This is a genomic window from Dechloromonas sp. CZR5 (assembly GCF_008711155.1).
GTDB lineage: Bacteria > Pseudomonadota > Gammaproteobacteria > Burkholderiales > Rhodocyclaceae > Azonexus.
Genome location: NZ_VUYQ01000001.1, coordinates 503,636 through 618,978 on the forward strand (window position 1 = coordinate 503,636; position 115,343 = coordinate 618,978).

The following is a 115,343-nucleotide window of genomic DNA, read 5'->3' on the forward strand; positions in this document are numbered from 1 at the left end:
CGGCTGACCGGCAAGGTGGAGGATCTGGAAGAGCACGACATGCCCGTTGCGGACTTCACGATGGAAGACATGAAGAAGCAGCGCGTCAAGCTCAAGGATGAGCTCTACCACATGCTGCTGGCCTTCCGCGCCGGCCAGCAATCCGTCAAGGCCTGATTCGGCCTTCGCCCGCTCATGCATCCGGTAAAATCGCCGGATGCATTCCTTGCCTTACTGGCGCCTCTCGGGCTATTACTTTTTCTACTTCGCCTTCATCGGCGCATTTTCGCCCTATTTCGGGCTCTACCTCCAGTCGTTGAGCTTCTCGGCGTGGGATATCGGGCTGCTGATGTCGCAGATGCAGCTGATGCGCCTGTTCGGGCCGAATCTTTGGGGGTGGCTGGCTGACCGTTTTGGTCGGCGCCTGTTCATCATTCGCTTGGCGGGAGTGATCGGGTTGGCCGGGTTTACGGCCTTTTTCTGGCTCGACCGCTTGCCTGGCATGCTGCTCGCGATGGCGGTGCTTGCCTTCTTCTGGAGCGCCGCGCTGCCACTGGTCGAGACGCTGACATTCGATCATTTGCGCGAGGAGCGCGGTAGCTACAGTCGTATCCGCTTGTGGGGCTCGGTGGGTTTCATCGTCGCCGTCATGGCCACTGGCGCCTTGCTGGACTGGACATCGGCAGTCAGCGTGCTATGGGTCTGCTGGACGATTCTGCTCGGCATACTGGGTTATGCGCTGACCTTGCCCGAGTCGCCACCGGTGATCCATGCCCGTGAAACGCAGCCGATCGGCGACATTCTCCGCCAGCCGCGGGTGATGGCCCTGATGGCGGCCTGTTTCGCCATGTCGGCGGCGCATGGTGCGTTTTACGTCTTCTACTCCATCCACCTCGATGCGCACGGGTACAGCAAGACGGAGGTCGGGCTGCTCTGGTCGCTCGGTGTGCTGGCTGAGATCGTCGTGTTCATGTTCATGGCGCGCCTGTCGAATCGTTATTCGCTCAGGAGCATCCTGCTCGCCTGTTTCGCCGCTGCCGTCTTGCGCTTTCTGATGATGGGCTGGGGTGTCGAATCGGTATCGATCATGATCCTGGTGCAACTGCTGCATGGGCTGACCTTCGGGGCTTACCATGCTTCCGCGATTGCCGCCGTCAATCAATGGTTCCCCGGCAAGGTTCAGGGGCGGGGGCAGGCCTTGTATTCGAGCCTGTCATTCGGTGCGGGCGGTTTGCTGGGTGCCTTGATCAGTGGGCGGACCTGGGATTGGCTGGGCTCCGGCTGGACGTTTACGCTGGGCGCCCTGTTTGCGCTGGCAGGCTGGTTCCTGATTTGGGGCTGGGTCAGGGACCGCCCGGCCGCGTTGCCTTCCGCAAGGGAAAAATCGACGCATCCTGTGCAATAATCCAAGGTTTTACGGCCAACTTTTCCTTCCATGCCGAAGACACTTTACGACAAGCTCTGGGAGAACCATGTTGTCCATCAGGAAGCGGATGGCACGGCACTTCTCTACATCGATCGTCACCTGGTTCATGAAGTGACCAGCCCGCAGGCCTTCGAGGGCCTGAAACTGGCCGGTCGCAAACCGTGGCGCGTTTCGTCCATCGTCTCGACGCCGGACCACAATACACCGACCGATCACTGGGACGAAGGGATCAAGGATCCGATTTCCCGTCAGCAGGTCGAGACGCTGGACGCCAATATTCGCGAAGTCGGCGCGCTGGCCTATTTCCCGTTCAAGGACCCGCGCATGGGTATCCTTCATGTGGTCGGCCCGGAAAACGGCGCCACGCTCCCCGGGATGACCGTGGTGTGCGGCGATTCGCATACCTCGACGCACGGTGCTTTCGCCTGTATGGCGCATGGCATCGGTACCTCGGAAGTCGAGCACGTGCTGGCCACGCAATGCCTGCTGCAGAAGCGTTCGAAGACCATGCTGGTTGCCGTTGAGGGCAGGCTGGGCAAGGGCGTGACCGCCAAGGATGTCGCACTGGCCATCATCGGCACCATCGGTACGGCCGGTGGCACGGGCTACGCCATCGAATACGGCGGCAGCGCCATCCGCAGCCTGAGCATGGAAGGTCGCATGACCCTGTGCAACATGGCCATCGAGGGAGGCGCCCGTCTCGGTTTCGTGGCGGTTGACGACACGACCATCGATTACCTCAAGGGCCGCCCCTTCTCGCCGACCGGCGAAACCTGGGATCGGGCCGTGGCTCACTGGCGCACCCTGCACTCCGATGCCGGCGCGCAGTTCGACCGCGTGGTTACGCTGAAGGCTGAAGACATTCGCCCGCAGGTGACCTGGGGAACCTCGCCCGAAATGGTCGTTCCGGTTGATGCCGCCGTTCCCGATCCGGCCAAGGAAACCGATCCGGTCAAGCGCGAAGGCATGGAGCGGGCGCTGCAATACATGGGCTTGAACCCGAATACCCCGATCGACCAGATCGCCATCGACAAGGTTTTCATCGGTTCGTGCACCAATTCCCGAATCGAGGATTTGCGCGAGGCTGCCTCGGTGCTCAAGGGGCGTCATATCGCAGCCAACGTCAAGCTGGCGCTGGCGGTTCCGGGTTCGGGTCTGGTCAAGCGCCAGGCCGAGGCCGAGGGGCTGGACAAGGTTTTCCTGGCCGCCGGTTTCGAGTGGCGCGAGCCGGGTTGCTCGATGTGCCTGGCGATGAACGCCGATCGACTGGAGCCGGGCGAGCGTTGTGCCTCGACGTCGAACCGCAACTTCGAAGGCCGTCAGGGTCCGGGCGGGCGCACGCACCTGGTCAGTCCGGCGATGGCTGCCGCTGCTGCGATTGCCGGTCGTTTTGCCGATGTTCGTGAGGTCTTGTAAGCGATGGGCCGCATGCGTTTCTTGTTGATTGCAATGCTGGTAGCGGTGTCGGCTGCCTGCAACACGGCGCAAGGCGTCAAGAAGGATGTCGTGATCGGTGCCGAAAAAACTGGCGAAGCCCTGCACAAGGGCGGAGAGGCAGTTGGCGAGGCCTTGCAGAAGACGGGTGAAGCCGTTGGCGGAGCCCTCAAGAAAGGTGGCGAAGCCGTTCAGAAGGTGGTGGATTAATGGATAAGTTTGTTCGTTTGGAAGGCCTGGTGGCGCCGCTCGACCGCAGCAACGTCGATACGGATGCGATCATTCCGAAGCAGTTTCTCAAGTCGATCAAGCGTTCCGGCTTCGGCCCGAATGCCTTCGATGAGTGGCGTTACATGGATGTCGGCCAGCCGGGGCAAGACAATTCGCAACGGCCGAAAAATCCGAATTTCGTGTTGAACCAGCCGCGTTATCAGGGTGCCGAGATCTTGCTCACCCGCGCCAACTTCGGCTGCGGCAGTTCGCGCGAGCATGCGCCCTGGGCCTTGCTCGACTATGGTTTCAAGGCCATCGTCGCCGAGTCGTTCGCCGATATCTTCTTCAATAACTGCTTCAAGAACGGCATCCTGCCCATCGTGCTGCCATCTCCGGAAATCGAAACGCTGGTCCAGCAGGTCGAGGCAACGGCGGGCTACAAGCTGGTGGTCGATCTGTCTGCTCAGACGGTGGTTCGCCCGGATGGCCACGGCGTTTCCTTCCAGATCGACGCCTTCCGCAAGGAATGCCTGTTGAATGGCTGGGACGATATCGGCCTGACCCTGCGGCATGCCGAAAAGATTCGTGAATTCGAGGCCAAGCGCCGTGTCGAACAGCCGTGGCTGTTCTCCTGATAAGGAAGAGAGATGAAGATTTGTGTTTTGCCGGGTGACGGCATCGGTCCGGAGATCATGGCGGAAGCCGTTCGTGTCCTGAAGGCGCTGGATCTCAAGTTCGAACTTGAAGAAGGGCTGATTGGCGGCGGTGCCGTGGATGCAACCGGTACGCCCTATCCCGACGCAACGAAAAAACTGGCGGCTGAAGCCGATGCTATCCTGCTCGGTGCCGTCGGTGGCCCGAAATGGGACGTGCTGGCGCGCGAACTGCGCCCGGAGCGCGGTCTGCTCGGTATTCGCAAGGACCTGGCCCTGTTCGCCAACCTGCGCCCGGCGATCCTCTATCCCGAACTGGCCAATGCCTCGACCCTGAAGCCGGAAGTGGTGGCCGGCCTGGACATCCTGATCGTCCGCGAACTGACCGGCGACATCTATTTCGGCCAGCCGCGCGGCATTCGTGAGGAAAACGGCGAGCGCGTCGGCTTCAACACCATGGTGTACAGCGAGTCCGAAGTGCGCCGTATCGGCCATGTCGCCTTCCAGGCCGCCCAGAAGCGCAACAAGAAGCTGTGCTCGGTGGACAAGATGAACGTGCTGGAAACAACGCAGCTCTGGCGCGACGTGATGATCGAAGTGAGCAAGGACTATCCGGATGTCGAACTCAGCCACATGCTGGTCGACAACGCGGCGATGCAACTGGTGCGTGCCCCGAAGCAATTCGACGTGATGGTCACCGGCAACATGTTCGGCGACATCCTGTCCGATGAAGCCTCCATGCTGACCGGCTCGATCGGGATGCTGCCTTCCGCCTCGCTGGATGCCAACAACAAGGGCATGTACGAGCCGTCGCACGGTTCGGCGCCGGATATCGCCGGCAAGGGTGTGGCCAATCCGCTGGCCACCATCCTGTCGGTCGCCATGATGTTGCGTTACACCTTCAATCTGGAAGAGCAGGCTGTGCGCATCGAAAACGCCGTCAAGAAGGTACTCGCCCAGGGGTATCGCACCGGCGACATCTACGAGCGCGGGACCAACAAGGTCGGTACCAGGGAAATGGGCGATGCCGTGCTGGCAGCGCTGGCGTAAACCGAATGGCGCATTCGTGCGTTAATCAAAGGTTAAATTCGGAGAGAAAGTCATGAAGAAGGTTGGTCTGGTCGGTTGGCGTGGCATGGTCGGTTCCGTGCTGATGCAGCGTATGGTCGAAGAGGGCGATTTTGCCCATATCGATCCGGTCTATTTCTCTACCTCGGCGGCAGGCGGCAAGGCCCCGTCGTTCGGTGGCAAGGAAGCTTCTCTGCCGCTGCAGGATGCCTCCAATATCGACGCCCTGAAGGCGTGCGAGATCATCATCACCTGCCAAGGGGGCGACTACACCAAGGAAGTCTTCCCCAAGCTGCGCGCTGCCGGCTGGAACGGCCATTGGATCGACGCCGCGTCGGCGCTGCGCATGGCTGAGGATGCCGTGATCATCCTCGATCCGGTCAACATGAACGTGATCAAGGACTCGCTGGCCAAGGGCGGCAAGAACTGGGTCGGCGGCAACTGCACCGTTTCCCTGATGCTGATGGGTCTGGGTGGTCTGTTCCAGAACGATCTGGTCGAATGGGCAACCTCGATGACTTATCAGGCCGCTTCCGGTGCCGGCGCGCAAAACATGCGCGAGCTGATCTCGCAGATGGGCGTCATTCACGATTCCGTCAAGGATCTGCTGGCCGATCCGGCATCCGCCATTCTCGACATCGACCGCAAGGTGGCTGAAACCATTCGTTCGGATGCCTTCCCGAAGAAGAACTTCCGCAACACCCCGCTGGCTGGTTCGCTGATTCCGTGGATCGACGTGCCGGTCGAAAACGGTCAGTCCAAGGAGGAGTGGAAGGGTGGCGCCGAATGTAACAAGATTCTCGGTCGTCCGGCCTTCCGTTCGCCGGGTTCCATCCCTATCGACGGCCTGTGCGTTCGCATCGGTGCCATGCGCTGCCACAGCCAGGCCCTGACCATCAAGCTGAAGAAGGATGTGCCGCTGGATGAAATCAGCGACATGCTGGCCAAGGCCAATCAGTGGGCCAAGGTCGTGCCAAACGATCGCGAAATCTCTGAGCGTGAACTGACTCCGGCGGCCGTGACCGGTACGTTGACCGTTCCGGTTGGCCGTCTGCACAAGATGGCGATGGGTCCGGAATATCTGGCAGCGTTCACCTGCGGCGACCAATTGCTGTGGGGAGCGGCCGAGCCGCTGCGCCGCATGCTGCGCATCCTGCTCGACGCCTGATTATTTTATTTTTGCAATAAAAACCGGGGTTGATCCCCGGTTTTTTTATTTGTTGGGAATATGCAAAAGTCGGTAGATTAGAAGCGGGATTAGCTTGCATTGCTAAGTCCATGATGTTAATTTGAAAGTCCCAAATTCCACCTCAGGGTTTCGCTGTGACCGAAACTAAACACACCCAATTCAAGAAGCGCGCCGTGGCGCTTGCCGTCGCGTCGTGTTTGTCGTTCGTGCCGTTGATTTCCCAGGCTGCCGGGCTCGGGAAACTGACCGTTCTGTCAGGGCTGGGGCAGCCTTTGCGAGCCGAACTGGATATCGGTGCGACGAAGGATGAATTGGCCGGAATGAGTGCGCGGCTGGCACCGCAGGATGCCTTCAGGCAAGCCGGCGTGGACTTCGCCAGCGTACTGCTTGATCTGCGGTTTGCGGTCGAAAAGCGCCCCAATGGGCAGGCAGTCGTCAAGGTCTCGTCGTTGAAGCCCATCAATGAGCCCTTCCTGGATTTTCTTGTCGAGTTGAACTGGCCTGCCGGTCGTCTGGTTCGCGAATACACCTTCCTCCTCGACCCGCCGGAGATTGCAGCGAAGCAAACGTCGCGTCCGGTAGCCGAGGCGCGTATCGTTGAAACGGTCCGTGGAGGCGGTGTCGCAGAGGAGCGTCAGGCTCCGTCCAAGGCTGCGCCGCGTCCGGCCCCGGCTCCGAAGGTCGCTGCCGAGCCGAAGCCCAAGGCGGAAAGCAGCAACACTCGCCTCGTCGAAAGCGGCGATACGCTGCGCAAGATTGCGGATGAAACCAGGCACGATGGGGTGACGCTAGAGCAGATGCTGGTCGGTTTGTTCCAAAGCAACCAGGATGCGTTCATCGGTAAGAATGTGAACCGCCTCAAGGCGGGCGCCATTCTGAATATTCCCGAAAAATCTGCCGTGGAGTCAGTTTCTCCTGTCGAGGCACGCAAGATTTATGTGGCTCAGACAAGCGATTGGAACAACTATCGCCAGAAGCTGGCTGCCAGCACGGCCAAGACGCCTGCCAGTGCCGATGAGGGTGGAGCCCAGTCGAGTTCGGGCAAGATCACCGCCAAGGTCGAAGAGAAGACGGCGCCTGCGGAGCAAGGGAAGGATCAGCTGAAGGTTGCCCGTACCGACGCGGCCGCCAAGGGTGGGGCTTCCGCCAAGGCCGCCGAGACGGCGGAGCAGGTAGCGCGCGACAAGGCTCTGAAGGATGCGCAGGAGCGCATGGCGCTCCTCGAAAAGAATGTCGGCGAGTTGCAGAAGCTGCTGGAAATGAAGAACCAGAAGCTTGCCGAATTGCAGCAACCGCCGAAGAAGGAAGAGCCGAAACCGGTTGAGCAGCCGAAGCCGGCGCCGAGGCTTGAAGAGCCGCCCAAGCCAGTCGAAGCCCCCAAACCTGTCGAACCGCCGAAGCCGGTTGAGCCACCGAAAGCCGAAGAGCCGAAGCCCGTCGAAGCACCGATACCCGTGGAGGCAAAACCGGCTGAGGCAGCAAAGCCGGTTGAGCCACCGAAGGCCGTGACGCCGCCGGCTCCTGCCCCGCTAGAGGAGCCGGGGGTCATGGATTCCCTGATGGAGGATCCGCTGCAGCTGGTCGGCGGTGGTGGTGTGCTGGCCTTGCTGGCGGCCTATTTCGTGGCGCGTCGCCGGCGTACCCAGGGAGCATCGGTTGAAACGACCGCGGCGCCGATGCCGTCGAGCCTTGGTCCGAATTCTGTCTTCCGCATGACTGGCGGGCAAAGCGTTGATACCGGCAATACGCCGCCGCAGACTGGCGATTTCAGCCAGACCGGACCGGGAACGATCGATACCGACGAGGTCGATCCGGTCGCAGAAGCCGACGTCTACATGGCCTATGGGCGCGATACCCAGGCTGAGGAAATCCTGCTTGAGGCCTTGCAGAAGGATCCTCAGCGCACGGCGATCCATGCCAAGCTTCTGGAGATTTATGCCAATCGGCGCAGCCTGAAGCAATTCGAGACGCTTGCCAGCGAACTCTATGCTCAGACCGCCGGTGTCGGGCCGGATTGGGAGAAGGTAGCCCTGCTGGGCGCTGCGCTTGATCCCGGCAATCCGCTTTACGGTGGTTCGCCATCGCCGGCTGCTGCCGTCGACAGCCTGCTATCCGAGCCGAGTGCCGTTTCCGAATCCCCCTCCTTGCCGGAGTCTTTTGCCGCTGAGCCGGTTGTCGAAGTGGAAGCGCAGTCCGATGTTTCGCCGGATATGCCCGTTGAAGAACCGTCCGCGCCGCTTCCCGATATTGGATTTGCCGATGGTGTCGAGCGGGATACCATGGTCCTTTCCAAGGAGCCAAGCGAGCCCAGCCAGACGAGCGAAGCGGACTCCCCTGCCGATATTCCGGCTAACAATGTGGATGGGATGACCCTTGACTTTGATCTGGGCGAGGCCACCGTTGCACCGGAGTTCAGCGAATCCAGCGAAACCCAGGCGGAAGATGCCGCACTTCAGGGTGGCGATGCGCTCGATTTCGATCTGGCTGCGGAGGTTGGTGAGCCGGAGCCGCAGGTTCAGCGTGTGGAACCCGAGCCGCTTGCGCTAACCCAGGAAGCATTGCCTGCAGATTCCGGAGCTATTGATTTCGATCTGAACATTCCGGAAGAGCCTTTGCTGGAGCAGTCGGATGGCGACGCCCCGGCGCCTGATTTCTCGCCGGAAGGAACGCTGGTGATGCCTTCGGCTTCCGTATCCGAGGACTTCGATGTCGGCCTGGGGACCTGGGTTGGCGTCGAGGGGCAGGGGGTTTCTGTCGATACGTCGGAATCCGCCGATCCATCTTCGGTGCCTTCGTTGACGAGTACCGTTGTCAATTCGCTGGCCGGTACGGATACCTTCGTCGGGGGTGAAGATCTGCTGAATTTTGGTCGCGAGAGCTCGCCGGAAAGTCTGACCAGTACGGTTGTGAATCCGGGCATGGTTGATAGCGATGCACTGGAGTTCGACGTCAAACTGAGCGAGTCCGTCTTCCTGGGTGAACCGATGACGCCTCCGGAGTTCGATATCGGATCGATCAATCTCGATTTGTCCGCCCAGCCAGAAGCGGTTCAGGTACCTGAACCGCAGGTCGTTCCGGCTGCCGAACCCGCCGCTCCGTCGTTCGATGCAGCGCCGGTACAGGATGCGCAGTGGGAGGAGGTCAATACCAAGCTCGATCTGGCCAAGGCCTACGAGGAAATGGGAGACCTTGAGGGAGCCCGGGAGCTTTTGCAGGAGGTAGTCAGCGAAGGGCCGGTGGACCTGGTCGAGCAGGCAAAGACCATTCTCGCCCGCATAGCCGGGTAGAATTCGGGTTTGCGAATGGCACATGGCCCCGCAAGGGGCCTTGTGCATTTTTGGGGCTGAATTTGCATCCATCCTGTGCGTTGATCGTCTGGCTGGCCGCTGTTATCGGCGTGCAGTTCGCCGGCTATGCCGGCCTGGCGCTGCTGGCCGTAGCGGCATTGGCATTGGCGCCGCGCAGCGTGTATCGCTGGATGGCTTATGTGCGCCGGGCCAGATGGTTGCTGCTGACGCTATGGCTGATCCTGGCCTACAACGCACCGGGAGAGGCATGGCTGGACAATCCCTGGGCGCCGACCTACGAAGGGATGGCCGAAGCGGGATTGCAGGCGGTTCGCCTGTTGGTCATGCTCCTCTGGCTGGCCTGGCTGTTCACCGCTCAGGGGCGGGACGGGATGGTCAGCGGCTTGTGGGGTCTGTTTCGTCCCTGGGGCAGGTTCGGCATCAAGGCCGACCGCCTGGTCGTTCGCCTGTCGCTGGTTCTCGACAACCTGCAGTCTTCCCGGGAAAAAGGGGCCTGGCGACGCATGTTGCTGACCGGCGGGTACGATACCGACGGACCGGCCAGCCTCGGTTTGCTTGTCGTTCCATGGGCGCCCCGGGATACCCTGGCGGTGCTCGGGTGCATTGCGGGATTAGCCGGAGTATGGGTGTTGTGAGAGTAGCTCTTGGGGTTGAATACTGCGGCACGAATTTTCGCGGCTGGCAGAGCCAGGCCGGTGGCGGGACCGTGCAGGATGCGCTGGAACGAGCCTTGCAGCAGATCGCCGGGCTGCCGGTCGGTGTGCTCTGCGCCGGGCGCACCGATGCCGGGGTGCACGCCACGCAGCAGGTCGTTCATTTCGACACCGATGTCGAACGGCCGTTGACTGCCTGGGTGCGCGGCGTCAATTCGAATTTGCCGGATGGCGTGGCGGTGCGCTGGGCCAAACCGGTGAGCGACGAATTTCACGCCCGGTTCAGCGCCCGTGGCCGCCGTTACCGTTACCTGTTGCTCAACCGGGCGCAGCGACCGGGTTTGTGGCAGGGCCGGTTGGGCTGGTTCCATCTGCCGCTCGATGTTGCTGCCATGCAGCAGGCGGCCGCCCGCCTGCTCGGTGAGCATGATTTCTCGGCTTTCCGGGCGGCCGAATGCCAGGCCAAGTCGCCGGTGAAGACGATGACCCAGGCCACGGTCCGTCAGTTTGGCAACATGATCGTCTTCGACTTCGAGGCCAGTGCCTTCCTGCATCATATGGTGCGCAACCTGGTCGGAACCCTGGTTCATATCGGCAAAGGCGCCCAGGCGGTCGGCTGGGTCGACGAATTGCTGGGCATGAAAGACCGCAAGCTGGCAGCGCCGACCTTTTCACCCGACGGCTTGTACTTTCGCGGCCCGGTTTATGAGGCGCAGTGGGGTTTGCCGGACCCGGCGGACGATTTTCTCGATGGAATACTGATATGAGAACCCGCATCAAAATTTGCGGCCTGACCCGCGAAACGGATGTCGATGCGGCCGTGGCCGCGGGCGCCGATGCCATCGGCTTCGTTCTGTACCCGCCCAGTCCGCGCTATGTGACGCCACAAAGGGCAGCCGAGCTGGCGCGTCGGATACCGCCCTTTGTCGATGTCGTCGGCCTCTTCGTCAACGAGGCGCCGGCTGTCGTACAGGCCGCCTGCGATAGCCTGCCCATCAACCTATTGCAGTTCCATGGCGACGAGGATGCCGACTATTGCCGCCAGTTTTCAAGACCTTGGCTACGGGCGGCACGGGTGAGGCCGGGGCTTGATCTGGTAGAATTCGCCCGCTCGTTTTCCGAAGCCCGGGGTTTGCTGCTTGATGCCTTTGTCGAAGGGTACGGCGGCGGTGGCCACGTCTTCGACTGGACGCTGATTCCGCCCGGTTTGCCCGGTCATCTGGTGCTTTCCGGCGGCTTGAACGCGGACAACGTCGGTGATGCCATCCGGCGCGTGCGGCCGGTAGCGGTCGATGTGTCGTCGGGGGTGGAAACGGGCAAGGGCATCAAGGATCACGCAAAAATCGCTGCCTTCGTGGCGGCTGTACGGAAAGCCGATGAGTCAATATAACTTCCCAGACGCCAAGGGCCATTTCGGTCCCTACGGTGGTGTATTCGTCGCCGAGACGCTGTTCGGTGCGCTCGACGAACTGAAGGCAGCCTATGCCGCGGCGCAGGCCGACCCGGTCTTCCGCGCCGAGTACGAGTACGAGCTGAAGCATTTCGTCGGCCGTCCGTCGCCGATCTATCACGCCAAGCGCTGGTCCGATCTGCTCGGTGGCGCGCAGATCTACCTCAAGCGCGAGGACCTGAACCACACCGGCGCCCACAAGGTGAACAACTGCATCGGTCAGGCCATGCTGGCCAAGCGCATGGGCAAGCCGCGCGTCATCGCCGAAACCGGCGCCGGCCAGCACGGCGTGGCGACTGCTACGGTGGCGGCCCGCTACGGCATGGAATGCGTGGTGTACATGGGCAGCGAGGACGTCAAGCGCCAGGCCGCCAACGTCTATCGCATGAAGCTTCTCGGCGCCACGGTGGTGCCGGTGGAAAGCGGCTCGAAAACCCTGAAGGATGCGCTCAATGAAGCGATGCGCGACTGGGTCACCAACATCCACAATACGTTCTACATCATCGGTACGGTTGCCGGTCCGCATCCTTACCCGATGCTGGTCCGCGATTTCCAGAAGATCATCGGCGAGGAATGCCTGACGCAAATGCCGGAAATGGCCGGACGCCAGCCGGATGCGGTGATCGCTGCCGTCGGCGGCGGTTCCAACGCGATGGGTATTTTCTATCCCTACATCGATGTCGAGGGGGTGCGCCTGATCGGTGTCGAGGCCGCCGGTTCCGGCATCGAGACCGGACTGCACGCAGCCTCGCTGACGGCCGGCGTGCCGGGCGTATTGCACGGCAACCGCACCTATCTGCTGCAGGACGAGGACGGTCAGATCATCGAAACGCATTCGGTGTCCGCCGGCCTGGACTATCCGGGTGTCGGTCCGGAGCATGCGTGGCTGAAGGATATCGGCCGTGCCGAATACCAGCCGATTTCCGATGCGGAGGCGCTGGAAGCCTTCCACAACCTGTGTCGTCTGGAGGGCATCATTCCGGCACTCGAGTCCAGCCATGCCTTGGCCTACGCTGCCAAATTGGCGCCGACGCTGGGCAAGGACAAGATTCTGCTGGTCAACCTCTCCGGTCGGGGTGACAAGGACATGCATACCGTGGCCGAAAAATCCGGGATTGTCTTCTGATGTCGCGCATTCAAAAAGCTTTCGAACGCCTGAATGGCGAGGGCCGCAAGGCGCTGATTCCTTTCATCACCGCGGGTGATCCGAGCGCAGACCTGACCGTGCCACTGATGCATGCCCTGGTCGAAGCCGGCGCCGACGTGATCGAACTGGGCGTCCCGTTCTCCGATCCGATGGCTGACGGCCCGACTATCCAGCGCGCTTCCGAGCGGGCTCTGGCGCGTGGCATGACGCTGCGCAAGGTTCTGCAACTGGTGACCACCTTCCGCACGCTGGATGACAAGACGCCGGTGGTGCTGATGGGTTACGCCAACCCGATCGAAGCCATGGGGCTGGAGCGTTTTGCTGAAAAGGCAGCCCAGTCGGGCGTTGACGGGGTGCTGGTCGTGGACTACCCGCCGGAAGAGGCGGAAGGCTTTGGTGCCGCGATGAAGGCGCATGGCCTCGATCCGATCTTCCTGATTGCACCGACCTCCAGCCAGGAACGCATTGCCCAAGTGGCGACGATTGCCAGCGGTTATGTCTATTACGTGTCGCTGGCCGGGGTGACCGGTTCCGGCGCACTGAACGTCGATGCGGTGGCCGAGAAACTCCCAGCCATTCGTGAGAAGACCGGCTTGCCGGTCGGCGTCGGTTTCGGCATTCGCGATGCTGCGACGGCCTCCCGTATCGCAGTCTTTGCCGATGCCGTCGTTGTCGGCAGCCGAATTATCGAAGAAATTGAAAAATCGACCGCAGAAACCGCCTGCGCCAACGTCAAGGCGTTGGTGGCGGATATCCGTCGCGGTGTGGATGAGGTGAAAAAATGAGCTGGCTGACCAAACTGCTGCCCCCGAAGATCAAGCGCGAGCAAGGCACGCAGCGCCGCGGCAACCTGCCGGAGGGGCTGTGGAGTAAGTGCCCGTCGTGCGAGGCGGTGCTTTACGCGACCGATCTGGAAAACAACATGCAGGTCTGCCCCAAGTGCGGGCACCACAATCGTCTGAATTCCCGCCAGCGTCTCGACATGCTGCTCGACACCGAAGGCCGTTTCGAAATCGGCGCCGAGGTGGTGCCGGTCGACAGCCTGAAGTTCAAGGACTCCAAGAAATACCCGGAACGCCTGATGGAAGCCAACGAGGCTACCGGTGAAAGCGATTCGCTGGTTGTCCTGCAAGGGGCCATCAAGACCATACCGGTCGTGGCGGCCGCTTTCGAATTCGAGTTCATGGGCGGTTCCATGGGGTCCGTGCTCGGCGAGCGTTTTGTGCGCGGCGTGCAGAATGCCGTCGAGCAGAAGATGCCCTTCATCTGCATCACCGCTTCCGGCGGCGCCCGCATGCAGGAAGGCCTGTTCTCGCTGATGCAGATGGCCAAGACCACGGCGGCGCTGACCAAGCTGTCGGAGGCCGGTCTGCCGTTCATTTCCATCCTGACGGACCCGACCATGGGCGGTGTTTCCGCTTCCTTCGCTTTCGTCGGTGACGTGGTGATCGCCGAACCCAAGGCGCTGATCGGTTTTGCCGGCCCGCGCGTCATCGAGCAAACGGTGCGCGAGAAGCTGCCGGAAGGCTTCCAGCGTTCCGAGTTCATTCTCGAAAAGGGGGCCATCGACATGATTGTCGACCGCCGCGACATGCGCGACCAGGTTGCCCGCGCGTTGGCCCTTCTGCAAAAACTGCCGGCTGCCGCTTGAAAACACTCGAAGGCTGGTTGCAGCATCTCGAAGGCCTGCACCCCAAAGGGCAGGCCGGTATCGAACTGGGGCTGGATCGCATCCGCCTCGTCAAGGAAGCGCTCGGGCAGGTTCAGCACTGCCCGGTGATCATCGTCGGCGGTACGAACGGCAAGGGGTCGACCTGCGCCTATCTCGCCAACATCATCGATCGCGCCGGCTACCGTGTGGGGTGCTACACCTCGCCGCACCTGATGGCCTACAACGAGCGTGTTCGTCTCAACGACCAACCGGCCAGCGATGCGGCGCTCTGCGCGGCATTCGAGCGGGTCGAGGCGGCACGCCAGAGGGCCGGCGAGGTTGCGCTGACCTATTTCGAGTTCGGCACGCTGGCCGCCTGGGAAGTATTTGCCGAAGCCAAGGTCGAGGCGGCCATTCTTGAGGTTGGCCTGGGCGGGCGGCTGGATGCCGTCAATGCCTACGAGCCAGACGTTTCCATCGTCACCACCGTGGCGCTGGACCACACCGACTGGCTGGGGCCGGACCGCGAATCGATCGGCTTCGAGAAAGCCGGGATTTATCGTGCCGGCAAGCCGGCTTTCTGTGCCGACCCGAACCCGCCGCAGCGCCTGCTCGATCATGCGACGTCCGTCGGCGCCGACCTGCGTCTGATCGGGCGCGACTTCGGCTTCGAGCGGCCGGCGGCGGAAAGCGGTGAGAACCGGCTGCAATGGCGCTGGTGGTGTCGTGCCGGCGAGCAAGTGATCAAACGCGCGCTGGCTTATCCCGGTCTGCGCGGACCGACACAGCTGTTCAACGCCGCCGTCGTGCTGGCCGCGCTGGAAGCCATTTCGGACAAGTTGCCGGTGACCATGCAGGCTATTCGTCCGGGCCTGATCGAGACCGAGTTGTCTGGCCGTTTCCAGGTTGTTCCGGGCAAACCGGCGATCGTGCTCGATGTCGGGCACAACCCGCAGGCAGTCAAGGTGCTGGCCGACAACCTCTCGGGCATGGGATTCTTCGATCGTACGCTGGCCGTGGTCGGCATGCTGAGCGACAAGGATATCGCCGGGGCGCTGGCGCCGCTCAAAGGCAAGGTCGATGTCTGGCACGTTGCGACCCTTGGCGGCGTGCGCGGAACGCCGGCCGACAAGCTGGCCGGTATCCTTGTTTCCTCCGGGCTGGGCGGGGAGATCCACTGCCACGCTTCACCTCGGGAAGCAATGCAGGCGGCCAAGGGGCAAGCCTCTGAAAGTGATAGAATTCTGGTCTTTGGATCCTTCCACACGGTAGCCGGTGCGCTTGAGGCGCTCGGGAAAAAAGCCTGATCATGGACGACAACGACGCACAGCTGCACCTCAAGAAACGCGCCCGCCGACGTCTGGTCGGAGCGATTTTCTTCGTTTCGGTTGTCGCCATGGTGTTGCCGATGGTGATGGATCACGAGCCGCGTCAGGCCGTACAGGATGTCGAGATTCGTATTCCGGGGCAGGACGAGAAGCCTTTTGCGCCCAAGTTTGCGGTTGCACCGGTTGAAAAGGCGCCGGAAAAAGCTCCCGAACCTCCCATCGTCATGCCTTCCGACAAGGCCGTGCCGCCAGCGCCCGAGGTGAAGGCGCCTGTCGACCAGGCCGCCAAGCCGACAGCCCGTGTGCTGGAGGTGGTCAAGGATGCCAAGGGGCCGGAAAAACCGGCAGACAAACCGGTCGAAAAACCAGCCGCGAAACCTGAGAAGGCCCCCGAGAAGCCGGTCGCCAAGCCGAACGACAAGCCAGCCGATAAGCCCAAGGGGGATGATGCCAAGCGTGCAGCTGCCATCCTGGCCGGCCAGTCAGTCGATGCCAAGTCTGCCGACAGCAAGGCGGCGGCGAAAGGCGGAGAATTTCTGGTGCTGATCGGGGCATTTTCCAACGAAGCCAATGTCAAAAGCCTGAAGGACAAGCTGTCGGAGCAAGGCATCAAAACTTTCAGCGAGCCGCTGGACACGCCGCAGGGCAGGAAAACCCGCGTTCGTGCCGGTCCCTTCCCGAATCGTGAAGCGGCGGAGAAGGCGCTGGAGAAGATGCGTCGCATCGGCGTTTCCGGAGTCGTTTCAGCCAAGCCATGACCGGATTCGACTACGTTGCCTTGGGCATCGTCGGCGTCTCCTTGATCTTTGGTCTGTGGCGGGGCGTGGTCGGCGAGATTATTGCGCTGCTTGCCTGGATTCTGGCAATTGTCGCGGCGGTGGAGTTTGGTGCCACGGTTGGAACGTCCGTGTTCACAGGCTTGTCTGATCCGGCACTGCGGACGCTGGCCGGTTGCGTAGTGATTTTTGTTGGGGTGCTGGTGGTCATGGCGTTGTTCAGGATGTTGGTCGGCAGCATGGTCAAGGCCTTGGGGCTGTCCGTCTCCGATCGCATTCTCGGCATGCTCTTCGGTTTGGCGCGCGGTGTGCTGGTGTGCATGGTGCTGGTCGGTCTCGGCGGCATGACTTCGGCGCCAACCCAACCCTGGTGGCGGCAGGCAACGCTGTCGGCACCTCTGGAAACAGCCGTCCTGGCAACCAGGTCCTGGTTGCCGGACGATTTGGCAAAACGAATTCGATTTAGCTAGGCAGGAAAAAAATATGTGCGGGATTCTCGGTGTAATGGCGACAACGCCGGTCAATCAGCTGCTTTACGACGGCTTGATGGTGCTCCAGCACCGCGGCCAGGATGCAGCAGGCATTGCAACGGCGGAAGGCAATACCTTCCACCTGCACAAGGGGCCGGGGCTGGTGCGCGACGTCTTCCGCACCCGCAACATGCGCGCCCTGCCGGGCAACTGGGGCATCGGCCACGTCCGCTACCCGACGGCCGGTTCGGCCTACAATTTTGCCGAAGCACAGCCTTTCTACGTCAATTCGCCCTTCGGCCTCGTCCTCGGTCACAACGGCAACCTGACCAACGCCGAGCAGCTCAAGGAAGAAATGTTCCGGATGGACCGCCGGCACATCAACACCAATTCCGACTCGGAAGTCCTGCTCAACGTACTGGCGCACGAGCTGCAGTCGGCGGCGCACGGCTACGAGCTGGATGTCGACAGCATTTTCCAGGCCGTCGCCGGCGTGCATCGTCGTTGCCGCGGCGCCTACGCCGTGGTTGTGCTGATTGCCGGTTACGGACTGCTCGCCTTCCGCGATCCGCACGGTATCCGCCCGCTGATCTATGGTCAGAATGAAACGCCGCAAGGCATGGAATACCTGGTGTCCTCCGAGTCGGTCGCCCTCGATACCCTGGGTTTCCAGATGGTTCGCGACATCGAGCCGGGCGAGGCCATCTTCATCGATCTCAACCATCAGCTGCATGCCCGTCAGTGCGCGCAACAGCCGATGTACGCCCCGTGTATCTTCGAATACGTCTATCTGGCCCGCCCGGATACCGTGATCGACGGCGTGTCCGTTTATGAAGCCCGCCTGGCCATGGGCGAACTGCTGGCCGAGAAGGTCAAGAAGCAGATTCCGGTCGAGGAAATCGATGTCGTCATCCCGATTCCCGATTCCAGTCGCCCGTCGGCCATGCAACTGGCGCAGGTGCTGGGTATCCCGTTCCGCGAGGGCTTCGTCAAGAACCGCTACGTCGGTCGCACCTTCATCATGCCGGGTCAGGCCATGCGCAAGAAGTCGGTGCGTCAGAAGCTCAACACCGTCGGCCAGGAATTCAAGGGCAAGCGTGTCTTGCTTGTTGACGACTCCATCGTGCGCGGTACGACCAGCCACGAGATCGTCGAAATGGCGCGCGCTGCCGGCGCGGTCAAGGTGTACTTCGCTTCCGCAGCCCCTCCGGTGCGTTTCCCGAACGTGTACGGCATCGACATGCCGACCCGTGCCGAACTGATCGCCACCGGCCGGACCGATGCCCAGATCGCTGCCGAAATCGGTGCCGATGCGCTGGTCTATCAGGATATCGAGGCGTTGAAACAGTCGATCACCAACCTGCGTTCCGACCTGACGGTATTCGATGCCTCCTGCTTCGACGGGTGCTACATCACCGGCGACATCGACAGCTATTACCTCGATGCCGTCGAAGGCAAGCGCAGCGGCAAGCCGGCCAAGAGCGACGACGATGCCGATGGTCGCTCCTCCGAGCAGATGGTGCTCGGCCTGAGCAATGGCGGGCAGGAATAATGCCTAAATTTGACGCTACCTCGGGCTATCGTCCGGAGACGCTGGCCGTGCGTGCCGGGCAGGAACGCAGCCAGTTCGGCGAGCATGCCGAGGCCCTGTACCTGACCTCCAGCTTCGTCTTCCAAAGCGCCGCGCAGGCTGCCAAGCGTTTCTCCGGCGAGGAAGAGGGCAATGTCTATGCCCGTTTCTCCAACCCGACCGTGACCATGTTCGAAGAGCGCCTCGCCGCGCTCGAAGGCGCCGAGGACTGCGTGGCGACGGCCAGCGGCATGTCGGCGATCATGGCCGCTGTGTTGGCGCATCTCAAGCAGGGCGATCACATCGTCGCCTCGAACAGCCTGTTCGGTGCCACGGTACAGCTGTTCAACAACATTCTGTCGCGCACCGGCATCACGACGACCTTCGTGTCGCATACCGATCCGGCCGCCTGGGAAGCGGCGATCCGTCCGGAAACCAAGCTATTTTTCCTGGAAACGCCGTCCAATCCACTGACCGAGATTGCCGACATCCGCGCCCTGGCCGCCATCGCCCACGCCAGGGGCATCCTGGTTGCCGTCGATAACTGCTTCTGCACGCCTATCCTGCAAAAGCCGCTGGAACTGGGCGCCGATCTGGTCATCCATTCGGCGACCAAGTACATCGACGGCCAGGGGCGCGTCCTCGGTGGCGCCGTGTGCGGCCCGAAGAAGCTGACCGAGGAGGTCTTCAAATACCTGCGCACGGCCGGCCCGACGCTGTCTGCCTTCAATGCCTGGGTGCTGCTCAAGGGGCTGGAAACCCTCAAGCTGCGCGTCGAGGCGCAGGCCGCCAATGCCGCCCGGCTGGCTGTCTGGCTGGAAGCCCACCCGAAAGTGGCGCGCGTGTTTTACCCCGGCCTGCCTTCGCATCCGCAACACGAACTGGCCAAGGCACAGCAGAAAAACGGGGGGGGCATCGTCTCCTTCGAAGTCAAGGGCGGGCGCGAGCAGGCGTGGACCGTCGTCGATCACTGCCAGCTGTTGTCCATCACCGCCAACCTCGGCGATACCAAGACTACCATCACCCATCCCGCCTCCACCACGCATGGCCGCATCAGTCCGGAAGCCCGGGCTGCGGCCGGCATCAACGAAGGCCTGCTGCGCGTCGCAGTCGGCCTCGAAGCGGTGGAAGACCTGCAGGCCGACCTTGAGCGCGGCTTCTCTCTGATCTGATTCATGCGCGGCGCCCGGCTCCGGCCGGGCGCTTCGCTTTGGAGTACTCCCCATGCATTTTTCCGACCTCGGCCTGAAGGCCGAAATCCAGCGCGCCGTCGCCGAGCAGGGCTACGACACGCCGACGCCCATCCAGCAGCAGGCGATTCCGGCCGTGCTCGCTGGTCACGACCTGATGGCCACGGCGCAGACCGGCACCGGCAAGACAGCTGGCTTCACGCTGCCCATCCTGCATCGCCTGGCCTCCGGCCTGAATGACCGCCTGACCCGGGTTGCCCGTACGCCGCGCGTACTGGTCCTGACGCCGACGCGCGAACTGGCGATCCAGGTCGAGGAGAGTGTCCGCACCTACGGCAAACACCTGCCGATCAATTCGCTGGCCGTCTTCGGTGGCGTTGGCATCAATCCTCAGATCGCCAACCTGCGCCGTGGCGTCGATATCCTGGTTGCCACGCCGGGCCGCCTGCTCGACCACGTGCAGCAAAAAACGGTCGATCTGGGCGGCATCGAGATTTTCGTTCTCGACGAAGCCGACCGCATGCTCGATATGGGTTTCATCCGCGATATCCGCAAGGTCATCGCGCTGCTGCCCAAGGAGCGGCAGAACCTGATGTTCTCGGCCACCTTCTCGCCGGAAATCCGCGAACTGGCGGCCGGGCTGCTGCACAACCCGGTGTCGGTCGACGTCGCTCCCCGCAATACGGCAGCCGAGACGGTCACCCAGAAGGTCATCGAGACGGATCGGGAGCGCAAGAAGGAACTGCTCTGCCACCTGTTTGCCACCCGAGGCTGGCATCAGGTGCTGGTTTTCGCGCGTACCAAGCATGGTGCCGATGCCCTGGCGCGGACTCTTGAAAAGTCGGGCATCAAATCGGCGGCCATTCACGGCGACAAGTCCCAAGGCGCTCGTACCCGTGCCCTCACCGAATTCAAGGAAGGCAAACTGGTGGCCCTGGTGGCGACCGACATCGCGGCGCGCGGCATCGATATCGATGCGTTGCCCTATGTCATCAACTACGAACTGCCCAACGTGCCCGAGGACTACGTGCACCGCATCGGCCGTACCGGCCGGGCCGGCATGGAGGGCGAGGCCATTTCGTTGGTCTGTCACGACGAGCGGGCGCAGTTGAAGGACATCGAAAAACTGATCAAGCGCAGCCTGGAGCGCGTGACCATCGAGGGCTTCGAGCAATCGGCCGTCGCCAAGCCGCGCCCGGAGTTGCCGCCGCGGGGTGCGCGCAAGCCGCAGGGGCAGGGTAAGACTCAGCCGAAAACACAAACGCATAAATCCGCGAAGAGTGCCGGTCGTCCTCAGCAGCATCACAATGGCAACCGTCATCGCTGATTGACAACAATTTGCCGACTGGCCTCCGGCGACAGACTTGTCGGGGGCATCAAAAACGTCTACTGTGGAAACTATTTCATTAACTTCATATTGTTAGTGAATTTTCTTAAGGCGTTTTGGAGGTCGGGATGCCCCCCCCGCAAAAAATCCGGCTTGGCGACCTGCTGATCCAGCAGGGCCTGCTGACCGATGAACAACTGAAGATCGCGCTCGACGAGCAAAAGCGCACAGGCCGCAAGCTCGGGCGCGTGTTCGTCGAAAGCGGCTATGTGACCGAGGCCGGGATTTCGCAGGCGCTGGCCCGGCAGTTGCAGATTCCTTTTGTCGACCTCAAAAGTTTTACTCCCAAGCCCGACCTGATCAAACTGCTGCCCGAAGCGCCGGCCCGCCGTTTCCGTGCACTGGTGCTGGCGCAACAGCCCGACGGCCGCCTGCAGATCGGCATGTCCGATCCGACCGACCTCCAGGCCTACGACGAAATTACCCGCCTGGTGCGCCGCGAGATCGACCTCGCCGTCGTCACCGAGAGCGAACTGCTGGCGATGGTCGACCGCGTCTACCATCGCGGCGAGCAGATCACCGGCCTGGCCAAGGAACTGACCGCCGAACTGGGCGACGTGCCGATCGAGTTCGGCGATCTGCTCGGCCTGAACCCCGGCGCCGAGGATGCGCCCGTCGTCAAGCTGCTGCAGACCGTGTTCGAGGAGGCCATGCGCCTGCGAGCTTCCGACATCCACTTCGAGCCGCAGGAAAAGGCGTTGCGCATCCGCTTCCGCATCGACGGCGTGCTGCATATCCAGACCGAGGCCGATGCCAAGATTTCCTCGGCCGTCGCGCTGCGCCTGAAACTGATGTCGGGCCTCGATATTTCCGAAAAACGCCTGCCCCAGGATGGTCGCTTCAACATCAAAGTGCGCGGCAACCCGGTCGACGTACGTATTTCCACCTTGCCGACACAGTTCGGCGAATCGGTGGTCATGCGTCTGCTCAACCAGAATACCGGCCTGCTCGAACTCGACAAGATCGGCATGCCGCCGCGCGTGCTGGAACGCTTCCGCCATGCCCTGAAGCGACCGAGCGGCATGGTGCTGGTCACCGGTCCGACCGGCTCGGGCAAGACCACCACCTTGTATGCCGCACTGAACGAACTGAACAGCCCGGAAAAGAAGGTCATCACCGTCGAAGACCCGGTCGAATACCAGCTCGGCGGTCTGAACCAGGTGCAGGTCCACGAAAAGATCGACCTCTCCTTCTCGCGCGTGCTGCGTACCGTGTTGCGTCAGGACCCGGATATCGTGCTGATCGGCGAAATGCGCGACCAGGAAACCGCCGAAATCGGCATGCGCGCGGCGATGACGGGCCATCTGGTGCTCTCGACGCTGCATACCAACGATGCCATCTCGACGCCGATTCGCCTGCTCGACATGGGCGTGCCGCGCTACATGGTCGCCCTGTCCGTTCATATGGTCGTGGCGCAGCGCCTAGTGCGCGTGATCTGCGGCAATTGCCGCGAACCGTACACGCCTACCCCCAGCGAGCACGAATGGTTGCGTTTCGAATTGGGCGATCAGGTAGCCGGCAGCGCCTATTACCGTGGGCACGGTTGCGCTCATTGCGCCAATACAGGCTATCAGGGGCGAACCGGGGTCTACGAATTTCTGGAAATGAGCGATCGGGTCGTCGAAGCCATCAACCATGAAGATCCGGGTGAATTCATGCGTGTTGCCCGCCAGCAGATGGCAGGTGAAACCTTGCGCCGGGATGCGGTGCGTCTGGTGCAGGCGGGGCAGACGACCATCAGCGAAGCGATGCGCATCAGTAACCAGTTCGAGGAATAAGACGAAGTGGCGAGCTTTGCCTACAAGGGACGGGATGCAGGCGGCAAGCTGATCGAAGGCGTGCTTGAGGCCGCGTCATCGGGTGGTGTCGCCGATCTGCTCCTTGGACAGGGCATTACGCCGGTTTCCATTGAGGAAGCGAAGGGGCGGAAAGGAAATGCCGGATTCGAATGGTCGCTCTTCAAGCCGCGGGTCCAGCATGTTGACATCCTGCTCTTTTCGCGGCAATTGCATACCCTGCTCAAGTCCGGCGTGCCCATCATGCGGGCGCTCGGCGGTCTCCAGGAATCGGCGACCAACCCGAGGATGAAGGATGTCATCCGCGATGTTCGCGAGAGCCTTGAGGCAGGCCGCGAGCTTTCAGTATCGCTGGCCCGCCATCCCAAGGTATTCAATCCCTTTTACATTTCCATGGTGCGCGTTGGTGAGGCTACCGGCCTGCTTGACGAAATATTCCTGCGCCTGTTCGAGCACATGGAATTCGAGCGTTTCATGCGCGAGCAGGTGAAGTCGGCTCTGCGCTACCCGATGTTTGTCGTTCTGGCCATGGGAGTTGCCATCGTGGTCGTGAACATTTTCGTCATACCGGCCTTCGCCAAGGTATTCGAGGGGTTTGGCGCCGAGCTTCCGTTCATGACGAGACTCCTGCTCGGGTTCTCTCATTTCATGGTTACGTGGTGGCCGATGTTACTGGGGGGGCTGGTTGCCGCAATCGTCGCCTTCCGTTCCTGGGTTGGCACGGCTACCGGTCGGATGCGTTGGGAGGCGATCACCCTGCGCTTTCCCATTGCCGGCAAGATTGTGCGCAAGGCGGCGATGGCCCGTTTTGCCCGTAGTTTTGCCTTGGGCATGCGGAGCGGGGTGCCGGTCATGCAGGCGCTGACCAATTCATCGCAGACGGTCGACAACAGCTATATCGCGGCCAAGATCGAAGGTATGCGCGACACCGTCGAGCGGGGTGAGAGCGTCTTGCGTGCTGCCATCGCGTCCGGGTTTTTCTCCCCGGTCGTGCTGCAGATGGTCGCCGTTGGCGAGGAGTCGGGCGCTCTGGACGACATGCTCGAAGAAGTCGGCTATATGTACCAGCGCGAAGTCGAATACGAACTGAAGACCCTCGGTCAGCAGATCGAGCCGATCCTGATCGTGTCGCTCGGTGTGCTGGTCATGATCCTGGCGCTGGGTATTTTCCTGCCCATGTGGGATCTCGGCAAAGTGGCCATCAAGCGATGAGCGACGATGCGACGTTATTACGAGTTCGCCATCGCCATTGCCCTGATCGGCCTCGTGTCGCTGTTCCTGCTTGCGTCGTTGGACTCGGTTCGCAGCGATATGGAGGAGGCTCTGGTGCAGTCCGATGTGGCGAGCATGCGCCTGGAGCTCGCAGAGGCCGTGGTGCATCGAGTGGCATCCAGCGGCGACTTGCCGCAAAGCAACAACCCGGTGGATTGGGTGGCGAGCAAACCGGCCAATTATCGGGGTGCGTTCGATGCGGCTCCGGACGAGCGATCGATCTGGTATTTCGACCGCCAGGCAGGCGAGCTGATCTATCGCTTTCACGATGGTTCTCGTGCGCGCTTTCGCCTCGGGCGCGGCGGTGGCGATGGTCGGCTTGTCATTTCCGGTATTTCCTTGCGACGTCTTGAGCAAGGGCGCGAATAAATGTTGAGAAGGAGGGTTGATATGGCTAAAGTAATAAAATTTCCAGCCGATAATGGGCGCATGGACATGGAATCGAAATTCAGGCTACGGCCGGCAGGGGAGCGTGGTTTTACCTTGATCGAACTGATCGTGGTCATCATCATTCTCGGACTGTTGGCGTCGATCGCCTTGCCGCGCTTTGTCAATCTGCAGCGCGATGCGCGCATTGCCAAATTGCAGGCGGCTCGCGGCAGCGTCGGTGCGGCATCCGCACTGGCACACGCCACGGTGTTGGCGCGGGGTGGAGTAGCGGATGTCGCGCCCTGTACCGGCGGCGCCACCGCCTCAAATGCCACGGGCGCTACCGGCACCTTGTGTACCGAAAACGGCTTGATCAATATGGTATTCGGCTACCCCGAGGCAACCGCCCTCGGCACACCCGGAATTCTTTCGATGGCCGGCCTGACCGGGGTTTTCAATCCTTCTGCCGCCAACCTGCAGGACGAAGGTTATACCTACAGCGTTGCCGGTGGCGTGGCGACTTTCAGTATTAGCGGCGCAACGACACCTGCCACTTGCACCTTCACCTACACCCAACCCACTGCGGCCAACCAGGCGGCCTTGATCGGTCCAGTGACCACCGCCGGATGCTGATTTTTATACTTTGAGGAGCACACCATGAAAACAATGCAAAAAGGTTTCACCCTGATCGAACTGATTGTTGTAATCGTTATTCTTGGTATCTTGGCTGCTACGGCATTGCCCCGCTTTATTAACGTTGCAACGGATGCTCGGATCGCTGCCATGAATGGTATTGCCGGTGGTTTGCGTTCAGCAGTGGCATTGGCACAATCACGCTATGTTGCTACAGGCAACACTGCTGCGACGACTGTGAACATGGGGTTGGCAGGCGCTGTTCAAGCGGTTGATGTGGCGGCCGGTACAGGTATTCCTGCTGGAACTGCAGCGGGTATCCAAGCCGCCATGCAGGCTACGGACGGGTTTGCGTTTGCTTGCGCAGCAGGTGTTTGTACGATAACGCAAAACGGTGGGCCTGCCGCCTGCGCCGTTACGTATACCGGAGCAACTGGTGTGGTCAATACGGCAGCTGTTACTGTTGCTAACTGCGGCGGCTAAGTGGTTTCACGACTAGCTTAATGAACGCTCCGCCAACAACCGATTAGTTGCCAATATGCAAAACTCGGCACTTTCGTTCGAATACAAAAACCCGTCTTGTGGCGGGTTTTTGTCTTGTCGGACCAGCATGCTAGGTTTTACTCAGGTTGAGCTAGTGGTAGTCGTCGTAGTTGCGGGTATTTTGGCGCTTGCCACCGTTCCTCGATTTTCCGGTGATTCTGGATTCGAAGCGCGTGCTTTTAGGGATGGAGTGGTAGCTAGTCTGAGGTATGCGCAAAAGTCTGCAGTGGCAGCCCGGAGGACGACCTGTGCAACATTTTCCGGCGCCCCTGCACGAGTTGATTTTCAGATATCCAACAACAATGGCGCAGCAAATTGCACTCTAGGCGCTCCTTTAATCGGACCGGACAATAGGGCATTGCAGGTTACAGCCGCAAATAACGTCACCTTCGTTGTGTTACCTGCAGATGTGGTGTTCGATGGTGCTGGTCGTCCGCTAGGTGCATCGGCAATCAGTATTTCCGGATTGGATGCTGGTTTGGTTATTGCTGTTGAAGCAGAAACCGGCTATGTCCATTAAGGTGGGGGCTCAGCGGGGTATTACCCTGATCGAGCAAATAGTTTTCATCCTGATCATCAGCGTTGGTGTAGTCGCTCTTGTTTCAACGCTCAATCCAATGATTCTTGCCAGCGCCGACCCGATGCGGACAAAGCAGATGGTCGCAATTGCGGAAGGCTTGCTCAACGAAATCATGCATCAGCCTTTTACCTGGTGCGATCCGGATGATCCGAGTGCATCGATTGCGCAATCCTATGGCGATTGCACGTGGCCTCAGAATACTGGCACCTTTACGCCGGGTGAAAATCGTTTGGCAGGTACTTTCGATAACGTCGATGATTACGGTGGGTACATTATGGCTAACGTGACCGACGTCTTGGGCGGGAATGCCATGAATGGTTACACAGCATCGGTCGCCATTGCCCGAGCCGGAAACGCGCTTGGTTTGGCCGACAATACTGCGGCCTTGAGCGTAACGGTGACCGTTACGTTCGGTGCCGAAAATTTTTTTCTGACGGGTTATCGTTTTCGTTATGCGCCACGTTACTGATCGGCTTCGGTCGTCAGCGAGCCTGCGCGGATTCACGCTGGTCGAGATGATAATTTCGATTGTTATCACCGGCGTTGTCGTGTCGATGATTGCCCTATTTGGGGGCAATCAGATTGGTGCTTACATCGATGCGGGTAACCGTGCCGAGTTGGCTGATGCGGCCGATACGGCCGTACGGCGCATCGCACGCGACCTGAAGGGAGCCTTGCCGAATAGTGTTCGCGTATCGGCAGCCAGTGACCTCCTCGAGTTCGTACCCATCCGCGATGCCGGGAGATATCGCGCGGAGCTGACCGGCATCGGTGGTGGGAACCCGCTCGATTTCAGCAGTAACGCCGACAATAGTTTCGATGTGCTGGGGCCGGGCGTGTCGGTAAGTGCAGGCGATCAGCTGGTCATCTACAACCTTGGGCAGCCTGGTTCCGATGTTTACCTCGGAACCAGCCGGAAAGCCTTGTCGGTGGCGGGTAACGGACTGACGAGCCTGTCATTTACGATGGCTGGTAGCCAGTTTCCATTTGCCTCGCCACAAAATCGCTTCCAGATTGTCGGCACACCTGTTACCTACGAATGTGCGGCGAACGCGGTAACGCCGGAATTGGGTACAGTCATCCGGCACGGCGGATATGGATTTCAGCCTGCTGTGGGGTCCAGGCCATGGGCGCAAGGTGGCGCTGCTGCCATTCTGATTACCGATGTGGCTGACTGCAGATTTGATTACACGCCGGCCGTTCTGCAGCGCAACGGATTGGCTGTTATGCGTCTGACCCTGACACGGAACGGCGAGTCGGTCGTGGTTCTTTATCAAGTCGACGTGCTGAATACGCCATGAGCCGCCAATCATCCAGACAGTCAAGCCTGAGACACCAGCGTGGGGTGTCGGTGCTCATGGCCGTATTTCTGTTGCTGCTGATGGCCACACTGGCGGCTGGCATGGTTACCATCGTGTCGACATCGAACGTGAACATGGCGACCGACATCGGCGGAGCGCGGGCCTATCAGGCGGCGCGGGCAGGGGCCGAGTGGGGTATGTTCCAGCTCGATCCGAATGCTCAGGTCGCCAATTTGCCTAACTGTGTGAATGGCAACCCGCCGATTCCCGACCATCAGGTCAATGTCGTTTGTCAGAGCTGGGATACCACAGAGGGTGGGCGGCAGATACGTATTTACCGGATCAGCTCGCGGGCAACGGCGAATGGGGCCAAGGCACCGGGAATAGAGCGTGTGGTCGAGGTGACTGTCGAGAAGTGTCGGGATGCAACGATTGTGGCGGCACCTTACGATTGCGTGAGGTAGCAATGACCTGTCAGCATCGTTGGCGCGTATGAGGAAATTCAGGTGATGCAAGCGAAATGGTTTGCGATGGCGCTTATTCGTCCAGTTTTTCAACTGCTTGCGCTGCTATGGGTCTGTCTGATCGGCGGTCAAAGCTGGGCGGCAACCTATACCAGTGCCTCTACGGCGTTTAGCTGGATCGACTCCAGCGCGCACACCAAAGTTGGATATAACACGACCCCCTATAAGTTCAATGCGGCGGCCGGTTGTGGTACGACCCCGCCCATTCTGGACGATACCCTCAGCGATGCCATACCCATTGGGTTTTCCTTCGTTTACGGCACCGTTACGTACACCTCGCTTCGGATAATGACAAACGGGCGTTTGCAGTTCAATAACACCACTTGTGGTGCAGGTACCGCGAATATCGGTCCGCCGCAAACCTATCCCTACACGTATCCGGACGGCAGCATGAATAACACCATGAAGGTGTTTGGTGTCGATCTGGATCCGACAAATCTGGTCGACAGGCCCAATTATCCCTCGTCAAATAGCAAGACGAGTTGCTTGAGTTCCGCAACTTGCTATATCAGTTATGCCACCCTCGGAAGTTCGCCGAATCGCCAGTTTGTCGTCACTTGGTGGCATGTGCCCGAATGGGTCAATTCCGGGAATACAAGTGGTTCTTTCGACTTGCAGGTGATCTTGAACGAAAACGGAACCTTCGTTTATCAGTATGGGACGATCACCCATGGCGGAACCGGTCAGGCGCAGATCGGATGGCAGTTGAGCTCCACCGATTATGAAGTGCTGACTTTTGGGGCGGCAACTGAACCCACGCCAAATACGGCGATCGTTTTCTATATTCCCTCTGCTGGCCCATTCGCCGAATACCGATTTGACGAAGGAGCCTGGAATCCCAACGGTGCCGGACAGGTCACCGATTATTCGGGCAATAACCGGCCGGGAATGGCTCTCGGTTCGGCGCAAGAAACGGCAGCGGGATACCTTTGCCGGGGAGCATCGATTCCTGCCAATACCACCGCCTCGCCGGTTGATGCCGTGCAGACCGGCATCAACATTTCCAATGCGTCACTTAATCTCCTGGGCCAGGGCACGATCATGTTTTGGTACAAGTCAAACGCGGCTTGGAATGGTGGTACGGCGGCACAGCTAATCGACGCAACGGAGGTGAGCGGTCAATGGTTTTCTCTGACCAGAACAGGGACGGGAACACTATATTTTCAGGTAACGGATAGCTCGGGAACCAGTCGTTCCGTTGAAACGGCAGCGCAGACCTTTGCGGCTGGAACATGGGTTCATGTGGCGATTTCATGGAACTTCAATGCCAGCCCCCTGGCCAACCAAGATCGCTTGAGCATATTCATTGAGGCTGGCCCGCCAACCATTTCCTCCTTCAGCAGTAGCGGGACGGTTACAACGTCTGCCGGAGTCGTACGTGCAGGGGACAATGCCGCAGGTTTTGTCGGGACAAAAGGGACGCTCAACTCGGCTAACGGGACGCTCGACGAGCTTCGCTTCTACAATTTTGAATTGAATCAGGGCCAGGTTGCCGGGGCGAGATCACAAACTCGCAGCTGCCAGGGGTTTTCTCTGGATCATTTCGAATTGCGTCATGCTACCTGGACCGGTAGTGCCTGCGCACCGGGGACTTTGACGGTTGTGGCATGCGCCAATTCAAGCTGTTCGTCGCTTTATACGTCTGGTGTCATCGCAACGCTTTCAGCGTCCGGGGCTGCAACGATCTGGGATGGTGCGTCTGGCGGAAATACCGTCATTATTGGCAATACGTTATCGAGTACAACCAAGGATTTCTATACTGCGGTTGGCTCATCGACATTCGATATTGCTGGAACCGGGGCACCGGTTTCCCCTAGCAACGCCAAGAGATGCGACGGAACTTCCGGCTCTTGTGTATGGACATCAACGAGTGGCGGCTTATTGGTGAACGTGCCGAACTCAGGTACGGTAGTTGGGGGTCAGCCCACTGCGGTGACTATTCAGGCCGTGCAGGCGACTGGTACTGCGCCTGCTTCGCCGTGCGTGCCGGTTGCTGGCCTGAGTGGTGCCGGGCTGAAGATATGGACGACGCCGACCACCCCATCCAGTTTTTCCGCGACGTCCGCATCGGCCGGGTATACCGTCGGAGGGGCTCCGCAGGCGGCCAATTCCTCTGGCGGAACGTATGCCTATACGCCACAAACTGCGCCGGGTGCCGACAACGTTACCGGGCTTGGTTTTGATGCTAATGCCATAACGACCGTGTGGATGAAGCATATGGATGCGGGGAGTTGGTCTCTTTTGGCTCGTCTGGATAAGGCCGCTAATGCATCCACGCCCGCATTGACGCTGAGCGGGAGTGCCAATGTGGTGAGCGTACCGGTTGGTTTCGGAGTGTCTGCACCAACTGTGACTGCTCCTGCAGCGGTGCAGACCGATTGTGCTGCCGGTGCATCGGCGACATGCGATTCAACAGCTGGTGCTGCAGCCAAGGTGGCGGTAGCGGGCTCCGCATTTGCAATGGATGTCACTGCCGCACTCTGGACTGTTAATGGCGATACCAATCTTTCCGATAATCCTGTCGCCCCTTCATATGCCGGTGCGGTCGCTATTTCTCCTGCTCTGGTTGCGCCTTCCGGCGGTGCGGTCGGCTCTTTGGGCGTCGGGACGGTAACGTTGGCTGGGGGGCGGGCCACGGTGGGGTCCCAAACGTGGTCGCAGTCTGGAGACGTGCGTATCTTCGGGTCGGCAACTTACCTGGGCAAGAGCATCAATCCGTCAGGCGCTAGCCAGGCAACTATCCTGAATCCCGTACTGGGTCGGTTCGTGGCGCATCATTTTCTGGTTACGCCGGCGGCAGGATGCGGCAGCTTTACATATTCAAAGCAGCCGTTCTCATCTGTTTTGGTCACTGCAATGACAGCCGATGCCGTACCTGCAAAGGACGTCAATTACACAGGTGCGTTTGCCCGTGCCGTGACGCTGAGTGATGCCACCGGTTTTTCAGGGGGTGGGTTTACCGCTGCGGGAAGTATCGCTGCTGCCAGTTTCGTTGCCGGGGAGTCAAGCGTTCAGCCGGTCTACACTTTTTTCTCGATTAATACCCCGCCAACTTCAATCAAGATTAGGGCCACCGATACCGATGGCGTTGTTTCGTCGGGTGAGTTGTCTAGCGAAATTCGAAGCGGTCGTTTGTGGCTAGGCAATGCGTATGGTTCGGAATTCTTGCCCCTTGCCGTTCCTGTGCAGACTCAGTACTGGACTGTCGGCGGTTGGCAGAAAAACACGGCCGATGCCTGTACTTCATTAACGGTGCCGACACGCCAAGATACAGGAAATGGCGGCCTGACTTTCTATGCACCTCCTGATACAACCCGGAACGGGCTTGCCGCGGGAGAAGTCGTTGCGCAAATGAACGGATCAACTGCATCTTCGGTGGGGGTTACGGCAGGAGATGCGCGGCTTGTGCTGCGTCATCCCACAATAAGCACCCAGGGGCCGGGGAACGGGAATTTTGGCTATGTCGATATTATCGGCAGCAAGCTCACTGCTTCAGCATGGCTGCCGTCAACCGGGAAGGCTCGTGCCTGTTTTGGGGCGTGTGGGCCTCGATCGCCGGTCATCTATTTTCGGGAAAATTACTAATAATAAAAAACCATTGAAAAAGAATACGTTACTGGCTATCCTTCTGAAAAAACTTAAGGTGTGTGGACCATGTGGCCGAATTTCGGGGCGAAGCGTGTGGAGGGATGGATGTCGGTTGTCCGAATGGGTGACCGCCTTGACCTTGCGCATGTCATTACACCGGTCGGCAAACGCCCTGAAATAAGGCTTTGCGAGTCGTTCAAGGTAGGCGGCCAACCAGACGCCTTGTCCCGCTTGGCGCAGAATAAAGGGCTCAAGCGCTATCGCTGTGCGACGTTGCTGGGCGAAAGTCGTTACCGAATGGCGCAACTCGAAGCGCCAGCCGTTCCTCCGGAAGAGCGGAGTCAGGCTTTACGCTGGCGCCTGAAGGATATGGTCGATTTCCCGGTTGATGGCGCGGCTATCGCAGTCGCCGATATTCCTACCGAAGGCGGGCGGCAGGTCAATGTATTCGCCATCGTTGCTCCCCAGGCAGTTGTCGCCGAGGAAATGGCCGCCTTTGATGCAGCTCATGTTCTGCTGGAGGCTATCGACATTCCCGAGATGGCGGTGCGCAACGTGGCGGCGCTCTTCGAGGAGCCTAATCGCGGTCTCGCCTTTTTGGCCATGCACGGAGGCGAAAGCCTGCTGACCATTACCTTTGGCGGAGAGCTTTATCTGTCGCGGCGCATCGAGGTGTCTGCCCAGGCACTGGCCGAGACGGATGCCGATCGTCGCCAGCAGATGCTGGAACGTTTGGCGCTTGAATTGCAGCGTACGTTGGACAATTTCGATCGCCAGTACGGTTTCATTTCGGTCTCTCGGCTGCTTGTTTCCTCAGAATTCGATTGCGCCGGTACTGTCGCCCAGTTGGCGCAGAACCTTTATCTGCCAGTCCAGGTTGCTGATTTGTCGCAGGTTGCCGAATTCAATGGCATTCCAGAGTTGCGTGTGGTCGAGCGGCAGGCGCAGAGTCTGCTGGCGATCGGCGCTGCGTTGAGGAGCGACGCATGAGTCAGCAAATCAATTTGCTGCTGCCCGAACTACGGCCGCGTTTCGATTGGTTATCGTTACCGGTTGTCACTGTTGCAGCCTTGGTCGGCCTGCTGATGGTCGTTATTCTGGCGAGTATTTCTGCCTGGCGACTGGAAGGCCTGAAAGCCCGTGAAACCCAGTTACGTGGCGAATTGGTGACCTTGCAGCAACAGGTGCAGTCGTTCGGCGAACGCCTGGGGGCACGCAAGAGCGACGGGCAACTCGATAGGCAGCTGGATGCCGCACGCACCGCCATTGCTCAGCGCCAGCAGGTACTCGACATCGTTGCGCGCGGTGATTTGCCGAGCAATCAGGCTTATTCCGGACTATTTCAGGGATTTGCGCGTCAGGCGATCGATGGCGCCTGGTTGACCGGCTTCGGCTTTGCGGAGAAGAGCATCGAAATTCGTGGTCGCCTGACCGATCCTGCCTTGTTGTCGGTCTATATCGGTCGGCTGAATGCCGAGCCGGCCTTTGCCGGGCGGCGTTTTTCGGCACTCGACATGAAAGGGATCGATCCGGCCGAAAAGCCCCATGAGGCCGCTGCCGGCGTTGCTCCGGCGGCGACGCCGCTGCCGGCCAAGGCTGCGTTGCCGAGGTACACGGAATTTGTCCTGAAGACCACTCAGGAGAAAGCACCATGAACTTGCGTCAATCCTGGGCTCGCCTGAACGATCGTTACTGCGCATTGTCCCGTCGCGAACGGGGGTTGGTCGCGGCAGCGCTGGCCCTCGGTCCCTTACTGATCGGGTATACGCTCTTTGTGGATCCGCAAACGGTGCGAGTGCGAAGCATCGAGACGACGTTGGCGGGCGACAGTGCATCCGTGGCGCGTTTGCAGGCAGAGGCGGCGACCCTGCAGCAGCAGTTGTCAGCCGACCCGGATGCTGCTCGCAAGGCTGATCTTGCGGCGCTGAATGTCCAGCGGGAAAAACTGGACGAGCAGTTGCGTCAGTTCAGTTCGGTACTGGTGCGGCCGGAAGAAATGAATCGCTTGCTCGAGAGTCTGTTATCGCGTCATGCCGGATTACGTTTGCTCAGCCTGAAAACACTGGCGCCGGAAAGTGTATTGCCGTCCGAGCTGGCCACGGAGGGTAACGCCAAACCTGCTGAACGGAGTTTCGATCTCTATCGGCATGGTGTCGAAATTCGGCTGGAAGGTAATTATGTTCAGTTGCAGACATATCTTTCGCAATTGGAGAAGCTGCAGCAGAGGTTGCTCTGGGGAGCACTCACTTACCGCGTGATCGAGTACCCTCGCGCGGAAATGAGCTTGACCGTCTATACCTTGAGTCCGGACCGGACATGGCTGGCGCTATGAGGCTGATTGCTTTTGCTCTTCTCGTTTTCGGCACTGCCGCTTTCGCGCAGTCGGCCGACCCGACACGCCCGCCGGCCAATTGGATGGTGCCTGCCGAAGGGGCTGCGGATGGTGGCGACGGAGCGGCCGGCGCCCTTCGTTTGCAGTCGGTGCTGATGCCACAGGGTGGAAAACCGGTGGCGGTAATTGGCGGCAAGACGGTGGTGCTGGGGGGGAAGCTGGGCAGCTCTACCCTGGTCCGCCTGAACGAGCGCGAAGCGGTGTTGCAGGGAGCGGATGGTGTGACCCATCTGTATCTGACTCCCGATGTCAAAAAACAGATGATCGTGATGCCTGCTGCCGGCAAGGCGGCCAAGTCAGGGCAAGTAAAGGGGCTCCCATGAGCAAGATATTGATTGTGGTCATGTCGGCATTGCTGCTGGCCGCGTGCAGCAACCAGCATTCGCGGCGCGGGGACGTTTTCGACCGGGCCGGCCGGGATATGGAGGCGGCAGCCAGCAGCAAGTCGGCGCGTTCGCAGAGCGATGCGGTGGGACAAGCCATGGTGCCTCCATTGCAGATCGATCAGCCGGCCCCTGCCAAGCCGGAGCCGCGTTTCAACCTGGCAGTCAATAATGCGCCAGTTGCACAGGTGCTGAATGCCTTGGTGTCCGGAACGCAATACAGCGTACTTTTCCCGCCCGACCTGTCGGGTACGGTCAGCCTCAACCTGAAGAACACCACGGTCCGCGAAGCGCTCGACACGTTGCGCGATGTGTACGGTTATGCCTATCGCGTCCAGGGTACGCGCATCTTCGTGCAGCCGAATACGGTCCAGACGCGGATGTTCAAGATCAATTACCTGGCCAATCGCCGGGTTGGGTCCAGCGATATGCGTGTAACCGGCAGTTCGCCGACGACTTCGAATCCGATGCAGAACATGACCGGAAACACGACCGCGCCTGTGGTGCCGGGCGGGACGACAGGTGGGGTGTCGCAACGCGCGGTCGATAGCGCTCGCGTGCAGACGACTTCGGACTATGACTTCTGGAAAGAACTCGGCCTGGCGCTGAATACCATCGTCGGTAATCAGGATGGCCGCAACGTGATCATCAATCCGACTTCTGGTGTTGTTCTCGTTAAGGCCTCGCCTGCCGAACTGAAGGGTGTCGAGGACTATCTGAAGGCCACCCAGCTGGTTGTCGAGCGACAGGTCATGCTTGAAGCCAAGATCATCGAGGTGTCGCTCAACGATTCGTACCAGACCGGTATCAATTGGAGTCAGTTCGGAGGGGTCAGCAATCGGTTCTCGCTAGGAATATCGGCACCCAATGCCGTGCTGGCCGGATCGGGGACCATTGGTGCTAATGCGACGGGAATTACGGCCGGCACCACGGTGGCGGCACGTCCTGGGAGCAAGGGTGCGCTCGCTACCGGCACGACGGGAAATGGTTTCTTCGGCTTGACCTTCCAGTCGAACAATTTTGCTGCCTTGCTTTCCTTCCTGGAGGGGCAAGGTGACGTGCAAGTACTGTCCAGCCCGCGCATCGCGACGACCAATAACCAGAAGGCCGTGCTGAAGGTGGGTACCGATGATTATTTTGTCACCGGGATCAGTACCAACGTGACGACCGGAACGGCTGGCGGCAGCAATGTCGTGACACCCAATATCACGCTGCAGCCCTTCTTCTCGGGTATCGCGCTGGACGTGACACCGCAGATCGACGACGACGGCAACATCATTCTGCACGTTCATCCGCAGGTCAGCGTTGTCGCGGAAAAGACCAAGAACGTGAACCTCGGCGATCTGGGTACCTATACGTTGCCGCTGGCCTCTAGCACCATCAACGAGACAGATAGCATCGTTCGCGTCCAGGACGGCAGCATCGTCGCTATCGGTGGCCTGATGAGCCAGGAGCAGACCACCAGTCGCAACGGCTTGCCGGGGATCAGTGGCGTTCCGGGGGTTGGCGCGCTGTTCGGACAGAAGAGCGTATTGAACCGCAAGCGCGAGCTGGTCATCCTGATGCGCTCGACCGTGATCAAGGGTGAGGAATCCTGGCGAACTGCCGCAGGGGATGCCCAGGAACGCATGCAGGCGCTCGATCCGCGTCAGCAGCGGAATTTCGAATGGCAGTAAGCGTTAGCGGGGGCGCTCAGCGTTGTATCTCGATCATTTCGGGCTGACCGAGCTGCCCTTCAGCATCACGCCGGATACCAGTTTCACGGTCATCACGCGCAGCCATCAGGAGGCGCTCAATACGCTGCTCGTCGCGCTGAACAGCGGCGAGGGCTTCATCAAGATCACCGGTGAGGTCGGCACCGGCAAGTCGCTGCTTTGCCGGCGCCTGCTGCAGGCCTTGCCGGAAGGCAGCGTCTCGGCCTATCTGCCGAATCCTTACCTGGCGCCCCGCACTTTGTTGCTTGCCCTGGCCGAAGAGCTAGAGGTCGAGATCGATGCGCAGAATGACGATTATCACCTGCTGAAGAGCGTCAATCATGCCCTCCTCGGGTACGCGGCTGCCGAACGGCAAGTCGTCGTCTGCATCGATGAGGCACAGGCCATGCCGCTGGAAACGCTGGAGTCGCTGCGCCTGCTGTCGAATCTGGAAACGGAGAAGCGCAAGCTGCTCCAGATTGTCCTGTTCGGCCAGCCCGAACTCGACCGCAAGCTGGCCGAGCCGTCGGTACGCCAACTGCTTCAGCGTATCGCCTTCCACTATCGGCTCGGTGGCCTGGCGCGCGAGGAGGTGGCCAATTATCTGGCGCATCGTCTGCGGGTAGCCGGTTATCGCGGTGAAAGCGTCTTCGGGGCGCGCGCCGTTCGTTGTCTGCACCGGGCCAGTCGCGGTACGCCGCGTCTGCTCAACATCCTGGCGCACAAGGCACTGCTGGCGGTCTATGGCGAGGGCAAGCATGCCGTCGGTGCCCGGCATGTGCGTCAGGCGGCAGGCGATACCGAAGGCGCCGCAGCGACCGGATGGTGGTGAAATGAGTCTGATCAACGACATGCTGCGCAATCTCGAGGCCAAGCGCCCCGACGACCTGGCGCGCCAAAGCCTGCAGCGGGAAATCCGCTCCCTGCCTCCGGAAAAAAGAGGGCAAGGCAAAAAACTTCTGCTGCTGCTGTTAGCGGGAGGGCTGGTGGTCGCAGGGGCAGTCGCTGTCCATCAAGCCGGACTGCTGGATGCCTCGCCGCCTGTCATTGCGCCGCCGCCGCCGCCGGCCACGCTGATCGCTCCACCGGAACTGGTTTCTCCAGCGGCGCCTGCGCAGCAAGCTTCGCCGGTCGATGCAGGCGTGCCGGCTGACGAGAGTCTCCGGCTCTCGTCAAACCTGGCAGTCTTTCCCCTTCCGGCAGCGCCCGTGCTGGGCGTTCCCGACCCTGTCGCGCCGCCAGTTCCTGCCACGTCGGTGAGGACGGAAGCGGCTCCGGCATCGATGCCCCCCGGTCCGGTGAAGATCGAGAAGAGTCCGGTTGCCGCCACGTCGCGCGATCGCGCCGATGCGGAATACCGCAAGGCCGAAATGGCGCTCGCCTCCGGCCGTAGCGGCGAAGCGCTCGATGGCATGCGGGCCGCGCTGAAGGTTGATCCGGGTTATGTCCAGGTACGCCAGGCATTGCTCCGCCAGTTGCTCGACATGCGGCGAATGGATGACGCGATGGTCGTCCTGCAGGAGGGTGTCGATCTGATGCCGACCCAGACTGGATGGGCAATGTCGCTGGCCCGTCTGCAACTGGAACAGGGCGATCTGGCGGCGGCTGACCGTACCCTTGCACGCTCTCAGGTCTATGCCGAGGCCAATGCCGACTACGCCGGTTTCCAGGGGCACCTGAAATCGCGACTCGGCGCGCATCGGCAAGCGGCAGCACACTATCAGCGCGCATCCCGCCTGGTGCCGAATGAAGGGCGCTGGTGGCTGGGTCTGGGCCTGGCGCTTGAAGCCGATGGACGAGTGCCCGAGGCGCGGGATGCGCTGCGCAGGGCGCTGTCGACCAGTTCGCTGAATGCCGAGTTGTCTGCCGTCGCCGAACAGCATTTGCGATAGCGGCAGGCGTCTTGCGTGCTTGGCGATGCCAGCGGTTCGCCAGAGTTTTGAAGGTTTTTTCCGGTTGCTGTGAATTGGCTCACGGTCTGACGTTGGCTGTTTTTGATATAAAAGCCATAGTTCCGGATCGATACCTCGCCACTGGGGGCGTGTCGATCCGTGACATTCCTTTCTGTGTAACCAGGCTGCCGGATGACGGAAGCCCAAACCAGCGAAACGACAACATGCCCCAACTTTCTTTCAAGCTGCGCTCGACCGTGCTGGGCCTTGCCCTCGCCACCGCATCGATCGCTGCGCAAGCCGCGTTGATCACCTATGAGACGCGCACCATAACCAATGCCTCGTTTGGCGACTACCGTGCCGGATGGTTGGCGCAAGGTTCGGCGATCAACAGTTCCACGACGGGCAATTTCTCCGGTCAGGCCGGCGGTAACAACAGTTACGACCATCTGCGCGTCAATTTCAATATTGGCACCACCTTTGCTGGCAGCGCGCTGGCCTTTCAGCTGGCACCGGATGCCGGCTACGGTGGCGCCCTGTACTTCGATGGGGTGTTGCTCAATACCAACGCCACCGATCTGTGGTGGGGCGGCAACTGGAATGCCTTGTCTGAGTTGCTGGCGGGGAGCGTGAGCAACCTGTCGGTGGGAAATCACACCCTGGATGCGTATTGGGCCGAGGGCTGCTGCAATGGCGGGCAGGCCGGTCGTTTCAGCGTGAATGGCGGAGCCTGGCAGAACCTGTCGGTCGCCAATCTTGACCGTCTGGCAGTACCGGAGCCGGGTTCGCTGGCGCTGCTCGGTCTCGGTATGGTCGGCTTGATGGCCGGACGTCGTAGCCGTCGGGCCAAGTAAGAAGCAGCGTGCTAGGCGATCGCCTTGCACGTGCCGGAGAGTGTTTCGATGCCTGCAGGCCGTGGCTTGCAGGCATTTTTGTTTTCGGGATCAGCGGCCGGGAAGCTGCGCCAATTGCCGGTCGTGCCACTTGCCCAGCGCGACGATGGCGCTCATTGACCCGATCAGCGCCATGAACATGTCGGACTGGGTATCCCACGGGTCGCCCTGCGTACCGAGAAATTCGTCGGCACCCTGGCCCATGAGCAGGGCCGCCGCCCATTCGATCAATTCGTAGCTGGCGCTGATCGCCATGGCGATGCAGACGCACAGGAAGGCCGTCATCCGGCGGCCGGCGACATGGTGTCCGCGAATCAGTATTTCGCGGGCGATCAGCGCCGGCACGAAGCCCTGCATGAAGTGCCCGATCTTGTCGTACGGGTTGCGCGCGGTGCCCAGGACATCCTGCAGCCAGAAGCCGAACGGCACCTTGGCGTAGGTGTAGGCGCCGCCGACAATCAGGACCAGCGCGTGGAGGGCGATCAGGACGGCCAATAGCGCGGTCAGCGGGTAGCTGCGCCGGGTCAGGATCAGCAGGGGCAGGGCAATGATGACCGGTGCCACCTCCATCAGCCAGGTCGGCCGGTCATGGGGAGCGATTCCCGAGACAAGCAGTGCGCTGACGACGATGGCGGCGAGAATGGCGTTGAGCGTGTCGCGCTGCAGCATCTCAGCCCTCGTTGCGGATCAGGTCGAGCAGCTCGGCGCCGTAATGCTCGATCTTGGCGCTGCCCATGCCGGTGATGCTCGCCAGCAGGCCGTGGCTGGTCGGTCGTACCTCAGCCAGTTCGCGCAGGGTCTTGTCGTGCAGGATGACATAGGCGGGCACGCTCTGTTCCCGCGCCGTATCGGCCCGCCATCGACGCAGCAGCTGGAACAGTGCGTCGTCGGCAGCCGACAGGTCGCTGACGACCGTACGGCTGGTTTTCGTTGATGTCGCCTTGCGCGGCAGCGGGCGGCGCAGCGGTACGCTACGTCCTCCCTTGAGGACTTCGCGGGCGGCTTCGGTCAGCTGCAGAGCACCGTGTTCGGCCATGTCGACATGGACCAGGCCGGCGGCGGCCAGCTGGCGGAAGGTGCTTTTCCAGGTGTGCTCGTCGAGGTCGCTGCCGACGCCGAAGGTCGGCAGCTGGTCATGGTTCCACTGCCTGACCTTGTCGGTAGTCTTGCCGCGCAGGATGTCGGTCAGGTGGGCGACACCGAAACGCATGCCGGTACGGAAGATCGCCGACAGCGCTTTCTGTGCGGCTTGCGTGCCGTCCCAGAGCTCCGGCGGGTTGTCGCAGACATCGCAATTGCCGCAGGGCTGGCGTTCCTCGCCGAAGTAGTTGAGCAGCACCTGGCGGCGGCAACGCGGCGCCTCGCAGTAGGCGAGCAGGGCAGTCAGGCGCTGCGATTCGAGGATTTTCTGGCCTTCGGCGGCGCCGGACTCGGCGATACGCGCGTGTTGCAGCGCGACGTCCTGCATGCCGTAGGCCATCCAGGCTTCCGACGGCTCGCCGTCACGGCCGGCGCGGCCGGTTTCCTGATAGTAGGCCTCGATGCTCTTGGGCAGGTCGAGGTGGGCGACAAAGCGGACGTCCGGCTTGTCGATGCCCATGCCGAAAGCGATGGTGGCGCACATGATCAGCCCCTCCTCGCGCAGGAATCGACGCTGGTTGGCGGCGCGTTCGGGCGCCGGCAGGCCGGCATGGTAGGGCAGTGCCGGATAGCCCTGGGCGGAAAGCCATTCGGCCGTTTCCTCGACCTTCTTGCGCGACAGGCAATAGACGATGCCGGCCTGGCCTTGCCTTCCGGACAGGAAAGTGAGCAGTTGCTTGCGGGCGTTGTCCTTTTCCACCACGGTATAGCGGATGTTCGGACGGTCGAAGCTGGACAGGAAGACGCGTGCTTCGGTCAGCCCCAGGCGTTGCAGAATCTCGTTGCGCGTTGCCTGGTCGGCGGTGGCCGTCAGGGCAACGCGCGGCACGACCGGATAGCGTTCGTGCAGGGCGGACAGCTGCAGGTATTCGGGGCGGAAGTCGTGCCCCCATTGCGAGACGCAGTGGGCTTCGTCGATGGCGAAAAGCGCCAGCTTGCCGGCTTCGTACAGGGCGTCGAGCAAGGACAGGGTGCGCTCGAGCAGCAGGCGTTCGGGCGCGATGTAGACGAGGTCGAGGGTGCCCGCGAACATGGCCTGCTCGATGGCCTGCGCTTCGCGCCAGTCGAGGGTCGAATTGAGGCAGGCAGCCTTGACGCCGAGCTGAGTCAGGGCATCGACCTGATCCTGCATCAGTGCGATCAGCGGCGAGACAACGACGGCGCAGCCGGGGCGGAGCAGGGCGGGAATCTGGTAGCAGAGGCTTTTGCCGCCGCCGGTCGGCATGAGGACCAGGGCGTCGCCGCCGCCGGCGACGTGGGCGATGATCTCGGCCTGCTCGCCGCGGAAGGCGGGGTAGCCGAAGACGTCGCGCAGGACGTCAAGGGCGCGGGAAGGGGCGGGCATGCTCAGCTTTCCGGCAGGATGGCTTCGCGGATCAGCGTCTCGCCATCCCAGCACAGGGCTTCGCCACGGTCTTCATGCCAGTCGGCAAGAACCCAGCGTTCGACATGGATACCGTCGACGATATGGTCATGGGTCGCGGCGCGATGGGTATGGCCGTGGATGAAAGTCGTGTAGCCATGATCGCGCAGGAAGTCATCGGTGGCAGCCGGCTGCAGATCAGCATAGATGTAGCTGTTGTCGCGCTTGCGGCGGCCGCTGCGCCAGCGGATATAGCGGCCGAGGAGGCTGCGCAGGAAGCGTGGCTTGGCGCGCATCTTCCGTTGCCATTCCGGGTCGCGCACCTTGGCGCGATAGGCCTGGTAGGCCAGATCGTCCAGGCACAGGGCGTCGCCGTGCGAAAGCACGAAAGACCATTCCGGCAGCGTCAGATCGTAAGGGTCGGGCAACAGGCGGGCGCCGGCGGCCGCGGCAAACTGCTCGCCCAGCGCAAAGTCGCGGTTGCCGTGCATGATGAAAATCTTCAGCCCGGCCTCGCTGGCGGCACGCAGGGCGGCGGTGATCCTGTTGTGGTACGGATCGTCGATGTCGTCGCCGACCCATACCTCGAACAGGTCGCCGAGAATGTACAGGGCCTCGGCCTGGCGGGCGCGGCCCGACAAAAAGCGGAGGAACAAAGCAGTCGCCCCGGGTGACCGGGGCGACAGATGCAGATCGGAGACGAAGAAGATCAAACGATCTCGGCCTTCTCGATGATCACGTCTTCCTTCGGCACGTCCTGGTGGAAGCCCTTGTTGCCGGTGGCGACGGCGCGAATCTTGTCGACCACATCCAGGCCCTCGGTCACTTCGCCGAACACGCAGTAGCCCCAGCCCTGGCCGGACGGAGCCTTGAAGTCGAGGAAGTCGTTATCGACGGTATTGATGAAAAACTGGGCGGTGGCCGAGTGCGGATCGTTGGTACGCGCCATGGCGATGCTGCCGCGCTTGTTCTTCAGGCCATTGGCGGCCTCGTTCTCGATCGGCGCCTGGGTTTCCTTCTGGTTCATGCCCGGTTCCATGCCGCCGCCCTGAATCATGAAATTCTTGATGACGCGATGGAAGATGGTGTTGTTGTAGTGGCCGGCTTCGACATAGGAAACGAAATTGGCGACCGTCTTCGGTGCCTTCTCGGCGTCCAGCTTGAGGGTGATGGTGCCTTGATTGGTGGTCAGTTTGACTTGAGACATGGTTGGTGAGCCTTACTTTTCAGAGATGATCTTGACGTTCTGGATGACGACCGGCGTCGTCGGCACGTTTTCGTAATAGCCAGCATTGCCGGTCGGCACCTTGGCGATCTTGTCGACGACGTCCATACCTTGCGTGACCTTGCCGAAAACGGCGTAGCCCCAGGTGCGCCCATCGGCCGGGGAGCGGTGGTTCAGGAAGTCGTTGTTCTTGAGGTTGACGAAAAACTGGACGCGGGCGGAATGCGGGTCTTGCGTGCGCGCCATGGCGACGGTGCCACGGTCGTTCGCCAGACCGTTGTTGGCTTCGTTCGGCAGGGCCGGGGTACGGGTCTTCTTTTCTTCCATCGAGGAATTGAAACCGCCGCCCTGGATCATGAAGCCGTCGATCACGCGGTGGAATACGGTTGCCTCGTAGAAGCCGTGCTTGGCGTTATAGAGGAACATCTCGACGGTTTTCGGCGCCTTGTCCGGATACAGTTCCAGCGTGAACTTGCCGAGATTGGTGGTCATTTCGACCGTCGGGTTGGCCCAGGCCAAGGCCGAGGCCAGCAGGCCGGCGGCTAACAAGGATACTTTCTTCAACATCAGGCACTTCCTTCGTAGATGATTTTCCATTTGCCGTCTTCGCGCAGCCAGTACTGGCGCTTCTTCATCTGGTTGTCCAGATTGTTGCTGCGGTAATCCTGCTCGAAGGTGACGACGGCAACCTCGTCCTTGCCCGGGCTACGGAACACGGACAGGTTGTTGACCTTGACCTTGATCCATTCCTTGTTGGCATTGACCTGTTTTTTCTGCGTGGCGAACTCGTCGAAATTCTGATCGCCCGATTTGAAACGTTTCGAGTAGTGGCTCAGATAGCGTCCGGTATCGCGGCTTTCCCAGTCGGTACGCCACGACTCAATGGTCTTGTTCAGCTCGTTACGCTCGCGATTCCAGTCATCCAGCGACAGCCATTCGACGGTATCGCTGATGATCACCGGGGTCAGGCCAACCTGCAAATTCTTGGCGACGACGTCGAGATCCTGGTTGGTCAGCACGACGCAGCCGTCGGAGGCGCGCGGCGGGCGGGCGAAGGTGTCGGACGGTGTGCCGTGCAGCCAGATGCCGCTGCCGCCACGCCCCTGGCGCTTGTCCCATTCGTTCGGGTAGTTGAGCGGGTAGGCGCCGCTGCCGTAGAGGTCGGCCAGCTTCTGCTTGGGCAGGTTGGCCGTGACGTGATAGACCCCGATCGGCGTTTTCTTGTCGCCTTCGACCTGCTTTTCGGCGCCCAGCTTGCCTTGCGTCACATAGTAGTCGGCGACGAAGCGCGGGCGGCCGCCATTCTTGCGGTCATTTTCGTAGAGGTAGAGGCGCGAGCGCTTGGTGTCCACGACGATGGCATGACGCTGCCCCTGTTCCATCTGCAGCAGGTAACGCGGGACAAAGTCGACCGGCGGCTTTTCGCGGTAGGCCTTGAGGCGAACCAGCGCCTCGGCGCGCAGGTCGGCGACCTTGTCGGCCGGTGCGTCGCTGAGTGCGCCGAAGGTCTGGATCGGTTGCGCCTTGGCCAGCAGCAGGTCGCCCTTGATCAGGTTGGCGAGGCGATAATTCGGGTGTTGGCGAAGCAGCGCCTCGGTCAGCTGCAAGGCATTGCCGAGCCGGTTGGCTTCGATTTCGGCAAAGATGCGGGCCAGCGTTTCTTCGGGGCCGGCGTCGGAAACGACGGAGGCGAACGGTGAGGTGGCGTTCAGCGCATTGGCCGCATTGCGTGCCAGTGAATTATCGGCGCTTGGCGTGTTGCCGGTCTGCCTGGAGTCTCCCGGTTTATCTGACAACTTGGCCACGGCTCCCGCGGTGACGGTTGCTGCCAGGGCCAGCAGGAGATAGCGCAGCTTGATTCTCACCGGGCGATTTCTTCCTTGATCAGCCACTTGCTACCCGAACGGACGAGCACCAGCGTCTTGGTCGTCGAACTCGACAAGCCGGTGGCCTTGTAGTGCTGGCGGAACTTGGCGGTCGCCTTGTCGCCATTGATGGCGATCTGTGGTGCATCGACCGAAACGGAAATCTTGCCGCCCTTGCCGGCGATGCGCTGCTCGCGTTCCTGCTCCCAAGCCTTGCGGCTCATGCCCTTGGGGGTATCGAAGTCGCTGGCGTAAGCGCCGAGGTAAGCCTTCATGTCCTTGCGCGACCAGGCGTCAGCCCAGGCATGGACGGCCTTCGCCACGTCCTCGCTGCCGCTGGCGCTTGCCGCCGGCTTGCTGGGGGTGGGTGCCGCAGCGACCGGCGCGGGTGCCGGAGCCGCGGTGGCGGGCGAAGCTGCGGCGCCTGCCGTGGCGGCCACGACCGTGGCGGTGGCCGGCGTCGCCGGCTTGGCTGCAACTGGTGCCGGGGCCGGCTGGGCAGCGGCGGGCGGGGTGGCCGCGACCGGTTGCGGCTTGACATTGCCCTTGCCCGACGTGGAGATCAGGTCACGGATCAGGGCCAGCTTGTTCTGGGTGGCCGAATTGGAATTATCCAGTTGCAGGGCCTTGTCGTAGGCCTGGCTGGCCAGCTTGGCATAGACATCGCCGAGGTTCTCGTAGGCGATGGCGTAGGACGGGTGAGTCCTTATGGCCATTTCCAGGGCGGTGCGTGCCTTGTCATACTGCTTCTGCTGGGCGTACAGGACGGCCAGGTTGTTGTAGGGTTCGGGCAGCTCCGGGTAATCCTCGGAAAGCTTGGTGAACACGGCGATCGCGTCGGCCGGCTTGTTCATCTCGGTGTAGATCAGGCCCTTCAGGAAGCGGCCCTGGGCATCCTTGGGGCGGCTGCTCAGGTAGGCATCGACCTTTTCCATGGCCTGCGGGAACTGGCCCTGCTTGATCAAGCGCTGGACTTCCGGCAGGTTGTCGGCGAAGGCCGGGGCGGCAAAGCCGATGGCCAGTCCGATTGCCAGTGCGCGCAAGGTCTTGAGTTGCCTGAAACGGGGCTGGAGCAGGGAGGTCGAGGTCATCGCTATGCTATACTTTTCGAGGTTATACGATCCTTTGATTCTACCAAAAACGCCGGTGAATCCATAGTTTTGAGCATCCCGGCGTATCCTGAAAACGTCCCCGCATGCTAAAGATCTACAACTCGCTGAAGCGCGAAAAACAAGTATTTACTCCCATCGAAGCGAACAAGGTTCGCATGTACGTTTGCGGCATGACGGTGTACGACTACTGCCACCTCGGCCATGCCCGGGTGATGGTGGTTTTCGACATGGTTTACCGTTGGCTGAAGGCCTCGGGTTACGACGTCACCTATGTGCGGAACATCACCGACATCGACGACAAGATCATCAAGCGCGCCATCGAAAATGGCGAAACGATCCAGCAACTGACCGATCGCTTCATCGCCTACATGCACGAGGATGCCGATGCGCTGGGCGTTCTGCGGCCCAGTCACGAACCGCGTGCGACCGAATACGTGCCGGAAATGCAGGAAATCATCCGCAAACTGGAAAGCAACGGCCTGGCTTACCAGGCGACGGATGGCGACGTGAACTATGCGGTCCGCAAATTCCCGGGGTACGGCAAGCTGTCGGGCAAGTCGCTCGACGACCTGCGCGCCGGCGAGAGGGTGGAGATCGATTCGGCCAAGCAGGACCCGCTCGATTTCGTGCTGTGGAAGAACGCCAAGCCGGGCGAGCCGGCCTGGGCTTCGCCCTGGGGTGACGGGCGTCCGGGCTGGCACATCGAATGCTCGGCGATGAGTTCGTCGCTGCTCGGCAATCACTTCGATATCCACGGCGGTGGCCAGGACCTGCAGTTTCCTCACCACGAGAACGAAATTGCCCAGTCCGAGGGGGCCAACTGCTGCAGCTACGTCAATTACTGGATGCACAATGGCTTTGTGCGGGTCGACAACGAAAAGATGTCCAAGTCGCTGGGCAATTTCTTCACCATTCGCACGGTGCTCGAGCAGTTCGACGCCGAGGTGGTCCGTTTCTTCATCCTGCGCGCCCATTACCGTAGCCCGCTGAACTATTCCGACGCCCATCTGGACGATGCCAAGCGCAGTCTGGACAGCCTGTATTTCACGCTGCGCGACGTGCCGGCAAGTGCGCAGACCATCGACTGGACGAACGATTTCGCAGCCCACTTTGCCGCGGCGTTGAACGAGGATTTCGATTCGCACGGGGCGATTGCCGTGTTGTTCGAACTGGCCGCCGAGGCCAATCGCCAGAAAAGTGCCGAATTGTCCGGGTTGCTGAAGGCGCTGGGCGCCGTGATCGGCCTGCTCGAACGCGAGCCGATGGCCTACCTGCAAGGTGGTGGCAGCGCCGGCGGCCTTGACGAAGCCGCTATCGGGCAGATGATCGAGGCCCGGGTCGCCGCCAAGAAAGCCAGAGATTTCGCCGAGGCCGACCGCATCCGCGACGAGTTGAAGAGCGCGGGGATCGTGCTCGACGATGGTCCGCAAGGCACGACCTGGCGGCGTGCCTGAACGAAAAAGCCCGACGTATTCCGTCGGGCTTTTTGCTGGTTTCCCTGCCGGGGCTTACTTGATGACCTTGCCGCCGGACCCGACCACGGTGAGTTCGACGAAGCGCGATCCCAGGCGGTTGTTGGGGCCGTAGCTCACCTTGAAACCGCCGAGGTCGAAGTTTTGCAGGCCTTCCAGCGCAGTGACCAGCTTTTCGCGGGTGACGTCCTTGCCCACCCGCCGGATTCCCTCGGCAACCAGGCGGGCGGTGATAAAGCCTTCCAGGCCATAGTACGAGAACTTGTCTTTTTGCTTGCCAAGCAACTTCTGGTAGTCGCGGACGACACCGATGGTGTCGTTCCAGGGGTAGGGAACGACCTGCGAGATACCAATGCCGCGGGCTTCGTTGCCCAGTTCCTGGGCCAGCACTTCGCCGCCGACCGGCGACAGGGTCAGGAACATGGGGAATTGGCCGAATTGCTTCATGGCTTTGACAAAGGCGGTAGTCGGCTTGTACAGCGTGACCATGACCACTGCCTGCGGGTTGGATTTGCTGATCGCTTCCGTCGCCTTGGTGACGTCGAGCGAATTGCGCTCGACCGTACCTACGGCAACCGGTGCCAGGTTGGCGCGTTTGAGGGCGTTGGTCACGCCCTCGAGGCCCGATTTGCCAAAGCCGTCGTTCTGGTAGAAGACGGCGATGTTCTTTAGGCCCAGTGACAGGATCTGCTCGACGATCGCCTCCGCCTCATCGGCATAGCTGGCCCGGATGTTGAACATGTAGCGCGTATTCGGGTTGGCGGATGTCGGTTCGCGCAGGGTTCCGGCACCTGAAATCGTTCCGATCAGCGGCACCTTCGCCGGGCCGAAAACCTTGTTCATGGCTTCGGTGGTTGGCGTAGAGCCGTAGTAGCCCATCAGTGCAAAGACACGTTTGTCCTGGATCAGCGTCTTGGTATTGGCGAGCGTGCGGTCGGTTTCATAGCCGTCGTCGATGGTGATCAACTCGATCTTGCGGCCGTTGATCCCGCCGTTTTTGTTGAGCTGATCGAAATAGGCAGTGATCGCCTCGCGCATCTGCATGCCGTAGACACCGTTGGGACCGGTGAAGGGGGAGGACATGCCGAGGGTGATGCTGGAGTCCGTCACCCCATCCTCGGCATGGGCCTGGGTCACGCCCAGCGCCAGCAGGCAGGCGAACAGTGCATTGCGTAGTGCTTTCATGGTCTCCGTGGCTTTCCGAATGAGTAATTTTTTCCAGCCCGGAGAATGGCTCCGCTAGCTGACATTTTGCTTACAGTGTGGCGGGGCTGCCGGCAAGGCAAACGGGCCGGCATCTCGCGATGTCGGCCCGTCGTTGTCCGAAGGTCGGCGTTATTTGATCAGCTTGCCGCCGGCCCCGATGACGGTCAGTTGAACGAACTGGGAGCCAGCCCGGTTGTTCGGCCCAAAGGCGACCCGGTAGCCGCCCAGGTCCTGGTTCGTGCCTTCGAGTACGGAGATCAGTTTCTCGCGCGACAGGTCTTTTCCACCGGCCTTGCGCAGGGCGTCGGCGGCCACTTTGGCAATGACGAAGCCTTCCATGCTGGTGTATGAGTAGGGGCCTTGCTTGCCGATGAATTGCTGGTATTCCTTGACGAGAGTGACCGTGCTGTTCCAGGGGTAGGGCATGACCTGCGAGATGCCGATGCCGCGTGCGGCGTTGCCCAGTTCCTGCGTCAGCTGCTCGGCACTGACCGGCGACAGGGTCATGAACATCGGGCTCTGGTTCGCCTTGCGGAGTGCCTTGACCATGGCCGCCGCCGGCTTGTGCAGGGTAACCATGACCACAGCCTGCGGATTGGCCTTGGCAATGGCCGTTAGTGCCTTGCCGATGTCGTCCGAATTGCGTTCCACCGTCCCGGTGGCGGACGGGGTCAGGTTGTGCTTTTTCAACGCATTGCTCAGCCCTTCCAGGCCGGCCTTGCCAAACCCGTCGTTCTGGTAGAGCACGGCGATGTTCTTGAGGCCCAGTGTGGCGAGCTGGGTGCCGATGGCTTCCGCTTCGTCGGCATAGCTCGCGCGCTGGCTGAACATGTAGCGGTTGTTCGGGTTGTCGGCGGGCGGTTGGCGCAGCGACATGGCCCCGGAGATGCCCCCGATCATCGGCACTTTTGACGGACCGAAAACCTTGTTCATCGCTTCGGTCATGGCAGTCGAGCCGTAATAGCCAAGCAGCGCGAAGACTTTGTTGGTTTCGATGAGTGTCCGGGTGTTGGCGACCGTTTTTTCCGGATCGTAGCCGTCATCCATGACGGTCAGCTGGATTTTTCGCCCGTTTATTCCGCCATTTTTGTTGATCTGGTCGAAATACGCCGAAATGACTTTCTTCAACTCCTGCCCTTGCGCGCCGGCGGGGCCGGTCAGTGGCACCGACATGCCCAGTGCTATCGAATTGTCGGTAATACCTGTTTCGGCAAGGGCTGCCTGGAATACAGCGGCGCAGAGCAGGCAGGCTGACAGGATGTGGCGAATCGCTTTCATGGATTTCTCGCTATCGAGTGCCGTAATAATCTTTTTATTATATGGCCCGAAACCGCCGGTGTTGCTTGAAAGGCGGGCAAAGAGAAGCTTCGCGGGGTGCGGCGTTGCATTTTGGGAACGGATTCGGCCCCGAGCGACGTATTTTGAGGGTGAATAAAAAAGCGATCCGGGATTGCTCGCGGATCGCTTTTTGATCTTTCTGGCGAAAAGGCGGCGGTTATTCGCCGAAGAACTCCCGAACCTTGTCTATCCAGGACTTGGAGCGCGGGTTGTGCTTGGCGCTGTTTTCCTGGCTGGATTCCTCCAGTTCGCGCAGCAGTTCCTTCTGGCGGTCGGTCAGGCTCACCGGCGTCTCGACCACGACATGGCACATCAGGTCGCCATGGGTGTGGCTGCGTACGCCCTTGATACCCTTGCCGCGCAGGCGGAAGACGCGACCGGACTGGGTTTCCGGCGGAATCTTGATGGCCGCGGCACCGTCTAAGGTCGGAATCTCGATCTCGCCGCCGAGTGCGGCCGTGGTGAAGGAGATGGGCATTTCGCAATGCAGATCGTTGTGGTCGCGCTGGAAGACAGCGTGCTGCTTGAGGTGGATCTGCACGTACAAATCGCCCGGCGGGCCGCCATTGACGCCGTGTTCGCCCTCGCCGGCCAGCCGGATGCGATCGCCTTCGTCCACTCCGGCCGGAATCTTCACCGCCAGCGTCTTGTGCTGCTTGATACGGCCGGCGCCGCCGCACGGCTTGCAGGGATCGGAAATGAAGCGGCCCGTGCCGTGGCACTTGTGGCAGGTCTGCTGAATGGAGAAGAAGCCCTGCTGCAGGCGAACCTGGCCGGAGCCGTTACAGGTCGGGCAGGTCTTGGGCTGGGTGCCAGCCTTGGCACCGGAGCCGTGGCAGACCTCGCATTCTTCCATGGTCGGAATGCGAATCTTGGTTTCCGTGCCGTGCGCGGCCTGCTCCAGCGTGATTTCGAGGTTGTAGCGGAGATCGGCGCCGCGGTAGATGTTGGAGCGGCCACCGCCGCCGCCACCGCCAGCGCGGCCACCGAAAATCTCGTCGAAGATACCGCCGAAGGCGTCGGCAAAACCGCCGCCGCCGCCGAAACCACCGCCCATGCCGGCTTGCGGGTCGACGCCGGCGTGACCGTACTGGTCGTAGGCCGCGCGTTTCTGGCCATCCGACAGGATTTCGTAGGCTTCCTTGGCTTCCTTGAACTTTTCTTCGGCCGACGGGTTATCCGGATTACGGTCCGGATGGTATTTCATGGCCAGCTTGCGGTAGGCCTTCTTGATCTCGTCGTCCGACGCGTCGCGGTTGACGCCGAGAATCTCGTAAAAATCGCGTTTAGACATGTTCAGTCCCGTCTATGTGACAAAGGCGCCGAGCGCCGCCGGAGGTTTCCGGAAGGCTCGGCGCCAGGCTATTGCGTCAGGCTTACTTCTTGTCCTTGTTCACTTCCGTGAATTCGGCATCGACGACATCGCCTTCGACGGTCTTTTCCTTCGGCTGCTCGCCACCCGCTGCGCCGGCGCCGGCGGCACCCGCTTCGGCCTGCTGCTGGGCATACATCTTTTCACCCAGTTTCTGGGCGGCGGCGGAGAGGGCTTCGGTCTTGGCGGTGATGACTTCCTTGTCACCGTCGCGCAGGACTTCCTCGACGTCCTTGATGGCCTTCTCGATGGCTTCCTTCTCGGCAGCATCGAGCTTGTCACCGTATTCGGTCAGCGACTTCTTGACCATGTGCACCATGCCGTCGGCCTGGTTGCGGGCATCGGCCAGTTCGTGCGCCTTCTTGTCCTCTTCGGCGTGCAGTTCGGCATCCTTCACCATGCGCTGGATTTCTTCTTCGCTCAGGCCGGAGTTGGCCTTGATGGTGATCTTGTTTTCCTTGCCGGTCGCCTTGTCCTTGGCGGTGACGTGCATGATGCCGTTGGCGTCGATGTCGAAGATGACTTCGATCTGCGGTGCGCCACGCGGGGCCGGCGGGATGCCTTCCAGGTTGAACTGGCCGAGGCTCTTGTTGCCGGACGCCACTTCGCGCTCGCCTTGCAGCACGTGGATGGTTACGGCCGACTGGTTGTCGTCGGCGGTCGAGAAGACTTGCGAAGCCTTGGTCGGGATCGTGGTGTTCTTCTGGATCAGCTTGGTCATGATGCCGCCCAGGGTTTCGATGCCCAGCGACAGCGGGGTCACGTCGAGCAGCAGCACGTCCTTGACTTCGCCCTGCAGCACGCCGCCCTGGATGGCGGCGCCGACGGCGACGGCTTCATCCGGGTTGACGTCCTTGCGCGGCTCCTTGCCGAACACTTCCTTGACCTTCTCCTGCACCTTCGGCATGCGCGACTGGCCGCCGACCAGGATCACGTCGTCGATATCGCTGATCTTGCAGCCGGCATCCTTGAGTGCAGTAACGCACGGGGCGACGGTGCGCTCGATCAGTTCATCGACCAGCGACTCGAACTTGGCGCGGGTGATCTTCAGGGCCAGGTGCTTCGGACCGGAGGCGTCGGCGGTGATGTAAGGCAGGTTGACTTCGGTCTGCTGGCTGGAGGACAGCTCGATCTTGGCCTTTTCGGCGGCTTCCTTCAGGCGTTGCAGGGCCAGCACGTCCTTCTTCAGGTCGACGCCGGATTCCTTCTTGAATTCGTCGATGATGTAGTCGATCAGGCGCTGGTCGAAGTCTTCGCCGCCGAGGAAGGTGTCGCCGTTGGTGGCCAGCACTTCGAACTGCTTTTCGCCATCGACGTCGGCGATTTCGATGATGGAGATGTCGAAGGTGCCGCCGCCCAGGTCATAAACAGCAATCTTCTTGTCCTTGCCGGCCACCTTGTCCATGCCGAAGGCGAGTGCAGCGGCGGTCGGCTCGTTGATGATGCGCTTGACTTCCAGACCGGCGATGCGGCCGGCGTCCTTGGTGGCCTGGCGCTGGCTGTCGTTGAAGTAGGCCGGCACGGTGATGACGGCTTCGGTGACTTCCTCGCCGAGGTAGTCTTCGGCGGTCTTCTTCATCTTGCGCAGCACTTCGGCGGAAACCTGCGGCGGAGCGATCTTCTTGTCGCGGGCTTCGACCCAGGCGTCGCCGTTGTCGGCCTTGACGATCTTGAAGGGCATCAGGGAGATGTCCTTCTGCACTTCCTTCTCTTCGAAGCGGCGGCCGATCAGGCGCTTGACGGCGTACAGCGTGTTCTTCGGGTTGGTGACGGCCTGGCGCTTGGCCGGGGCGCCACACAGGATTTCGCCGTCTTCGGTGTAGCCGATGACGGACGGCGTGGTACGCGCGCCTTCTGCGTTTTCGATGACCTTCGGCTGGCCACCTTCCATGATGGCGACGCAGGAGTTGGTGGTGCCGAGGTCGATACCGATGATCTTGCCCATGATGTTTTTCCTAAAAGTGAATTACCGATGTTCGTGAATTGGGGGCTGAGCCCCGGATTTCAAGTCTTATTTGCCCTTGGCGACCATGACCAGGGCCGGGCGCAGGACGCGGTCGGCGATCAGGTAGCCCTTTTGCAGCACGGTGACCACGGTGTTGGCTTCCTGCTCGGAGTCGACCATGCCAATGGCCTGGTGCTTGTGCGGGTCGAACTTCTCGCCGACTGGATTGACCTCGTTCAGCGCGTTCTTCTCGAAGGCGGAAATCAGTTGCTTCAGGGTCAGCTCGACGCCGGACTTGAAGCTCTCGACAGTCTGCTCCGGCACCGCCAGTGCAGCTTCCAGGCTGTCCTTGACGGCCAGCAGTTCGCCGGCAAATTTCTCGACCGCGAACTTGTGGGCCTTGGAAATGTCTTCCTGAGCGCGGCGGCGGATGTTTTCGCCTTCAGCCTTGGCGCGCAGCCACGCGTCGTAGTGTTCGGCCGCCTTCAGTTCGAGGGCCTTGAATTGCTCTTCGACGCTGGGAATGGTGTCGATGTTGTCGGCCGGAGCGGCTTCCGCGGGAGTTGCTTGCTCGGGGGCCGGCTCTTTGTCCAGCGCGGCTTCCTGGGTGTTTTCGGGGTTGGACATGCAGGTTTCTCCAAAAAATCTTTTCGCTATCTGGAGGCGTTTTCCCGGGTTTCAAGACCCCGGCGCCAAATTTCTTTATGGGTGAAACTGCTTCCGGGCGAATACGACCGTGCTACGATAATTCCCTGTGTTTTCTCAGATATCGAGAATGGAATCAATCGGCAAGTACCGCGTGATAAGGGAGTTGGGCAAGGGGGCGACCGCAACGGTCTACCTCTGCGACGATCCTGACCTCGGTCGCCAGGTTGCCGTCAAAGTCATACAGTTCGGGAAGGATGCCGGCGCCGTGTCGCGCCGGATGCGCAAGCTTTTCCAGAACGAAGGCATGGTTTCAAAGCGGCTGAATCATCCCAATATCGTCCAGGTTCATGAAGCGGTGGTCCAGTCGGATTACGCCTACCTGGCGATGGAGTACGTCGACGGCTTCTCGCTGGAGGAGCACACGCGAATCGACAAGCTCCTGCCCATGCACCGGGTGATCGGGATCATTTTCAAGTGCTGCATGGCACTCGATGCCGCTTACCGGCAGGGCATCATCCACCGCGACATCAAACCGGCCAACATCATGGTTGCTGCCGATGACGAAGCCAAGATCGCCGATTTCGGCTTGGCGCTCAACATGAACAAGGATCTCGACCGGGATTCGACCTTCATCATGGGGGTCGGCTCGCCGGCCTACATGTCGCCGGAGCAGATCAAGGGCTATCCCCTCAATCAGAAGACCGACCTGTATTCGCTGGGGGTCTTGCTCTTCCAGTTGCTGACCGGGCGATTGCCTTTCCGCGCCAACAACCAGGCGACGCTGATCTACCGTATCGTCAATACCGACGCGCCGGCGGTTACCTCGTTGCGCCCCGATCTTCCCGAGGGCTTGAATGCCATTCTCAAGCGTGCGCTGGAGAAGGATCTCTACAATCGCTACCGGAACGGCGCCGAGATGGCCAAGGACCTGTCGGCGGTCCGCTACCAGTTGGTCGATGAGGATTCCACGGTCGAGGATACGCGGCACTTCGAAACCCTGCGCCGGCTTGAGTTTTTCACCGAATTCGAGAATATCGAAATCTGGGAAGTATTGCGGGTCGCTGTCTGGCGGGATGTTTCGCCGAATGTTGCCTTGGTGCGCGAGGGAGACAGGAGCAAGTTCTTTGGCGTGATCGTTTCGGGTTCGGTCGAAATTTCAATCGAAGGCAAGGCGCTGTGCCGCCTGGGGACCAGCGAACCGGTCGGTGAAGTGGCTTTCCTGCATCCCTCCAGCGATTTGCGCTGCGCCACGGCGACGACCTTGGAACCAACGCTGTTCCTGGAAATCAACGCAGCGGCACTGGCCCTGTCGTCGGAAGAACTGCTCGAGCGTGTGCGCAATGCGCTGCTCAGCCGGATGATCAAGCGCATGCGCGAGGTTAACCGGATCGCCGCTGCACAGGGCTTGCCCGCTGTCCAGAGTCTCACCGCGTCGCAGTCCGGCGGGCCGTCGAAAGCGGGGGGCGGGCTCGACCTCGAACTGGCACCCATGTAACGGGTCGCAGCGCATAGCAAAACGGCCTCCGAGGAGGCCGTTTTTGTTGCGGGGCAAAGCCGATCAGACCTTGAATCGTCCGACCAGTGCGGCCAGTCCATCGGCCAGACGCTTGAGGTCGTGGGCGGCGCCGGCGGTTTGCTCAACGGTCCCGGAGTTCTCGCGCGCCATGCCGGCAATGGCTTCGATACTGTTTTCGACATCGCCGGAGAAGCGACGCTGTTGATCAGTGGCTGAGGCGATCGCGTCCAGGCCGTGACCCACTTCGGCAACCGAGCCATTGGTTGCCTGCAGTACGTTGGACACCGAAGAAACGGCCGCCTGGCTGGTTTCCAGATGGCTCAGTCCTTCTTCGATGCTGCGGCGGACCGATACCGACTGGGCACTCAGGTTGGCTGTAATCGCATCGATTTCGCTGGCCGAGCGAGACGATTTTTCGGCCAGTTTGCGGACTTCATCGGCAACGACCGCGAAGCCGCGTCCCTGCTCGCCGGCACGGGCCGCTTCGATGGCAGCATTCAGGGCCAGCAGGTTGGTCTGCTCGGCAATGTCCTTGACCTCGCGGGTCATCATCGTGATCGATTCGGTGTTGCGGACAAAGTCATTGACCGATTCGGCCATTTCCTTCACCGCCCGCTCGACAACGTCCATTTCTCCGAGCAGGGTCTGCAGGTTGCGGTTGCCTTCATTGGCACGTGCCAGGCTTTCCTGCGACTGATGCTGGACATGCTCGGCGCTCTGCGCGATGGAGGAAATGCTGGAAACCAGTTGCTCCACAGCGGTGGCGGCAAGATCGGACTTTTCGTTCTGCTGGTGCGAACTCTGGGTCACGCGATCGGCATTTTCGGATAGTGCGGTAACGCGGGCCGATACCTGGCTGGCGGCGTCGCGGACCTGGCGCACGAGCTGGTTGAAGTTGTCCATCATTTCGTTGAATACCTGGGCGGACTGGCCGACTTCATCCTGGCCCTTGACCGGCAGGCGGCGAGTCAGGTCGCCCTCGCCGCGCGCGATATCGCTGAGGCCCTTGCGCAGCTCGTCGAGTGGAGAAGTCACGAAATGACGAGTGATCAGGTAGATGAGAACGAGCAGCACGCCCAGGGCGGCCAACGCCACACCGGCAATCTTCAGACGAAACGCTGCAACCTCGGATTCGACCGAATCCAGCGAGACCCGCATGCTGACGATGCCAAGTACCGTACCTTCCGCTGTTTGATGGCAGACGAGGCAATCCTTGCCGAGATAGCTCTTGGAAGCCTTGGTCGGGTTGATCACCTGCAGGTAGGAGCTGCCGTTTTCCCGCTCGACCGAGACGTAGGGGGTGCCGGTGGACATGACCTGCTGCTCCTTGGCGTCCAGTTGGCGGTTGCTCTTGGTGTCGGGGCCGTACAGCTTTGTCACGGCTTCGCCGCGGGCAACGTGCAAATCCTTGATGATGGACAGCTGCTTGATCTGGTCCAGGAAAACTTCCCGCTGTCCGACCGTCCCGGTGATCATCATGCCGGTCAGGCCGGCCATGGTCATTTCGTGGATGCTTTGTGCGAAATCCTGAGCCTGGCGGATGGCGGTTTCACGGTTGACTTGGGTGGTCCATACGATGGCTCCAGCCCAGATGATGGCCAGTACGACCCAGATCGCGGCGGTGAGTCGTATCCAGATCTTCAAGTCGGCGATGCGCGGCATTATTGTTCTCCACTGTGATTCCTGAGTTATTTCAGGCCGTCAGATCGATTACCTAGATTGTGCCAGTTACGCCGCTTTCCAGCAAAACTATTCCAGAATTGCAAATTTCGCCTGGATGATGCAGGAGCTTACGACCCGCGAAGATGCGGTTGCAGCCAGCGCTTCAAGTTGGCGAGGTCGAGCGCACCGCTCTGGCGGGCCACTTCGCGACCCTGCACGAAAACCGCCAGTGTCGGAATGCTGCGAATGTTGAAGCGGGCAGCAAGCTGCTGTTCGACTTCGGTATTGACCTTGACCAGACGGGCATGGGGCTCGAGATCGATGGCAGCCTGGTGGAAGGTCGGGGCCATCATTCGGCAAGGCCCGCACCACGGCGCCCAGAAGTCGACCACCACGGGCAGGTCGTTGCGCGAAATGTGCCGGTCGAAATCGGCCTGTCCCAATTCCAGCGGTTCGCCGGTGAACAGCGGCTGCTTGCATTGGCCGCAGCCGGGGTTATCGCCCAGGCGGGCATCGGGAATGCGGTTGACCGCTGCGCAGTGCGGGCAGACGACGTGCAGGTTTTCGGACATCTCGGGCTCCATGGATCAGATTTCTCTGATGTAAGGGCGAGAGCCGGTAATTCAAGCCCGGTCGTTCCGGGTCAGCTACGCGCGCCGCAGCTGATGGCCCGGCTGGCGCTGTTTTCCAGTTGCCGAGGGTCGACGGCTGTCGTGCTTGGCCAGCCGGCAAGGTGCTGCTCGGCGAGGTCGGCCAGCGCGCCGATCCAAGCGTCGTCTTCGTTGAGCGCCGGAATGTAATGGTATGCCTTGCCGCCGGCCTTGAGAAAGTCGTCGCGACCTTCCTGGGCGATTTCTTCCAGCGTTTCGAGACAGTCGGCGACAAAGCCGGGGCAAATCACGTCGACCCGGTGTACGCCCTGTGCGCCCCAGTCGTGCAGCGTGGGGGCGGTGTAGGGCTGCAGCCATTCCGCCTTGCCGAAGCGTGACTGGAAGCAGATACGGTACTGCTCGGGCTTCAGGTTCAGGCGCTCGGCAAGCAGGCGTCCGGTCTTCCGGCATTCGCAATAATAGGGGTCGCCAAGGTCGAGGCTGCGTTTGGGTAGGCCGTGGAAGCTGATGAGCAGCCGGTCGTTGTCGCCGAGTGGGCCGTTGGCCTGCCAATGCCTGCGAACTGATTGTTCCAGTGCGGCGAGGTAGCCTTCCTGGTCGTGGAAATTGCGAACGAAGCGCATTTCGGGCTGGTTGCGGGTTTGCAGCAACCACGCCGAGCAGGCATCGACCACGGTTGCCGTGGTGCTGGCGGCGTATTGCGGGTACATCGGAACAACCAGAATGCGGCTGGCGCCCTCGGCCTTCAGGCGGGCGAGTGTCTCGGGTATCGACGGCGAACCGTAGCGCATTGCCCAGGTCACGGTGACGCGGTGGCCGCGCTGGCCGAGCAGACCCTTGAGCAGCGTGGCCTGGCGCTCGGTGTGCACGCGCAGTGGAGAACCTTCGGGCATCCAGACCGTGGCGTACTTGGCAGCCGATTTTTTCGGGCGCAGGTTGAGAATGATGCCGTTGAGGATCGGCCACCATAGCGGCTTGGGAATCTCCACGACGCGCGGGTCCGAAAGGAATTGCTTGAGGTAGCGGCGGAGTGCCGGTGCGGTTGGTGCATCGGGGGTGCCGAGATTGACGAGGACGACGGCGGTGCTCGCCGGTGTGCCATGGCGATGCGGCGGCTCAGGAAGAAAGCGGGACATCAGTGATCCGATTTGGTGGAGAGGGCGCTGGAGAGCAGGCGGGCGGTGATGTCGACGATGGGAATGACCCGCTCGTAGGCCATGCGGGTCGGGCCGATGACGCCGACCGAACCGACTACCTGCCCGTCGACGGCGTAGGGGGCGGTGACGACGCTGCACTCGTCGAGCGGCGCGATGCCCGATTCGCCGCCAATGAAGATCTGCACGCCTTCGGCGCGGTTCGATACGTCAAGCAGGCGCATCAGGCTGGAACGTTGCTCGAACAGGTCGAACAGTTCGCGCAGGCGCTTCATGTTCGACGACAGTTCCTCGACATCGAGCAGATTCCTTTCGCCGGAAATGACGTAGGGTGTAGCGCTTTCCGACATGGCGGCGTCGCCCGCCTCGAGGGCCAGGGTCATCAGTGGCTTGATGTCTTCACGCAATTGCCGGATTTCTGCCGACAGATGGTGGCGCATCTGCTCGAAATCCAGGCCGGCAAAATTCTGTGTCAGGTAATTGGCGGCACTGACCAGTTCGGCTGGCGTGTAGGCTTTGTCGGTGGATACGATACGGTTCTGCACGTCGCCGTCGGCGGTCACGATGATCAGCAGGATGCGCCGCTCGGAGAGGCTGAGAAATTCGATCTGCCGGATGCGGCTGGCCTGCCGGCGGGGCGCGATGACGACGCCGGCGAAGTGCGTCAGGCTGGACAGCAGCTGAGAGGCGCTGGAGATGATCTGGCTGGATGGGCGGCCGTGCAGCGCTTCCTCCATTCGGCCAAGCTGGCTGGCTTCCAGTGTCTGGACCGTGAGCAGGCTGTCGACGAACAGGCGGTAGCCGCGTGCCGTCGGGATGCGGCCGGCCGAGGTGTGTGGACTGGCGACGAAGCCCGCCTCTTCGAGATCGGCCATCACGTTGCGGATGGTGGCCGGCGACAGGTCGAGGCCGGAAAATTTCGACAGCGCGCGCGAACCGACCGGTTGTCCATCGGCGATGTAGTGTTCGACCAGCGTCTTCAGCAGGGTACGGGCGCGTTCATCAAGCATGCCCGGATTGTACAAAAAACCGGAGGCCGCGCTACAAGCCATTTTTATGCAAGAATTCAGCCCCATGAACCGAGGCTTCACATCCTATCGCTCCCCCCGGACCATCGCGCTGGTCGGCAAATACCATAGCCAGGAAATTGCCGAGTCCCTGCGCCGGCTGGCCGAGTACCTCTACGAGCGCGGCGCCTCGGTGTTCATCGAGCGGGAAACCGCCGAGAACATCGGCAAGAAGGTCGATCTGTCGCGCTGGGTGACTTGCGGCTTCAACGATATCGGCGCCCATGCCGACCTCGCCATCGTTCTTGGCGGCGACGGCACCATGCTCAACGCGGCACGTCGCCTGGCGCGTTATTGCGTGCCGCTGGTCGGCGTCAATCAAGGGCGCCTCGGCTTCATGACCGACATCGCCCGCGACGACATGCTGACTTGCATGGATGACCTGCTCGATGGCCGCTTTGCCCCGGAAAACCGGATGCTGCTGGCTGCCGAAGTAACGCGTGACGGCAAGGAAATCGCCTCGAACATGGCGCTCAACGATGTCGTGGTCGACAAGGGCGCCATCGGCCGGATGATCGAATTCGAATTGTTCATCGACGGCGAGTTCATCTACAACCTGCGCTCGGATGGCCTGATCGTGTCGACGCCGACCGGCTCGACCGCCTATTCAATGTCGGCCGGCGGCCCCATCCTGAATCCGACGCTGACCGGCATTGCGCTGGTGCCGCTGTGCCCGCATGCGCTGACCAACCGGCCGATTATCGTGAACGACAACGCCGACATCGAATTGCGCATTGCCACGGCCGACGACCCGCGCGTCCACTTCGACGGTCAGGTGACGCTCGACCTGCTGCCCGGCGATTGTGTCCGCCTGCGCCGTTCCGAGCACAAGATCTGCTTCCTGCACCCGCCCGGCTACAGCTACTTCGCCATGCTGCGCCAGAAGCTGCAGTGGAGCGAACGGCCGAAGGGGCCCTGATGCTGCTCCACCTGACCATCAAGGATTTCGTTATTGTCGACCGGCTGGAACTCGAATTTTCCAACGGCTTCGGTGCGCTGACCGGCGAGACCGGGGCCGGCAAGTCGATCCTGATCGATGCCCTGGCGCTTGCCCTCGGCGAACGGGCCGATGCCGGCGTCGTCCGCTCCGGCTGCGACAAGGCCGAAGTGGCTGCCACCTTCGATGTCGCCGCCTTGCCCGGGGTTGCTGCCTGGCTGGCCGCCAACGACCTCGATGCCGACAACGAATTGATGCTGCGCCGCGTGGTCGATGCCGGTGGCCGTTCGCGTGCCTACATCAACGGTTCGCCGGCCACCGTCCTGCAACTGCGCGAAGTCGGCGAATGGCTGGTCGATATTCATGGCCAGCACGCCCATCAGTCGTTGCTGCGGGCCGATGCGCAGCGCGCCTTGCTCGACGCCCATGCCGGGCTTGGGGCGACGGTGCGCGAAGTGGCGGTGGCGTGGAAGACCTGGCGCGATGCCGAGCAAGCCTTGCGCGGCGCCAACGAAGGCGTCGAGGCGCTGCAGCGTGAACGCGAGCAGTTGCAATGGCAGATCGGCGAACTTGATGCGCTGGCCTTTGGCGATGACGAATGGGCGACGCTCGATGTCGAGCACCGCCGTTTGGGCCATGCCGCCAGCCTGATCGAAGGCGCCCAGTACGCGCTGGGCGTGCTGGCCGAGGACGATGCCGCGTGCGAACGACAGATTGACAGCGTGGCCGATCGTCTCGCCGGCCTCGCCGAATACGACCCGGCGCTGGCCGAGGTGGCCGAGTTGCTCGGCTCGGTGCAGGCCGAGCTGTCCGAAGCTGTGTCGACCCTGCGTCGCTATGCTGACCGTGTGGATCTTGATCCGAGTCGTCTGGCCGAAGTCGAGCGTCGCATGGATGCGGTGATGACCAATGCCCGCAAATTCCGTGTGCAACCGCCGGAACTGCCGGGGTTGCTTGTGGGGTGGCTCCAACGCCTGGCTGAGCTTGACGAGTCGGCTGATCTGGCGGCGCTGGAAGCCAAGGTGGCAGCGGCGCGGCAGGCTTATCTGGCGCTGGCGGGCAAGCTGTCGGCGGGGCGCAAGAAGGCGGCTGCCGAGATGGGCAAGGCGGTCAGCGAAGTGATGCGCCAGCTGGCCTTGTCCTCCGGTCGTTTCGAGGTCGCGTTGCCGGCCGTCGAAGGCGGTGCCGTCTATGGTCTGGAGCAGGTCGAATTCCGTATCGGCGGCCTGGCCGGCAACGAGGCCAAGCCGCTGGCCAAGGTGGCATCGGGCGGCGAGTTGTCGCGCATCAGCCTGGCCATCCAGGTGCTGACGTCGCGTTCTGCCAGCGTGCCGACCCTGATTTTCGACGAGGTCGATGTCGGTATCGGCGGCGGTGTGGCGGAAATTGTCGGTCGCTTGCTGCGCGAGCTGGGCAGCGAACGTCAGGTGCTGTGCGTTACCCATCTGCCGCAGGTTGCGGCGCAGGCCAACTGGCAGTGGCAAGTCAGCAAGGCGACGCGCAACGGATCAACCTTGAGCGCCATCCTGCCACTCGACGACGACGGCCGTGTTCGGGAAATCGCCCGCATGCTCGGCGGGGTCGAAATCACGGATATTACGTTGCAGCATGCCCGGGAGCTCCTGAGTCCCAAGGCCTTGGCCTGAGCGGCGGCGTCAGATCAAAACAGGCCAAGCAGGCGCAATGCGGCAAGCAGGGCCAGCAGCAGGAAAAACACACCACTGACCCGGTGTATCCAGTGCAGTGGTAGTTTTTTCAGGAATCGGCGGCCGGCGTAGACGCCGAGTACCGATGTCGTGGTCAGGGCCAGCGTCGCTCCGACCCAGGTCGCCGCCGGAGCGGCCGTGCTGCCCATGCCGGCAACGGCAATCTGTGTCTTGTCGCCAAATTCGGCCAGAAAAATCATCAGGAAAGTGGTCGCAACGATGCCGTGGCCGGGTTTTTCTTCGATTGCCTCGTCTTCATCCTCTTCTTCGAAGCGTAGCGCCTGAATGCCGAAAAAGGCGAACAGGACGGCAACGGCCAGTGTGACGACCCAGTCGGGAAGCCAGGCCGCCACGGCTGCACCGAACAGTACGGCCAGAAGGTTGAGAATGGCGAAGGCCGAAACGGCTCCGATCACGACCGGCAACCCGCGGTGGCGCGCCGCCAGGGTCATGCAGACGAGCTGGCTCTTGTCACCGAACTCGGCCAGTACGATGAGTAAATAGGTCGCTCCGGCCGAAGACAGCCAGGCCGCCGTGTTGGCGGCAATGAAATCGGACATGGTCGGGGATCAGGCTTTCTTGCTGCCGCAGCCGGCGCAGCGACCGTAGATATACAGGGCGTGATCCTGGATGGTGAAGCCGCGCTCTTCGGCAACCGTGCTTTGCCGTTTTTCGATTTCGGGGTCGAAAAATTCCTCGACCTTGCCGCATTCGACACACACCAAGTGGTCGTGATGCTTGCCGCGATTGACTTCGAATACGGCCTTGCCGGATTCGAAAAAGTGGCGCTCAAGCAGGCCGGCCTGTTCGAACTGGGTCAGCACGCGGTATACGGTGGCCAGGCCGATATCCATGTTTTCGGCAATCAGCATCCGGTAGACGTCTTCCGCCGTCATGTGCCGCATCGTGCTTTTTTCGAAAAGCTCAAGAATCTTCAGGCGAGGGAAGGTGGCTTTCAACCCCATGTTCTTGAGGCTTTGCGGATCGCTCATTACGGATTTTCCAGAGATAGTTCAAACAAGGCAGGATGCCGATTTCGGGTATGATATACCGCTTCAAAGCCGATTCAAAAATCCGGAAATCCCGAATGCGCCGTTCCCGTCTGATGCTCGTTGCCGTCTCCAGTGTGCTTATTTCAGCCTGTTCCTGGAAGCCCGGCTTCATCAATGAATACAAGATCGACATCCAGCAAGGCAATGTCCTGACTCAGGAGATGGTTGCCCAGTTGAAGCCCGGTCAAACCCGCGATCAGGTGCGTTTCGTTCTGGGAACCCCGATGGTGGCCGATATTTTCCACCAGCAGCGCTGGGACTATGTCTACAGCTACCGGAATGGCCGGACCGGAGCGGTCGAGGGTCGCAAGTTCACGGTGTTCTTCGATGCTGACGGCCGTCTCGAGCGCGTCGGGGGGGATGTTGCCGTTGCCGATGTGGCCGAACTGACGACGCCGCAGAGCAAGAGTCGTCTGGTCGATCTGGGGACGCTGTCGGGCGAGGCCGCAGACAAGCCGCTGCCGCCACGCGAGGAGCCGGGTTATATCCGGCGCTTTTTGAGCATGTTTGGATTCTAGGAATGAACGCAACACGTATAGGCATTGTCGGTGCCGGCGGCCGCATGGGCCGCATGCTGATCGAAGCAACCCTGAAGGGCGAGGGCGTCGTGCTCGGTGCCGCTTTCGACGTGCCGGGCACTCCGGCCATCGGCAAGAATGCCGGCGAACTGGTCGGCATGGCCTCGCAAGTCGTCGTTACCGATGACGTGGCGGCAGGCCTCAAAGACATTGATGTGTTGATCGACTTCACGCGCCCGCAGGGCACGCTGGTGCACCTCGAACTCTGCCGCAAGGCCGGCGTTGGCATGGTGATCGGCACGACCGGCTTCGAAGCCGATGGCAAGTCGGTCATTGCCGAGGCGGCCAGGGATATTCCGGTGGTGTTTGCACCGAACATGGCAGTCGGCGTCAATGTGGTCTTCAAGCTGCTCGATATGGCAGCCCGCATCATGAACGAAGGCTACGACATCGAAGTTGTCGAGGCGCATCATCGCATGAAGATCGATGCGCCCTCCGGTACGGCCTTGCGCATGGGCGAGGTGGTTGCCGCCGCCCTCGGGCGCGATCTTGAGGACTGCGCGGTTTACGGCCGCGAGGGTGTGACCGGCGAGCGCGATCCATCCACGATCGGTTTTGCGACGGTGCGCGGGGGCGATATCGTCGGCGATCACACGGTGATGTTCTGCGGTATCGGCGAGCGCGTCGAGATTACCCACAAGGCCAGTAGCCGCATGCCCTATGCGCTGGGTAGCCTGCGCGCGGCCCGTTTCATGGCCGGCCGCAAGAGCGGTTTGTTCGACATGCAGGATGTTCTCGGTTTGCGCTAGCAAGCATGAAATCCAGGCTGCTTGCGAAACAGCTGCAGGAAATCTTCGGCGAAGAAGGTGAGTCGCGGTTTCGCCAGCTACTGGAGTTGGCGCGGCAGGCTAATCATACGGAACTGGCAGATGGTGCCGGCAAGCTGCTGGGTGTTGTCGATTCGGCCTACAAGGCCTACGCCGGACAGAATCTGAGTGGCTGGTATGCACGTCTGTCGGGCGATGCCCTGACCGACTGGAATCTGGCGACCGGTCATATCGAATCCGGCCGGCAGTGGAAGCAGATGCTCGGCTATGCCGAGGGTGATCTGGATGACTCCATTGTCCAGTGGCAGCGCATGGTCCACCCTGAAGACCTGCGTGTGCTGCAGGCCCGGATCGATGCGCATCTCAAGAGTCAGGAAGTCGCCTTTCAGGCTGAATGCCGCTTGAAGGCGAGGGATGGTCAGTGGCGCTGGTTCCTGTTGCGCGGGGTGGTTGCCGTGCGTGATTCCGAGGGGCGGCCGGCGCGGGTATTGGTGTTGCAGCGCGATATCAGCGAAATCAAGGCCGCCGAGGCGGCGCTGATTTCGGCGAAGGAGGCGGCGGAGGCTGCCAATCGGGCGCGCGGTGCATTCCTGGCCAACATGAGCCACGAAATCCGCACCCCCATGAATGGCATCATCGGCATGACCGAGCTGGCGCTGGATACCGATCTGGATGCCGAGCAGCGGCATTACTTGAAAACCGTCAAATCCTCTGCCGAGGCACTCCTGACCATCGTGAACGACATTCTCGACTTTTCGAAGATCGAGGCCGGCAAGATGGAGTTCGAGGCCTTGGCATTCTCGGTGCAGGATGTCGTTCTCGAGGCTGTCCGGGTGCTCGCGGTCAGTGCGCACAAGAAAGGTCTGGAGTTGATTGCGGATGTCCGGCCCGATGTCCCGGCTCGCATTGTGGGTGATCCGACGCGTTTGCGTCAGGTTGTGATCAATCTGATTGGAAATGCGATCAAATTCACCGAGGCGGGTGAGGTCGTGATCAGGATTGAGGTCGATCAGCAGAAAGACTATTCCGTGTTCTTGCGATTCTCCGTGCGCGATACCGGCATGGGGGTGCCGGCAGACAAGCAGCAGGCCATTTTCGAGGCATTTTCGCAGGCAGACGTGTCGACAACCCGGCGTTTTGGCGGGACAGGCCTGGGGCTCGCGATTTGTGCCCGATTGGTTCAGTTGATGGATGGAAAGATCTGGCTCGAAAGCGCTCCGGGGCAAGGTTCGGTGTTCTGCTTTACCGGTCGCTTCGGTGTCGAGGCACCGGTTGGCGCACCGTTGGTCGATCCGCGTTATGCCGGTCGTCGTGCCTTGATCATTGACGACAACGAAGCCAGCGGGCGCTATCTGGTTGAATTGATTGAGCGGCTCGGTGTTCAGGCCTCCTGGTCGGCAGACGGTGCGGCAGCGGTGGCTGCGGTAGAGCGGAGCCGGGCAGTCGATTTTCCCTATGACTACATCCTGCTTGATGCCAACATGGACCCTCCGGCCGGTTTTACCTTGGCTGAAACATGGGGGCGGTCGGGGCGCAAGGAAAAATTGGTCATCGTGTTGACGACGGAAAACCAGCGCCACGATCTGGCACGGTCGAGGGAGTTGGGTGTCTCGGCGCACCTCGTCAAGCCGGTCGGCTGTGCCGACATGGTCGATGCCTTGGCCTTGGCTGAAGGCAAGGATGGCCTTGAGCTCGACGCTTTCATGTTGTCGCATGTGAATCTTGCCAAGCTTGCCGAGGAGGAAAAGGCGGGCTTGAGCGTATTGCTGGTTGAAGACAATCCGGTCAATCAGGAGTTGGCCAAGCGCTTGCTGGAGCGTCTGTCGCACCGTGTGTCGATTGCCAACAATGGCGCGGAAGCGCTGGATCTATTCGATAGCGGGCATTTCGACGTGATCCTGATGGATATGCAGATGCCGGTGATGGGCGGACTGGAAGCAACCGAAGCGATACGCTCCCGGGAAATGCGGCGGAGCTGGGTTGTTTCCCGGGAGTTCAGGCCGGTCTACATCATCGCCATGACTGCCAATGTCATGGCGTCGGATCGCGAACGCTGCCTGGGGGCGGGAATGAACGACTATGTTGCCAAACCCTTGCGGCCGGAAGAGTTGAGTGCCGCGCTGGCGCGAGCCATGGGTGAAGCCGAGGGCGAGCCGGAGGAAATGATCGGGGCGTTGCTCAGTGTCGCTTCGCAGCTTGATCTGGGGGCGGCATTGCAAGATATCGGCGAGCCGGAATTGTTCGCCACCATGGCGGGCATGTTCCTGGGCGAATGGGATGCGCATCTTGGGCGTCTGGGGGCTGCGATCGATGCGACGGACGATCACGAGACGCGCATGCATGCCCATACCCTGAAGAGTCTACTGGCCATGTTCCATGCCGAGCATGCCCGGCGCAAGGCAATGGAAATCGAACAGGCCGTCATGGGGGGGGCGAACGTCGACTGGGCGGCCTGTCGTCGACAGTACGGGGCTTTGGTCGATGAAATGAATCTCATCAAGCCGACTTTCAAGCGTTACGTAGAGACGCGTGCAATCCCTTGAATTTGCCTGAAAAGGTACATTTCGGCTAGAATAGTAAGGTTAAAAAGCACGAGCGGGGAGGCGCAAGCCTTCCCGCTTGGCACATGAATAAGCAGAAAATATTTGGAGAGCCGACGTGTCACTGCTGCCCTCATTCACTCCCGCCATTCTCGCCCTCGCCGACGGAACGGTTTTCAAGGGCCAATCTATCGGCGCCGATGGCGTTACCAGTGGCGAAGTGGTGTTCAACACCGCCATGTCCGGCTATCAGGAAATCCTCACCGATCCGTCCTATTGCCGCCAGATCGTCACCCTGACCTACCCGCATATCGGCAACACCGGTTGCAATGCGGAGGATTTCGAATCCAATGCCAACTACGCCGCCGGGCTGGTCATCCGCGACCTGCCGCTGGTCGCGTCCAACTGGCGTACTCAGGACGATCTCTCGTCCTATCTGAAGAAGCATGGCATCGTCGCCATTGCCGGCATCGATACGCGCAAGCTGACCCGTATCCTGCGTGAGAAGGGTGCCCAGGCCGGCTGCATCCTGGCCGGTGAGGCCGATGAGTCCAAGGCGCTGGCCATGGCGCGCGCTTTTCCCGGGTTGAACGGCATGGATCTGGCCAAGGTGGTGTCGGCCAAGGAAGCCTATCCGTGGACCGAGGCCGAGTGGACCCTGAAGGGCTACAAGCCGGCTGCCGAGCCGCGCTTCCACGTTGTTGCCTACGACTTCGGTGTCAAGCGCAACATCCTGCGCATGCTGGCCGAGCGCGGCTGCCGCCTGACCGTGGTGCCGGCCCAGACGCCGGCGGCCGACGTGCTGGCCATGAAGCCGGACGGTGTTTTCCTGTCCAACGGTCCGGGCGACCCGGAGCCGTGCGATTACGCCATTGCCGCTATCCGTGAATTCCTCGATCGCGGCGTGCCGACCTTCGGTATCTGCCTCGGTCACCAGTTGCTGGCGCTGGCTTCCGGTGCCAAGACGGCCAAGATGAAATTCGGTCACCACGGTGCCAACCACCCGGTCAAGGACATGGATACCGGCCAGGTCCTGATTACCAGCCAGAACCACGGTTTTGCGGCCGATATCGAGTCGCTGCCGGCCAACTTGCGGGTTACCCACGTCTCGCTGTTCGATGGCTCCCTGCAAGGTATCGCCCGCACCGACGTGCCGGCCTTCTCCTTCCAGGGACACCCGGAAGCCAGCCCGGGGCCGCACGACGTGGCCTACCTGTTTGACCGCTTCCTCGACACCATGACGCGTGGTGTTGCCGCGCTGCAGCCGGCGCAATAAGGCGAGAGTAAAGAAATGCCGAAACGTACAGACATAAAGAGTGTTTTGATTATTGGCGCCGGCCCGATCATCATCGGTCAGGCCTGCGAGTTCGACTACTCCGGCGCGCAAGCCTGCAAGGCACTGCGCGAAGAGGGTTACAAGGTCATCCTGGTCAACTCCAACCCGGCGACCATCATGACCGACCCGGAAATGGCCGACGTCACCTACATCGAGCCGATCACCTGGCAGGTCGTTGCCAAGATCATCGAGAAGGAGCGCCCGGATGCGCTGCTGCCGACCATGGGTGGTCAGACCGCGCTGAACTGCGCGCTCGATCTCGACCGCGAAGGCGTGCTTGCCAAGTTCGGTGTCGAACTGATCGGCGCCTCCAAGGAAGCCATCGACAAGGCTGAGGACCGCCAGAAGTTCAAGGACGCGATGACCAAGATCGGTCTCGGTTCCGCCCGTTCGGCCACCGCGCATAGCATGGAAGAGGCTTATCAGGTGCAGGCGATGATCGGCTTCCCGACCATCATCCGCCCGTCCTTCACGCTGGGCGGCACGGGCGGCGGTATTGCCTACAACATGGAAGAGTTCGAGACCATCTGCAAGCGCGGTCTCGAAGCCTCGCCGACCAACGAGCTGCTGATCGAAGAGTCGCTGCTCGGCTGGAAGGAATACGAGATGGAAGTGGTTCGCGACAAGGCGGACAACTGCATCATCATCTGCTCGATCGAAAACCTCGATCCGATGGGCGTTCATACCGGCGACTCGATCACCGTCGCCCCGGCACAGACGCTGACCGACAAGGAATACCAGATTCTGCGTAACGCCTCGATCGCCGTATTGCGTGAAATCGGCGTCGATACCGGCGGTTCCAACGTCCAGTTCTCGATCAACCCGAAGGACGGTCGGATGATCGTCATCGAGATGAATCCGCGCGTCTCGCGTTCGTCGGCTCTGGCCTCCAAGGCCACCGGCTTTCCGATCGCCAAGATCGCCGCCAAGCTGTCGGTCGGCTACACGCTGGACGAGCTGTCCAACGACATCACCGGCGGCAAGACCCCGGCCTCGTTCGAACCGTCGATCGACTACGTCGTGACCAAGGTGCCTCGTTTCGCCTTCGAGAAATTCCCGCAGGCCGATTCGACCCTGACCACGCAGATGAAGTCGGTTGGCGAAGTGATGGCCATCGGCCGCACTTTCCAGGAATCGTTGCAGAAAGCCCTGCGCGGTCTGGAAGTTGGTGTTGATGGCTTCAACCTGAAATCGGTTGATCCGGAAACCATCGACGAGCAGCTGGCCCGTCCGTCGCCGGATCGCCTGTGGTATGTGGCGGATGCCTTCGGTGTCGGTATGACTGTCGAGAAGGTTTTCGAACTGACCAAGATCGATCCGTGGTTCCTGGTCCAGATCAAGGAGATCGTCGATCTCGAACTGCAGATCGAAAAGCGTGAGCTGGCCTCGTTCTCGGCCGAAGAGCTGCGCTATCTGAAGCGCAAGGGCTTCGCTGACCGTCGTCTGGCTCACCTGACCAAGACCAGTGAAGCGGCCGTCCGCGAGCGTCGTCATGAGTTGAAGGTGCGTCCGGTCTACAAGCGCGTTGATACTTGCGCTGCCGAATTTGCCACCGGCACGGCTTACATGTACTCGACCTACGAGGATGAGTGCGAGGCGCTGCCGACCGACAAGAAGAAGATCATGGTGCTGGGTGGCGGTCCGAACCGCATCGGCCAGGGCATCGAATTCGACTATTGCTGCGTGCATGCCGCCATGGCCATGCGCGAAGATGGTTACGAAACCATCATGGTCAACTGCAATCCGGAAACCGTCTCCACCGACTACGACACGTCCGACCGCCTGTATTTCGAGCCGCTGACCCTTGAAGACGTGCTGGAAATCTGCGCTATCGAAAAGCCGGTCGGCGTCATCGTCCAGTACGGCGGCCAGACCCCGCTGAAATTGGCGCTGGCGCTCGAAGCCAACGGCGTGCCGATCATCGGCACGACGCCGGAGTCGATCGACATCGCCGAAGACCGCGAGCGCTTCCAGAAGCTGCTGCACGATCTCGGCCTGAAGCAGCCGCCCAACCGTACGGCGCGTACCGAGGAAGACGCCCTGCGTCTGGCCCAGGAAATCGGTTATCCGCTGGTTGTCCGTCCGTCCTACGTGCTGGGTGGCCGTGCCATGGAAATTGTCCATGAGCAGAAGGATCTCGAGCGCTACATGCGCGAGGCGGTCAAGGTCTCCAACGATTCGCCGGTGCTGCTCGACCGCTTCCTGAACGATGCCGTCGAGTGCGACGTCGATGCGTTGTCCGATGGCGAGGAAGTCATCATCGGCGGCGTCATGGAGCACATCGAACAAGCGGGCGTGCACTCCGGTGACTCCGCCTGCTCGCTGCCGCCGTATTCGTTGTCCGCTGCCGTGCAGGACGAACTGCGTCGCCAGACCAAGCTGATGGCCAAGGCCCTGAATGTCTGCGGCCTGATGAACGTCCAGTTCGCCATCAAGGACAACGATGTCTACGTACTGGAAGTCAATCCGCGCGCTTCGCGTACCGTGCCGTACGTCTCGAAGGCGACCGGCCTGCAGCTGGCCAAGATCGCCGCACGCTGCATGGCGGGGCGCAGCCTGAAGGATCAGGGCATTACCCAGGAAGTCATCCCGCCGTATTTCTCGGTCAAGGAAGCCGTCTTCCCCTTCGTCAAATTCCCGGGCGTCGATACCATCCTCGGTCCGGAAATGAAGTCGACCGGCGAAGTCATGGGTGTCGGCAATACCTTCGCTGAGGCCTTCGTCAAGTCGCAGCTCGCCGCGGGCGTCAAGCTGCCGGCCTCGGGCAAGGTCTTCCTGTCGGTCAAGGACAGCGACAAGGCCAAGGCCATCGAAATCGCCCGCCATCTGCATGAAGCCGGCTTCCAGCTGGCGGCTACGCGCGGTACGGCGCATGCCATCGAGGCGGCCGGGCTGCCGGTGCAAATGGTCAACAAGGTCACCGAAGGTCGGCCGCATGTCGTCGATATGATCAAGAACGATGAAATCGCGCTGATCATCAATACTGTCGAAGAGAAGCGCGGCGCGATCAACGATTCGCGTTCGATCCGTACTTCCGGCCTGCAGGCTCGGGTAACCATGTACACGACGATCTGGGGGGCGGAAGCTGCTGCCGAAGGTATCCGCCATCTGGGTGAGCTTGTGGTGTATCCGATCCAGACGCTGCATTCGCAGCTTCACTAAAACCAACCTGAACCGCCGGGTAGCCCCTTTTCGGGCGCCGGCGGTTTTGCTTTTGCTGGAAAAAATATGAGCAAAGTACCGTTGACCGTGACTGGTGCAGAAAAACTGCGTGACGAACTGCATCGTCTGAAAACCGTTGAGCGTCCGAATGTCGTGGCGGCGATTGCCGAGGCGCGTTCACATGGCGACCTGTCGGAAAACGCCGAATACGACGCTGCCAAGGAGCGTCAGGGCTTCATCGAAGGGCGCATCCAGGAAGTCGAGGGCAAGCTGTCGAACGCCCAAATCATCGACCCGAAGCTGCTCGATGCTGATGGCCGTTGCGTTTTTGGCGCAACCGTCGAGATGGAAGACCAGGATAGCGGCGATAGCGTTACCTATCAGATCGTTGGTGAGGACGAGGCCGATATCAAGAATGGCAAGATTTCAGTCAATTCTCCGGTAGCCCGTGCGTTGATCGGCAAGTATGCCGGCGATATCGCCCAGGTTCAGGCACCGGGCGGCATGCGCGAATACGAACTCATCGACGTCCGCTACGAATAGGCCGCGATGCGCCGTTTTTCCGAAGCCCTCTATCTGATCGCCATCACGTTATGGGTCGGGGGGCTTTGGGCCATTGGCTACATTGCAGCGCCGGTTCTCTTTGCCAATCTGGGAGATAGGCAACTGGCTGGCCTAGTGGCCGGCAAGCTGTTTGCACTGGTAGGCTGGGTCGGCCTCGGCTGTGCAGCTTACTTGCTGCTATTTGTGCTGATGCGCTCGGGGACAGGCTTTTTCAAGAGTACCGTCTTCTGGTTGGTGCTGTTGATGGGCTTGCTGACGGTTGTCAGCCAGTTCGGTATCCAGCCGCTGATGGCGCAGCTGAAGGCCGATGCACTGCCGCGGGAAGTGATGGAAAGCGTGTTGCGCGACCGCTTTGCCGCATGGCACGGCATCTCCAGCATCCTCTACCTGTTGCAGAGTTTGCTGGGGCTGTGGCTGGTGGCGTGGAGTGGGCGCGGGCTGAGGTGATCAGCCCTGGTGGCTGCGCTTGGTGCGGCGCGGTGTAGCGGTACGCATTACCTGCATTTTCTTGGCTTCGGCGGCCGCTTTTTCTGCATTATGTCGGTAGATGACGAGTAGCTTGCCGATATGCTGCACCGGAGCAGCATCGAGCTGGGCGCAGATTTGTTCGTAGTAGGCGATGCGGTCTTCGCGGCTGTCGCCGTAAACGCGAATCTTGATCAATTCGTGGGCTTTGAGGCAGTTGTCGATTTCCTTGAGCACCGAGTCGGCCAGACCGTTTTCGGCAATCGAGACGACCGGATTCAGTCCATGTGCCTGGGCGCGCAGTTCGCGACGCTGGGCAGAGTTGAGTTGTTGCATAGTAAAACCTTTCAAAAACGGCATTTTACCGAATGAAGAGAACCAGAACCAGCAAAGCGTGGATGCGCGAGCATATCAATGACCCCTATGTCCAGTTGGCCAAGAAGGAAGGCTGGCGCTCACGGGCTGCCTTCAAGCTGATGGAAATCGACGACAAGGATCTGCTGCTCAAGCGCAGCGAGGTCGTGGTGGACCTTGGGGCGACGCCGGGCGGCTGGTCGCAGGTCGCGGTCAAGCGCGTCGGCGACCAGGGCTTGGTGTTTGCCCTCGATTTGCTCGAAATGGAGCCTATCTACGGCGTACACTTCATCCAGGGCGATTTTCGCGAAGACGATGTGTTGCATCAGTTGGAAGAAAAACTCGGTGACCGTCGGGTGGGGCTTGTAATGTCGGACATGGCCCCCAATATGTCGGGTGTACCCTTGGTTGATCAGGCGCGCGTCATGCATCTTGCCGAGCTGGGTCTGGAGTTCTGCCGGGCCCACTTGAAACCGGAAGGCGCTTTTCTGGTCAAAGTTTTCCAAGGGTCCGATTACGAGACATTTCTGCGCTCGATGCGGGAAACGTTCAAGACCGTCGTGGTCCGGAAACCGGATGCCTCGCGCGATCGTAGTGCCGAGCTTTATTTGCTCGGTCGCACATTACGCTGAGAGTTTTGTTTAGAATGGCATTTTTATCGCTCGACGCTGTAGAAGGAGAGCAAGCTTGAACAACATGTTCAAAAACCTCGCAATCTGGCTAGTCATCGGCTTGGTGCTGATGACGGTTTTCAACCAGTTCAACAACCGTCAGGTTGCGACCGGTGCAGTCGAATACTCCCAATTCATTGAAGAAGTGAAGGCGGGGCGCATTGCCAAAGTCGTGATGGAAGGTCGTACGCTGAAAGCCACCACTTCCGAAGGCAAGCGTATTACCTCCTACGCGCCGCCCGATTTGTGGCTGGTTTCCGATCTTCTGAAGAGTGGCGTCAAGATCGAGGCGCGGCCGGAAGAGGAGCCTTCCTTCCTGATGAACATCTTCGTCAGCTGGTTCCCGATGCTGCTGCTGATCGGTGTCTGGGTCTTCTTCATGCGCCAGATGCAGGGCGGCGGCAAGGGCGGGGCCTTCTCCTTCGGCAAATCGAAGGCGCGAATGACCGATGAAGCCCAGAACACGATTACCTTCGTCGATGTAGCCGGGTGCGACGAGGCCAAGGAAGAGGTTCAGGAAATCGTCGACTTCCTGCGCGATCCTTCCAAGTTCCAGAAGTTGGGCGGTCGGATTCCCAAGGGCGTGCTGATGGTCGGCAACCCGGGTACCGGCAAGACCCTGCTCGCCAAGGCCATTGCCGGCGAGGCGAAGGTGCCGTTCTTCAGCATTTCCGGTTCGGACTTCGTTGAAATGTTCGTTGGCGTCGGTGCTGCGCGCGTCCGCGACATGTTCGAGAACGCAAAGAAGCACGCGCCGTGCATTATCTTCATCGATGAAATCGACGCGGTCGGTCGCCATCGTGGCGCCGGTCTCGGTGGTGGGAACGACGAGCGCGAGCAGACGCTGAACCAGCTGCTGGTCGAGATGGACGGTTTCGAAGGCCACTCCGGCATCATCGTCATCGCCGCGACCAACCGTCCGGATATTCTGGATCCGGCCCTGCTGCGTCCGGGGCGCTTCGACCGCCAGGTCGTCGTGCCGCTGCCCGATATCCGTGGCCGTGAGGAAATCCTCAAGGTGCATATGCGTAAGGTACCCATTGCCGGCGACGTCAAGGCCGATGTCATTGCCCGTGGTACCCCGGGTTTCTCCGGTGCCGATCTGGCCAATCTGGTCAATGAGGCCGCCTTGTTTGCAGCCCGCCGCAACAAACGCTTGGTCGACATGGACGACTTCGAGATGGCCAAGGACAAGATCATGATGGGTGCCGAGCGCCGCAGCATGGTCATGACCGAGGAAGAGAAGATGAATACGGCCTACCATGAGTCGGGCCATGCCGTCGTCGCCAAGCTGGTGCCGAAGTCGGATCCGGTGCACAAGGTCACGATCATCCCGCGCGGTCGTGCCTTGGGTCTGACCATGCAGTTGCCGGAGCAGGATCGTTACGCTTATGACCGCCAGTACCTGATGAGCCGGATTGCCGTGCTCTTTGGTGGTCGTATCGCCGAAGAGCTGTTCATGAACCAGATGACGACGGGCGCTTCAAACGACTTCGAGCGTGCCACGTCGATGGCCCGTGACATGGTGACCCGCTACGGTATGTCCGATTTAGGCGTCATGGTGTATGGGGAAAATGACGGCGAGGTTTTCCTTGGGCGCTCGGTCACCCAGCACAAGAACGTCTCGGAAGCGACGATGCAGAAGGTTGACGCCGAAATCCGCCGCATCATCGATCAGCAATACGCCTTGGCGCGCCAGTTGCTGGAAGACAATCGCGATAAGGTCGAGGCAATGACGAAGGCGCTGCTCGAGTGGGAAACCATCGATGCCGAGCAGATCGACGACATCATGAGCGGCAAGCCGCCGCGTGCGCCGAAGCCCGCGCAAGGTGCGTCCCGCACCTCGCCTTCCAATGACTCTCCTAGCGCCGGGTCCAGCGCGGCGGCGCCGGCTTGAGCCGCAGGCACTAATCACGGCCGGGATTTTCTCCCGGCCTTTTCATTTTCCATGTCGATACTACAGTGCGGTTCATACCGTTTGTCGCTTGCACGCCCCCTCTTGATGGGGATCGTCAATCTGACGCCGGATTCCTTTTCCGGAGACGGTTTGGTCGGGCATGTCGATAAAGCCATTCGACATGCCCGCCAGCAACTTGAGGCAGGTTCGGATATTCTCGATATCGGAGCCGAGTCGTCGCGTCCCGGGGCCGTGCCGACTCCGGAAGAAGAGGAGTTGCGCCGCCTGATACCGGTTCTTCGGGAAATTACGGCTTGGGGTGTGCCGGTTTCCGTCGATACCTACAAGCCTGTGGTGATGCGGGCGGCTATCGAGGCAGGCGCCTCGATGATCAATGACATTACCGGCATGGCGCACCAGGAGGCGCGCAGTGCGGTGGCCGGCGGCAATTGCGCCGTGTGTGTGATGCACATGCAGGGGCAGCCGGGTACCATGCAGCAGGCGCCGAATTACGATGACGTGGTCAGCGAGGTTCGCGCTTTCCTTGATGGCTGTGTGGAGCGCTGTTGTGCCGCCGGGGTCGCGTGCGATCGCCTGGTTATTGACCCGGGTTTTGGTTTTGGAAAAACGCTTCAGCATAATCTTGCGCTATTCCGGGCGCTGTCAGCCGGGGCGTTCGGCGACTTGCCGCTGTTGGTTGGGGTTTCACGAAAGTCGATGCTCGGCGCCATCACTGGACGTCCGGTCGAGCAACGACTGGCATCCAGTGTCGCTGCGGCGCTCTTGGCGGCGCAAAAGGGTGCGAAAATATTACGTGTGCATGACGTGGGGGCGACTAGGGACGCTCTGGCGGTTTGGTCTGCAATAGAACAGGGAGAGTCTTCATGAGCAGAAAATACTTCGGAACTGACGGTGTTCGTGGTCGCGTGGGCCAGTCCCCGATTACGCCGGATTTTGTCATGCGCCTGGGGTATGCGGCCGGCAAGGTCCTGCTGGGGCGTAGCGAGATGCCCCCGGGTGAGCGTCCGGCTGTTCTGATAGGCAAGGACACCAGGCTATCCGGTTATATGCTGGAGTCGGCGCTTGAGGCCGGGTTTTCGGCTGCCGGAGTCGAGGTTTGTCTGGTCGGTCCCATTCCTACGCCGGCCGTGGCCTATCTGACGCGTGCCCTGCGCCTTCAGGCGGGGATCGTCATTTCCGCTTCGCATAATCCGTATTACGACAACGGAATCAAGTTCTTTTCAGCACAGGGTACCAAACTGCCGGATGAGGTGGAGCAGGCAATCGAGCGAGGGATCGATGAGCCCATGGTCTGTGCGCCGCCTGCCAAATTGGGGCGGGTGAAGCGCATCGAGGATGCTCGTGGTCGTTACATTGAGTTTTGCAAGAGCACCTTTCCGAACGATCTGGACCTTCGCGGTCTGAAAATTGTCGTTGATTGTGCCCATGGCGCGGCCTATCACATTGCACCCAGCGTCTTTCACGAGTTGGGCGCGGAGGTTGTGACGATTGGTGTTCAGCCCAATGGTCTGAATATCAACGATGCAGTTGGTGCAACCGCCCCGAAGGCGCTATGCGAGGCCGTACTGGCTAATCGTGCGGACCTGGGGGTCGCGCTGGACGGCGATGCCGACCGTCTGCAAATGGTGGATGCGGACGGTAATCTCTACGATGGTGACCAACTGCTCTACGCCATTGTGCGCAGTAGAGCCAGGGCGTCGGCAGTAAAGGGCGTTGTCGGAACCTTGATGACCAATCTGGCGCTTGAGCACGCTTTGGGTAAGTTGGGTATTCCCTTTGCCCGGGCCGCGGTGGGCGATCGCTATGTCGTGGAGATGCTCAACGAAAAGGGGTGGCTGTACGGTGGCGAGAACTCCGGCCACATTCTCGCACTGGATCGCCACACGACCGGAGATGGCATTGTTGCCGCTCTGCAGGTGCTAGCTGCGCTGCGTGAATCCGGCGGCGACTTGAAATCGCTGTTGGGTGGATTGGTGCTGTACCCGCAGAAATTGATTAATGTGCCCGTCTCTCGTGGCTTTTCGTGGAAGGACCATCCAGCCATCATGTCTGCGTTGGGCGATACCGAGAAGCGGCTGGAGGGGTGTGGCCGGGTGCTGTTGCGCGCCTCGGGTACAGAGCCCTTGCTGCGGGTCATGGTCGAGGGAGAAGATGCAGTCGAGGTGCTCGATGCGGCGGAAAAACTGGCTGCTGTGGTCCGTGAGTCGGCTCAGTAGTCATCGCTTGCTTCCCTGTTCTTATTGACCGAAAAATTGCCAAGTCGCTATAATCCAAAAGTTTTTCGCCAACCAAATTACAGCACTTATGCGTAAAAAGCTTGTCGCCGGTAACTGGAAAATGCACGGCAGTCTCCAGAAGAATGCGGCGCTGCTTGAGCAGGTCAAGGCAGGAGTGCTCGGCTTGGCGTGTGAAGTGGCGGTGTTTCCGCCGTACCCGTATCTTGCCCAGGCTCAGGCGCTGTTGTCCGATAGTCCGGTCGCCTGGGGGGGGCAGTCGGTCAGCGAGCATCCGGCTGGTGCTTACACGGCAGAGGTTTCGGCTCCCATGTTGCAGGATTTTGGCTGCCGATATGTGCTGGTTGGTCATTCCGAGCGACGCGCCCTGTTTGGTGAGACGGATGCAGTGGTTGCGGCTAAATTCGCTGCAGCACAAAAGGCGGCGCTTGTTCCTGTCTTGTGTGTTGGTGAAACACTGGCGGAGCGAGAGGCGGGTCTGACGGCGGACGTGGTCTCCCGGCAGTTGGCGGCAGTGCTGGACGCTCAGGGTGTTGCAGCGCTGGCTTCGGCGGTTGTCGCTTACGAGCCGGTGTGGGCGATTGGTACGGGGGTTACGGCTACACCGCAGCAGGCGCAGGAGGTGCATGCAGCCATTCGTTGTCAGGTGGCTGCCTTCGATGCGTCGGTGGCGAAGGAGTTGCGTATTTTGTACGGTGGTAGTGTGAAGCCGCAAGGTGCGGCTGAATTGTTTGGGCAAGCGGATGTCGATGGTGGTTTGGTTGGCGGCGCTGCCTTGGTTGCAGATGATTTCCTGGCAATTTGCCGGGCGGCAAATTGATAGGCTGATACATGAACTGGTTATTTTCTCTTGTCCTCGCGGTGCATATTCTGGTGGCTATCGCAATTATCGGTCTTGTGTTGATGCAGCACGGTAAAGGGGCTGACATGGGGGCCGCTTTCGGTAGTGGTGCCTCGGGGAGTCTGTTTGGTGCAACCGGCTCGGCAAATTTCCTGAGCCGTGCAACCGGCATACTGGCGGCGGTCTTTTTTGTGACCAGTCTGACTCTGGCTTATATCGGTTCCAATAAGCCAAAAACGACTGGCAGTCTGATGCAAGAACCGGTACAATCGCAGTCTGTTTCGCAGCCGATTTCGGCGGCTGGTGAAGCGCCTGCGGCGCCTGTTGATGCGGGTTCCAAGGCGAAAGAAATACCGAAGTAACGCAAGGTGGCTTGCCCGGTATAACGTCCTCTCCGGGTGGGTTGCAAAAAAATAGTGCCGACGTGGTGAAATTGGTAGACACGCTATCTTGAGGGGGTAGTGGCGCAAGCTGTGCGAGTTCGAGTCTCGCCGTCGGCACCAAACTGGGGCAGTGGCCTGCGGGTACGCTGTTTCGAACAAGAAACTGAATATTGGCGGCGGATCATGGAAAACTACTTTCCAATCCTGATGTTCGTTCTGGTGGGGGTTGCGATTGGCGTTTTGCCTGTTGCGATGGGCTTTATTCTTGCCCCCAGTCGTCCGGACCCGGAAAAGCTCTCTCCTTACGAGTGTGGCTTTGAGGCATTCGAAGATGCGCGCATGAAGTTTGATGTGCGCTATTACCTGATTGCCATTCTCTTCATTCTGTTCGATCTTGAAATTGCCTTCCTCTTCCCGTGGGCGACGATCTTCAAAGACATTGTGGCGACAGAGTCGATCAAGTTGTTCGGTTTTGTTGAAATGCTGGTATTCGTTGCCATTCTGGTCATTGGCTATATCTATGCCTGGGCCAAGGGCGCGCTGGAATGGGAATGAGGCTCGAATATGGCTATTGAAGGCGTTCTTCAAGAAGGCTTTGTCACCACGACGGCTGACAAGCTGATCAACTACATGCGCACCGGTTCCCTGTGGCCGATGACCTTCGGTCTGGCGTGCTGCGCGGTTGAAATGATTCATGCGGGTGTTTCCCGTTATGACCTTGATCGTTTTGGTGTTGTGTTTCGCCCGAGTCCGCGTCAGTCCGATGTGATGATCGTGGCGGGGACGCTGACCAACAAGATGGCGCCTGCATTGCGCAAGGTCTATGACCAAATGGCCGAGCCGCGTTGGGTGATTTCCATGGGCTCCTGTGCCAACGGTGGTGGTTACTACCACTACTCCTACTCCGTGGTGCGTGGTTGCGACCGCATTGTTCCTGTTGATATCTATGTGCCGGGCTGTCCGCCGACTGCCGAAGCGTTGATCTACGGGATCATTCAGTTGCAGAACAAGATTCGTCGCACCAATACCATTGCTCGTTAATTGCCAAGGCTGATCGAATATGTCTGCCAAGCTGGAAACGCTTAGTGAGAACCTGCAGAAGCATTTCGGCGACAAGATAAAGTCTCTGAAGCTGGCGCTCGGTGAAGTAACTGTTGAAGTCGGTTCGGCTGACTATCTCGGCGTGATGACTGCGCTGCGCGATGAGTCGGACTTCCGCTTCGAAGAATTGATCGATCTGTGCGGTGTCGATTATTCGACCTACGGCGACGGTGCCTGGAGTGGTGCGCGTTTTGCGGTCGTCGTTCATCTCTTGTCGGTGTCTCAGAATCTCCGCTTGCGAGTTCGTGTCTTTGCCGATGACGAAAGCTTTCCGGCGGTCGATTCGGTGACCGGCGTCTGGTCGACTGCCAACTGGTTCGAGCGCGAAGCTTTCGACCTGTACGGCGTCGCCTTCGTCGGCCACGACGACCTGCGTCGCATTCTGACCGACTACGGCTTCATTGGTCACCCGTTCCGCAAGGATTTCCCCATTTCCGGTCATGTCGAGATGCGCTACGACCCGGATCAGGCTCGCGTGATCTACCAGCCGGTGACTATCGAGCCTCGCGAAAACACCCCGCGCATCGTGCGCGAAGATACTTACGGGGATCCGGCACATGGCTGATATCCGCAATTTCACCCTGAACTTTGGCCCGCAGCACCCGGCGGCGCACGGCGTTTTGCGTCTGGTCCTCGAATTGGACGGCGAAGTCGTCCAGCGTGCAGACCCGCATATCGGCCTGCTGCATCGTGCTACCGAAAAGCTGGCTGAAACCCGTACCTGGGTTCAGTCCGTTCCTTACATGGATCGTCTCGACTACGTGTCGATGATGTGTAATGAGCACGCCTACTGTCTGGCGACCGAAAAGCTGCTCGGTATCGAGGTTCCGGAGCGCGGCAAGTACATCCGTGTGATGTTCGACGAGGTCACCCGTATCCTCAACCACCTGTTGTGGATCGGTTGTCACGCGCTGGACGTTGGTGCGATGACCATGGCGCTGTACACCTTCCGCGAACGCGAAGACCTGATGGACGTCTATGAGGCGGTTTCCGGTGCCCGGATGCACGCTGCCTACTATCGTCCGGGGGGTGTCTATCGCGACCTGCCGGACAGGATGCCGCAGTATCAGGAGTCGACTTGGACCAATGCCAAGAAGGCTGCGGAAAAGAACGAGAACCGGAGCGGTTCGCTGCTCGACTTCCTCGAAGATTTCACCAATCGTTTCCCGACCTATCATTCCGAATACCACACCCTGTTGACCGATAACCGTATCTGGAAGCAGCGTCTGGTCAACGTCGGTGTCGTGAGTCCCGAGCGTGCTTTGCAGATGGGCTTTACCGGCGCCATGCTGCGCGGTTCGGGGGTTGCCTGGGATTTGCGCAAGAAGCAGCCGTATGCCGCTTACGACAAGGTCGATTTCGATGTGCCAGTCGGCGTGAATGGCGACAGCTATGATCGCTACTTGGTTCGCATGGAAGAAATGATCCAGTCGAACAACATTATCAAGCAGTGTATCGCCTGGTTGCGCAAGAATCCTGGCCCGGTGATCACCGACAACAACAAGGTGGCGCCGCCACCGCGTGAAAACATGAAGACCAACATGGAAGAGCTGATTCACCATTTCAAGCTCTTCACCGAGGGTATTCATGTCCCGGCAGGTGAGGCCTACGCTGCCGTCGAGCATCCGAAGGGCGAGTTCGGTATCTACTTCGTCTCCGACGGTGCAAACAAGCCGTACCGCATGAAGATTCGCGCACCGGGCTTTGTCCACCTTTCCGGGCTGGATGAAATGTCTCGTGGCCATATGATTGCCGACGTCGTTACGATCATCGGCTCCCAAGATATCGTTTTTGGCGAGATTGACCGCTGATGTTTTCCGCTGAAACCCTCCAGAAATTTGCGCGCGAAGTCGCCAAGTACCCGGCTGATCAAAAGCAGTCGGCCACCATGTCCTGTCTGGCTCACGCCCAGGAAGAGAAGGGCTGGTTGCCTTCCGAGGCAATCGAAGCTGTTGCCGATTATCTCGGCATCGCCCCGATGGCTGTGTACGAGGTCGCTTCCTTCTACAACATGTACGACCTCAAGCCGGTCGGCAAGTACAAGATCACGGTCTGTACCAATCTGCCGTGCGCGCTGTCCGGCGGCTACCATGCCGGCGAATACGTCCAGAAGAAGCTCGGCATCGGTTACGGCGAAACGACGGCCGACGGCAAGTTCACGTTGAAGGAAGGCGAGTGCATGGGGGCCTGCGGCGATGCACCGGTCTTCATCGTCAACAACCGCTCGATGTGCAGCCACATGCATCCGGAACAGATCGACAAGCTGCTTGAGGAGTGCAAATAATGGCCATGCTTGGTTCGATCAACGGCGTCCTGATGGAAGGCCTGGATGGCGACAATACCTGGCATCTGAAGGATTACGTCGCACGCGGCGGCTATGCGCAGCTGAAGCGCATCCTGGAAAGCAAGATGACCCAGGAAGATGTGATCAGCGAAGTCAAGAAATCCGTGCTGCGCGGTCGTGGCGGCGCCGGCTTCCCGACCGGTCTGAAGTGGTCCTTCATGCCGCGCTCCTTCCCGGGTGACAAGTACGTCGTCTGCAATACCGACGAAGGCGAACCGGGGACCTTCAAGGACCGCGACATCATGCGCTACAACCCGCATTCGGTCATCGAAGGCATGGCCATCGCCGCCTATGCGATGGGTGCCAACCGCGGTTACAACTACGTGCACGGCGAAGTCTGGCACGAGTACAAGCGTTTCGAAGAGGCACTCGACGAAGCGCGTGCTGCCGGCTTCATCGGCCAGAACATTCTCGACTCCGGCTTCAATTTCGAACTCTTCGCCCACCACGGCTACGGCGCCTATATCTGTGGCGAAGAAACCGCGTTGCTCGAATCGATCGAAGGCAAGAAGGGCCAGCCGCGCTTCAAGCCGCCGTTCCCGGCTTCTTTCGGCCTCTACGGCAAGCCGACGACGATCAACAATACCGAGACCTTCGCTTCCATTCCCTTCATCCTGAAGATGGGCGGCGAGGAGTTCCTGAACCTGGGCAAGCCGAACAACGGCGGCACCAAGTTGTTCTCGGTGTCCGGCCATGTCAATCGTCCGGGCAACTACGAAATTCCCCTTGGCACGCCGTTCGCGACCCTGCTCGAAATGTGTGGCGGCATGCGCGGCGGACGCAAGCTGAAGGCGGTCATCCCCGGCGGTTCGTCGGCGCCGGTCATGCCGGGCGAAGTGATCATGGATTGCACCATGGACTACGACTCGATCAGCAAGGGCGGTTCGATGCTGGGTTCGGGCGCGGTCATCGTGATGGACGAGACGGTCTGCATGGTCAAGGCGCTGGAGCGTCTGTCCTTCTTCTACCACGAAGAATCCTGCGGCCAATGCACGCCCTGCCGTGAAGGTACGGCCTGGATGTACAAGGTGGTGCATCGCATCGAGAACGGCCTGGGCAAGCCCGAAGACCTGGATTTGTTGAACAGCGTGCTCGGCAACATCGCTGGCCGCACCATCTGTGCGCTCGGTGACGCGGCAGCCTTCCCGGTGCAGAGCTTCATCAAGCACTTCGGCAAGGAATTCGAGTACCACATCGAAAACAAGACCTGTCTGGTTCCCAAGGATGTGCAATGGGCGGGCAGCGGCTTCCACAAGATTCCGGCCTGACAGGCCGCGGGTTAGTAACGAAAAAACTGGCTACAAGGTAGCGACATGCTAGAAATCGAGATCGACGGCAAAAAGGCGCAAGTGCCCGACGGCAGCACGGTGATGGATGCCGCGCAGCAGGTTGGCGTTTACATTCCGCATTTCTGCTACCACAAGAAACTTTCGATCGCCGCCAACTGCCGGATGTGTCTGGTGCAGGTGGAAAAGGCGCCGAAGCCGTTGCCGGCTTGTGCAACGCCGGTGACCAACGGCATGAAAGTATTTACCCACTCCGAACTGGCCGTCAAGGCGCAGAAGGGGGTGATGGAATTCCTGCTCATCAATCACCCGCTGGATTGCCCGATTTGCGACCAGGGTGGCGAGTGTCAGTTGCAGGATATGTCCGTCGGCTACGGCCCCATGAAGAGCCGTTATACCGAAGAAAAGCACGTTGTCTTCCACAAGAGTGTCGGTCCGCTGATCTCCATGGAAGAGATGAGCCGTTGTATCCACTGCACCCGTTGCGTCCGCTTCGGTCAGGAAATCGGCGGCATCATGGAACTCGGCATGGCCAACCGTAACATGCACTCGGAAATCATGACTTTCGTCGGTCGTTCGGTCGATTCTGAACTGTCAGGCAACATGATCGACCTGTGCCCGGTCGGTGCCCTGACTTCCAAGCCCTTCCGCTACACCGCCCGTTCTTGGGAACTGCAGCGCCGCAAGTCGATCAGCGCGCAGGATTCCGTTGGCGCCAATCTGGTCGTCCAGGTCAAGCACGACAACGTGATGCGTGTTCTGCCGCGTGAAAACGAAGCGGTCAACGAATGCTGGATTTCCGACAAGGAGCGCTTCTCCTACCAGTCTCTGAGCTCCGATGAGCGCCTGACCAAGCCGATGGTCAAGCAGGGTGGCGAGTGGAAGGAAGTCGACTGGAACGTTGCCCTCGACTACGTAGCTCACGGGTTGAAGGATGTCGCCCGCGAAAATGGCGGCGATGCCGTTGCTGCACTGGCCGCACAAAGCTCGACCGTTGAAGAACTGTTCCTGCTCGGCAAGGTCATGAAGGGCTTGGGCAGCGGCAATATCGATTTCCGTTCGCGTCAGAGCGATTTTTCGTCCGATTCCAAGCGTGCCGGCGCACCTTGGCTGGGCATGCGCCTTGCCGAGATCAAGGATCTGGATGGTGCTCTGATCATTGGCTCCTTCCTACGCAAGGATCACCCGTTGATCGCCCAGCGCCTGCGGCAAGCGGCCAAGAAATATACCAAGGTCAGCCTGCTCGATGTTGCCGGCGATGACCCGCTGATCAATCTGCACGCCCGTATCACCGTTGCTCCGGCCGCGCTGGCCACAACGCTGGCTGCTGTAGTCAAGGCGGCTGCCGATATAAAGGGTGTTGCTGCCCCGGCCGCGCTGGCAAACGTTGCTGTTTGCGATACCAGCAGGAAGATTGCACAAAGCCTGGTCGATGGTGACAAGCGCGCTGTCTTCTTGGGCAATGTGGCGACCCAGTCTGCCGACGCCACCCAATTGCATGCCCTGGCCTTGGAGTTGGGCAAGCTGACCGGTGCTACCGTCGGTTTCCTCGGCGAAGGTGCCAACACCGTTGGCGCGCACGTTTCTCGTGCGCTGCCGTCCGGTGCCAACGCTCGCCAGATGTTCGAGCAGCCGCGCAAGGCCTATGTCCTGATGGGCATCGAGCCGGAATTCGATTGCGCTAACCCGCAGCTGGCTCTGGGTGCGCTCAAGCAAGCCAGCTTGGTTGTCTACATGTCGGCCTTCAAGCATGCTCCGGCCCTGGAATACGCCGACGTGATGCTGCCGATCGCTCCCTTTACCGAAACTTCGGGTACGTTCGTCAATACCGAAGGCCGTGCCCAAAGTTTTAACGGCGTGGTCAAGGCGCGGGGTGATGCACGCCCGGCCTGGAAGATTCTGCGTGTCTTGGGTAACGTCCTCAATCTGGAAGGTTTTGCCTACGCCTCGAGTGAAGAGGTTCGTGATGAGGTGCTCGGCGGCAAGGCTGTCGAATTCGTTTCCGGTTTGGGCAACGAACTCAACGACGTCGCCCTTGTAGCCCCCGCGTTTTCCGCGAATGGCTTGCAACGTATTGCCGATGTTCCGATCAACTTTGCCGATCCGATGGCGCGCCGCGCCCCGGCCTTGCAGCAAACGGCTGATTCCGTTGCGCCAACCGCTCGCATGAATGAGCACACACTCAATCAGCTAGGTGTCGCTGACAAGGTGCAGGTCCGGGTGAAGCAGGGCTCGGGTGAAACTGTTTTGGTAGCCAAGCTGGACAATAGCGTACCGGCAGGCTGTGTTCGTGTTGCCGCGGCACATGCGAGTACTGTGATGCTCGGCGACATGTTCGGCTCGATTTCCGTGGAGCGTGCATAAATGGACGCACTGATGAATTTCGGACAAGGCATTTTTGGCGGTGCCTGGCCTGCAGTCTGGGCTTTGGTCAAAATTGTCCTGATCGTAGCGCCGATGATGCTTGGCGTTGCCTACCTGACCTACTTCGAACGCAAGGTCATTGGTTACATGCAGGTCCGTATTGGCCCCAACCGTGTCGGTCCCTGGGGCCTGATCCAGCCGATCGCCGATGGCCTGAAGTTGCTGATGAAGGAAATCATCGTTCCCGCGACTGCCAACAAGGGTATTTTCGTCATCGCTCCGATGCTGGCGATCGCCCCCGCTCTGGCTGCATGGGCCGTGGTGCCTTTTACTGACAGCCTGGTTCTGGCCAATATCGATGCCAGCCTGCTGTACATCATGGCCATCACCTCGATGGGTGTATACGGGATCATCCTGTCCGGTTGGGCTTCCAACTCCAAGTACGCTTTCCTCGGCGCTATGCGCTCTGCGGCGCAGATGGTTTCCTACGAAATTTCGATGGGTTTCTCGCTGATCTGCGTCCTGATGGTTTCCAATAGTCTGAATCTGGTTGAAATCGTCAATATCCAGAATCAAGGTCGTTTTGCCGACTGGGGCTTGAGCTTCCTGTCCTGGAACTGGCTGCCGCTATTCCCGATGTTCCTGGTCTATCTGATTTCCGGCGTAGCCGAGACCAACCGGGCACCGTTCGACGTCGCCGAAGGTGAGTCGGAAATCGTGGCCGGTTTCCACGTCGAATATTCAGGCATGGCTTTCGCTGTCTTCTTCCTGGCAGAATATGCCAACATGATTCTGGTCTCTGCGCTGACCGCCATCATGTTCCTTGGCGGCTGGCTCTCTCCGGTCGGTTTCCTGCCGGATGGCATTCTCTGGCTGTTTGCCAAGATGTCGGCGATCCTCTTCCTCTTCCTGTGGTTCCGCGCGACGTTCCCGCGTTACCGCTATGACCAGCTGATGCGTCTGGGCTGGAAGGTGTTTTTGCCGATCTGTCTGATCTGGCTAGTTGTTGTCGGCGTCTGGATGATGTCGCCGCTGAATATCTGGAAGTGAGGAGAGACTAATGGGTTCGATGAAGGAAATCTTCAACAGCCTCTTCCTCAAGGAATTGTTGAAGGGGATGTCGGTAACCGGCAAATATTTCTTTGCCCGCAAGATTACCGTTCAATATCCGGAGGAGAAGACGCCGCAGAGCTTCCGCTTCCGTGGCCTGCACGCGTTGCGCCGCTACGAGAATGGCGAGGAGCGTTGCATTGCCTGCAAATTGTGCGAGGCGATTTGTCCGGCTCTGGCTATCACGATCGAAGCGGAGCCCCGTGACGATGGTTCGCGCCGTACGACCCGTTACGATATCGATTTGACCAAGTGCATCTTCTGCGGTTTCTGCGAAGAGGCCTGTCCGGTCGATGCCATTGTCGAGACCCGCATTTTCGAATATCACGGTGAAAAGCGCGGCGATCTGTATTACACCAAGCAGATGTTGCTGGCCAACGGCGACCGCTACGAAGATCAAATCGCGAAAGATCGCGAGCTTGATTCTGCTTACCGATAACAGGTGCTAGCGATGGATTTTCAAACTGGAGTTTTCTACTTCCTGTCGGCGATTCTGATCTTCGCGAGCCTTCGCGTGATCACTGCCCGCAATCCGGTGCATGCCGCGCTTCACCTGATCCTGGCTTTCTTCACTTGTGGCGGTATCTGGGCTTTGCTGCAGGCCGAATTCCTGGCGATCGCCATCATCCTGGTGTATGTCGGCGCGGTCATGGTTCTGTTCCTGTTCGTCGTGATGATGCTGGATATCAATATCGACCGCATCCGGCAGGGTTTCTGGAACTATCTGCCGCTGGGGGCTTTGCTGGGTCTGTTGATGGTCATGGAAATGGGCCTGGTGCTGGGCAGCAAGTACTTCCAGGTGCCGGCTGCCGAAGCCATGGTGCCGGCCGGTGTGTCCAATACCAAGACCATCGGTGCGCTGATGTTCACCGACTACGTTTATCCCTTCGAGCTGGCTTCCTTGATTCTGCTCGTCGGCATGATCGCCGCGATCGTGCTGACCTACCGCGGTCCGAAGAAATCGAAGTACACCAACCCGAATCAGCAGGTCTTCGTCAAGGCGAAGGATCGCGTCCGCGTTCTGCAGATGCCGGTTGAAAAAGACTGAAACCAGGGAAGATTATGCTCAATCTGACTCTCTCGCATTTCCTGATTCTGGGCGCGATCCTGTTCGCGATCAGCGTAGTCGGGATATTTCTGAACCGGAAGAATCTTCTCGTTCTGCTGATGGCCATCGAATTGATGCTGCTGGCGGTGAACATGAACTTCGTGGCCTTCTCGCATTATCTGCAAGATATCTCCGGCCAGATTTTCGTCTTCTTCATCCTGACCGTTGCCGCCGCCGAGTCGGCGATCGGTCTGGCCATCCTGATCGTGCTGTTCCGCAACCTCAAGAGCATCCATGTGGATGACCTGGGCAGCCTGAAGGGTTAAACATGGAAATGCAAAAACTCTATCTGCTCGTTCCGCTGGCGCCGCTGATCGGTGCCATGATCGCCGGCCTGTTCTGCCGGGTCATTCCGCGTTGGGTTGCCCATACCGCCACCATCGCCGGTGTCGCCATCGCTTTCATCGCCTCGGTGATGATCTTCAAGGATGTCCAGGCCGGGCACACCTTCAACGGCCCGGTTTACACCTGGCTGACCAGTGGCGACTACAAGTTCGAGGTGGGTTTCCTGATCGATTCCCTGACCACGACCATGATGATCGTGGTGACCTTCGTATCGCTGATGGTCCATATCTACACCATCGGTTACATGCAGGAAGATCCGGGCTATAACCGCTTCTTCAGCTACATCTCGTTGTTCACCTTCTCCATGCTGATGCTGGTGATGAGCAACAACTTCATGCAGCTCTTCTTCGGCTGGGAAGCTGTCGGTCTGGTCTCCTACCTGCTGATCGGTTTCTGGTACACCCGTCCGACCGCAATCTTCGCCAACATGAAGGCCTTTCTGGTCAACCGGGTCGGCGACTTCGGTTTCATTCTTGGCATCGGCCTGATCCTCACGCATTTCGGTACCCTGGATTACGCCACCGTTTTCCAGAAGGCCCCGGAACTCGCCGCCACCACGATCAACCTGTTCGCCGACCGCGACTGGGCGACAGTCTCCCTGATGACGGCCACTTGTATCTGCCTGTTCATCGGCGCCATGGGCAAGTCCGCCCAAGTTCCGCTGCACGTCTGGCTGCCCGACTCCATGGAAGGTCCGACGCCGATTTCCGCGCTGATTCACGCGGCGACCATGGTGACTGCCGGTATCTTCATGGTTTCCCGGATGTCGCCGCTGTTTGAACTGTCTACGACGGCCTTGTCCTTCGTCATCGTGATTGGTGCCATCACAGCCCTGTTCATGGGTTTCCTGGGCATCATCCAGAACGATATCAAGCGCGTTGTCGCCTACTCCACCTTGTCCCAGCTCGGCTACATGACGGTTGCGCTCGGCGCTTCGGCCTACTCGGTTGCCATCTTCCACCTGATGACCCACGCCTTCTTCAAGGCACTGCTCTTCCTCGCAGCCGGTTCCGTCATCATTGGCATGCACCACGACCAGGACATCCGTAACATGGGCGGTCTGCGCAAGTACATGCCGATCACCTGGATCACCTCGCTGGTCGGTTCGTTGGCCCTGATCGGCACACCCTTCCTGTCCGGCTTCTACTCCAAGGACTCGATTATCGAGGCTGCCGCTGTTGCCTACCACGCTGGCCAGCCGGGTGCTGCTTTCGCCTACTATGCCGTTCTGGCCGGTGTCTTCGTAACGGCTTTCTACTCCTTCCGCATGTACTTCCTCGTTTTCCACGGCGAAGAACGCTTCGGCAAGGCTGACGATGCCCATCACCACGAACATCACGGCGATCATGACGACGAGGAAGCCACGCACGACCACCACCATGGTCTTGCTCCGGGTCAGAAGCCGCATGAGACCCCGTGGGTCGTCTGGCTGCCGCTGGTTTTGCTCGCCATCCCGTCGCTGGCCATTGGTTACTTCGCAATCGAGCCGATGCTGTACGGCGATTATTTCAAGGGCGTGATCTTCATCGATCACCACGCTCACCCGGCCATGGAGCATCTGGCTGAAGAGTTCCACGGTGCAGCGGCGATGGGCATTCATTCGCTGACCACGCTGCCGTTCATCCTGGCCCTCTCCGGTGTCGTCGTTTCCTGGTTCTTCTACATGAAGCGTCCGGACATTCCCGCCGCAATCCAGCGCCGTTTCTCCGCGATCAACACACTGTTCGAGAACAAGTACTACTTCGACAAGTTCAACGAAGTCGTTTTCGCGGGCGGTGCCCGTCTGCTCGGCAAGGCCTTGTGGAAGGGTGGCGATGTCGCCGTGATCGACGGCCTGATCGTCAATGGTTCGGCCAAGCTGGTCGGATGGATTGCCACCGTGACCCGCCTGTTCCAGACCGGTTACGTTTATCACTACGCTTTCACCATGATCATCGGCGTCTTTGTGCTGATGACCCTGTGGATCAACCGCGCCTAGCGTGAATAGTTCGCAGAAGAGCAAGGAATAACATGTCGACTTACCCGCTGCTATCTCTCGCAATCTGGATTCCGATTGTTGCCGGCCTGGTGGTGCTGACCACCGGCGGCGACCGGAACGCTCCGCTGGCGCGGATGCTTGCCCTGATCGGCTCGATCGCTGCCTTCATGGTGACGATCCCGCTGTGGACGAATTTCGACATCGCCAACGGTGGCATGCAATTCGTTGAACTGAAGACGTGGATTCCGCGCTTCAATATCAATTACCACCTTGGGGTGGACGGCATCTCGATGTTGTTCGTCGTTCTCAACGCCTTCATCACCATTATCGTGGTGGCAGCCGGTTGGGAAGTGATCGAGCAAAAGGTTGCCCAGTACAACGCCGCCTTCCTGATCATGTCGGGTCTGATGAACGGCATTTTCACGTCGCTGGACGGCGTGCTGTTCTATGTCTTCTTCGAAGCATCGCTGATCCCGCTGTATCTGATCATTGGCGTCTGGGGCGGCCCGAACCGTGTTTATGCGGCCTTCAAGTTCTTCCTCTATACCCTGTTCGGTTCCCTGCTGTTCCTGCTGGCGCTGATGTACCTGTTCATCCAGTCCGGTGGCAGCTTCTCGATCCTCGAATGGCACAAACTGCCGATCGCTCTCGGTCCGCAGATCTGGTTGTTCCTGGCCTTCCTGATCGCCTTTGCCGTCAAGGTTCCGATGTGGCCGGTGCATACCTGGTTGCCGGACGCCCACGTCGAGGCGCCGACGGGTGGTTCCATCGTCCTGGCGGCCATTGCGCTGAAGCTCGGCGCCTACGGGTTCCTGCGTTTCTCGCTGCCGATCGCACCGGATGCCTCGCATGAATTGTCGAGTCTGGTCATTGCCCTGTCGCTGATCGCCGTCGTCTATATCGGTTTCGTCGCCCTGGTTCAGGAAGACATGAAGAAGCTGGTCGCCTATTCGTCCATCGCCCACATGGGCTTCGTGACGCTGGGCTTCTTCATGTTCAGCGCCATGGGTATCGAAGGTGCGCTGGTCCAGATGGTTTCCCACGGTTTCGTGTCGGGTGCCATGTTCTTCTGTATCGGTGTCATGTACGACCGCGTGCATAGCCGCCAGATTGCCGACTACGGCGGTGTGGTTAACAAGATGCCCAAGTTCGCGGCCCTGTTCATGCTGTTTACGATGGCCAACGCCGGTTTGCCGGCCACATCGGGCTTCGTCGGCGAATTCATGGTTATTCTCGGTGCCGTCAAGTTCAACTTCTGGGTGGCTTTCGCTGCGGCCTCCTCGATGGTCATCGGTGCCGCCTACTCGTTGTGGATGTACAAGCGCGTTATTTTCGGCGACGTCGCCAACCATCACGTCGAGGAACTGAGCGATATCAACAAGCGGGAGTTCGCCATCCTGGCGGTGCTGGCTATTGCCACGCTGTGGATGGGTGTCTATCCGCAGCCTTTCACCGAAGTCATGCATGCCTCGGTCAACGACCTGCTGCATCACGTTGCCATCAGCAAGATTCAATAAACGGTAGCCGACATGTTCGACAATTTCGTTGTCCCCAATCTACTGCCCGCCGCTCCGGAAATTTTCCTGGTCGTGATGGCGCTGGCCATCCTGATGATCGATTTGCTGGTCAAGGATAGCCGACGCACCGTTACCTTCGCACTGACCCAGCTGACCCTGATCGGCTGCGCGGCGATCCAGTTCGCGACGAGTACTGGCGAGATTACCTACACCTTCAGCAACATGTTCGTCGACGACCTGATGTCCGACCTGCTGAAGCTGTTCTTGTACATGACCGTAGTCATCGTGATGTTCTACTCGCGTGCCTATATCATCGACCGCGAGTCCATGAACAAGGGCGAGTATTACGTGCTGGCCCTGTTCGCCACGCTCGGCATGATGGTCATGATCTCGGCCAACCACTTCCTGACCATCTACATCGGTCTGGAATTGCTGTCGCTGTCGCTGTACGCGATGGTGGCCATGAACCGCGATTCCGTGGTGTCGACCGAAGCCGCGATGAAGTACTTCGTCCTCGGCGCATTGGCTTCCGGCCTGCTGCTCTACGGTATGTCCATGATCTACGGTGCGACCGGCACGCTGGAAATTACCGGGCTCGCCGAGCGTCTGTACGGCGGTGGCGTCAACAAGACCGTGATGGTCTTCGGCCTGGTTTTCCTGGTTGCCGGTCTGGCCTTCAAGCTTGGCGTCGTGCCTTTCCACATGTGGATTCCGGACGTCTATCACGGCGCGCCGACTTCGGTCACGCTGTTCATCGGTTCCGCACCGAAGCTGGCTGCGTTCGCCATCGTCATGCGTTTGCTCGTCAATGGCCTGATTACGATGGCGCAGGATTGGCAAGCCATGCTGGTCATTCTTGCCGTGCTGTCGATGGCCATCGGTAACCTGGCCGCAATCGCCCAGACTAACCTGAAGCGCATGCTGGCCTATTCGGCGATTTCCCACATGGGCTTCATGCTGCTTGGCATCGTCACCGGCGTGGTCGGCGGTGACGCCCGTTATGCCCTGAATGCCTACAGCTCTGCCATGTTCTACGTCATCGCCTACGTGCTGATGTCGGCCGGCACCTTCGGCATGATCCTGCTGATGTCCCGTGCCGGTTTTGAGGCCGACGAACTGGAAGACCTGAAGGGCCTGAACAAGCGTAGCCCGTGGTTCGCCGGCATCATGCTGATGCTGATGTTCTCGATGGCGGGCGTGCCGTTCTTCATCGGCTTCTTTGCCAAGTTCTCGGTCCTGCAGGCTGTCGTGGCTGCCGATTACATGTGGCTGGCCATCGTCGCCGTGCTGTTCTCGCTGATCGGTGCCTTCTACTACCTGCGTGTCGTCAAGCTGATGTATTTCGATGCACCAGTTGATGAAACGCCGCTCACCGCCGGTATGGACATGCGCATCCTGATCTCCGCCAACGGCCTGGCTGTCGCCCTGCTGGGGATTTTCCCGCAGGTGATCATGTCGTTGTGTGCCTATGCCCTGCTGCGCTCGCTCTGAGCAATCCGCACGCTAATTGAAAACGCCCCGCTTGTCGGGGCGTTTTGCTTTGTGGAGTTGAACATGTCGCACGATACACATCTGATCGAATCCGAAATCTCCAGCGAATCCGTCTTCGACGGCGCCTTGCTGAAAGTCAGGAAGGACCACGTACGCCTACCCAATGGCCAGGAATCGATACGGGAGTACATTGTGCACCCCGGGGCTGTCGTCATTCTGGCTTTCCTGCCGAATGGCAATTTGTTGTTCGAACGGCAATTCCGCTATCCGTTGCGCCGCGTATTCCTGGAGTTGCCGGCCGGGAAAATCGATCACGGCGAGGCCACCATCGAAACGGCGAAGCGCGAGCTACTGGAGGAGACCGGTTATGCCGCCAGCGAGTGGGAATACCTTGGCGTGATGCATCCGTGCATCGGCTACTCCGACGAGCGCATTGAAATCTTTGTCGCTCGCGGTCTGCGTCTGGAAGGTGAAAAGCAGCTCGATCACAACGAATTTCTGGATGTCGTCGAGTTGTCGCCTGACGAAGCCAGGCAGGCCGTTTGGGATGGACGCATCACCGACGCGAAAACCATTACTTCCTTGTTCTGGCTGGAGAAAACCTGACAGGCGCCGTGACGCGCTATTCTGCGAGTCATTTGCCTCATCGCGCAGAAACAAAAACGCCCCGGAGTTCCGGGGCGTTTTTTCTTGAGAGCTTGCGTCTTGCTCAGCCGCAGGTTCCTACGGCGCCACAGGCGGTGCAGAAGTCGCAGCCATCCTTGCGGATCATGGTGTGGTTGCCGCACTCGCCGCACAGCTTGCCCTGGGTCGGCAGCACCTTGTTGCTGGTGGTGTCTTCCGGTGCTTCCAGGATGCCCATCTGCTGCAGCGGGAAGCCTGCTTCGTCGAGGATGCCGAGCATGGCGTAGCGGTGGATGATCAACTGGGCGATGTAAGCCACGGTCGACGGGTAGGTCTGTTGCTTGCGGGAACCCGGGACGAAGGCCATGAAGTCGCCGAACGGCTCGGAGTAGTCGAGCAGCTTGCGCAGCTTCATGCCGATCCAGGCCGGATCGAGCACGCGCATGTCGAGCGACAACAGCTTGCACAGGCCGTCGAGGGCACGCGGGTAGTTACCGGACAGCCACATCGAGTACGGACGCGAGGTGCCGTCGGGCAGCGTGATTTCCTTGAGGCCGAGGACGAAGTCTTCGCCGGTCGAGGTGTTGCTGACGTCGACGGTCCAGGACAACGTGCCGTCGGTGCCGGTCTTCGGTTCCTTGGTGCTGAACAGGGCGTCCTTGACCGGCGTCGGGCCATCGTGGCCGAAGGCGCCAAGTTGCTCACCGCGCCACAGGATGACCTGGGCCATGGCGGCGACGACGGACGGCATGCGCTTGCGTTCGCCGTGCGGCGGCATCTGCATATCGAAGGCGTCGCCCGGCATCTTGGCCAGGGCCTCCAGCTTCAGTTGCAGCCAGCCGTGGTCGTTGGCGCGCATGTCCATCGACAGCGTCTTGGCGACGGCGCCCAGGCCGCGCGGTTCGGCCGGGCCGTTGGCCCACACTTCGAACGGCCAGGCACGACCTTCCTGTTCGACGTGGCCGACGAACAGGGCGAACTTGCCGATCGGCGAATCGACCATGTAGGTCCAGCACAGGTTGCCTTCCGGCAGGTTCGGGCGGCCCGGCCAGCGCAGGCTGGAGAGCACCGGCGCCGGCAGGTTCTTGATCGACAGGCGGCGGTTGGCGTCGGAAACGAAGTCTTGCGGTGCCTTGGCGTCGGCGGCAGCGGCCGCCTCGGCGGTCGGTTCCGGCGTGACGGACAGGACGGAACCCAGCACGCTGTTCGGGCGATAGGTGGCCAGACCCTTGAGGCCGGCCTTCCAGGCCTGCATGTAGAGATCCTGGAAGTCTTCGTACGGGTAGTCGGCCGGTACGTTCACCGTCTTCGAGATCGAGGTGTCGACGTAGGGGGCAACGGCGGCGACCATGTCGCTGTGGGCCTTGGCGGAGATTTCCAGCGCCGTGACGAAGTAGTCCGGCAGGTTGGCGACGTCACCGCCGCGGTGCTTGTACATGCGCCAGGCGTAATCCTCGACCGAGTATTCCTTGATCGTGCCGTCCTGCATGCGCTTCTTGCGGTTGTAGGTCCACGAGAAGGGCGGCTCGATGCCGTTCGAGGCGTTGTCGGCGAAGGCCAGCGAAATGGTGCCGGTCGGGGCGATGGACAGCAGGTGCGAGTTGCGCAGGCCGTGCTTGCGGATTTCGGCCTTGACGTCGTTCGGCAGGCGGGAAGCGAAGTTGCCGCCGGACAGGTAGAGTTCAGCGTTGAACAGCGGGAAGGCGCCGCGTTCCTTGGCCATTTCGACCGAGGTCAGGTAGGCGGTGTCGCGCATGAATTCGCTGATGCGGCTGGCCATGGCGCGAGCCTCGGCCTTGTCGTAGCGCAGGCGCAGCATGGCCAGCATGTCGCCGAGGCCGGTGAAGCCGAGGCCGACGCGGCGCTTGTTGGCGGCTTCCTGCTGCTGGCGCTCGAGCGGCCAGTGGGTGGCGTCGAGCACGTTGTCGAGCATGCGGGTGGAGACGCGGATAACTTCGGCGAAGGCGTCGAAATCGAATTCGGCCTGTTCGGAGAACGGGTTTTTGACGTACAGGGTCAGGTTGATCGAACCCAGGCAGCAGCAGCCGTACGGTGGCAGCGGCTGTTCGGCGCACGGGTTGGTCGCCTCGATCACTTCGCAGTAATTGAGGTTGTTGTCCTTGTTCATGCGGTCGAGGAACAGGATGCCCGGTTCGGCGTGGTCGTAGGTGGACTTCATGACCTGGTCCCACAGGTCGCGGGCGCGCACCTTGCGATAGACCCACATGCCGTCTTCGCGCTGGTAGGCGCCGGCCGAGCGCATGTCGGCATTCGGTTCGGCACGGTGAGCCAGCTCGACATCGGTGTCGGCATCGACCGCTTCCATGAAGCCGTCGGTAACGCCGATGGAGATGTTGAAGTTGGTCAGGTCGCCGTGGTCCTTGGCGTGAATGAAGTCCTCGATATCCGGATGGTCGCAGCGCAGCACGCCCATCTGGGCGCCGCGGCGGGCGCCGGCGGATTCGACGGTTTCGCAGGAGCGGTCGAAGACGCGCATGTAGGAAACCGGGCCGGAAGCGCGGGATTGTGTGCCCTTGACGCGGGCGCCCTGCGGACGGATGGACGAGAAGTCGTAGCCGACGCCACCGCCGCGACGCATGGTTTCGGCGGCCTGGGCGAGCGCGGTGTAGATGCCGGGACGGCCATCGGTGTTCTCGACGATGGAATCGCCGACCGGCTGCACGAAGCAGTTGATCAGCGTGGCCTGCAGGTCGGTGCCGGCGGCGGAGTTGATACGGCCGGCCGGGATGAAACCGTTTTCCTGAGCCCACAGGAAGCGGGCTTCCCAGTGTGCGCGATCAGCTTCCTGCTCGATCTGGGCCAGCGCCCAGGCAACGCGCTTGCGCACGTCGTGAACATTGGTTTCCTTGCCCTTGGCATATTTTTCGATTAGCACCTCGCCGGAAATTTCCTGTTCCGGCAGGGGGGCGAATTCGGGCGGCGCGGGAATATCGGTCAGTGAAAGCTGTTCTGCAACCTTGCTCATGGATGGCTCCTCTCGACAGTTTCGGTTCTAGTGTTCGAATGGGGCGAATCTACTATATCTAGTGGGTCGATACAATATCTTGACTAGATATGGTGTTTGTGGATCGTGCTCCTGTGATGTCGTCATGCGCCGGAAAAGCCCGAAAAAACAACGCCCCGGCTCACATCCATGAGACCGGGGCGGGGTGAAAAAAATCTTTTTTTTGGAGGGGCGATATACCGTCACGGGGATCTGGAAATTGTCTCGCAAGGTGGTGCGCTGCCCAGGGTGTCGGCCAGCAATTCGAGCTCCCTGCCGCGTGGGTGGGTGCGCCGCCAGACCAGCCCGATGCGCCGGTATTCGCCGCTGCGTAACGGCCGGACGGCAACCAGTAGCGGATTGACGTGGCGGGTTGCCAGCGCCGGCAGCAGTGTGCAGCCTCGACCGGCGCTAACCAGATGGAGCAGGGTTTCCAGGCTGGTGGCACGGCAATCGACCGTATCGTCGGCTTGCTGCTCGCGACGCCGACAGATGTCGAGGGCCTGGCCGCTCAGGCAGTGGCCGTCGGTGAGCAGCAGCAATTCGAGGTCGTCCAGCTCCACGGCCGCCACGCTGCCTTGGTTGGCGCGCGGATGCTCCGGTGGCAGGGCGACGCTGAACGGTTCATCGAACAGGACACGCCCTTCGTAGGTATCCGGTGACAGCGATTCGGGCAGGGATTGCACGGTGGCCTCGCAGTTCGCGCAGTCCGGCGAGCGGACGAAGTTCGCCAGCGGTGTCGGCAGCGCCAACAGCGCGGCGTCGAGCGAGCCGTCGGCGAGCCGGCCGCAGAGGTCGGCGGTGAGGCCCTCCTGCACCATCAGCCGCAGTTTTGGGAAGGACGTGCCGACCGTCTGCAACAGGTCCGGCAAATAGTAGGGAGCCAGCGTCGGGATGATGCCGAGTGTCACGGCACCCTCCAGCGGACCGCTGCGCAGGCGGGTCAGGGTGAGGATGCCGTCGGCCTCGGCCAGCAGGCGCCGCGCCCGCTCGACGATCTGCTCGCCGATCGGCGTCAGGGTCGGCCGATTGCCTTGCCGGTCCACCAGCGTCTGGCCAAGGTAACCTTCCAGCTTGCGCAGCTGGATCGAGAGTGTCGACTGGGTGACATGGCAGGCATCGGCAGCCTGGCCGAAATGGCGAAGATCGGCCAGGGCGACCAGGTAGCGCAGTTCACGCAGGGTCAAGCAACTTCCTTCTGATGGCGGGAGTATGAAGGTCTGAGGCTAACAAGCTTTGTCCCGCCGGTGAAATTGATAATCTCAATTGGCGTCATTGATGTTTTCTTGCCGGCCTGACAGCCCCCCGGCCAGGCCGGGGGGCTGTCAGGCCCGGGGCCTTATAGCTTGCGCTCGAAACGGTCGAGGTCCATCACCTTGGACCACGCCTTGACGAAGTCCTTGACGAACTTTTCATGGGCATCGCTGCCGGCGTAGTGTTCGGCGACGGCGCGCAGTTCGGAGTTGGAGCCGAAGAGCAGGTCGACCGGCGTCGCCGTCCATTTGACCTGGCCGCTCTTGCGGTCGCGCCCCTCGTACAGTCCCGCATCGGCCGACTTGGACCAGACGGTCGACATGTCGAGCAGATTGACGAAAAAGTCGTTCGTCAGCACGCCGGGACGGCTGGTGAACACGCCGTGCCGGGTACCGCCGGCGTTGGCGTCGAGGGTGCGCAGGCCGCCGACGAGGACGCTCATTTCCGGCACGGTCAGCGTCAACAGGTTGGCCCGGTCGATCAGGCTCTCGGCCGGCGACAGGCGTGCGTCCTTGCCGTAGTAGTTGCGGAAACCGTCGGCCTTGGGTTCGAGCACGGCGAAGGAATTGACGTCCGTCTTCTCTTGCGTCGTATCCATGCGACCCGGCGTGAACGGCACCTGGACGTTGTAGCCAGCTTTTTTGGCAGCGGCTTCGACGGCGGCGGAACCGGCGAGCACGATGGTGTCGGCGAGTGATACTTTCTTGCCGCCCTTGAGGCCGGCGTTGAAGTCACGTTGGACGTTTTCCAGCTTGGCCAGCACGTTCGCCAGTTCGCTCGGGTCGTTGACGGCCCAGTCTTTCTGCGGCGCGAGGCGGAGACGTGCGCCGTTGGCCCCGCCGCGCATGTCGGTACCGCGGAAGGTCGCGGCTGAAGCCCAGGCGGTGCGGATGAGCGCGGTATTGGCAAGACCGGAGGCGAGAATCCGGGATTTCAGCGCTTCGGCGTCCTTGCCGTCGATCAGCTTGTGATCGACCGCTGGAATCGGGTCTTGCCAGATCAGGGCTTCCTTCGGCACATCGGCCCCGAGGTAGCGGGTACGCGGGCCGAGGTCGCGGTGGGTCAGCTTGAACCAGGCTTTGGCGAAGGCGAGTTCGAAATCCTTCGGGTTCTCCATGAAACGGCGGGCGATCTTCTCGTAGGCCGGATCGAAACGCAGCGACAGGTCGGTGGTGAACATGATCGGTGCGTGGCGCTTGTCCTTGATGTGGGCGTCGGGGACCATGGTCGCCGCCGACGGGTCGGACGGAATCCACTGGATGGCGCCGGCCGGGCTCTTGCTCTGCACCCAGTTCCAGGCGAACAGGTTGGACAGGTACTGGGTCGTGAAGGCCGCCGGGCTTGACGTCCAGGCGCCTTCGAGGCCGCTGGTGATGGTGTCCTCGGCCTTGCCCTTGCCGCACTTGTTCTTCCAGCCCAGCCCTTGTTCCTCAAGCGGTGCCGCGGCCGGATCCGCTTCCAGGCATTTTTCCGGGTTATGCGCGCCGTGCGCCTTGCCGAAAGTGTGGCCGCCGGCGATCAGGGCGACGGTCTCCTCGTCGTTCATACCCATGCGGCCGAAGGTGTCGCGGATATCCCTGGCGGCGGCGACCGGATCCGGATTGCCGTTCGGCCCCTCGGGATTCACATAGATAAGGCCCATCTGCACGGCGGCGAGCGGGTTTTCCAGCTTGCGGCCGGCCTGGTGGCGGGTGTCGCCGAGCCATGTTTTTTCCGGTCCCCAGTAGACGAGATCGGGTTCCCAGTCGTCGGCGCGACCGCCGGCAAAGCCGAAGGTCTTCATGCCCATCTGCTCCATGGCGACAGTTCCGGCCAGTACCATCAGGTCGCCCCACGATATCCTGGCGCCGTATTTTTGCTTGACGGGCCACAGCAGGCGACGTGCCTTGTCGAGACTGACGTTGTCCGGCCAGTTGTTGAGCGGGTCGAAGCGTTGCTGGCCGCCGTCGGAACCGCCGCGGCCGTCCATGGTGCGGTAAGTGCCGGCGCTGTGCCAGGCCATGCGGATGAAGAACGGGCCGTAGTTGCCGTAGTCGGCCGGCCACCAGTCCTGCGACGTGGTCAGCGTGGCCTTGATGTCCTTCTTGACGGCCTCGAGGTCCAGCGTCTTGAAGGCCCTGGCATAGTCGAAACCCGTGCCGAGCGGGTTCGAGGCCGGATTGTGCTGGCGCAGCGCGGACAGGTCGAGGCGGTTCGGCCACCAGTCCTTGTTGCTCATCGTGGCCTTGGCGGGCGCCGGTTCGGCGTGCAGCGCCGGGGTCAGCGCCAGCAGTACGGCGCACAGGCCTGCGCGGCCGAGCCGATGCCGGGGGGGAAAGAGATTGCGCTCCATGCTGATTGCTCCTTTGTTGTTGGAAGGAGCAGGGTAGCGAGCGCGGGAAAGGCGGGGAAATTGATAATCTCAACCGCCCCGATTGACGATATCGGTGCTGCCGTCCCGGCCGCAAGGTCGGCCGGGGCAGCGGCGCTCAGAGTCCGAGCAGGGTTTGCGCGTGGTGCGCCATCATCCATTCTTCATTGGTCGGGATGACCAGCACATCGACGCTGCTGTTGCCGGCCGAGATGCGCAGTTCGTGGCGGGCGTTGGCTTCCGGGTTGAGGCGGATGCCCAGCCATTCGGACTGCAGGCAGACGCGGCGGCGCACTTCGGCCGCGTGCTCGCCGATGCCGCCGGTGAATACCAGGGCATCGAGGCCGCCCGCCGCAGCGACCAGCGAACCGAGTTCGCGGGCGATGCGGTAGCAAAACAGGTTCACCGCTTCCTCGGCTTCCGGCTTGTCGCTGGCGAGCAGGGTGCGCATGTCCTGGCTGAGACCGGAAACGCCGAGCAGGCCGGATTCCTTGTACAGCATCCTGGTCATGTCCTTGACCGACAGGTTCTTGGTTTCCATCAGGTGCAGCACGACGCCCGGGTCGAGGTTGCCACAGCGGGTGCCCATGACCAGGCCGTCGATGGTCGAGAAGCCGAGCGTGGTGGCGACGCACTTGCGGTCGACCATGGCCGCCATGCTGGCGCCGTTGCCGAGGTGGGCGACGACGACGCGGCCGGCGGCGCGGCCGGAATGCTGCGGCAGGGCGCGGGCGATGAACTCGTAGGAGAGACCGTGGAAGCCGTAGCGCTTGATGCCTTCGGCGGTGATGTTGCGCGGCAGGCCGAAGGTCTGGGCGACTTCCGGCTGGCTGCGGTGGAAGGCGGTATCGAAGCAGGCGATCTGCGGCACGCTGGGCAGCAGGGCCTGCAGCGCGACGATGCCGGCGACGTTGTGCGGCTCATGCAGCGGGGCGAGCGGGATAAAGCTTTGCAGATGGCCGAGCACGGTGTCGTCGATGACCGTCGGCTGCGAGTAGCGCTCGCCGCCGTGCACGACGCGATGGCCGACGGCGACGATCTGCCAGTTGGCGTGGCTGGCGGTGAACCACTTGAGCAAGGCGTCGAAGGCCTGCGCATGGTTGACCTTGCCGCCTTCGAGCAGCTGGTCGGCGATGCGTTCGCCGGCCCTGTTCTTGGCGGTCATCCGGGTCGTTTCGGTGCCGATGCCGTCGATCTGGCCGGAGACTTCGGCTTCCGGGGAAATCGGATGGTCGAGCGGGAAGAGGGCAAACTTGATGGAGGACGATCCGGCATTGATCGTCAGGATTCCTTGTTTCATGTCAGGTGGTTCCGTTCTTGCGGTTGGCGTGGGCGATCAATGCGGCAATGACGCACGATGCGGTTCGGGTTTCGGCGCTGTCGGCGCGGCTGGTCAGCACGATGGGCACCTTGGTGCCGAGCACGATGCCGGCCGTCAGGGCGTTGGCCAGATATTCCAGCTGCTTGGCGACCATGTTGCCGGATTCGAGATCGGGCACGACGAGGATTTCGGCATGGCCGGCGACGGCGGACTTGATGCCCTTGGTCTTGGCGGCAACGATGGAAATGGCGTTGTCGAAGGCGAGTGGGCCGTCGAGGATGCCGCCCTTGATCTGCCCCCGGTCGGCCATCTTGCACAGGGCCGCTGCATCGAGCGTGGACTGAATCTTCGGGTTGATCGTCTCGACCGCCGACAGGATGGCGACCTTGGGTTCCGGAATGCCGATGACGTGGGCGAGGTCGATGGCGTTGCGGATGATGTCGGCCTTCTCTTCCAGCGTCGGGGCGATGTTGATGGCGGCGTCGGTGATCAGCAGCGGCCGGTGGTAGGTCGGCACGTCCATCAGGAAGACGTGGCTGATGCGGCGGCTGGTGCGCAGGCCGTTGGCGCGGGCGACCACCTCCCCCATCAGCTCGTCGGTGTGCAGGCTGCCCTTCATCAGCGCCTCGGCATCGCCGGTACGCACCAGGGAGACGGCGTTGGCAGCCGAGTCGTGGCTGTGCGCGGCATGGATGAGGCGGATGCCGTGCAGGTCGATGCCGAATTCCTCGGCAACGGCGCGTATCTTGTTTTCCGGGCCGACCAGGAAGGGTTCGATGATGCCGGCCTGGAAAGCCATGACCGGCCCTTTCAGCGACTCCTCGTCGCAGGGATGGGCGACGGCGGTGGGGATCGGCTCCAGGCCCTTCACGCGGTCCAGCAGGTGGGCGTAGCGCTCGCGCTTGTCGTCGATGCGGATCTGCGGCATGCGCACCTCTTCCAGGCGCGATACCTTTTCCAGCGGGGCGAGAATTTCGGCCGAGCCGCGCACCACTTGCAGGCCTTCCTGGTTGGTGCACACACAATCGAAGATGACATGCTTGTTGTGCTCGAACTTCTGCTTGGCCGTGACGGTGATGGTGATGCTGTCGCCGATGGTGACCGGCCGGGCGAAATGCAGGCTCTGATCGACCAGGATGGTGCCCGGACCGGGGAACTGGGTGCCGAGCACGGTGGAGATCAGCGAGCCGCTCCACATGCCGTGGGCGATCACTTCGCGGAACATGCCGCTTTCGGAGTACTTCGGATCGACGATGGAGGGATTCACGTCGCCGGTCAGGATGGCGAAGAGCTTCACGTCCTCCGGCATCAGCGTGCGTGTCAGCGAAGCCGAGTCACCGATGCGGATTTCATCGAAAGTCTTGTTGGCCAGGTAACGGGGTTCGGTTTGTTGGTTCATGCGGGCTTGCTCCAGTGCTTCAAGCGATCTTCAAGTTGGGGGCGGCAGAGGCGGGCAATCCGGGCTGCGGGTTCCATGCGTCCCGGTTCGCGGCGCGCGCCATGTCAGTCGCGCTGTGCACGACGGCGCTCGCGGCTGAGCAGGGGCAGCGGGACGTTGACCGAAAGCCCCTTGCGATGCGTCTCCAGCAGGTCGATGACCCATTGGTTGGCCTCGTAGGTGAATTCACGGGCGTCGAGCGGTGCGCCGGTCAGCGCTTCGGCGAACAGGGCGACGGCAGCCGAGCGGCTGACCCCGTATTCACAATGCACCATCAGCGAAATCTCGAACGGCGCGGCGTGCAACTCCTCGATGAAGGTGCAGATCTGCGCCGCCATGCGGTGGTCGAACAGGCCGGGCAGGGACGGCATGTATTCGTCGGCCGGAATGGCATCGAAAAAGGACAGGCGGAGCACGTGGCGGAACAGCGGGTCGAGTTTCGCCTCCGGCGTCGTCGGATCGGTAATCGAGATGACCGCCATGTAGGGCGACCCGCGCAATTGCTCGGCCAGCTTGCGCGAGGTGTATTGAATTCGGCTGACGGTCATTGCGTTACTCCATGAAGACCGGATCGGAGAACACGAGGGTACCGTCCTTGCGCATCATCAGGTTGTCGGCCTTGATCAGGTCGGGCAGCGCGCCGTATTCGTTGGAAAACACTTCCAGCGCCTTAAGCGATTCATGCACCGCATCGCTCCAGCCCATGGGCGTGACGTTCAGGTGATGCAGCGCGATCCGCCCCATGTCCTGGGCCAGGTTGCGCCACATCATGCAGGCGTCGAAATAGGAGGTGGACAGCTTGGTCGCCACTTCGGCCGCCTCGCCGTGGCCGGGCAGCGGGTAGAGGCGCTCCACTTCGACGATATGGAAGGGAAAGCCCCGGCTGGACCGCCCGAACGTGCCATGGTCGGCATACACCACCGGAAAATGGCGGCCGGTGGGGCGGTCCTCGGCCGTGTAATAGGCATAGTCGGTGGGCGAGGAGAGCACTTTGTAGACCCGTTCCTGGCCGTCGACGGTATCGGCTTCGAGGACGATGGTGCTCTCGCCGCGGCCGATTTCGCGGCGGCCGCGCAACAGCGGGTGATCCGGCACGGGGTCGGGGAGCAGTCCTTCGATATCAGCCATGATGGTCTCCTCGCTTGCTTCGCACGACGGCGGGCAGACGCGCCGTCGGGAAAAACCGGACCCCGGGCGATGCCTGGCGGGGTCCGTGGCGCCTGGGGCGATCAGGCGACGATGTGGGCGCCGGCGTCAACGTAGATGGTCTGACCGGTCATGCCGGAAGAGCCGGCGGTGCACAGGAAGGCGGTCAGGGCGCCGACTTCCTCGATGGTCACGGTGCGGCCGAGCGGCGCCTTCTCGGCGTCGTTTTCGAGCAGCGTGTTGAAGTTGGCGATGCCGGAAGCGGCACGGGTCATGATCGGGCCGGGCGATACGGCGAAGACGCGAATGCCCTTGGGGCCGAGGTCGTAAGCCATGTAACGGACGGCGGATTCGAGCGCGGCCTTGATGATGCCCATGACGCCGTAGTTGCGGACGACGCGTTCGGCGCCGAGGTAGGACATGGTGATCAGCGAGCCGCCGTGCGCCATCAACGGCTCAAGCGCCTTGGCCATGCGCAGGAAGCTGTGGCAGGAAACGTTCATCGCCGCATCGAAGCCTTCCTCGGTGGCGTCGATGACGCGACCGTGCAGGTCGTCGGCATTGCAGAAGGCCATCGAGTGAATGGCGAAGTCGAGTTCGCCGAAGGTTTCGCCACACTGCGCGATGACCCCTTCGAGGCAGCCCGGTTCGGCAACGTCCAGCTTGAGGAAGAGCTTGGCACCGAGGGCTTCGGCCAGCGGCTGGGTGTAGCGGGCGGTCTTGTCGTTCTGGTAGGTGATGGCGATCTCACCACCCAGTTCGACGATGGCCTTGGCAACCGCATAGGCGATCGACTTGTCGTTGGCGATGCCGGTGATCAGGCCCTTCTTGCCGGCCAGGGGAAGCGCTGGATTCGTGGTGTTCATGCTGTTTCATCCTTCCATACAGTTTGGGGACTAGTGCGCCGCATCAATCTTTTCCGAAATCGTCGATTTGGCGAGCTAAATTTTATGCTGTAGTGCAGCAATATTCTTGCACAGCCAAATTACGATTTGTTGAATATCGGGGCTTTGTTATTTGATCTAGAGCAACAAACCATCATCTAGGGGTGCTAGTCTGTTCATGTCGTGAGCTGTTGACGGGAGGACGTCGTGGCACTCAACACAATGCATGCCGAAGCGGTTGCCGGCGTCGTGGATCGGGTGGTTGCCCGCTATCGGCGCGACCCCTCCAACATGGTGCAGATCCTCCGGGAAATCCAGGAAAGCTGCGACTGGATCTCGCCGGAAGCGATTGACCGGCTGCAATCGACCCTCGGCGTTCCGCGCACCAAGATAGAAGGCGTTGCCGGCTTCTATTCTTTCTTCTACACCGAGCCGCGCGGCAGGTACCGGGTTCTGTTTTCCGACAACATCACCGACCGCATGCTCGGCAACCGGGCCTTGATGGAGCGCCTGTGCAACAACCTGTGGGTCGAGCGCGGCAAGGTTTCGGAGGATGGCCTGGTCAGTGTCGGCAAGACGGCCTGCACCGGCATGTGCGACCAGGGGCCGGCGCTGCTCATCAACAATACCGCCATGGCCGCGCTGACTGCCGAGCGCATCGACGAAATCGCCGAACTGATCCGCAACAAGCTTCCCCTGTCCGAATGGCCGGCGGCCTTTTTCAAGGTGGAAGACAACATCCGGCGCGCCGACATCCTGCTCAATGCCGACTTCAAGCCCGGCGAGGCGCTGCTGGCCGGCCGGGCACGGGCGCCGGACGAAGGCTTGATGGCCTCCAACATGCGTTCCTGGCGCGAAGGGCTGCCCAGCGGCATGGGCGGGCCGATTGCCGTGCTCGACGAAATCAAGCGTGCCGGCCTGCGCGGTCGCGGCGGCGCCGGCTTCACCACCGGCATGAAGTGGGAGGCCTGCCGCAATGCCCAGCTCAAGGCGGGCTACCAGCGCATCATCGTGTGCAACGCCGACGAAGGCGAGCCGGGCACCTTCAAGGATCGCGTGCTGCTGTCGACATGTGCCGATCTGGTCTTCGAGGGCATGACCGTGGCGGCCTACGCGGTGGGGGCGACCAAAGGTTTTGTCTATCTGCGCGGCGAATACCGCTACCTGCTCGATCACCTGAACGCCGTGCTGGCCCGGCGGCGTCGCGAAAAGCTGCTGGGCGAGAACATCCTGGGCATTCCGGGGGCGGATTTCGACATCGACATCCACGTCGGGGCCGGCGCCTACATCTGCGGCGAAGAGTCGGCGCTGATCGAATCACTTGAAGGCAAGCGCGGCACGCCGCGCAACCGGCCGCCTTTCCCGGTCACCAACGGCTATCTGGACCAGCCGACCATCGTCAATAACGTTGAAACCTTCGCCGCGGCAGCGATGATCGCGCTGAAGGGCGGCGACTGGTACGCCGGCATCGGCACCCGGCATTCGACGGGAACCAAGATCCTGTCGGTATCCGGCGATTGCGAACGGCCGGGCATCTACGAATATCCGTTCGGCGTCAGCATCCGCCAGGTGCTGGCCGATTGCGGCGCCCGGGATACCCAGGCGGTGCAGGTCAGCGGGCCATCCGGCATCTGCCTCGCGGAGGCCGAATTCGATCGCATCATCGGCTTTGAGGACATCCCGACTTCCGGCGCCTTCACCGTCTTCGACAAGACCCGCGACATGTTCGAAGTGGCGCGCAACTACGTGCATTTCTTCCAGCACGAAAGCTGCGGCTTCTGTACGCCGTGCCGGGTCGGCACCTCGCTGCTCAAGAACCTGATGAACAAGCTGCACTACGGCGCCGGTTCGCCCTACGACTTCAGCGAAATCGAGAAGCTCAACCAGCTGCTTCAGTCGATGAGCCATTGCGGCCTCGGCCACACCGCCTGCAACCCCGTGCTCGACACCATCGCCAAGTTCCGTCCGGCCTACGAGAAGCGCATGAACCAGCAGGATTTCACGCCGGCCTTCGACCTCGACCGCGCGTTGTCGGCGGCACGGCAAATGACCGGACGCGATGACGCCGCCGCCCATCTGGCCAATGCCCATGGAGGTGAAGCATGAGCCTGACCTTTACGCTCGACGGCAAGACCATCCCCTTCGAGGACGGGCAGACCATCATCCAGGCCGCCGGCAAGGCCGGGGTGTTCATCCCGCACCTGTGCTACCACCCGGAGTTCAAGCCGCACGGCTCGTGCAAGCTGTGCACGGTCAAGGTCAATGGTCGCCACACGGCCTCCTGTACCATGCGCGCCATGCCCGGCATGGTGGTCGAGAGCGATACCGAGGAGATCAACGCCGAACGCCGGGCGCTGACGCAAATGCTGTTCGTCGAGGGCAACCACTTCTGCCCGTCGTGCGAAAAGAGCGGCAACTGCCAGCTGCAGGCCACCGCCTACCACCTCGGCATGATGAGCCCGCATTACGACCACTTCTTCCCGAATCGGCCGGTCGATGCCTCGCATCCCGAGGTATTGCTCGATTTCAACCGCTGCATCCTGTGCTCGTTGTGCGTGCGGGCCAGCCGCGATGTCGATGGCAAGAATGTCTTCGCGCTGTCTGGGCGCGGCATCAAGACGCACCTGATCGTCAACGCCAGGTCCGGCCAGCTCGGCGACACCGACTTCACGCTGGCCGACAAGGCGGCGCAGGTCTGCCCGGTCGGCGTCATCCTCAGGAAACGCCAGGGCTTTGCGGTGCCCATCGGCGAGCGCAAGTACGACAAGGCGCCGATTGCCGAAACCGTCACAGAGGGCAAGTGAAATGAGCAACAAGAAAAAGCTCAAGGTGGCTACCACCTCGCTGGCGGGCTGCTTCGGCTGCCACATGTCCTTCCTCGACATCGACGAGCGCCTGTTCACGCTGCTCGACCACATCGAGTTTGACCGTTCGCCGCTGACCGACATCAAGACCTGCAGCCCGGATTGCGACATCGGCATCATCGAGGGCGGCCTGTGCAATGCGGAGAACGTCCATGTCCTGCGCGAGTTCCGCCAGAACTGCAAGATCCTGATCGCCATGGGCGCCTGCGCCATCAACGGCGGCCTGCCGGCGCAGCGCAACCACCTGCCGCTGACCACCATCCTCGAAGAGGTCTATCACACCAGCCCCGGGCTGGCCAACGGCATGATCCCCAACGATCCGGAACTGCCCCTGCCGCTCAACCAGGTGCACCCGATCCATGAAGTGGTGCAGGTCGATTACTTCATCCCCGGCTGCCCGCCCTCCGGCGATGCGATCTGGAAAGTGCTGACCGACCTGCTGGCCGGGCGCGAACCCGCGTTGGGGCACGGCTTGATGCATTACGACTGAGGTGGCCCAATGACCTACCAACTCGAAACCGCCCAACATCCCAAACCCCTGCGCCGCGTCGCCATCGACCCCGTGTCGCGTGTCGAAGGCCATGGCAAGGTCACCATCCTGCTCGACGACCAGAACAAGGTGCATCAGGTCCGTCTGCACATCGTCGAATTCCGGGGCTTCGAAAAATTTATCCAGGGCCGGCCGTACTGGGAAGTGCCGGTCATGGTCCAGCGCCTGTGCGGCATCTGCCCGGTGTCACATCATCTGGCCGCCTCCAAGGCGCTCGACGTCATCGTCGGCGCCAAAAAACTCACCCCGGCCGCCGAAAAGCTGCGCCGCCTGATGCACTACGGCCAGATGCTGCAGTCGCACGCGCTGCACTTCTTCCACCTCTGTTCGCCCGACCTGCTGTTCGGTTTCGACAGTGACGTGACCCGGCGCAACATCGTCGGCGTCGCCATGGCGCATCCGGAAATCGCCAAACAGGGCGTGCTGCTGCGCAAGTTCGGGCAGGAGGTGATCCGCGTCACCGCCGGCAAGCGGGTGCATGGCACGGGGGCGGTGCCGGGCGGGATGAACAAGTCGCTGACCGTCGCCGAACGCGACGAACTGCTCAAGGACATCTACCACATCGTGCAATGGTCGCGCGATGCGGTAAGCCTGATCCAGAAGGTGCACACGCAGGACCCCGGGCTGTACAACAGCTTCGGCATCTTCCGCTCCAACTTCATGTCGCTGGTCGGCCACAACGGCGACCTCGACTTCTACCACGGCACCCTGCGCGCCCGCGACGACAACGGCAAGCTGATCTTCGACCACCTCGACTACCAGAACTACAACCAGGTCATCGAGGAGGAGGTAAGGTCGTGGAGCTACATGAAGTTCCCGTACATCCGAGCCATCGGCAAGGAGCACGGCTGGTACAAGGTCGGCCCGCTGGCGCGGGTGCAGAACTGCAACCAGATTTCCACCCCGTTCGCCGAGCGCGAGCGCAAGGAATTCGTCGACTACGCCGGCGGCACGCCGATGCATGCGCCGCTGGCCTACCACTGGACGCGGATGATCGAAATGCTGCACGCCGCCGAGGTGATCAAGGAACTGCTGCATGACGACGACCTGCTGTCGGACGACCTGATGGTCGAAGGCGAGCGCCAGATGGAGGGCGTCGGCGTTATCGAGGCCCCGCGCGGCACGCTGTTCCACCACTATCAGGTCGACGAAAACGACGTGATCACCATGGCCAACCTGATCGTCTCGACGACCAACAACAACCAGGCCATGAACGAAGCCATCCGCCACGTCGCCCGCCGCTACCTGCACGGCCGCGAAGTGACCGAAGGGCTGCTCAACCACATCGAGGTCGCCATCCGCGCCTTCGACCCCTGCCTTTCCTGCGCCACGCATGCACTGGGCAAGATGCCGCTCGAAGTCGAACTGCTCGACGTCGAGGGCAACCGGGTGCACAGCCTGAGCCGGTCATGAAGGCACCGGTCGTCGTCTTCGCCGTCGGCAACCCCAGCCGCGGCGACGACGCCATCGGCCCTGAACTGCTCGGCCGGCTGGCCGCCTGGCTGGAAAAGGAAGGGCTGGCCGAAGGCGTCGAACTGATTGAAGACTTCCAGCTCAACATCGAACACGCCCTCGACCTGGCGGGCAGGGAACTCGCCCTGTTCATCGATGCCGGCGAAAACACCCCGGCCCCCTACGTCTTCGAGCGGATTTTCCCCTCTAACATTTTCAGCCACTCCACCCACGCCCTGCCGCCGCAAGCCGTGCTGCAGGTCTATCGTCAGATGGAATGCCAGGAACCACCGCCGTCGTTCGTGCTCTGCGTACGCGGCGAACGCTTCGACCTCGGCGAAGCGCTGACACCGGAGGCGCGGGGCAGGGTGGTCGAGGCGATGGAATTGCTGGAAGGATTAATCAGGCAGCCAGATTTGGAGGCTTGGTGTGGCTATGCGGATGGGGGGGCTGTTGTTCGGCCATTGCCGATGCTGGGGTAGTACAGCCAAATGGCCGGTGACGTGCAGTGAGGTTGGAGGAATATTCAGCGCGGCGTGGTCAGCGCTAGGCAACAACTGCGCAGTGCCGCCGCCGCCGCGCCGAGTTGGCGGTCGGCGTGCCAGACGAGTTGAAGCTGGCGCTTGAGGCTGATCCCGGGAGTGGGCAGTACGGAGAACTCGCCGCTGGCGAGTTCTCGTGCTACCGTCAGACGCGAGGCGCAGGCGATGCCGTGCCCGCAGCGCACGGCTTCGCGCACGGCTTCGCCGCTGCCTAGTTCGAGTGCAATGCGGAAGGCGCCGATGGCCGGCTGCAGCAGTGTTTCGAGCAGGCGACGCGAGCCCGATCCTGCTTCGCGCATGACCCAGTCACAGGCCGCCAGCGCGGCCAGATCACCGGGCTGGCCAGCGAGCCTATGGTCAGCGCGGGCGAATACCACCAGCTCGTCTTCTTGCCACGGCTCGAAAACGAGTTGCGGAGCGCTGAAAGGCGCCTCGATGAGACCGAAATCTGTTCGGCACTCGATGAGTTGCTGCAGCACGCTGACCGAATTCACCACCGTCATCTCGATGCGCAGCGCTGGCGCTTCGCTTCGCAGCCGCGCCAACACGGCCGGCATCAGGTAATTGCCGATGGTCAGACTCGCCGAAACATGGAGGCGGGCCGGTATGTCTTGGCGGAAGGAGCTCTCCAAGGCGTTAGCTCCTTGGAGCAGATCCAGCGCACGCGGCAGCAAGTAGTGGCCGTTCTCGTTGAGCTGGATGCGGCGCCCGACGCGATCGAACAGCGGTCGCCCGAGCTGGCTTTCCAGTTCGGCCAAGGCGCTGCTGGCAGCTGACTGAGACAGGCCGATCGTCGCGGCGGCCAGGGTGATATTTCCGGCACGCGCGGTGGCGAGAAAAACCTCAAGTTGGCGCAGGGTGATATGCATGGTGATCAATTAATCGGATTTTTCGATTTGTATCACACAAACAATCGATTTGTCTTCTTTTGTTGGCATCCCTAAGCTGTATGGCAAAGGAGAAAACAATGCGCGACAAAATGTTCCATCACCTGCCGGGACTCGCACTATGCGCGGCGCTTGCCGTTGCGGCGACTCTGCTGGCCGACAGCACAATGCTGCGTGGTGCCGGCCTCTCGGCGCTGACACTGGCGATTCTCGCCGGCATGCTGTTCGGCAACACCGTGTTCGGCCGCATGGCGCGGGCCTGTGGTGCTGGTGTGCAGTTCGCCAAGGGGCCGCTACTGCGGCTAGGCATCATCCTCTACGGCTTTCGCCTTAGCTTTCAAGACATCGCCGCAGTCGGCGTGGCGGGTGTGCTGACCGATGCGTTGGTACTCGGTTCGACCTTTCTTATCGCTTATCAGTTGGGCACGCGCCTGCTGCGACTAGATCGTCATAGCGCGATCCTGATCGGCGCGGGCAGTTCGATCTGTGGTGCGGCGGCAGTGCTGGCCACTGAGCCTGTGATCGGGGCGAAGTCCGATAAGGTCACGGTGGCGGTGGCAACCGTGGTGATCTTCGGCACCGTAGCGATGTTTCTCTATCCGCTGCTGTTTCGCCTCAATGCAGCCGGCGGTTGGCTGGCCGACGGGCACGGCTTCGGAATTTTTACCGGCGCGACGATCCACGAGGTGGCGCAGGTCGTCGCTGCCGGACGCGAGATGGGAGAGGTTGCGGCCAACGCGGCAGTGATCACCAAGATGATCCGCGTAATGATGTTGGCACCTTTCCTGATTCTGCTCTCGGTCTGGCTCAAACGTGCCGAGCCAGGTACGGCGCGCAGGCGCATCGCAATTCCCTGGTTCGCGCTGCTGTTTGTGGCAGTGACCGGCTTCAACTCGTTGCACTTGTTATCGACGAGGGTGGTCGCCACCTTGCAGGTGTTCGACGGCTTCTTGCTCGCCATGGCGATGGGCGCACTGGGCTTGCATACCCACATCGCGGCTATTCGCCAGGCAGGTGCCAAACCGCTGCTACTGGGCGCGGTGCTCTTCGTATGGCTGCTTGCCGGCGGCGCCTTGATCAGCCGCGTCGTTCAGGTTGCTTTATGAACAGTGCGCGAAGGGGGGCGCAGCGAGGGTGATTTCGTCAATTTCATTCTCGCGCTTGTGCACTGCCCAGTATTCCAGAGCGGCAAAAGCCTGCTCCAAGGAATGAACCCTCCGAGGTGGTGTAAAGACTTTATCTAGAGCTGAATCGCCCCGGTGTTTCGTAGCAACAGCACAGTCGGCTTTGGGTGTTGCTGCTGCCGTTCAAGCTTGATGGCCGAATGGCAGCAATGGCCGATTTCCCGCCGGGTAAAAAAAGTAGCTGCTTGCTGTTTGTTAACGTCCCATTCCGTAACGACGCGCCGCATCGACAGCCAAGCCCGCGCCAATACTGCCGAAGAGGTCACCTTCAACGACCCGGGCCTGGGGCAATAGCGAAGAAATTCGCCGACGCAGCAGGGGGATGCCGCTTGATCCTCCAGTGAAGAAGATCGTATCGATACCGGACGCTTTCACCCCTGCTTCCGGCAGCAGCCGAGCGACGGCACCCTCGATCTTTTCCACGAGCACCCGGGCTGCCAGATCAAATTGGCTGCGTGTCAGCAGCGTTTGTTGGCCCGGAGAAAATCGCTCCAGGGAAAGCCGGGCGGTCTCCTGATTGGAAAGGGCAATCTTTGCCTCTTCAACCTGGTGGGCCAGCCAATGACCGGCCCTGTCCCGGAGCAAAGCCAGGAGGCGATCGAGCAGTTCCGGGGCGATGGCGTCAAGATGGAGTCGCTGCTGTTCGGCCCAGACCTGGCGGCTGTAGGCAAAGTTGATGGTGTGCCAGGTCGCCAGGTTGAAGTAGACGCTGGACGGCATTTCCCGACCGCTCTTCAACTGGCTTCGATGGCCCAGCAGGGGCATGACTTCGGCCAGGCTCAGCTGTTTGTCGAAATCGGTGCCTCCGATGTGGATGCCGTCGTTGGCCAGGATATCGCTCCATCGATCAACTGCCCGTGCTCGATCCGGGGAAAGACGAACGATGGAGAAATCGGAAGTGCCCCCACCAATATCGGCTACCAGAACCACTTCCTCCCGAGCCAGGCTGGTCTCGTAATGGAAGGCGGCGGCGATAGGCTCATATTGGAAACTCAATTCCTTGAACCCCACCGCACGAGCAATATCGCCCAAGGTAGCCTCGGCCAGCCGGTCGGCGGTGGTATCGTCATCCACAAAATGCACGGGTCGGCCGAAAACGGCCTGATCGAAAGGGCGCCCGCCGTGCGCTTCCGCCCGCTCTTTGAGTGTGGCAATGAACTGGGTCAGCAGATCACGAAAGCGAATGGAGCGCCCCTGGACTTCGGTGACCCCGTCAATCAGGCTGCTGCCCAATAGGCTCTTGAGGGAACGCATCAGCCGCCCCTCATAGCCGTCGAGGTAGTCCTGAAGACCGGCCCGGCCGAAGCGGAGCGAATGTTCCTCGGCGTTGAAGAAAACGACGGAAGGCAAGGTCGCCTTGTCGTCCTCAAGCAGGAGTAGCGTTGCTTGCTGCGGCCTCAGCCAGCCGACGGTTGAGTTGGATGTGCCGAAGTCGATGCCGCAGGCATGGGCTGAAGTTGCTGAAACCATGGGGGGGCTTTTGGGGTGGGGCGGCGATGCTACTGCGCAGCCCCTTGCCTGTCCAGATCGTCAGGTGATTCAGCCAGGCAACGCAAGAACAAGTCGCATAGGCATGCCAACTTTCCTCGATAATTTTCGGGGGCCTGGGGTATAAAAAAGGGTGAGACGTAGAATGCTGTGGATAAAGGATAAAGAATGAGTAGCAAGACACCACTGGTTATTGAAGTCGTTTCAGATATCGTTTGTCCCTGGTGCTTCGTGGGCCTGCGCAGGCTTGAGCGAGCCATAGACCTCGTGCGGGATGAGCGGCCTGACTTTCAGTACGAACTCCGTTGGAGACCGTTCTTTCTGAATCCGGACACACCGATCGAAGGGGAGCCGTATTTGCCTTTCCTCGTCCGGAAATTCGGTGGTCGGGCACGAGTAGAAGAGATTTGGCAGCGCATTCGCGACGTCGGTGCCACATTGGGTATCGACTACCGGTTCGAGAAAATCGAGGTTCGCGCCAACACACTGATGGCGCACCGTCTCATTCACTGGGCTCAGCAGCAAGGGGATGCCTCCCGATTGGTGGAGGGGCTGTTCAAAGCGCAGTTTGAGTACGGTGAAAACGTGAGCGACCGGCTGGTCCTTGCCAAGGTGGCCACGGCCTGCGGCTATGACCCGGTTGAGGTGCTCGGATATCTCGACTCTGACGAGGACGTTGCCCTCATTCAGCAGATGGAGCATGAATCCCGGTCTTGGGGTGTGAATTCCGTGCCGACCTTTGTTTTTGCACGCAA

At 60.9% G+C, this 115,343-nt stretch carries 106 protein-coding genes and 1 tRNA gene (2 of these 107 running past the window's edge); 78 read left to right on the forward strand and 29 right to left on the reverse strand.

The window, feature by feature from the left end; all coding sequences use genetic code 11:
* The 38 genes from F1002_RS02490 to F1002_RS02675 form a co-directional block, all read left to right on the forward strand.
* On the forward strand, positions 1–156 hold the 3' portion of the coding sequence (locus F1002_RS02490; protein ID WP_150427441.1) for a YdcH family protein. The gene continues 111 nt to the left of window position 1, outside the view; the window shows 156 of its 267 coding nt (coding positions 112–267); its start codon lies beyond the left edge, outside the window; the stop codon is at positions 154–156.
* Positions 157–196: 40 nt separating this feature from the next.
* Positions 197–1,384 (forward strand): major facilitator superfamily domain-containing protein 6, encoded by a 1,188-nt coding sequence (locus F1002_RS02495; RefSeq protein ID WP_150427442.1) that lies wholly within the window; start codon positions 197–199, stop codon positions 1,382–1,384.
* 30 nt (positions 1,385–1,414) lie between these two features.
* Complete coding sequence (gene leuC, locus F1002_RS02500; protein ID WP_150427443.1) at positions 1,415–2,821, forward strand: 3-isopropylmalate dehydratase large subunit; 1,407 nt, start codon at positions 1,415–1,417, stop codon at positions 2,819–2,821.
* A 12-nt stretch (positions 2,822–2,833) separates the two neighbouring features.
* On the forward strand, positions 2,834–3,049 hold the full coding sequence (locus F1002_RS02505; protein WP_150427444.1) for an entericidin EcnAB: 216 nt from the start codon (positions 2,834–2,836) through the stop codon (positions 3,047–3,049).
* The gene (gene leuD, locus F1002_RS02510) at positions 3,049–3,687 is read left to right on the forward strand and encodes a 3-isopropylmalate dehydratase small subunit (protein WP_150427445.1); all 639 of its coding nucleotides are present in this window, start codon (positions 3,049–3,051) and stop codon (positions 3,685–3,687) included. The genes F1002_RS02505 and leuD overlap by 1 nt, the downstream gene beginning before the upstream one ends.
* Positions 3,688–3,699: 12 nt before the next feature.
* A complete protein-coding gene (gene leuB, locus F1002_RS02515; protein ID WP_150427446.1) occupies positions 3,700–4,755 on the forward strand; it encodes a 3-isopropylmalate dehydrogenase in 1,056 nt (351 codons plus the stop codon).
* 52 nt (positions 4,756–4,807) lie between these two features.
* Positions 4,808–5,941 (forward strand): aspartate-semialdehyde dehydrogenase, encoded by a 1,134-nt coding sequence (asd, locus tag F1002_RS02520; protein WP_150427447.1) that lies wholly within the window; start codon positions 4,808–4,810, stop codon positions 5,939–5,941.
* Positions 5,942–6,096: 155 nt separating this feature from the next.
* Positions 6,097–9,249: a FimV/HubP family polar landmark protein gene (locus F1002_RS02525; RefSeq protein ID WP_150427448.1), complete on the forward strand. Its 3,153-nt coding sequence runs from the start codon at positions 6,097–6,099 to the stop codon at positions 9,247–9,249.
* A 62-nt stretch (positions 9,250–9,311) separates the two neighbouring features.
* On the forward strand, positions 9,312–9,905 hold the full coding sequence (locus F1002_RS02530; protein WP_150427449.1) for a hypothetical protein: 594 nt from the start codon (positions 9,312–9,314) through the stop codon (positions 9,903–9,905).
* The gene (truA, locus tag F1002_RS02535; protein WP_150427450.1) at positions 9,902–10,690 is read left to right on the forward strand and encodes a tRNA pseudouridine(38-40) synthase TruA; all 789 of its coding nucleotides are present in this window, start codon (positions 9,902–9,904) and stop codon (positions 10,688–10,690) included. Before F1002_RS02530 ends, truA begins: the two co-directional genes overlap by 4 nt.
* On the forward strand, positions 10,687–11,313 hold the full coding sequence (locus tag F1002_RS02540; protein WP_150427451.1) for a phosphoribosylanthranilate isomerase: 627 nt from the start codon (positions 10,687–10,689) through the stop codon (positions 11,311–11,313). Before truA ends, F1002_RS02540 begins: the two co-directional genes overlap by 4 nt.
* The gene (gene trpB, locus F1002_RS02545; protein WP_150427452.1) at positions 11,300–12,499 is read left to right on the forward strand and encodes a tryptophan synthase subunit beta; all 1,200 of its coding nucleotides are present in this window, start codon (positions 11,300–11,302) and stop codon (positions 12,497–12,499) included. Before F1002_RS02540 ends, trpB begins: the two co-directional genes overlap by 14 nt.
* The gene (gene trpA / locus F1002_RS02550) at positions 12,499–13,305 is read left to right on the forward strand and encodes a tryptophan synthase subunit alpha (protein ID WP_150427453.1); all 807 of its coding nucleotides are present in this window, start codon (positions 12,499–12,501) and stop codon (positions 13,303–13,305) included. Before trpB ends, trpA begins: the two co-directional genes overlap by 1 nt.
* On the forward strand, positions 13,302–14,171 hold the full coding sequence (gene accD / locus F1002_RS02555) for an acetyl-CoA carboxylase, carboxyltransferase subunit beta (RefSeq protein WP_150427454.1): 870 nt from the start codon (positions 13,302–13,304) through the stop codon (positions 14,169–14,171). Before trpA ends, accD begins: the two co-directional genes overlap by 4 nt.
* The gene (folC, locus tag F1002_RS02560) at positions 14,168–15,478 is read left to right on the forward strand and encodes a bifunctional tetrahydrofolate synthase/dihydrofolate synthase (RefSeq protein ID WP_150427455.1); all 1,311 of its coding nucleotides are present in this window, start codon (positions 14,168–14,170) and stop codon (positions 15,476–15,478) included. The genes accD and folC overlap by 4 nt, the downstream gene beginning before the upstream one ends.
* Before the next feature lie 2 nt (positions 15,479–15,480).
* On the forward strand, positions 15,481–16,257 hold the full coding sequence (locus tag F1002_RS21420) for an SPOR domain-containing protein (protein WP_150427456.1): 777 nt from the start codon (positions 15,481–15,483) through the stop codon (positions 16,255–16,257).
* Positions 16,254–16,745 carry a CvpA family protein gene (locus tag F1002_RS02570; RefSeq protein WP_150427457.1) on the forward strand — a complete coding sequence of 164 codons (492 nt, stop codon included), beginning with the start codon at positions 16,254–16,256 and terminating at the stop codon, positions 16,743–16,745. Before F1002_RS21420 ends, F1002_RS02570 begins: the two co-directional genes overlap by 4 nt.
* Positions 16,746–16,758: 13 nt before the next feature.
* Positions 16,759–18,297 (forward strand): amidophosphoribosyltransferase, encoded by a 1,539-nt coding sequence (gene purF / locus F1002_RS02575; protein ID WP_150427458.1) that lies wholly within the window; start codon positions 16,759–16,761, stop codon positions 18,295–18,297.
* On the forward strand, positions 18,297–19,487 hold the full coding sequence (locus F1002_RS02580) for an O-succinylhomoserine sulfhydrylase (protein ID WP_150427459.1): 1,191 nt from the start codon (positions 18,297–18,299) through the stop codon (positions 19,485–19,487). Before purF ends, F1002_RS02580 begins: the two co-directional genes overlap by 1 nt.
* Positions 19,488–19,539: 52 nt before the next feature.
* On the forward strand, positions 19,540–20,832 hold the full coding sequence (locus F1002_RS02585; RefSeq protein ID WP_150427460.1) for a DEAD/DEAH box helicase: 1,293 nt from the start codon (positions 19,540–19,542) through the stop codon (positions 20,830–20,832).
* Positions 20,833–20,960: 128 nt separating this feature from the next.
* Positions 20,961–22,670: a GspE/PulE family protein gene (locus F1002_RS02590; protein WP_150427461.1), complete on the forward strand. Its 1,710-nt coding sequence runs from the start codon at positions 20,961–20,963 to the stop codon at positions 22,668–22,670.
* A gap of 6 nt (positions 22,671–22,676) precedes the next feature.
* Positions 22,677–23,900 (forward strand): type II secretion system F family protein, encoded by a 1,224-nt coding sequence (locus F1002_RS02595; protein WP_150427462.1) that lies wholly within the window; start codon positions 22,677–22,679, stop codon positions 23,898–23,900.
* Positions 23,901–23,906: 6 nt separating this feature from the next.
* Complete coding sequence (locus F1002_RS02600; protein ID WP_150427463.1) at positions 23,907–24,329, forward strand: hypothetical protein; 423 nt, start codon at positions 23,907–23,909, stop codon at positions 24,327–24,329.
* A 21-nt stretch (positions 24,330–24,350) separates the two neighbouring features.
* Complete coding sequence (locus F1002_RS21425; protein ID WP_150427464.1) at positions 24,351–24,962, forward strand: prepilin-type N-terminal cleavage/methylation domain-containing protein; 612 nt, start codon at positions 24,351–24,353, stop codon at positions 24,960–24,962.
* A 24-nt stretch (positions 24,963–24,986) separates the two neighbouring features.
* Complete coding sequence (locus F1002_RS21430) at positions 24,987–25,445, forward strand: prepilin-type N-terminal cleavage/methylation domain-containing protein (protein ID WP_150427465.1); 459 nt, start codon at positions 24,987–24,989, stop codon at positions 25,443–25,445.
* 127 nt (positions 25,446–25,572) lie between these two features.
* Positions 25,573–26,025 carry a hypothetical protein gene (locus F1002_RS02615; RefSeq protein WP_150427466.1) on the forward strand — a complete coding sequence of 151 codons (453 nt, stop codon included), beginning with the start codon at positions 25,573–25,575 and terminating at the stop codon, positions 26,023–26,025.
* Complete coding sequence (locus tag F1002_RS02620; protein ID WP_150427467.1) at positions 26,015–26,554, forward strand: type II secretion system protein; 540 nt, start codon at positions 26,015–26,017, stop codon at positions 26,552–26,554. The genes F1002_RS02615 and F1002_RS02620 overlap by 11 nt, the downstream gene beginning before the upstream one ends.
* Entirely contained in the window at positions 26,538–27,386 is an 849-nt protein-coding gene (locus F1002_RS02625) for a type II secretion system protein J (RefSeq protein WP_150427468.1), read from the forward strand. The genes F1002_RS02620 and F1002_RS02625 overlap by 17 nt, the downstream gene beginning before the upstream one ends.
* A 56-nt stretch (positions 27,387–27,442) precedes the next feature.
* Complete coding sequence (locus tag F1002_RS02630) at positions 27,443–27,850, forward strand: hypothetical protein (protein ID WP_150427469.1); 408 nt, start codon at positions 27,443–27,445, stop codon at positions 27,848–27,850.
* A 45-nt stretch (positions 27,851–27,895) separates the two neighbouring features.
* Positions 27,896–31,495 (forward strand): DUF6701 domain-containing protein, encoded by a 3,600-nt coding sequence (locus F1002_RS02635; RefSeq protein WP_150427470.1) that lies wholly within the window; start codon positions 27,896–27,898, stop codon positions 31,493–31,495.
* Between the two features lie 69 nt (positions 31,496–31,564).
* Positions 31,565–32,488 carry an agglutinin biogenesis protein MshI gene (locus F1002_RS02640; protein ID WP_150427471.1) on the forward strand — a complete coding sequence of 308 codons (924 nt, stop codon included), beginning with the start codon at positions 31,565–31,567 and terminating at the stop codon, positions 32,486–32,488.
* Positions 32,485–33,153 carry a PilN domain-containing protein gene (locus tag F1002_RS02645; RefSeq protein ID WP_150427472.1) on the forward strand — a complete coding sequence of 223 codons (669 nt, stop codon included), beginning with the start codon at positions 32,485–32,487 and terminating at the stop codon, positions 33,151–33,153. Before F1002_RS02640 ends, F1002_RS02645 begins: the two co-directional genes overlap by 4 nt.
* Positions 33,150–33,830 (forward strand): type II secretion system protein GspM, encoded by a 681-nt coding sequence (gspM, locus tag F1002_RS02650; RefSeq protein ID WP_150427473.1) that lies wholly within the window; start codon positions 33,150–33,152, stop codon positions 33,828–33,830. The genes F1002_RS02645 and gspM overlap by 4 nt, the downstream gene beginning before the upstream one ends.
* On the forward strand, positions 33,815–34,213 hold the full coding sequence (locus F1002_RS02655; RefSeq protein ID WP_150427474.1) for a hypothetical protein: 399 nt from the start codon (positions 33,815–33,817) through the stop codon (positions 34,211–34,213). Before gspM ends, F1002_RS02655 begins: the two co-directional genes overlap by 16 nt.
* Entirely contained in the window at positions 34,210–35,949 is a 1,740-nt protein-coding gene (gene mshL / locus F1002_RS02660) for a pilus (MSHA type) biogenesis protein MshL (RefSeq protein WP_150427475.1), read from the forward strand. Before F1002_RS02655 ends, mshL begins: the two co-directional genes overlap by 4 nt.
* Before the next feature lie 22 nt (positions 35,950–35,971).
* On the forward strand, positions 35,972–36,799 hold the full coding sequence (locus tag F1002_RS02665; protein ID WP_150427476.1) for an ExeA family protein: 828 nt from the start codon (positions 35,972–35,974) through the stop codon (positions 36,797–36,799).
* A gap of 1 nt (position 36,800) precedes the next feature.
* The gene (locus F1002_RS02670) at positions 36,801–37,859 is read left to right on the forward strand and encodes a lipopolysaccharide assembly protein LapB (RefSeq protein ID WP_150427477.1); all 1,059 of its coding nucleotides are present in this window, start codon (positions 36,801–36,803) and stop codon (positions 37,857–37,859) included.
* A 224-nt stretch (positions 37,860–38,083) separates the two neighbouring features.
* Positions 38,084–38,713: a CCXG family PEP-CTERM protein gene (locus tag F1002_RS02675; protein ID WP_150427478.1), complete on the forward strand. Its 630-nt coding sequence runs from the start codon at positions 38,084–38,086 to the stop codon at positions 38,711–38,713.
* A 90-nt stretch (positions 38,714–38,803) separates the two neighbouring features.
* On the opposite strand, the gene F1002_RS02680 is transcribed toward F1002_RS02675, so the two are convergent.
* Genes F1002_RS02680 through F1002_RS02710 form a run of 7 tightly spaced genes read right to left on the reverse strand, consistent with a single transcriptional unit; the run spans position 38,804 to position 45,436 of the window.
* A complete protein-coding gene (locus tag F1002_RS02680; RefSeq protein ID WP_191090284.1) occupies positions 38,804–39,421 on the reverse strand; it encodes a DUF2238 domain-containing protein in 618 nt (205 codons plus the stop codon).
* A 1-nt stretch (position 39,422) separates the two neighbouring features.
* The gene (gene recQ, locus F1002_RS02685; RefSeq protein ID WP_150427479.1) at positions 39,423–41,237 is read right to left on the reverse strand and encodes a DNA helicase RecQ; all 1,815 of its coding nucleotides are present in this window, start codon (positions 41,235–41,237) and stop codon (positions 39,423–39,425) included.
* Between the two features lie 2 nt (positions 41,238–41,239).
* The gene (locus F1002_RS02690; RefSeq protein WP_150427480.1) at positions 41,240–41,968 is read right to left on the reverse strand and encodes a UDP-2,3-diacylglucosamine diphosphatase; all 729 of its coding nucleotides are present in this window, start codon (positions 41,966–41,968) and stop codon (positions 41,240–41,242) included.
* Positions 41,965–42,462: a peptidylprolyl isomerase gene (locus F1002_RS02695; protein ID WP_150427481.1), complete on the reverse strand. Its 498-nt coding sequence runs from the start codon at positions 42,460–42,462 to the stop codon at positions 41,965–41,967. Before F1002_RS02695 ends, F1002_RS02690 begins: the two co-directional genes overlap by 4 nt.
* A 12-nt stretch (positions 42,463–42,474) precedes the next feature.
* Positions 42,475–43,047, reverse strand: coding sequence for a peptidylprolyl isomerase (locus tag F1002_RS02700; RefSeq protein WP_150427482.1), 573 nt, complete (start codon positions 43,045–43,047; stop codon positions 42,475–42,477).
* The gene (locus tag F1002_RS02705; RefSeq protein ID WP_223879431.1) at positions 43,047–44,345 is read right to left on the reverse strand and encodes a murein L,D-transpeptidase family protein; all 1,299 of its coding nucleotides are present in this window, start codon (positions 44,343–44,345) and stop codon (positions 43,047–43,049) included. Before F1002_RS02705 ends, F1002_RS02700 begins: the two co-directional genes overlap by 1 nt.
* Positions 44,342–45,436, reverse strand: a complete 1,095-nt coding sequence (locus F1002_RS02710) for a tetratricopeptide repeat protein (RefSeq protein ID WP_150427483.1) — start codon at positions 45,434–45,436, stop codon at positions 44,342–44,344. The genes F1002_RS02705 and F1002_RS02710 overlap by 4 nt, the downstream gene beginning before the upstream one ends.
* Before the next feature lie 104 nt (positions 45,437–45,540).
* On the opposite strand from F1002_RS02710, the gene cysS reads away from it, so the two are divergent.
* Positions 45,541–46,911, forward strand: coding sequence for a cysteine--tRNA ligase (gene cysS, locus F1002_RS02715; protein ID WP_150427484.1), 1,371 nt, complete (start codon positions 45,541–45,543; stop codon positions 46,909–46,911).
* Between the two features lie 54 nt (positions 46,912–46,965).
* On the opposite strand, the gene F1002_RS02720 is transcribed toward cysS, so the two are convergent.
* From F1002_RS02720 to grpE, 5 genes are all read right to left on the reverse strand, one after another.
* On the reverse strand, positions 46,966–48,114 hold the full coding sequence (locus tag F1002_RS02720) for an ABC transporter substrate-binding protein (protein WP_150427485.1): 1,149 nt from the start codon (positions 48,112–48,114) through the stop codon (positions 46,966–46,968).
* Between the two features lie 150 nt (positions 48,115–48,264).
* Positions 48,265–49,413 (reverse strand): ABC transporter substrate-binding protein, encoded by a 1,149-nt coding sequence (locus F1002_RS02725; protein ID WP_150427486.1) that lies wholly within the window; start codon positions 49,411–49,413, stop codon positions 48,265–48,267.
* A gap of 217 nt (positions 49,414–49,630) precedes the next feature.
* Positions 49,631–50,767, reverse strand: coding sequence for a molecular chaperone DnaJ (gene dnaJ, locus F1002_RS02730; RefSeq protein WP_150427487.1), 1,137 nt, complete (start codon positions 50,765–50,767; stop codon positions 49,631–49,633).
* A gap of 82 nt (positions 50,768–50,849) precedes the next feature.
* Positions 50,850–52,790, reverse strand: coding sequence for a molecular chaperone DnaK (gene dnaK, locus F1002_RS02735; protein WP_150427488.1), 1,941 nt, complete (start codon positions 52,788–52,790; stop codon positions 50,850–50,852).
* A 66-nt stretch (positions 52,791–52,856) separates the two neighbouring features.
* Positions 52,857–53,417: a nucleotide exchange factor GrpE gene (gene grpE, locus F1002_RS02740; protein WP_150427489.1), complete on the reverse strand. Its 561-nt coding sequence runs from the start codon at positions 53,415–53,417 to the stop codon at positions 52,857–52,859.
* Positions 53,418–53,565: 148 nt separating this feature from the next.
* Here grpE and F1002_RS02745 point away from each other — a divergent pair, with 148 nt between their 5' ends.
* A complete protein-coding gene (locus F1002_RS02745) occupies positions 53,566–54,933 on the forward strand; it encodes a protein kinase (RefSeq protein ID WP_150427490.1) in 1,368 nt (455 codons plus the stop codon).
* Positions 54,934–54,996: 63 nt separating this feature from the next.
* Here F1002_RS02745 and F1002_RS02750 read toward each other — a convergent pair whose 3' ends face one another.
* The 4 genes from F1002_RS02750 to hrcA all read right to left on the reverse strand — a co-directional run bounded on the left by F1002_RS02750 (position 54,997) and on the right by hrcA (position 59,391).
* Complete coding sequence (locus tag F1002_RS02750) at positions 54,997–56,616, reverse strand: methyl-accepting chemotaxis protein (protein ID WP_150427491.1); 1,620 nt, start codon at positions 56,614–56,616, stop codon at positions 54,997–54,999.
* Between the two features lie 128 nt (positions 56,617–56,744).
* A complete protein-coding gene (trxC, locus tag F1002_RS02755; protein WP_150427492.1) occupies positions 56,745–57,188 on the reverse strand; it encodes a thioredoxin TrxC in 444 nt (147 codons plus the stop codon).
* A gap of 71 nt (positions 57,189–57,259) precedes the next feature.
* Positions 57,260–58,363 (reverse strand): ferrochelatase, encoded by a 1,104-nt coding sequence (gene hemH, locus F1002_RS02760; RefSeq protein ID WP_150427493.1) that lies wholly within the window; start codon positions 58,361–58,363, stop codon positions 57,260–57,262.
* On the reverse strand, positions 58,363–59,391 hold the full coding sequence (gene hrcA / locus F1002_RS02765; RefSeq protein ID WP_150427494.1) for a heat-inducible transcriptional repressor HrcA: 1,029 nt from the start codon (positions 59,389–59,391) through the stop codon (positions 58,363–58,365). The genes hemH and hrcA overlap by 1 nt, the downstream gene beginning before the upstream one ends.
* Before the next feature lie 46 nt (positions 59,392–59,437).
* On the opposite strand from hrcA, the gene F1002_RS02770 reads away from it, so the two are divergent.
* Both F1002_RS02770 and recN read left to right on the forward strand, forming a co-directional pair.
* Positions 59,438–60,367, forward strand: coding sequence for an NAD kinase (locus F1002_RS02770; RefSeq protein WP_150427495.1), 930 nt, complete (start codon positions 59,438–59,440; stop codon positions 60,365–60,367).
* Positions 60,367–62,031, forward strand: a complete 1,665-nt coding sequence (gene recN, locus F1002_RS02775) for a DNA repair protein RecN (RefSeq protein WP_150427496.1) — start codon at positions 60,367–60,369, stop codon at positions 62,029–62,031. Before F1002_RS02770 ends, recN begins: the two co-directional genes overlap by 1 nt.
* 14 nt (positions 62,032–62,045) lie before the next feature.
* Here recN and F1002_RS02780 read toward each other — a convergent pair whose 3' ends face one another.
* Both F1002_RS02780 and fur read right to left on the reverse strand, forming a co-directional pair.
* Positions 62,046–62,651 carry a TMEM165/GDT1 family protein gene (locus F1002_RS02780; RefSeq protein ID WP_150427497.1) on the reverse strand — a complete coding sequence of 202 codons (606 nt, stop codon included), beginning with the start codon at positions 62,649–62,651 and terminating at the stop codon, positions 62,046–62,048.
* 9 nt (positions 62,652–62,660) lie between these two features.
* Positions 62,661–63,083 carry a ferric iron uptake transcriptional regulator gene (gene fur, locus F1002_RS02785; RefSeq protein ID WP_150427498.1) on the reverse strand — a complete coding sequence of 141 codons (423 nt, stop codon included), beginning with the start codon at positions 63,081–63,083 and terminating at the stop codon, positions 62,661–62,663.
* 95 nt (positions 63,084–63,178) lie between these two features.
* Between fur and F1002_RS02790 the strand changes: the two genes are divergently transcribed.
* From F1002_RS02790 to F1002_RS02820, 7 genes are all read left to right on the forward strand, one after another.
* Positions 63,179–63,661, forward strand: a complete 483-nt coding sequence (locus tag F1002_RS02790; protein WP_150427499.1) for an outer membrane protein assembly factor BamE — start codon at positions 63,179–63,181, stop codon at positions 63,659–63,661.
* A gap of 2 nt (positions 63,662–63,663) precedes the next feature.
* Positions 63,664–64,470: a 4-hydroxy-tetrahydrodipicolinate reductase gene (gene dapB, locus F1002_RS02795; RefSeq protein ID WP_150427500.1), complete on the forward strand. Its 807-nt coding sequence runs from the start codon at positions 63,664–63,666 to the stop codon at positions 64,468–64,470.
* 5 nt (positions 64,471–64,475) lie between these two features.
* Entirely contained in the window at positions 64,476–67,031 is a 2,556-nt protein-coding gene (locus tag F1002_RS02800; protein WP_150427501.1) for a PAS domain-containing hybrid sensor histidine kinase/response regulator, read from the forward strand.
* A gap of 124 nt (positions 67,032–67,155) precedes the next feature.
* Positions 67,156–68,304 (forward strand): glutamine-hydrolyzing carbamoyl-phosphate synthase small subunit, encoded by a 1,149-nt coding sequence (carA, locus tag F1002_RS02805; protein WP_150427931.1) that lies wholly within the window; start codon positions 67,156–67,158, stop codon positions 68,302–68,304.
* Between the two features lie 15 nt (positions 68,305–68,319).
* Positions 68,320–71,526 (forward strand): carbamoyl-phosphate synthase large subunit, encoded by a 3,207-nt coding sequence (gene carB, locus F1002_RS02810; protein ID WP_150427502.1) that lies wholly within the window; start codon positions 68,320–68,322, stop codon positions 71,524–71,526.
* 66 nt (positions 71,527–71,592) lie between these two features.
* On the forward strand, positions 71,593–72,069 hold the full coding sequence (greA, locus tag F1002_RS02815; RefSeq protein ID WP_150427503.1) for a transcription elongation factor GreA: 477 nt from the start codon (positions 71,593–71,595) through the stop codon (positions 72,067–72,069).
* Between the two features lie 6 nt (positions 72,070–72,075).
* The gene (locus F1002_RS02820) at positions 72,076–72,537 is read left to right on the forward strand and encodes a DUF4149 domain-containing protein (RefSeq protein ID WP_150427504.1); all 462 of its coding nucleotides are present in this window, start codon (positions 72,076–72,078) and stop codon (positions 72,535–72,537) included.
* Here F1002_RS02820 and yhbY read toward each other — a convergent pair whose 3' ends face one another.
* The gene (gene yhbY / locus F1002_RS02825; RefSeq protein WP_150427505.1) at positions 72,538–72,891 is read right to left on the reverse strand and encodes a ribosome assembly RNA-binding protein YhbY; all 354 of its coding nucleotides are present in this window, start codon (positions 72,889–72,891) and stop codon (positions 72,538–72,540) included.
* Between the two features lie 32 nt (positions 72,892–72,923).
* Here yhbY and rlmE point away from each other — a divergent pair, with 32 nt between their 5' ends.
* The 22 genes from rlmE (at position 72,924) to F1002_RS02935 (ending at position 94,206) form a co-directional block, all read left to right on the forward strand.
* Entirely contained in the window at positions 72,924–73,541 is a 618-nt protein-coding gene (gene rlmE, locus F1002_RS02830; RefSeq protein ID WP_150427506.1) for a 23S rRNA (uridine(2552)-2'-O)-methyltransferase RlmE, read from the forward strand.
* Between the two features lie 55 nt (positions 73,542–73,596).
* Positions 73,597–75,477 carry an ATP-dependent zinc metalloprotease FtsH gene (gene ftsH / locus F1002_RS02835; protein ID WP_150427507.1) on the forward strand — a complete coding sequence of 627 codons (1,881 nt, stop codon included), beginning with the start codon at positions 73,597–73,599 and terminating at the stop codon, positions 75,475–75,477.
* A 51-nt stretch (positions 75,478–75,528) separates the two neighbouring features.
* A complete protein-coding gene (gene folP / locus F1002_RS02840) occupies positions 75,529–76,365 on the forward strand; it encodes a dihydropteroate synthase (protein WP_150427508.1) in 837 nt (278 codons plus the stop codon).
* Positions 76,362–77,714, forward strand: coding sequence for a phosphoglucosamine mutase (glmM, locus tag F1002_RS02845; protein ID WP_150427509.1), 1,353 nt, complete (start codon positions 76,362–76,364; stop codon positions 77,712–77,714). Before folP ends, glmM begins: the two co-directional genes overlap by 4 nt.
* Before the next feature lie 88 nt (positions 77,715–77,802).
* Positions 77,803–78,552 (forward strand): triose-phosphate isomerase, encoded by a 750-nt coding sequence (gene tpiA / locus F1002_RS02850; protein WP_150427510.1) that lies wholly within the window; start codon positions 77,803–77,805, stop codon positions 78,550–78,552.
* A gap of 11 nt (positions 78,553–78,563) precedes the next feature.
* Positions 78,564–78,935 (forward strand): preprotein translocase subunit SecG, encoded by a 372-nt coding sequence (gene secG, locus F1002_RS02855; protein ID WP_150427511.1) that lies wholly within the window; start codon positions 78,564–78,566, stop codon positions 78,933–78,935.
* A gap of 56 nt (positions 78,936–78,991) precedes the next feature.
* A tRNA-Leu gene (locus F1002_RS02860) sits at positions 78,992–79,076 on the forward strand.
* Between the two features lie 60 nt (positions 79,077–79,136).
* On the forward strand, positions 79,137–79,511 hold the full coding sequence (locus F1002_RS02865; protein WP_150427932.1) for an NADH-quinone oxidoreductase subunit A: 375 nt from the start codon (positions 79,137–79,139) through the stop codon (positions 79,509–79,511).
* A 9-nt stretch (positions 79,512–79,520) separates the two neighbouring features.
* Positions 79,521–79,997 (forward strand): NADH-quinone oxidoreductase subunit B family protein, encoded by a 477-nt coding sequence (locus F1002_RS02870; RefSeq protein ID WP_011286715.1) that lies wholly within the window; start codon positions 79,521–79,523, stop codon positions 79,995–79,997.
* Positions 79,998–80,016: 19 nt separating this feature from the next.
* Positions 80,017–80,622, forward strand: coding sequence for an NADH-quinone oxidoreductase subunit C (locus F1002_RS02875; RefSeq protein WP_150427512.1), 606 nt, complete (start codon positions 80,017–80,019; stop codon positions 80,620–80,622).
* Entirely contained in the window at positions 80,615–81,868 is a 1,254-nt protein-coding gene (locus F1002_RS02880) for an NADH-quinone oxidoreductase subunit D (protein WP_150427513.1), read from the forward strand. The genes F1002_RS02875 and F1002_RS02880 overlap by 8 nt, the downstream gene beginning before the upstream one ends.
* Positions 81,868–82,341, forward strand: a complete 474-nt coding sequence (nuoE, locus tag F1002_RS02885) for an NADH-quinone oxidoreductase subunit NuoE (RefSeq protein WP_150427514.1) — start codon at positions 81,868–81,870, stop codon at positions 82,339–82,341. Before F1002_RS02880 ends, nuoE begins: the two co-directional genes overlap by 1 nt.
* Positions 82,341–83,669, forward strand: coding sequence for an NADH-quinone oxidoreductase subunit NuoF (gene nuoF / locus F1002_RS02890; RefSeq protein WP_150427515.1), 1,329 nt, complete (start codon positions 82,341–82,343; stop codon positions 83,667–83,669). Before nuoE ends, nuoF begins: the two co-directional genes overlap by 1 nt.
* Positions 83,670–83,714: 45 nt before the next feature.
* The gene (nuoG, locus tag F1002_RS02895; RefSeq protein ID WP_150427516.1) at positions 83,715–86,051 is read left to right on the forward strand and encodes an NADH-quinone oxidoreductase subunit NuoG; all 2,337 of its coding nucleotides are present in this window, start codon (positions 83,715–83,717) and stop codon (positions 86,049–86,051) included.
* Positions 86,052–87,101, forward strand: a complete 1,050-nt coding sequence (gene nuoH / locus F1002_RS02900) for an NADH-quinone oxidoreductase subunit NuoH (RefSeq protein ID WP_150427517.1) — start codon at positions 86,052–86,054, stop codon at positions 87,099–87,101. It abuts the gene before it with no gap.
* Positions 87,102–87,111: 10 nt separating this feature from the next.
* Positions 87,112–87,600: an NADH-quinone oxidoreductase subunit NuoI gene (gene nuoI / locus F1002_RS02905; RefSeq protein WP_150427518.1), complete on the forward strand. Its 489-nt coding sequence runs from the start codon at positions 87,112–87,114 to the stop codon at positions 87,598–87,600.
* A gap of 12 nt (positions 87,601–87,612) precedes the next feature.
* Entirely contained in the window at positions 87,613–88,209 is a 597-nt protein-coding gene (locus F1002_RS02910; RefSeq protein WP_150427519.1) for an NADH-quinone oxidoreductase subunit J, read from the forward strand.
* Between the two features lie 14 nt (positions 88,210–88,223).
* Positions 88,224–88,535 (forward strand): NADH-quinone oxidoreductase subunit NuoK, encoded by a 312-nt coding sequence (gene nuoK / locus F1002_RS02915; RefSeq protein WP_150427520.1) that lies wholly within the window; start codon positions 88,224–88,226, stop codon positions 88,533–88,535.
* A 2-nt stretch (positions 88,536–88,537) separates the two neighbouring features.
* Entirely contained in the window at positions 88,538–90,592 is a 2,055-nt protein-coding gene (gene nuoL / locus F1002_RS02920; RefSeq protein ID WP_150427521.1) for an NADH-quinone oxidoreductase subunit L, read from the forward strand.
* Positions 90,593–90,624: 32 nt separating this feature from the next.
* Positions 90,625–92,109 carry an NADH-quinone oxidoreductase subunit M gene (locus F1002_RS02925; protein WP_150427522.1) on the forward strand — a complete coding sequence of 495 codons (1,485 nt, stop codon included), beginning with the start codon at positions 90,625–90,627 and terminating at the stop codon, positions 92,107–92,109.
* Between the two features lie 12 nt (positions 92,110–92,121).
* The gene (gene nuoN / locus F1002_RS02930; protein ID WP_150427523.1) at positions 92,122–93,600 is read left to right on the forward strand and encodes an NADH-quinone oxidoreductase subunit NuoN; all 1,479 of its coding nucleotides are present in this window, start codon (positions 92,122–92,124) and stop codon (positions 93,598–93,600) included.
* Positions 93,601–93,663: 63 nt separating this feature from the next.
* A complete protein-coding gene (locus F1002_RS02935) occupies positions 93,664–94,206 on the forward strand; it encodes an NUDIX domain-containing protein (RefSeq protein ID WP_150427524.1) in 543 nt (180 codons plus the stop codon).
* A 103-nt stretch (positions 94,207–94,309) separates the two neighbouring features.
* Here F1002_RS02935 and F1002_RS02940 read toward each other — a convergent pair whose 3' ends face one another.
* The 8 genes from F1002_RS02940 to fabI all read right to left on the reverse strand — a co-directional run bounded on the left by F1002_RS02940 (position 94,310) and on the right by fabI (position 105,603).
* A complete protein-coding gene (locus F1002_RS02940; protein WP_150427525.1) occupies positions 94,310–97,210 on the reverse strand; it encodes an adenosylcobalamin-dependent ribonucleoside-diphosphate reductase in 2,901 nt (966 codons plus the stop codon).
* A gap of 221 nt (positions 97,211–97,431) precedes the next feature.
* A complete protein-coding gene (locus F1002_RS02945; RefSeq protein ID WP_150427526.1) occupies positions 97,432–98,415 on the reverse strand; it encodes a LysR substrate-binding domain-containing protein in 984 nt (327 codons plus the stop codon).
* Positions 98,416–98,567: 152 nt separating this feature from the next.
* The gene (gene katG, locus F1002_RS02950; RefSeq protein ID WP_304522904.1) at positions 98,568–100,814 is read right to left on the reverse strand and encodes a catalase/peroxidase HPI; all 2,247 of its coding nucleotides are present in this window, start codon (positions 100,812–100,814) and stop codon (positions 98,568–98,570) included.
* Positions 100,815–100,950: 136 nt separating this feature from the next.
* Positions 100,951–102,132, reverse strand: a complete 1,182-nt coding sequence (locus tag F1002_RS02955; RefSeq protein ID WP_150427527.1) for an acetate/propionate family kinase — start codon at positions 102,130–102,132, stop codon at positions 100,951–100,953.
* A 1-nt stretch (position 102,133) separates the two neighbouring features.
* The gene (locus F1002_RS02960; protein WP_150427528.1) at positions 102,134–103,552 is read right to left on the reverse strand and encodes a bifunctional enoyl-CoA hydratase/phosphate acetyltransferase; all 1,419 of its coding nucleotides are present in this window, start codon (positions 103,550–103,552) and stop codon (positions 102,134–102,136) included.
* A gap of 104 nt (positions 103,553–103,656) precedes the next feature.
* Positions 103,657–104,139, reverse strand: coding sequence for a dual specificity protein phosphatase family protein (locus tag F1002_RS02965; protein WP_150427529.1), 483 nt, complete (start codon positions 104,137–104,139; stop codon positions 103,657–103,659).
* Between the two features lie 4 nt (positions 104,140–104,143).
* On the reverse strand, positions 104,144–104,719 hold the full coding sequence (locus F1002_RS02970) for a hypothetical protein (protein WP_150427530.1): 576 nt from the start codon (positions 104,717–104,719) through the stop codon (positions 104,144–104,146).
* A gap of 101 nt (positions 104,720–104,820) precedes the next feature.
* The gene (gene fabI / locus F1002_RS02975; RefSeq protein WP_150427531.1) at positions 104,821–105,603 is read right to left on the reverse strand and encodes an enoyl-ACP reductase FabI; all 783 of its coding nucleotides are present in this window, start codon (positions 105,601–105,603) and stop codon (positions 104,821–104,823) included.
* Between the two features lie 240 nt (positions 105,604–105,843).
* Between fabI and F1002_RS02980 the strand changes: the two genes are divergently transcribed.
* From F1002_RS02980 to F1002_RS03000, 5 genes are read left to right on the forward strand one after another with little or no spacing between them, the layout of a single operon-like run.
* Positions 105,844–107,727, forward strand: a complete 1,884-nt coding sequence (locus F1002_RS02980; RefSeq protein WP_150427934.1) for an NAD(P)H-dependent oxidoreductase subunit E — start codon at positions 105,844–105,846, stop codon at positions 107,725–107,727.
* Complete coding sequence (locus F1002_RS02985) at positions 107,724–108,425, forward strand: 2Fe-2S iron-sulfur cluster-binding protein (RefSeq protein WP_150427532.1); 702 nt, start codon at positions 107,724–107,726, stop codon at positions 108,423–108,425. The genes F1002_RS02980 and F1002_RS02985 overlap by 4 nt, the downstream gene beginning before the upstream one ends.
* Position 108,426: 1 nt before the next feature.
* Positions 108,427–108,975 carry an NADP oxidoreductase gene (locus tag F1002_RS02990; RefSeq protein WP_150427533.1) on the forward strand — a complete coding sequence of 183 codons (549 nt, stop codon included), beginning with the start codon at positions 108,427–108,429 and terminating at the stop codon, positions 108,973–108,975.
* A gap of 9 nt (positions 108,976–108,984) precedes the next feature.
* Complete coding sequence (locus F1002_RS02995; RefSeq protein WP_150427534.1) at positions 108,985–110,448, forward strand: Ni/Fe hydrogenase subunit alpha; 1,464 nt, start codon at positions 108,985–108,987, stop codon at positions 110,446–110,448.
* On the forward strand, positions 110,445–110,969 hold the full coding sequence (locus tag F1002_RS03000) for a hydrogenase maturation protease (RefSeq protein WP_150427535.1): 525 nt from the start codon (positions 110,445–110,447) through the stop codon (positions 110,967–110,969). Before F1002_RS02995 ends, F1002_RS03000 begins: the two co-directional genes overlap by 4 nt.
* 44 nt (positions 110,970–111,013) lie before the next feature.
* Here the strand turns inward: F1002_RS03000 and F1002_RS03005 are convergent, their stop codons facing one another.
* Positions 111,014–111,898, reverse strand: a complete 885-nt coding sequence (locus F1002_RS03005) for a LysR family transcriptional regulator (protein WP_150427536.1) — start codon at positions 111,896–111,898, stop codon at positions 111,014–111,016.
* A gap of 98 nt (positions 111,899–111,996) precedes the next feature.
* Here F1002_RS03005 and F1002_RS03010 point away from each other — a divergent pair, with 98 nt between their 5' ends.
* Positions 111,997–113,022, forward strand: coding sequence for a YeiH family protein (locus F1002_RS03010; RefSeq protein WP_150427537.1), 1,026 nt, complete (start codon positions 111,997–111,999; stop codon positions 113,020–113,022).
* Positions 113,023–113,295: 273 nt separating this feature from the next.
* Here the strand turns inward: F1002_RS03010 and F1002_RS03015 are convergent, their stop codons facing one another.
* Entirely contained in the window at positions 113,296–114,570 is a 1,275-nt protein-coding gene (locus tag F1002_RS03015; RefSeq protein ID WP_150427538.1) for an Hsp70 family protein, read from the reverse strand.
* Between the two features lie 186 nt (positions 114,571–114,756).
* Here F1002_RS03015 and F1002_RS03020 point away from each other — a divergent pair, with 186 nt between their 5' ends.
* Positions 114,757–115,343, forward strand: the 5' portion of a protein-coding gene (locus F1002_RS03020; protein ID WP_150427539.1) for a DsbA family oxidoreductase. It continues 79 nt past the right edge of the window; 587 of the gene's 666 nt are visible here — the first part of the coding sequence; it begins with the start codon at positions 114,757–114,759; its stop codon lies off the right edge, out of view.

Bases quoted from the DNA above. Each gene is read 5' to 3' on its own strand.
- fur (WP_150427498.1), bottom strand. From the start codon at position 63,083: ATGAGCGATCCGCAAAGCCTCAAGAACATGGGGTTGAAAGCCACCTTC.
- F1002_RS02640 (WP_150427471.1), top strand. From the start codon at position 31,565: ATGTGGCCGAATTTCGGGGCGAAGCGTGTGGAGGGATGGATGTCGGTT.
- F1002_RS02780 (WP_150427497.1), bottom strand. From the start codon at position 62,651: ATGTCCGATTTCATTGCCGCCAACACGGCGGCCTGGCTGTCTTCGGCC.
- F1002_RS03005 (WP_150427536.1), bottom strand. From the start codon at position 111,898: ATGCATATCACCCTGCGCCAACTTGAGGTTTTTCTCGCCACCGCGCGT.
- F1002_RS21420 (WP_150427456.1), top strand. From the start codon at position 15,481: ATGGACGACAACGACGCACAGCTGCACCTCAAGAAACGCGCCCGCCGA.
- F1002_RS02985 (WP_150427532.1), top strand. From the start codon at position 107,724: ATGAGCCTGACCTTTACGCTCGACGGCAAGACCATCCCCTTCGAGGAC.
- hrcA (WP_150427494.1), bottom strand. From the start codon at position 59,391: ATGCTTGATGAACGCGCCCGTACCCTGCTGAAGACGCTGGTCGAACAC.
- F1002_RS02495 (WP_150427442.1), top strand. From the start codon at position 197: ATGCATTCCTTGCCTTACTGGCGCCTCTCGGGCTATTACTTTTTCTAC.
- F1002_RS02725 (WP_150427486.1), bottom strand. From the start codon at position 49,413: ATGAAAGCGATTCGCCACATCCTGTCAGCCTGCCTGCTCTGCGCCGCT.
- F1002_RS02880 (WP_150427513.1), top strand. From the start codon at position 80,615: ATGGCTGATATCCGCAATTTCACCCTGAACTTTGGCCCGCAGCACCCG.
- nuoF (WP_150427515.1), top strand. From the start codon at position 82,341: ATGGCCATGCTTGGTTCGATCAACGGCGTCCTGATGGAAGGCCTGGAT.
- F1002_RS02995 (WP_150427534.1), top strand. From the start codon at position 108,985: ATGACCTACCAACTCGAAACCGCCCAACATCCCAAACCCCTGCGCCGC.
- F1002_RS02625 (WP_150427468.1), top strand. From the start codon at position 26,538: ATGCGCCACGTTACTGATCGGCTTCGGTCGTCAGCGAGCCTGCGCGGA.
- F1002_RS02590 (WP_150427461.1), top strand. From the start codon at position 20,961: ATGCCCCCCCCGCAAAAAATCCGGCTTGGCGACCTGCTGATCCAGCAG.
- nuoL (WP_150427521.1), top strand. From the start codon at position 88,538: ATGGAAATGCAAAAACTCTATCTGCTCGTTCCGCTGGCGCCGCTGATC.
- secG (WP_150427511.1), top strand. From the start codon at position 78,564: ATGAACTGGTTATTTTCTCTTGTCCTCGCGGTGCATATTCTGGTGGCT.
- trxC (WP_150427492.1), bottom strand. From the start codon at position 57,188: ATGTCCGAAAACCTGCACGTCGTCTGCCCGCACTGCGCAGCGGTCAAC.
- nuoK (WP_150427520.1), top strand. From the start codon at position 88,224: ATGCTCAATCTGACTCTCTCGCATTTCCTGATTCTGGGCGCGATCCTG.
- F1002_RS02570 (WP_150427457.1), top strand. From the start codon at position 16,254: ATGACCGGATTCGACTACGTTGCCTTGGGCATCGTCGGCGTCTCCTTG.
- F1002_RS02935 (WP_150427524.1), top strand. From the start codon at position 93,664: ATGTCGCACGATACACATCTGATCGAATCCGAAATCTCCAGCGAATCC.
- F1002_RS03015 (WP_150427538.1), bottom strand. From the start codon at position 114,570: ATGGTTTCAGCAACTTCAGCCCATGCCTGCGGCATCGACTTCGGCACA.
- F1002_RS21425 (WP_150427464.1), top strand. From the start codon at position 24,351: ATGGCTAAAGTAATAAAATTTCCAGCCGATAATGGGCGCATGGACATG.
- rlmE (WP_150427506.1), top strand. From the start codon at position 72,924: ATGAAGAGAACCAGAACCAGCAAAGCGTGGATGCGCGAGCATATCAAT.
- F1002_RS02770 (WP_150427495.1), top strand. From the start codon at position 59,438: ATGCAAGAATTCAGCCCCATGAACCGAGGCTTCACATCCTATCGCTCC.
- dapB (WP_150427500.1), top strand. From the start codon at position 63,664: ATGAACGCAACACGTATAGGCATTGTCGGTGCCGGCGGCCGCATGGGC.
- folP (WP_150427508.1), top strand. From the start codon at position 75,529: ATGTCGATACTACAGTGCGGTTCATACCGTTTGTCGCTTGCACGCCCC.
- F1002_RS02700 (WP_150427482.1), bottom strand. From the start codon at position 43,047: ATGTTGAAGAAAGTATCCTTGTTAGCCGCCGGCCTGCTGGCCTCGGCC.
- nuoE (WP_150427514.1), top strand. From the start codon at position 81,868: ATGTTTTCCGCTGAAACCCTCCAGAAATTTGCGCGCGAAGTCGCCAAG.
- greA (WP_150427503.1), top strand. From the start codon at position 71,593: ATGAGCAAAGTACCGTTGACCGTGACTGGTGCAGAAAAACTGCGTGAC.
- leuD (WP_150427445.1), top strand. From the start codon at position 3,049: ATGGATAAGTTTGTTCGTTTGGAAGGCCTGGTGGCGCCGCTCGACCGC.
- F1002_RS02960 (WP_150427528.1), bottom strand. From the start codon at position 103,552: ATGAACCAACAAACCGAACCCCGTTACCTGGCCAACAAGACTTTCGAT.
- F1002_RS02585 (WP_150427460.1), top strand. From the start codon at position 19,540: ATGCATTTTTCCGACCTCGGCCTGAAGGCCGAAATCCAGCGCGCCGTC.
- F1002_RS02670 (WP_150427477.1), top strand. From the start codon at position 36,801: ATGAGTCTGATCAACGACATGCTGCGCAATCTCGAGGCCAAGCGCCCC.
- yhbY (WP_150427505.1), bottom strand. From the start codon at position 72,891: ATGCAACAACTCAACTCTGCCCAGCGTCGCGAACTGCGCGCCCAGGCA.
- F1002_RS02655 (WP_150427474.1), top strand. From the start codon at position 33,815: ATGGCTGGCGCTATGAGGCTGATTGCTTTTGCTCTTCTCGTTTTCGGC.
- carB (WP_150427502.1), top strand. From the start codon at position 68,320: ATGCCGAAACGTACAGACATAAAGAGTGTTTTGATTATTGGCGCCGGC.
- F1002_RS02675 (WP_150427478.1), top strand. From the start codon at position 38,084: ATGCCCCAACTTTCTTTCAAGCTGCGCTCGACCGTGCTGGGCCTTGCC.
- nuoH (WP_150427517.1), top strand. From the start codon at position 86,052: ATGGACGCACTGATGAATTTCGGACAAGGCATTTTTGGCGGTGCCTGG.
- tpiA (WP_150427510.1), top strand. From the start codon at position 77,803: ATGCGTAAAAAGCTTGTCGCCGGTAACTGGAAAATGCACGGCAGTCTC.
- F1002_RS02955 (WP_150427527.1), bottom strand. From the start codon at position 102,132: ATGAAACAAGGAATCCTGACGATCAATGCCGGATCGTCCTCCATCAAG.
- leuC (WP_150427443.1), top strand. From the start codon at position 1,415: ATGCCGAAGACACTTTACGACAAGCTCTGGGAGAACCATGTTGTCCAT.
- F1002_RS02965 (WP_150427529.1), bottom strand. From the start codon at position 104,139: ATGACCGTCAGCCGAATTCAATACACCTCGCGCAAGCTGGCCGAGCAA.
- hemH (WP_150427493.1), bottom strand. From the start codon at position 58,363: ATGTCCCGCTTTCTTCCTGAGCCGCCGCATCGCCATGGCACACCGGCG.
- nuoG (WP_150427516.1), top strand. From the start codon at position 83,715: ATGCTAGAAATCGAGATCGACGGCAAAAAGGCGCAAGTGCCCGACGGC.
- F1002_RS02990 (WP_150427533.1), top strand. From the start codon at position 108,427: ATGAGCAACAAGAAAAAGCTCAAGGTGGCTACCACCTCGCTGGCGGGC.
- F1002_RS02600 (WP_150427463.1), top strand. From the start codon at position 23,907: ATGCGACGTTATTACGAGTTCGCCATCGCCATTGCCCTGATCGGCCTC.
- F1002_RS02870 (WP_011286715.1), top strand. From the start codon at position 79,521: ATGGCTATTGAAGGCGTTCTTCAAGAAGGCTTTGTCACCACGACGGCT.
- F1002_RS02750 (WP_150427491.1), bottom strand. From the start codon at position 56,616: ATGCCGCGCATCGCCGACTTGAAGATCTGGATACGACTCACCGCCGCG.
- F1002_RS02695 (WP_150427481.1), bottom strand. From the start codon at position 42,462: ATGTCTCAAGTCAAACTGACCACCAATCAAGGCACCATCACCCTCAAG.
- accD (WP_150427454.1), top strand. From the start codon at position 13,302: ATGAGCTGGCTGACCAAACTGCTGCCCCCGAAGATCAAGCGCGAGCAA.
- glmM (WP_150427509.1), top strand. From the start codon at position 76,362: ATGAGCAGAAAATACTTCGGAACTGACGGTGTTCGTGGTCGCGTGGGC.
- F1002_RS02645 (WP_150427472.1), top strand. From the start codon at position 32,485: ATGAGTCAGCAAATCAATTTGCTGCTGCCCGAACTACGGCCGCGTTTC.
- F1002_RS02970 (WP_150427530.1), bottom strand. From the start codon at position 104,719: ATGGCTGATATCGAAGGACTGCTCCCCGACCCCGTGCCGGATCACCCG.
- gspM (WP_150427473.1), top strand. From the start codon at position 33,150: ATGAACTTGCGTCAATCCTGGGCTCGCCTGAACGATCGTTACTGCGCA.
- F1002_RS03000 (WP_150427535.1), top strand. From the start codon at position 110,445: ATGAAGGCACCGGTCGTCGTCTTCGCCGTCGGCAACCCCAGCCGCGGC.
- F1002_RS02940 (WP_150427525.1), bottom strand. From the start codon at position 97,210: ATGAGCAAGGTTGCAGAACAGCTTTCACTGACCGATATTCCCGCGCCG.
- F1002_RS02680 (WP_191090284.1), bottom strand. From the start codon at position 39,421: ATGCTGCAGCGCGACACGCTCAACGCCATTCTCGCCGCCATCGTCGTC.
- F1002_RS02910 (WP_150427519.1), top strand. From the start codon at position 87,613: ATGGATTTTCAAACTGGAGTTTTCTACTTCCTGTCGGCGATTCTGATC.
- F1002_RS02925 (WP_150427522.1), top strand. From the start codon at position 90,625: ATGTCGACTTACCCGCTGCTATCTCTCGCAATCTGGATTCCGATTGTT.
- F1002_RS21430 (WP_150427465.1), top strand. From the start codon at position 24,987: ATGAAAACAATGCAAAAAGGTTTCACCCTGATCGAACTGATTGTTGTA.
- F1002_RS02580 (WP_150427459.1), top strand. From the start codon at position 18,297: ATGCCTAAATTTGACGCTACCTCGGGCTATCGTCCGGAGACGCTGGCC.
- F1002_RS02630 (WP_150427469.1), top strand. From the start codon at position 27,443: ATGGCCGTATTTCTGTTGCTGCTGATGGCCACACTGGCGGCTGGCATG.
- fabI (WP_150427531.1), bottom strand. From the start codon at position 105,603: ATGAACACCACGAATCCAGCGCTTCCCCTGGCCGGCAAGAAGGGCCTG.
- F1002_RS02710 (WP_150427483.1), bottom strand. From the start codon at position 45,436: ATGACCTCGACCTCCCTGCTCCAGCCCCGTTTCAGGCAACTCAAGACC.
- trpB (WP_150427452.1), top strand. From the start codon at position 11,300: ATGAGTCAATATAACTTCCCAGACGCCAAGGGCCATTTCGGTCCCTAC.
- F1002_RS02790 (WP_150427499.1), top strand. From the start codon at position 63,179: ATGCGCCGTTCCCGTCTGATGCTCGTTGCCGTCTCCAGTGTGCTTATT.
- F1002_RS02540 (WP_150427451.1), top strand. From the start codon at position 10,687: ATGAGAACCCGCATCAAAATTTGCGGCCTGACCCGCGAAACGGATGTC.
- F1002_RS02505 (WP_150427444.1), top strand. From the start codon at position 2,834: ATGCGTTTCTTGTTGATTGCAATGCTGGTAGCGGTGTCGGCTGCCTGC.
- dnaJ (WP_150427487.1), bottom strand. From the start codon at position 50,767: ATGTCTAAACGCGATTTTTACGAGATTCTCGGCGTCAACCGCGACGCG.
- recQ (WP_150427479.1), bottom strand. From the start codon at position 41,237: ATGCCCGCCCCTTCCCGCGCCCTTGACGTCCTGCGCGACGTCTTCGGC.
- F1002_RS02615 (WP_150427466.1), top strand. From the start codon at position 25,573: ATGCTAGGTTTTACTCAGGTTGAGCTAGTGGTAGTCGTCGTAGTTGCG.
- trpA (WP_150427453.1), top strand. From the start codon at position 12,499: ATGTCGCGCATTCAAAAAGCTTTCGAACGCCTGAATGGCGAGGGCCGC.
- katG (WP_304522904.1), bottom strand. From the start codon at position 100,814: ATGGAGCGCAATCTCTTTCCCCCCCGGCATCGGCTCGGCCGCGCAGGC.
- F1002_RS02745 (WP_150427490.1), top strand. From the start codon at position 53,566: ATGGAATCAATCGGCAAGTACCGCGTGATAAGGGAGTTGGGCAAGGGG.
- mshL (WP_150427475.1), top strand. From the start codon at position 34,210: ATGAGCAAGATATTGATTGTGGTCATGTCGGCATTGCTGCTGGCCGCG.
- F1002_RS02620 (WP_150427467.1), top strand. From the start codon at position 26,015: ATGTCCATTAAGGTGGGGGCTCAGCGGGGTATTACCCTGATCGAGCAA.
- F1002_RS02820 (WP_150427504.1), top strand. From the start codon at position 72,076: ATGCGCCGTTTTTCCGAAGCCCTCTATCTGATCGCCATCACGTTATGG.
- recN (WP_150427496.1), top strand. From the start codon at position 60,367: ATGCTGCTCCACCTGACCATCAAGGATTTCGTTATTGTCGACCGGCTG.
- grpE (WP_150427489.1), bottom strand. From the start codon at position 53,417: ATGTCCAACCCCGAAAACACCCAGGAAGCCGCGCTGGACAAAGAGCCG.
- dnaK (WP_150427488.1), bottom strand. From the start codon at position 52,790: ATGGGCAAGATCATCGGTATCGACCTCGGCACCACCAACTCCTGCGTC.
- F1002_RS02635 (WP_150427470.1), top strand. From the start codon at position 27,896: ATGCAAGCGAAATGGTTTGCGATGGCGCTTATTCGTCCAGTTTTTCAA.
- F1002_RS02800 (WP_150427501.1), top strand. From the start codon at position 64,476: ATGAAATCCAGGCTGCTTGCGAAACAGCTGCAGGAAATCTTCGGCGAA.
- nuoI (WP_150427518.1), top strand. From the start codon at position 87,112: ATGGGTTCGATGAAGGAAATCTTCAACAGCCTCTTCCTCAAGGAATTG.
- asd (WP_150427447.1), top strand. From the start codon at position 4,808: ATGAAGAAGGTTGGTCTGGTCGGTTGGCGTGGCATGGTCGGTTCCGTG.
- F1002_RS02720 (WP_150427485.1), bottom strand. From the start codon at position 48,114: ATGAAAGCACTACGCAATGCACTGTTCGCCTGCCTGCTGGCGCTGGGC.
- leuB (WP_150427446.1), top strand. From the start codon at position 3,700: ATGAAGATTTGTGTTTTGCCGGGTGACGGCATCGGTCCGGAGATCATG.
- cysS (WP_150427484.1), top strand. From the start codon at position 45,541: ATGCTAAAGATCTACAACTCGCTGAAGCGCGAAAAACAAGTATTTACT.
- F1002_RS03010 (WP_150427537.1), top strand. From the start codon at position 111,997: ATGCGCGACAAAATGTTCCATCACCTGCCGGGACTCGCACTATGCGCG.
- F1002_RS02875 (WP_150427512.1), top strand. From the start codon at position 80,017: ATGTCTGCCAAGCTGGAAACGCTTAGTGAGAACCTGCAGAAGCATTTC.
- F1002_RS02980 (WP_150427934.1), top strand. From the start codon at position 105,844: ATGCATGCCGAAGCGGTTGCCGGCGTCGTGGATCGGGTGGTTGCCCGC.
- purF (WP_150427458.1), top strand. From the start codon at position 16,759: ATGTGCGGGATTCTCGGTGTAATGGCGACAACGCCGGTCAATCAGCTG.
- nuoN (WP_150427523.1), top strand. From the start codon at position 92,122: ATGTTCGACAATTTCGTTGTCCCCAATCTACTGCCCGCCGCTCCGGAA.